At 51.4% G+C, this 115,343-nt stretch carries 103 protein-coding genes, 1 pseudogene and 1 other annotated feature (1 of these 105 running past the window's edge); of the genes and pseudogenes, 37 read left to right on the top strand and 67 right to left on the bottom strand.

Annotated features, from left to right (window positions below; translation table 11 throughout):
- On the bottom strand, nt 1-1,135 hold the start of the coding sequence (gene dagR, locus ACU8YC_RS20370) for a transcriptional regulator DagR (protein ID WP_446895682.1). It extends 1,664 nt beyond the left edge of the window; only the first 1,135 of its 2,799 coding nucleotides appear in the window; its start codon is at nt 1,133-1,135; its stop codon lies beyond the left edge, outside the window.
- Between the two features lie 90 nt (nt 1,136-1,225).
- Entirely contained in the window at nt 1,226-1,642 is a 417-nt protein-coding gene (locus ACU8YC_RS20365) for a GNAT family N-acetyltransferase (RefSeq protein WP_003840667.1), read from the bottom strand.
- A 130-nt stretch (nt 1,643-1,772) separates the two neighbouring features.
- On the opposite strand from ACU8YC_RS20365, the gene ACU8YC_RS20360 reads away from it, so the two are divergent.
- Both ACU8YC_RS20360 and ACU8YC_RS20355 read left to right on the top strand, forming a co-directional pair.
- Nucleotides 1,773-2,066 carry a YicS family protein gene (locus ACU8YC_RS20360; RefSeq protein WP_210904077.1) on the top strand — a complete coding sequence of 98 codons (294 nt, stop codon included), beginning with the start codon at nt 1,773-1,775 and terminating at the stop codon, nt 2,064-2,066.
- A gap of 92 nt (nt 2,067-2,158) precedes the next feature.
- Nucleotides 2,159-3,541 (top strand): glycoside hydrolase family 1 protein, encoded by a 1,383-nt coding sequence (locus ACU8YC_RS20355; protein ID WP_446895681.1) that lies wholly within the window; start codon nt 2,159-2,161, stop codon nt 3,539-3,541.
- A 45-nt stretch (nt 3,542-3,586) separates the two neighbouring features.
- Here the strand turns inward: ACU8YC_RS20355 and nepI are convergent, their stop codons facing one another.
- The 6 genes from nepI to uhpA form a co-directional block, all read right to left on the bottom strand.
- Nucleotides 3,587-4,780 (bottom strand): purine ribonucleoside efflux pump NepI, encoded by a 1,194-nt coding sequence (nepI, locus tag ACU8YC_RS20350; RefSeq protein ID WP_252838592.1) that lies wholly within the window; start codon nt 4,778-4,780, stop codon nt 3,587-3,589.
- Nucleotides 4,781-4,953: 173 nt separating this feature from the next.
- Nucleotides 4,954-5,406: a DUF1198 family protein gene (locus ACU8YC_RS20345; protein WP_151217091.1), complete on the bottom strand. Its 453-nt coding sequence runs from the start codon at nt 5,404-5,406 to the stop codon at nt 4,954-4,956.
- Between the two features lie 125 nt (nt 5,407-5,531).
- Nucleotides 5,532-6,923, bottom strand: a complete 1,392-nt coding sequence (gene uhpT, locus ACU8YC_RS20340) for a hexose-6-phosphate:phosphate antiporter (RefSeq protein WP_003023929.1) — start codon at nt 6,921-6,923, stop codon at nt 5,532-5,534.
- A 142-nt stretch (nt 6,924-7,065) separates the two neighbouring features.
- Nucleotides 7,066-8,394 (bottom strand): MFS transporter, encoded by a 1,329-nt coding sequence (gene uhpC / locus ACU8YC_RS20335; RefSeq protein ID WP_151217093.1) that lies wholly within the window; start codon nt 8,392-8,394, stop codon nt 7,066-7,068.
- Nucleotides 8,395-8,403: 9 nt separating this feature from the next.
- The gene (gene uhpB, locus ACU8YC_RS20330; protein WP_446895680.1) at nt 8,404-9,906 is read right to left on the bottom strand and encodes a signal transduction histidine-protein kinase/phosphatase UhpB; all 1,503 of its coding nucleotides are present in this window, start codon (nt 9,904-9,906) and stop codon (nt 8,404-8,406) included.
- Nucleotides 9,906-10,496 (bottom strand): transcriptional regulator UhpA, encoded by a 591-nt coding sequence (uhpA, locus tag ACU8YC_RS20325; protein WP_151217095.1) that lies wholly within the window; start codon nt 10,494-10,496, stop codon nt 9,906-9,908. Before uhpA ends, uhpB begins: the two co-directional genes overlap by 1 nt.
- Nucleotides 10,497-10,518: 22 nt before the next feature.
- Between uhpA and ACU8YC_RS20320 the strand changes: the two are divergent.
- Nucleotides 10,519-10,704, top strand: a pseudogene (locus tag ACU8YC_RS20320) (hypothetical protein); the annotation flags it as partial.
- Here ACU8YC_RS20320 and ACU8YC_RS20315 read toward each other — a convergent pair.
- From ACU8YC_RS20315 to rbsK (ACU8YC_RS20305), 3 genes are read right to left on the bottom strand one after another with little or no spacing between them, the layout of a single operon-like run.
- A complete protein-coding gene (locus ACU8YC_RS20315) occupies nt 10,650-11,663 on the bottom strand; it encodes an aldose 1-epimerase family protein (protein WP_446895679.1) in 1,014 nt (337 codons plus the stop codon). The pseudogene ACU8YC_RS20320 and the gene ACU8YC_RS20315 overlap by 55 nt on opposite strands.
- An 11-nt stretch (nt 11,664-11,674) precedes the next feature.
- A complete protein-coding gene (fucP, locus tag ACU8YC_RS20310) occupies nt 11,675-12,991 on the bottom strand; it encodes an L-fucose:H+ symporter permease (protein ID WP_151217098.1) in 1,317 nt (438 codons plus the stop codon).
- A gap of 27 nt (nt 12,992-13,018) precedes the next feature.
- Nucleotides 13,019-13,939 carry a ribokinase gene (gene rbsK, locus ACU8YC_RS20305; protein WP_003844463.1) on the bottom strand — a complete coding sequence of 307 codons (921 nt, stop codon included), beginning with the start codon at nt 13,937-13,939 and terminating at the stop codon, nt 13,019-13,021.
- Between the two features lie 325 nt (nt 13,940-14,264).
- Here rbsK (ACU8YC_RS20305) and ACU8YC_RS20300 point away from each other — a divergent pair, with 325 nt between their 5' ends.
- Nucleotides 14,265-15,050 (top strand): DeoR family transcriptional regulator, encoded by a 786-nt coding sequence (locus ACU8YC_RS20300; protein WP_151224030.1) that lies wholly within the window; start codon nt 14,265-14,267, stop codon nt 15,048-15,050.
- Between the two features lies 1 nt (nt 15,051).
- Here ACU8YC_RS20300 and ilvN read toward each other — a convergent pair whose 3' ends face one another.
- From ilvN to ivbL, 3 genes are all read right to left on the bottom strand, one after another.
- On the bottom strand, nt 15,052-15,342 hold the full coding sequence (gene ilvN / locus ACU8YC_RS20295; RefSeq protein WP_151224031.1) for an acetolactate synthase small subunit: 291 nt from the start codon (nt 15,340-15,342) through the stop codon (nt 15,052-15,054).
- A 3-nt stretch (nt 15,343-15,345) separates the two neighbouring features.
- A complete protein-coding gene (gene ilvB / locus ACU8YC_RS20290; RefSeq protein ID WP_446895678.1) occupies nt 15,346-17,034 on the bottom strand; it encodes an acetolactate synthase large subunit in 1,689 nt (562 codons plus the stop codon).
- A 107-nt stretch (nt 17,035-17,141) separates the two neighbouring features.
- The gene (ivbL, locus tag ACU8YC_RS20285) at nt 17,142-17,240 is read right to left on the bottom strand and encodes an ilvB operon leader peptide IvbL (RefSeq protein WP_003827118.1); all 99 of its coding nucleotides are present in this window, start codon (nt 17,238-17,240) and stop codon (nt 17,142-17,144) included.
- 522 nt (nt 17,241-17,762) lie between these two features.
- Here ivbL and tisB point away from each other — a divergent pair.
- The 3 genes from tisB (at nt 17,763) to emrD (ending at nt 20,187) form a co-directional block, all read left to right on the top strand.
- Nucleotides 17,763-17,852 carry a type I toxin-antitoxin system toxin TisB gene (gene tisB, locus ACU8YC_RS20280; protein ID WP_003023909.1) on the top strand — a complete coding sequence of 30 codons (90 nt, stop codon included), beginning with the start codon at nt 17,763-17,765 and terminating at the stop codon, nt 17,850-17,852.
- A 123-nt stretch (nt 17,853-17,975) separates the two neighbouring features.
- On the top strand, nt 17,976-18,809 hold the full coding sequence (locus ACU8YC_RS20275) for a DMT family transporter (protein ID WP_151217106.1): 834 nt from the start codon (nt 17,976-17,978) through the stop codon (nt 18,807-18,809).
- 193 nt (nt 18,810-19,002) lie between these two features.
- On the top strand, nt 19,003-20,187 hold the full coding sequence (gene emrD / locus ACU8YC_RS20270) for a multidrug efflux MFS transporter EmrD (RefSeq protein ID WP_151217108.1): 1,185 nt from the start codon (nt 19,003-19,005) through the stop codon (nt 20,185-20,187).
- Here emrD and ACU8YC_RS20265 read toward each other — a convergent pair.
- Both ACU8YC_RS20265 and dsdC read right to left on the bottom strand, forming a co-directional pair.
- Nucleotides 20,114-21,196 (bottom strand): cellulase family glycosylhydrolase, encoded by a 1,083-nt coding sequence (locus ACU8YC_RS20265; protein WP_151217110.1) that lies wholly within the window; start codon nt 21,194-21,196, stop codon nt 20,114-20,116. The two genes, emrD and ACU8YC_RS20265, sit on opposite strands and share 74 nt — an antisense overlap.
- 77 nt (nt 21,197-21,273) lie before the next feature.
- Nucleotides 21,274-22,200 (bottom strand): DNA-binding transcriptional regulator DsdC, encoded by a 927-nt coding sequence (gene dsdC, locus ACU8YC_RS20260; protein ID WP_370620230.1) that lies wholly within the window; start codon nt 22,198-22,200, stop codon nt 21,274-21,276.
- Nucleotides 22,201-22,429: 229 nt separating this feature from the next.
- Between dsdC and dsdX the strand changes: the two genes are divergently transcribed.
- On the top strand, nt 22,430-23,767 hold the full coding sequence (gene dsdX / locus ACU8YC_RS20255) for a D-serine transporter DsdX (protein ID WP_151217111.1): 1,338 nt from the start codon (nt 22,430-22,432) through the stop codon (nt 23,765-23,767).
- 17 nt (nt 23,768-23,784) lie between these two features.
- The gene (dsdA, locus tag ACU8YC_RS20250) at nt 23,785-25,107 is read left to right on the top strand and encodes a D-serine ammonia-lyase (RefSeq protein WP_151217113.1); all 1,323 of its coding nucleotides are present in this window, start codon (nt 23,785-23,787) and stop codon (nt 25,105-25,107) included.
- A 2-nt stretch (nt 25,108-25,109) separates the two neighbouring features.
- On the opposite strand, the gene ACU8YC_RS20245 is transcribed toward dsdA, so the two are convergent.
- The 5 genes from ACU8YC_RS20245 to ACU8YC_RS20225 form a co-directional block, all read right to left on the bottom strand.
- Nucleotides 25,110-26,222, bottom strand: a complete 1,113-nt coding sequence (locus ACU8YC_RS20245; RefSeq protein ID WP_252838597.1) for an anaerobic sulfatase maturase — start codon at nt 26,220-26,222, stop codon at nt 25,110-25,112.
- Complete coding sequence (locus ACU8YC_RS20240) at nt 26,219-26,581, bottom strand: DUF202 domain-containing protein (protein ID WP_121540571.1); 363 nt, start codon at nt 26,579-26,581, stop codon at nt 26,219-26,221. Before ACU8YC_RS20240 ends, ACU8YC_RS20245 begins: the two co-directional genes overlap by 4 nt.
- A complete protein-coding gene (locus ACU8YC_RS20235) occupies nt 26,571-26,918 on the bottom strand; it encodes a YidH family protein (protein WP_057101861.1) in 348 nt (115 codons plus the stop codon). Before ACU8YC_RS20235 ends, ACU8YC_RS20240 begins: the two co-directional genes overlap by 11 nt.
- Nucleotides 26,919-27,017: 99 nt before the next feature.
- Entirely contained in the window at nt 27,018-28,511 is a 1,494-nt protein-coding gene (locus ACU8YC_RS20230; RefSeq protein WP_187259911.1) for a sulfatase-like hydrolase/transferase, read from the bottom strand.
- Nucleotides 28,508-30,223: a solute:sodium symporter family transporter gene (locus ACU8YC_RS20225; protein WP_003840621.1), complete on the bottom strand. Its 1,716-nt coding sequence runs from the start codon at nt 30,221-30,223 to the stop codon at nt 28,508-28,510. Before ACU8YC_RS20225 ends, ACU8YC_RS20230 begins: the two co-directional genes overlap by 4 nt.
- Nucleotides 30,224-30,389: 166 nt before the next feature.
- On the opposite strand from ACU8YC_RS20225, the gene ACU8YC_RS20220 reads away from it, so the two are divergent.
- On the top strand, nt 30,390-31,283 hold the full coding sequence (locus tag ACU8YC_RS20220) for an AraC family transcriptional regulator (protein ID WP_187259912.1): 894 nt from the start codon (nt 30,390-30,392) through the stop codon (nt 31,281-31,283).
- Here the strand turns inward: ACU8YC_RS20220 and ACU8YC_RS20215 are convergent.
- Nucleotides 31,280-32,602, bottom strand: a complete 1,323-nt coding sequence (locus tag ACU8YC_RS20215) for a 6-phospho-alpha-glucosidase (protein ID WP_286539176.1) — start codon at nt 32,600-32,602, stop codon at nt 31,280-31,282. The two genes, ACU8YC_RS20220 and ACU8YC_RS20215, sit on opposite strands and share 4 nt — an antisense overlap.
- Nucleotides 32,599-34,218: an alpha-glucoside-specific PTS transporter subunit IIBC gene (locus ACU8YC_RS20210; RefSeq protein ID WP_151217123.1), complete on the bottom strand. Its 1,620-nt coding sequence runs from the start codon at nt 34,216-34,218 to the stop codon at nt 32,599-32,601. The genes ACU8YC_RS20215 and ACU8YC_RS20210 overlap by 4 nt, the downstream gene beginning before the upstream one ends.
- Before the next feature lie 224 nt (nt 34,219-34,442).
- On the opposite strand from ACU8YC_RS20210, the gene ACU8YC_RS20205 reads away from it, so the two are divergent.
- Complete coding sequence (locus ACU8YC_RS20205; protein ID WP_049000657.1) at nt 34,443-35,159, top strand: GntR family transcriptional regulator; 717 nt, start codon at nt 34,443-34,445, stop codon at nt 35,157-35,159.
- A 2-nt stretch (nt 35,160-35,161) separates the two neighbouring features.
- Here the strand turns inward: ACU8YC_RS20205 and ACU8YC_RS20200 are convergent, their stop codons facing one another.
- From ACU8YC_RS20200 to ibpA, 3 genes are all read right to left on the bottom strand, one after another.
- Nucleotides 35,162-36,823: a putative transporter gene (locus ACU8YC_RS20200; protein ID WP_151217125.1), complete on the bottom strand. Its 1,662-nt coding sequence runs from the start codon at nt 36,821-36,823 to the stop codon at nt 35,162-35,164.
- Between the two features lie 124 nt (nt 36,824-36,947).
- On the bottom strand, nt 36,948-37,376 hold the full coding sequence (gene ibpB, locus ACU8YC_RS20195) for a small heat shock chaperone IbpB (protein WP_151217127.1): 429 nt from the start codon (nt 37,374-37,376) through the stop codon (nt 36,948-36,950).
- A 92-nt stretch (nt 37,377-37,468) separates the two neighbouring features.
- Complete coding sequence (gene ibpA / locus ACU8YC_RS20190; RefSeq protein ID WP_003023882.1) at nt 37,469-37,882, bottom strand: small heat shock chaperone IbpA; 414 nt, start codon at nt 37,880-37,882, stop codon at nt 37,469-37,471.
- Nucleotides 37,876-37,948: a sequence feature (ROSE (Repression Of Heat Shock gene Expression) occurs in the 5'-region of heat shock genes and acts as an RNA thermometer to modulate expression.), on the bottom strand. (Overlaps the previous gene by 7 nt.)
- Before the next feature lie 235 nt (nt 37,949-38,183).
- On the opposite strand from ibpA, the gene ACU8YC_RS20185 reads away from it, so the two are divergent.
- Nucleotides 38,184-38,519, top strand: coding sequence for a YceK/YidQ family lipoprotein (locus ACU8YC_RS20185; RefSeq protein WP_370607881.1), 336 nt, complete (start codon nt 38,184-38,186; stop codon nt 38,517-38,519).
- A 1-nt stretch (nt 38,520) separates the two neighbouring features.
- Here the strand turns inward: ACU8YC_RS20185 and ACU8YC_RS20180 are convergent, their stop codons facing one another.
- Complete coding sequence (locus ACU8YC_RS20180; RefSeq protein ID WP_252838599.1) at nt 38,521-39,747, bottom strand: DUF3748 domain-containing protein; 1,227 nt, start codon at nt 39,745-39,747, stop codon at nt 38,521-38,523.
- Nucleotides 39,748-39,846: 99 nt separating this feature from the next.
- On the opposite strand from ACU8YC_RS20180, the gene cbrA reads away from it, so the two are divergent.
- Complete coding sequence (gene cbrA, locus ACU8YC_RS20175) at nt 39,847-40,965, top strand: colicin M resistance lipid reductase CbrA (protein ID WP_446895677.1); 1,119 nt, start codon at nt 39,847-39,849, stop codon at nt 40,963-40,965.
- Nucleotides 40,966-40,969: 4 nt separating this feature from the next.
- Here the strand turns inward: cbrA and yidA are convergent, their stop codons facing one another.
- Nucleotides 40,970-41,782 (bottom strand): sugar-phosphatase, encoded by an 813-nt coding sequence (gene yidA, locus ACU8YC_RS20170; protein ID WP_003023871.1) that lies wholly within the window; start codon nt 41,780-41,782, stop codon nt 40,970-40,972.
- Between the two features lie 579 nt (nt 41,783-42,361).
- Here yidA and ACU8YC_RS20165 point away from each other — a divergent pair.
- Genes ACU8YC_RS20165 through ACU8YC_RS20150 form a run of 4 tightly spaced genes read left to right on the top strand, consistent with a single transcriptional unit; the run spans nt 42,362 to nt 47,532 of the window.
- A complete protein-coding gene (locus ACU8YC_RS20165) occupies nt 42,362-43,618 on the top strand; it encodes an MFS transporter (RefSeq protein ID WP_187253925.1) in 1,257 nt (418 codons plus the stop codon).
- A 23-nt stretch (nt 43,619-43,641) separates the two neighbouring features.
- On the top strand, nt 43,642-44,340 hold the full coding sequence (locus ACU8YC_RS20160; RefSeq protein WP_210904062.1) for an oligogalacturonate-specific porin KdgM family protein: 699 nt from the start codon (nt 43,642-43,644) through the stop codon (nt 44,338-44,340).
- Between the two features lie 14 nt (nt 44,341-44,354).
- Nucleotides 44,355-45,578, top strand: a complete 1,224-nt coding sequence (locus ACU8YC_RS20155) for an alginate lyase family protein (protein WP_210904061.1) — start codon at nt 44,355-44,357, stop codon at nt 45,576-45,578.
- Nucleotides 45,579-45,588: 10 nt separating this feature from the next.
- Nucleotides 45,589-47,532: a heparinase II/III domain-containing protein gene (locus tag ACU8YC_RS20150; RefSeq protein WP_414438286.1), complete on the top strand. Its 1,944-nt coding sequence runs from the start codon at nt 45,589-45,591 to the stop codon at nt 47,530-47,532.
- A gap of 77 nt (nt 47,533-47,609) precedes the next feature.
- Here ACU8YC_RS20150 and gyrB read toward each other — a convergent pair whose 3' ends face one another.
- The 4 genes from gyrB to dnaA form a co-directional block, all read right to left on the bottom strand.
- Nucleotides 47,610-50,024 carry a DNA topoisomerase (ATP-hydrolyzing) subunit B gene (gyrB, locus tag ACU8YC_RS20145; protein ID WP_187253929.1) on the bottom strand — a complete coding sequence of 805 codons (2,415 nt, stop codon included), beginning with the start codon at nt 50,022-50,024 and terminating at the stop codon, nt 47,610-47,612.
- Nucleotides 50,025-50,052: 28 nt separating this feature from the next.
- Entirely contained in the window at nt 50,053-51,126 is a 1,074-nt protein-coding gene (gene recF, locus ACU8YC_RS20140) for a DNA replication/repair protein RecF (RefSeq protein ID WP_151224039.1), read from the bottom strand.
- A gap of 138 nt (nt 51,127-51,264) precedes the next feature.
- Nucleotides 51,265-52,365 carry a DNA polymerase III subunit beta gene (gene dnaN / locus ACU8YC_RS20135; protein WP_005121477.1) on the bottom strand — a complete coding sequence of 367 codons (1,101 nt, stop codon included), beginning with the start codon at nt 52,363-52,365 and terminating at the stop codon, nt 51,265-51,267.
- A 4-nt stretch (nt 52,366-52,369) separates the two neighbouring features.
- Nucleotides 52,370-53,773, bottom strand: a complete 1,404-nt coding sequence (dnaA, locus tag ACU8YC_RS20130; protein WP_003844433.1) for a chromosomal replication initiator protein DnaA — start codon at nt 53,771-53,773, stop codon at nt 52,370-52,372.
- 222 nt (nt 53,774-53,995) lie between these two features.
- Here dnaA and ACU8YC_RS20125 point away from each other — a divergent pair, with 222 nt between their 5' ends.
- The 6 genes from ACU8YC_RS20125 (at nt 53,996) to mnmE (ending at nt 58,325) form a co-directional block, all read left to right on the top strand.
- On the top strand, nt 53,996-54,142 hold the full coding sequence (locus ACU8YC_RS20125; RefSeq protein WP_444505643.1) for a hypothetical protein: 147 nt from the start codon (nt 53,996-53,998) through the stop codon (nt 54,140-54,142).
- A 237-nt stretch (nt 54,143-54,379) separates the two neighbouring features.
- Nucleotides 54,380-54,520: a 50S ribosomal protein L34 gene (gene rpmH / locus ACU8YC_RS20120; RefSeq protein ID WP_003023858.1), complete on the top strand. Its 141-nt coding sequence runs from the start codon at nt 54,380-54,382 to the stop codon at nt 54,518-54,520.
- A 17-nt stretch (nt 54,521-54,537) separates the two neighbouring features.
- Entirely contained in the window at nt 54,538-54,897 is a 360-nt protein-coding gene (gene rnpA / locus ACU8YC_RS20115; RefSeq protein ID WP_003844432.1) for a ribonuclease P protein component, read from the top strand.
- Nucleotides 54,861-55,118 (top strand): membrane protein insertion efficiency factor YidD, encoded by a 258-nt coding sequence (gene yidD / locus ACU8YC_RS20110; protein WP_003023846.1) that lies wholly within the window; start codon nt 54,861-54,863, stop codon nt 55,116-55,118. Before rnpA ends, yidD begins: the two co-directional genes overlap by 37 nt.
- A 2-nt stretch (nt 55,119-55,120) precedes the next feature.
- Complete coding sequence (yidC, locus tag ACU8YC_RS20105) at nt 55,121-56,767, top strand: membrane protein insertase YidC (RefSeq protein WP_187253930.1); 1,647 nt, start codon at nt 55,121-55,123, stop codon at nt 56,765-56,767.
- Nucleotides 56,768-56,960: 193 nt separating this feature from the next.
- A complete protein-coding gene (gene mnmE / locus ACU8YC_RS20100) occupies nt 56,961-58,325 on the top strand; it encodes a tRNA uridine-5-carboxymethylaminomethyl(34) synthesis GTPase MnmE (protein ID WP_032945460.1) in 1,365 nt (454 codons plus the stop codon).
- 68 nt (nt 58,326-58,393) lie between these two features.
- Here the strand turns inward: mnmE and ACU8YC_RS20095 are convergent, their stop codons facing one another.
- Together ACU8YC_RS20095 and ACU8YC_RS20090 are read right to left on the bottom strand one after the other, a co-directional pair.
- On the bottom strand, nt 58,394-58,975 hold the full coding sequence (locus tag ACU8YC_RS20095) for a hypothetical protein (protein ID WP_247605087.1): 582 nt from the start codon (nt 58,973-58,975) through the stop codon (nt 58,394-58,396).
- Nucleotides 58,976-59,144: 169 nt separating this feature from the next.
- A complete protein-coding gene (locus ACU8YC_RS20090; RefSeq protein WP_252838604.1) occupies nt 59,145-61,193 on the bottom strand; it encodes a lipase family protein in 2,049 nt (682 codons plus the stop codon).
- Between the two features lie 185 nt (nt 61,194-61,378).
- On the opposite strand from ACU8YC_RS20090, the gene ACU8YC_RS20085 reads away from it, so the two are divergent.
- The 5 genes from ACU8YC_RS20085 (at nt 61,379) to ACU8YC_RS20065 (ending at nt 66,682) form a co-directional block, all read left to right on the top strand.
- Nucleotides 61,379-62,560 carry an MFS transporter gene (locus ACU8YC_RS20085; RefSeq protein ID WP_210905549.1) on the top strand — a complete coding sequence of 394 codons (1,182 nt, stop codon included), beginning with the start codon at nt 61,379-61,381 and terminating at the stop codon, nt 62,558-62,560.
- Nucleotides 62,529-63,488 carry an HTH-type transcriptional regulator YidZ gene (gene yidZ / locus ACU8YC_RS20080; protein ID WP_414438285.1) on the top strand — a complete coding sequence of 320 codons (960 nt, stop codon included), beginning with the start codon at nt 62,529-62,531 and terminating at the stop codon, nt 63,486-63,488. The genes ACU8YC_RS20085 and yidZ overlap by 32 nt, the downstream gene beginning before the upstream one ends.
- A 165-nt stretch (nt 63,489-63,653) precedes the next feature.
- Entirely contained in the window at nt 63,654-64,400 is a 747-nt protein-coding gene (locus ACU8YC_RS20075) for a 4'-phosphopantetheinyl transferase family protein (protein WP_151217156.1), read from the top strand.
- Between the two features lie 30 nt (nt 64,401-64,430).
- Entirely contained in the window at nt 64,431-64,997 is a 567-nt protein-coding gene (locus ACU8YC_RS20070) for an NADPH-dependent FMN reductase (protein WP_446895676.1), read from the top strand.
- 284 nt (nt 64,998-65,281) lie between these two features.
- Nucleotides 65,282-66,682: a sigma 54-interacting transcriptional regulator gene (locus ACU8YC_RS20065; RefSeq protein WP_210905548.1), complete on the top strand. Its 1,401-nt coding sequence runs from the start codon at nt 65,282-65,284 to the stop codon at nt 66,680-66,682.
- Nucleotides 66,683-66,724: 42 nt separating this feature from the next.
- Here the strand turns inward: ACU8YC_RS20065 and phsC are convergent, their stop codons facing one another.
- The 5 genes from phsC to adeP form a co-directional block, all read right to left on the bottom strand.
- Nucleotides 66,725-68,332 (bottom strand): thiosulfate reductase cytochrome B subunit, encoded by a 1,608-nt coding sequence (phsC, locus tag ACU8YC_RS20060; protein ID WP_286542980.1) that lies wholly within the window; start codon nt 68,330-68,332, stop codon nt 66,725-66,727.
- Nucleotides 68,333-68,340: 8 nt separating this feature from the next.
- Entirely contained in the window at nt 68,341-68,757 is a 417-nt protein-coding gene (locus ACU8YC_RS20055) for a cytochrome c3 family protein (RefSeq protein WP_151217164.1), read from the bottom strand.
- Nucleotide 68,758: 1 nt separating this feature from the next.
- Nucleotides 68,759-70,339 (bottom strand): flavocytochrome c, encoded by a 1,581-nt coding sequence (locus ACU8YC_RS20050; RefSeq protein ID WP_261990574.1) that lies wholly within the window; start codon nt 70,337-70,339, stop codon nt 68,759-68,761.
- Nucleotides 70,336-72,042: an HAL/PAL/TAL family ammonia-lyase gene (locus ACU8YC_RS20045; RefSeq protein WP_278238229.1), complete on the bottom strand. Its 1,707-nt coding sequence runs from the start codon at nt 72,040-72,042 to the stop codon at nt 70,336-70,338. The genes ACU8YC_RS20050 and ACU8YC_RS20045 overlap by 4 nt, the downstream gene beginning before the upstream one ends.
- A gap of 305 nt (nt 72,043-72,347) precedes the next feature.
- The gene (adeP, locus tag ACU8YC_RS20040; protein ID WP_003840586.1) at nt 72,348-73,685 is read right to left on the bottom strand and encodes an adenine permease AdeP; all 1,338 of its coding nucleotides are present in this window, start codon (nt 73,683-73,685) and stop codon (nt 72,348-72,350) included.
- Between the two features lie 166 nt (nt 73,686-73,851).
- On the opposite strand from adeP, the gene yieH reads away from it, so the two are divergent.
- Nucleotides 73,852-74,517, top strand: a complete 666-nt coding sequence (gene yieH, locus ACU8YC_RS20035) for a 6-phosphogluconate phosphatase (protein ID WP_286542983.1) — start codon at nt 73,852-73,854, stop codon at nt 74,515-74,517.
- A 44-nt stretch (nt 74,518-74,561) separates the two neighbouring features.
- Here yieH and phoU read toward each other — a convergent pair whose 3' ends face one another.
- The 24 genes from phoU to asnC all read right to left on the bottom strand — a co-directional run bounded on the left by phoU (nt 74,562) and on the right by asnC (nt 100,504).
- Nucleotides 74,562-75,287, bottom strand: coding sequence for a phosphate signaling complex protein PhoU (gene phoU, locus ACU8YC_RS20030; protein WP_003023824.1), 726 nt, complete (start codon nt 75,285-75,287; stop codon nt 74,562-74,564).
- Nucleotides 75,288-75,311: 24 nt separating this feature from the next.
- The gene (gene pstB / locus ACU8YC_RS20025) at nt 75,312-76,085 is read right to left on the bottom strand and encodes a phosphate ABC transporter ATP-binding protein PstB (protein WP_181695151.1); all 774 of its coding nucleotides are present in this window, start codon (nt 76,083-76,085) and stop codon (nt 75,312-75,314) included.
- Between the two features lie 47 nt (nt 76,086-76,132).
- Nucleotides 76,133-77,023, bottom strand: a complete 891-nt coding sequence (pstA, locus tag ACU8YC_RS20020) for a phosphate ABC transporter permease PstA (RefSeq protein WP_003023819.1) — start codon at nt 77,021-77,023, stop codon at nt 76,133-76,135.
- Nucleotides 77,023-77,982: a phosphate ABC transporter permease PstC gene (pstC, locus tag ACU8YC_RS20015; RefSeq protein WP_151217169.1), complete on the bottom strand. Its 960-nt coding sequence runs from the start codon at nt 77,980-77,982 to the stop codon at nt 77,023-77,025. The genes pstA and pstC overlap by 1 nt, the downstream gene beginning before the upstream one ends.
- A 262-nt stretch (nt 77,983-78,244) precedes the next feature.
- A complete protein-coding gene (gene pstS / locus ACU8YC_RS20010) occupies nt 78,245-79,285 on the bottom strand; it encodes a phosphate ABC transporter substrate-binding protein PstS (RefSeq protein WP_003023814.1) in 1,041 nt (346 codons plus the stop codon).
- A gap of 249 nt (nt 79,286-79,534) precedes the next feature.
- Nucleotides 79,535-80,596, bottom strand: a complete 1,062-nt coding sequence (locus tag ACU8YC_RS20005) for a fimbrial protein (protein WP_286539516.1) — start codon at nt 80,594-80,596, stop codon at nt 79,535-79,537.
- A 12-nt stretch (nt 80,597-80,608) separates the two neighbouring features.
- Nucleotides 80,609-83,146 carry a fimbria/pilus outer membrane usher protein gene (locus ACU8YC_RS20000; protein WP_286542985.1) on the bottom strand — a complete coding sequence of 846 codons (2,538 nt, stop codon included), beginning with the start codon at nt 83,144-83,146 and terminating at the stop codon, nt 80,609-80,611.
- 20 nt (nt 83,147-83,166) lie between these two features.
- Nucleotides 83,167-83,847, bottom strand: coding sequence for a fimbrial chaperone (locus tag ACU8YC_RS19995; RefSeq protein ID WP_151217175.1), 681 nt, complete (start codon nt 83,845-83,847; stop codon nt 83,167-83,169).
- An 83-nt stretch (nt 83,848-83,930) separates the two neighbouring features.
- A complete protein-coding gene (locus tag ACU8YC_RS19990; protein ID WP_151224055.1) occupies nt 83,931-84,515 on the bottom strand; it encodes a chaperone-usher fimbrial major subunit in 585 nt (194 codons plus the stop codon).
- Nucleotides 84,516-84,977: 462 nt separating this feature from the next.
- A complete protein-coding gene (glmS, locus tag ACU8YC_RS19985) occupies nt 84,978-86,807 on the bottom strand; it encodes a glutamine--fructose-6-phosphate transaminase (isomerizing) (RefSeq protein ID WP_003023813.1) in 1,830 nt (609 codons plus the stop codon).
- A gap of 192 nt (nt 86,808-86,999) precedes the next feature.
- Nucleotides 87,000-88,370, bottom strand: a complete 1,371-nt coding sequence (gene glmU / locus ACU8YC_RS19980; RefSeq protein WP_151224047.1) for a bifunctional UDP-N-acetylglucosamine diphosphorylase/glucosamine-1-phosphate N-acetyltransferase GlmU — start codon at nt 88,368-88,370, stop codon at nt 87,000-87,002.
- A gap of 650 nt (nt 88,371-89,020) precedes the next feature.
- Nucleotides 89,021-89,440, bottom strand: a complete 420-nt coding sequence (locus tag ACU8YC_RS19975) for a F0F1 ATP synthase subunit epsilon (RefSeq protein WP_003023809.1) — start codon at nt 89,438-89,440, stop codon at nt 89,021-89,023.
- Nucleotides 89,441-89,460: 20 nt separating this feature from the next.
- A complete protein-coding gene (gene atpD / locus ACU8YC_RS19970; RefSeq protein WP_003023806.1) occupies nt 89,461-90,843 on the bottom strand; it encodes a F0F1 ATP synthase subunit beta in 1,383 nt (460 codons plus the stop codon).
- Nucleotides 90,844-90,869: 26 nt separating this feature from the next.
- On the bottom strand, nt 90,870-91,733 hold the full coding sequence (gene atpG, locus ACU8YC_RS19965; protein ID WP_003023804.1) for a F0F1 ATP synthase subunit gamma: 864 nt from the start codon (nt 91,731-91,733) through the stop codon (nt 90,870-90,872).
- 50 nt (nt 91,734-91,783) lie between these two features.
- Entirely contained in the window at nt 91,784-93,325 is a 1,542-nt protein-coding gene (gene atpA, locus ACU8YC_RS19960) for a F0F1 ATP synthase subunit alpha (protein ID WP_003023802.1), read from the bottom strand.
- 12 nt (nt 93,326-93,337) lie between these two features.
- Entirely contained in the window at nt 93,338-93,871 is a 534-nt protein-coding gene (atpH, locus tag ACU8YC_RS19955) for a F0F1 ATP synthase subunit delta (RefSeq protein WP_151217177.1), read from the bottom strand.
- Between the two features lie 14 nt (nt 93,872-93,885).
- Nucleotides 93,886-94,356: a F0F1 ATP synthase subunit B gene (gene atpF / locus ACU8YC_RS19950; RefSeq protein ID WP_003827022.1), complete on the bottom strand. Its 471-nt coding sequence runs from the start codon at nt 94,354-94,356 to the stop codon at nt 93,886-93,888.
- Between the two features lie 59 nt (nt 94,357-94,415).
- Nucleotides 94,416-94,655 carry a F0F1 ATP synthase subunit C gene (gene atpE / locus ACU8YC_RS19945; protein WP_003023794.1) on the bottom strand — a complete coding sequence of 80 codons (240 nt, stop codon included), beginning with the start codon at nt 94,653-94,655 and terminating at the stop codon, nt 94,416-94,418.
- A 46-nt stretch (nt 94,656-94,701) separates the two neighbouring features.
- Entirely contained in the window at nt 94,702-95,517 is an 816-nt protein-coding gene (gene atpB / locus ACU8YC_RS19940; protein WP_151217179.1) for a F0F1 ATP synthase subunit A, read from the bottom strand.
- A gap of 7 nt (nt 95,518-95,524) precedes the next feature.
- A complete protein-coding gene (gene atpI / locus ACU8YC_RS19935) occupies nt 95,525-95,905 on the bottom strand; it encodes a F0F1 ATP synthase subunit I (protein ID WP_151217181.1) in 381 nt (126 codons plus the stop codon).
- Nucleotides 95,906-96,519: 614 nt separating this feature from the next.
- Nucleotides 96,520-97,143 carry a 16S rRNA (guanine(527)-N(7))-methyltransferase RsmG gene (rsmG, locus tag ACU8YC_RS19930; RefSeq protein ID WP_151217183.1) on the bottom strand — a complete coding sequence of 208 codons (624 nt, stop codon included), beginning with the start codon at nt 97,141-97,143 and terminating at the stop codon, nt 96,520-96,522.
- Nucleotides 97,144-97,244: 101 nt separating this feature from the next.
- Nucleotides 97,245-99,134 carry a tRNA uridine-5-carboxymethylaminomethyl(34) synthesis enzyme MnmG gene (mnmG, locus tag ACU8YC_RS19925; RefSeq protein WP_151217185.1) on the bottom strand — a complete coding sequence of 630 codons (1,890 nt, stop codon included), beginning with the start codon at nt 99,132-99,134 and terminating at the stop codon, nt 97,245-97,247.
- Between the two features lie 372 nt (nt 99,135-99,506).
- Nucleotides 99,507-99,956 carry an FMN-binding protein MioC gene (gene mioC, locus ACU8YC_RS19920; RefSeq protein WP_151224050.1) on the bottom strand — a complete coding sequence of 150 codons (450 nt, stop codon included), beginning with the start codon at nt 99,954-99,956 and terminating at the stop codon, nt 99,507-99,509.
- Between the two features lie 89 nt (nt 99,957-100,045).
- Nucleotides 100,046-100,504, bottom strand: a complete 459-nt coding sequence (gene asnC / locus ACU8YC_RS19915; protein ID WP_003023780.1) for a transcriptional regulator AsnC — start codon at nt 100,502-100,504, stop codon at nt 100,046-100,048.
- 151 nt (nt 100,505-100,655) lie between these two features.
- Here asnC and asnA point away from each other — a divergent pair, with 151 nt between their 5' ends.
- On the top strand, nt 100,656-101,648 hold the full coding sequence (gene asnA, locus ACU8YC_RS19910) for an aspartate--ammonia ligase (protein ID WP_151217189.1): 993 nt from the start codon (nt 100,656-100,658) through the stop codon (nt 101,646-101,648).
- Between the two features lie 3 nt (nt 101,649-101,651).
- Here the strand turns inward: asnA and viaA are convergent, their stop codons facing one another.
- Both viaA and ravA read right to left on the bottom strand, forming a co-directional pair.
- Nucleotides 101,652-103,103 carry an ATPase RavA stimulator ViaA gene (gene viaA / locus ACU8YC_RS19905; RefSeq protein WP_423390536.1) on the bottom strand — a complete coding sequence of 484 codons (1,452 nt, stop codon included), beginning with the start codon at nt 103,101-103,103 and terminating at the stop codon, nt 101,652-101,654.
- Nucleotides 103,097-104,593, bottom strand: coding sequence for an ATPase RavA (ravA, locus tag ACU8YC_RS19900; protein WP_423390537.1), 1,497 nt, complete (start codon nt 104,591-104,593; stop codon nt 103,097-103,099). The genes viaA and ravA overlap by 7 nt, the downstream gene beginning before the upstream one ends.
- 328 nt (nt 104,594-104,921) lie before the next feature.
- Between ravA and kup the strand changes: the two genes are divergently transcribed.
- The 7 genes from kup (at nt 104,922) to rbsR (ending at nt 112,868) form a co-directional block, all read left to right on the top strand.
- Nucleotides 104,922-106,790: a low affinity potassium transporter Kup gene (kup, locus tag ACU8YC_RS19895; RefSeq protein ID WP_151217194.1), complete on the top strand. Its 1,869-nt coding sequence runs from the start codon at nt 104,922-104,924 to the stop codon at nt 106,788-106,790.
- A 192-nt stretch (nt 106,791-106,982) separates the two neighbouring features.
- Nucleotides 106,983-107,402 carry a D-ribose pyranase gene (rbsD, locus tag ACU8YC_RS19890; protein ID WP_446895675.1) on the top strand — a complete coding sequence of 140 codons (420 nt, stop codon included), beginning with the start codon at nt 106,983-106,985 and terminating at the stop codon, nt 107,400-107,402.
- 7 nt (nt 107,403-107,409) lie between these two features.
- On the top strand, nt 107,410-108,915 hold the full coding sequence (gene rbsA / locus ACU8YC_RS19885; RefSeq protein ID WP_003023764.1) for a ribose ABC transporter ATP-binding protein RbsA: 1,506 nt from the start codon (nt 107,410-107,412) through the stop codon (nt 108,913-108,915).
- A 5-nt stretch (nt 108,916-108,920) separates the two neighbouring features.
- The gene (gene rbsC, locus ACU8YC_RS19880; RefSeq protein WP_003023762.1) at nt 108,921-109,886 is read left to right on the top strand and encodes a ribose ABC transporter permease; all 966 of its coding nucleotides are present in this window, start codon (nt 108,921-108,923) and stop codon (nt 109,884-109,886) included.
- Between the two features lie 24 nt (nt 109,887-109,910).
- Nucleotides 109,911-110,801 (top strand): ribose ABC transporter substrate-binding protein RbsB, encoded by an 891-nt coding sequence (gene rbsB / locus ACU8YC_RS19875; protein ID WP_003023760.1) that lies wholly within the window; start codon nt 109,911-109,913, stop codon nt 110,799-110,801.
- Between the two features lie 141 nt (nt 110,802-110,942).
- The gene (gene rbsK, locus ACU8YC_RS19870) at nt 110,943-111,872 is read left to right on the top strand and encodes a ribokinase (RefSeq protein WP_151217198.1); all 930 of its coding nucleotides are present in this window, start codon (nt 110,943-110,945) and stop codon (nt 111,870-111,872) included.
- Nucleotides 111,873-111,875: 3 nt separating this feature from the next.
- The gene (rbsR, locus tag ACU8YC_RS19865) at nt 111,876-112,868 is read left to right on the top strand and encodes a ribose operon transcriptional repressor RbsR (protein WP_151217200.1); all 993 of its coding nucleotides are present in this window, start codon (nt 111,876-111,878) and stop codon (nt 112,866-112,868) included.
- Here rbsR and mdtD read toward each other — a convergent pair.
- Complete coding sequence (gene mdtD / locus ACU8YC_RS19860; RefSeq protein WP_151217201.1) at nt 112,834-114,261, bottom strand: multidrug transporter subunit MdtD; 1,428 nt, start codon at nt 114,259-114,261, stop codon at nt 112,834-112,836. The genes rbsR and mdtD overlap by 35 nt on opposite strands.
- A gap of 1 nt (nt 114,262) precedes the next feature.
- Nucleotides 114,263-114,967 carry a FadR/GntR family transcriptional regulator gene (locus tag ACU8YC_RS19855; protein WP_446895674.1) on the bottom strand — a complete coding sequence of 235 codons (705 nt, stop codon included), beginning with the start codon at nt 114,965-114,967 and terminating at the stop codon, nt 114,263-114,265.
- Between the last annotated feature and the right edge of the window lie 376 nt (nt 114,968-115,343).

Below are 115,343 nucleotides of genomic sequence, written 5' to 3'. Positions count from 1 at the left end.
CAACCAGCAAACGCTGTTCCGGCGTGGCATTAAATGAAATCTCCGCCAGGCGTTTATCCAGCTGTAGCGTGTCGCTGTGCTCGGTCATCCCTGAGGCCCAGGCCTGGGCGCAGAGAAACTGAATGTCGCTCTTAAGTTGACCAATGTTACCTTCCAGCGGCTTGTTCAGTAGCCAGAGCAGTAAGGTGCGGTCGATACTTACCGTACGCTCGATTTTGCGGCTCTCGCGCTGTAAAAAACCAACAATCAGCTCTACCTGCTCTTCCACCGAACGCTGGCGGATGCCGGGCAAATCGATACACACCTGGATACGTCGCTGGAAGGTACGCAACAATGCCGAACTCACCGGCTCGGTGGTGGCGCAAATCAGGCGCACCGAAATAGACCGCGCCACGGTGCTTGAACCCAGCGGCCGGTATTCGCCTTTGTCGAGAATAGAGAACAGCTTTTCCTGACCTTCATACGGCAGACGATGCACTTCGTCGAGCAGCAGATAACCGCCGTCGGCCTGCTCGATCAGACCGGGTTTATTTTCGTTTGCGCCGGTAAACGCCCCCTGTCGATGACCAAACAGGTGCGAAGAAAGCAGCTCCGGGTTGTGGGCGTATTCCGCACAGTTAAAGTAAACCAGCGGCGGTGGCGTTCCCACTGCGCGTTCGCAGGCAAAACGGTGCATCAGTTCGGCAAAAAAAGTTTTGCCGACGCCGGAGGGACCGGTCAGCAGAACGTGCAGCCCGTGGGGATACAGCACCGCTGCGCGGCCTTTTTCCACCGCGTCGCGCAGGCTGCGATCGTAACCAATCAGGCCGGTAAAGGGATCGTCTGTCGTCAGGTTTTCTTGTTCAGGTAACAGATCGGCAACGGTTTGCACTTCGCGCTCAGACTCATCCAGTTTGCGCCCCAGCAGCGTTTCAATCGCCTGACGATGCAGAAAAAATACCGGGCGTCCTCGGCTTTTAATCGCCAGGCCGTCGTTCCAGAGCTGATTGAGATCTTTACTGACCGAGTTGCGCGCCAGCCCGAGGTTAAAGCCGATAGCCTCTGCTGTGAACGCCGTTTCCTGCGCCAGATGGGTAAGATTCAGTCCTCGCGTCAGCCGTTCCAGCTCCCCCAGTATTATCTCAATCCGTCTCATCTCTTTACCGCTTAAGAAATAAATGATTGTTCAGAACATACACTATTCTGCTGCGCAAGAAAGTGAGGCGGCGTCCAGACCTTCCGGTCATCAAAACGTTTTCGACAAATAATGCCGCGCAGAGCCGGTTTCCGGAAAGTTATCGAGGGTCATTTGCAGCTGATAACCGTTTTTCTGATAAAACGGCAGCGCCTGGAAACTCATCGTGTCCACCAGCGCATGCAGGCATCCTCTCTCACGCGCTGTCTGTTCGGCAGACTGCATCAATTTTGTGCCGTAACCACCTTTACGCAGCGAATCATGCATCCACAGGAAATCTATACACAGCCATTCCCCTTTAATTTTGCCAATCAACCCGCCCAGAATTTCATTGCTTTCATCGCGCCAGTACACCGCCAGGTCGCCAAAGTTGGTGGTTCGCAGGAACTGGCGGTTGTAGGCGCGCAATCCGGCAAGCAGGGCATTTTGATCGTCTTCGGTAATGGTATCTGTAATCTGTATTTGCATCCTATCCTCCTGAAAAAATACAACTTCTGGCTGATTTTTTGTTTGAAAATTAACACAGGCTGATGAGTGAGACGCATGCCGTCTACACTTACTCTTGAGATGATGCGCATCGACAACAAGGATTATTATCATGAAACGAGCCGCTTTACCGCTTATTGCCATTCTTTTCACGCTGCCGGGTTTTGCGCAGGCCGATTCGGCTTATGGCTCTCTACAGTCCGTTCATGAAAAAAACACCGTATTAAAGGACTTACGCAAGATTTGCACCCCACAGGGATCACCCTCCGATGATGTGTGGGAAAAAACGATTATGTCTGATACACGTAATCAGCAGCATATCCGCGAGGCTATTCTGGCAATACAAAGAAATAACCAGAACAACTACTGGGAAGCGTTGGGCAAAGTTGAATGCCCGGATTTGTAACTATCGTATTGAAAAACGAGCGCTGTAACCGGTTTCTGCGTAGCAAAATCGCCTATTGTGTAGGGAAGTGAAATACATCAAGGAGCAAGATAATGCGATACCGTTTTCCTGATAACTTTTGGTGGGGGAGTGCCTGCTCGGCGCTGCAAACCGAAGGGGATAGCCTGAATGGCGGCAAAAGCCAGACAACATGGGACGTGTGGTTCGACCGTCAGCCTGGGCGTTTCCACCAAGGGGTTGGCCCGGCGAACACCTCAACGTTTTATCAGCACTGGAAACAGGACATCGCACTGCTCAAACAGCTGAAACATAACAGCTTCCGCACCTCAATCAGTTGGTCACGCCTGATTCCGGACGGTACTGGCGAGATTAATCCTGAGGCCGTCGATTTCTATAACAACGTCATCGACGAGCTGTTGGCGCAAGGTATTACACCGTTTATCACCCTGTTTCACTTCGACATGCCGATGGTGATGCAGGAGAAAGGCGGCTGGGAAAACCGTGACGTGGTTGAGGCGTTTGGACGCTACGCGCAGACCTGTTTTAAATTATTCGGCAACCGGGTTAAACACTGGTTCACCTTTAATGAACCGATTGTCCCGGTGGAAGGCGGCTATTTGTATGACTTCCATTACCCTAACGTAGTGGATTTCAAACGCGCGGCCACCGTGGCGTATCACACTGTGCTGGCGCATTCCAAGGCGGTGCGAACGTATCGCGCCGGAAACTACGGCGGTGAAATCGGTGTGATCCTAAATCTGACGCCCTCTTATCCACGCTCGCAGCACCCGGCGGATGTAAAAGCCGCGCACCATGCGGATCTGCTGTTTAACCGCAGCTTTCTTGACCCGGTACTAAAAGGGGAATATCCGGCGGATCTGGTCGAACTGCTGGCAGAGTACGATCAGCTACCAGCCTGTCAGCCAGGCGACTGTCAGCTCATCGCCGAGGGGAAAATCGACCTGCTTGGTATCAATTATTATCAGCCGCGCCGCGTGAAATGTCGTGATACTGCCGTTAATCCAAACGCGCCGTTTATGCCAGAGTGGCTGTTTGATTATTACGAAATGCCGGGGCGTAAAATGAACCCTTACCGTGGCTGGGAAATTTATGAGCCAGGTATTTACGATATTATTACTAATCTGCGTGATAATTACGGCAACCCGCGCTGCTTTATTTCTGAAAACGGTATGGGTGTGGAAAATGAGCAACGTTTCGTTGAGCATGACCAGATCAACGATAGCTACCGCATTGAATTTGTTTCCGGGCATCTTAAATGGCTACATAAAGGCATTAGCGAAGGTTGCAATTGTCTTGGCTACCATATGTGGACTTTTATTGATAACTGGTCCTGGCTCAACGGATATAAAAACCGCTACGGTTTTGTCCAGTTAGATTTAGACACGCAAAAACGTACGGTGAAGAAAAGCGGCGAATGGTTTGCCCATACCGCCGAAAACAAGGGTTTTAATTAAAAATAACCAGGATGCCGGATAGCGATCCGGCATACCGAGCTTAGTTTATTGCATACCCTTTATGCGAACTTTTGCTGCCACCAGAAGCGCCGTCAGCAGCATCAGGCTGCCGGAAAGCATCAGGGGCGACAGCAATCCGAGGTTATCGAGCGCATAGCCTCCTACTGCGGCCCCGCAGGTATTGGCAAGCTGGATCACGGCGACCTGGATGGATCCGGCTTTTTCTGCCTGATCGGCAAGTGAGCGCGTGATCCACGTCGACCAGCCTACCGGTACCAGCGCAAACGCCAGTCCCCAGATAATCGCAATGCCAGCCGCAACAACTTTGTCGCTGCCCCACAGGATCAGGACCAACGCACTGAACGCCAACACCAGTGGCGCGCCGGCTAACGCAAGTTTGACCGAGCGCTTCAGAATCACCGACGAAAGCGACGTACCAACAAAGCTGGCAATACCGAAACTGAGCAGCACCAGCGTCAGACCATCAACGTCAAAGCCCGCCAGATTCATATAGATCGGGCGAATATAGGTAAAGAAGGCGAACTGCCCGGCAAAGGACATAAAGATGGCAATCATCCCGGCCATCACCCCCGGGCGCTGCAGCAGACTGAACATATTTTGTTTTTGGTGCGAAGGCTCACCGGGCAGCGATGGCAGCGCTCTCACCACCCAAATCGTACACAGCACGCCCATGACCGCCGCCGCATTAAACACATTACGCCAACCGATAATGCCGCCCAAAAAACTTCCCAGCGGGGCGGCAATCACCAGCGCGATGGAGACTGCGCCAAAAATAACCGACAGCGCTTTCGGCACCGTACGAGCGGGAACCAAACGCATGGTCAGCGACGCCGACATCGCCCAGAAGCCACCAAGCGCCAGACCGAGGCAGGCGCGGCCAACGAGCAACAGCGAAAAAGAGTTGGCAAAGGAAACCAGCAGGCAGGAGAGCGTCAGCAGCACCGAAAACAGGATCACCACGTAGCGACGATCGGTCGCCTGGATGATTTGCGTCACAAACAGGCTGGCAAACATAGCGACAAATGCCGTCACCGTCACCGATTGTCCGGCAACACCTTCCGAAATACCCAGATCCTGTGCCATCGGCGTTAGCAGGCTAACGGGCAGAAACTCAACGGTTATCAGGCAGGCAACGCAGAACGCCACGGCGAATACCGCCGACCAGTTAGGTCGGATATTCACTTCAGCGCGGGATTTTTGTTCAACAGCTTCACTCATTTTGTTACCTGCGTGGAATTATTGTAGAAAAGTTACGCAGTGTAACATTAAATTTGTGACCTATTTAACGTTTCAACAACTTTCACGGCTGAATGGCGATGTGGCTTATTCCATCTACGGCAGGGCCCTTTTATCGGCCTGATAAGCGTAATGCCATCAGGCATTAATTACTGTCAGTGCAGCCAGTGCACGCCATCTTCGGGCTGGAAAAAGGCGTTATAGCGCATTTGAAACGCATTAAGCTCCTGCATATCCGGCTCCATTTCGCGCAGAAATCCGAGCGCCAGACGCACTTGCGCGTCGGTAATCGGCGCAGCCAGCCGAGCTTTTTGCAGCCAACGGTGCCACTGCAGCAGATTCGGCTCACTGCTGTCGACAATCACGATTTGCCAGATCAACAGCACCTGGGCAGCATTTTGCAGATGCGATTCGTCAGGCCGGTGCAGGTACTGTAAAAACGCCTCGCCCTGCACTTTTCCCATCTGATCGATCATCGATTCTACCGGCACGACATCAATATTCAGTCGCTCGCTCAGACGGCGAATTGCGCGTCGTGAACCGGACGTCAGCACCCGAAATCCCACCACAAAAACAACCACCAGGGTGGTCAGCATTATCCAAATCATGCGCACATCCATTACCAGACAGGATGCCCATCATAACGGCAAATTTATCGCTGTCGATGGATGAACGCCACGGCATAAAAAAGCCCGCCATTAAGGCGGGCAAAAGTTACCAATGCACACTTAACTTAAGCGACTTTCAGTTGTTGAATCTTTTTCTCGCGACGAATTTTACGTTCTTCGAACACAGCCACGATGGCCATCAGGCAGATACAGCCGATGGCGGCGGTGTCCAGCGCGGCGAAGGTTCCTGCCCAGCCGGTGAGGCCGAAAATCGGCGTACCGTCGGCAATCATCCCCAGGCCCAGCTTGGCGAAGCTGTCACCAATCAGATAGGCGAAAGTACCTTTAATCCCGTCGGCTGCGCCGATCGCTTTTTTCGGCACAAATCCGACTGCCGCCACGCCGATTAACAGCTGTGGACCAAACACCAGGAAGCCCAGCGCAAACAGCGACGCCAGATAGACATACTGATTGCTGGCATGCTGATAAACGCCTAACGTGGCGATGATTAATGCCAGCGCTACACAGGCCACCAGGGCACGACGACCGTTCGCCAGATCAGAGAGCCAGCCCCACAGCAGCGTGCCGACCAGCGCGCCGACTTCAAACAGAGTAAAGCCCTGAATCGCCACTTCTTTGGAGAGCTTCAGCTCCTGGAAAGCGTAGACGGTGGACCACTGGTCAATACCGATACGCACCACGTACAGGAAGATGTTCGAGAAACATAACAACCAAATCACTTTGTTTTTCAGCACGTACTCAACAAAGATCTGCCATTTGGTCATTTCGTTTTCTTCGGTCTCTTTGTCCTCTTCGCTGATCTCTTCACCGAACAGCTCTTCCGCTTTGCCGAGGCCGTAAGATTCCGGGGAGTCGCTGCCGTAGCGCAGGCCGATAAAACCGACAATCAGGGCGATAATCGACGGGAAGATAAACATCCCAATGACATGGCCGTCGAACAGATAGTTGGCGCCAAACAGCGCCACGCCCGCCGCGCCCGCACCGCCGAGGTTGTGGGAGATGTTCCACATACCGAGATACGATCCACGCTTACGACGCGGCGTCCATTTGGTGATGGTGGAATAGCTACACGAGCCGCCGGTACTCTGGAAGAAGCCGCTCAGCGCGTAAAAGGCGATCATCAGAAACAGGCTGGTCGAACCCGCGCCCATGCTGGCGCTGAAGCCGAGCATACAGATGGCGGAGAGGATCAGCATAAACGGCAGGAACTGCTTGGTGTTTTTACCGTCCGCGTAGTAGGAAACCAGCGTTTTACCCACGCCGTAGGTGATGGAGAAGCCCAGGCCAATCATCCCCAGTTGCGTCATGCTCAGCCCGTAGGTGGAGATCATGTCGTTCTGCGCGATGTTGAAGTTTTTGCGGATCAGGTACATGGTCAGGTAGCCGATGAAAACCACCAGATAAGACTGCATGAACGGTTTGAACCACATTTTGCGCCGCACATCGAGCGGCAGATCCAGGGTCGGCTTGCGTACCTGGTTTAGAAAGGCCAGCATTTGACACTCCCGAGCTAATTTTTATACCTGCGAATGGCAGGCATTGTAAAAATCAGTCGGGAGACACGCCTGAGACAGCGTCCAGGTGAAACCGGGAAAATTTCTTAGTTTTGCCCTACTCGGGGAAAAAAGGTGAGGTGCATCACGCTTCGCTGACGTCGCGCGGCGCCTGGGCGTTTAAAAAAGGCAGCAACAGCAGCGCGGAAATCCCCGCCGCAATGGCAATCACCACGAAAAATCCGGTCCAGTGCCAGACTTCCATTACCTTAGCCAGCGGCCATCCGGAAAGCGACGCGCCCAGATAAGCAAACAGTCCGACAAACCCGGTCGCCGCGCCTGCGGCCTCTTTGTGCGAGCACTCCGCCGCCGCCATGCCGATCAGCATTTGCGGGCCGAAAACGAAGAATCCGGTGGTGAAGAAGCACGCCGCCTGCATCACGTAACTGGCAAACGGCATCAGCCACAGCGAGCCCACCGAGAGCAAAATCCCGGCGGCGAAGATCAAGTTCATTGGGCCACGGTTGCCGTTGAACAGTTTATCCGATCCCCAGCCCGCCACCAGCGCGCCGATAAATCCGCCCAGTTCGAACATCGTCACGGCAGTATTGGCGGTCACCAGATCAACGCCCAGCGTCTCCGACATGTACAGATTGCCCCAGTCATTGATCGCCGCACGCACCACGTACACCAGCACGTAACACAGCGAAAGCAGCCAGATATACGGGTTCAGCAGCACGTATTTGGTGAGGATCTCTTTGCGGCTCAGGCCTGCGCCTTCCTGCTGCTGGGCGATTTCCAGCTCATCATGCCGCCAGTCGCCAATCGGCGGCAGACCAATCGCCTGTGGTCTGTCGCGCAGCCGCCAGCAGAGGAAAATACCGACCACAATCGCCACCATCCCGGCAATCATCATCCCGGCACGCCAGCCATAATGCAGTGCGGCTGCCGCCATCACCATTGGGATTAATGCTCCACCAACATTATGTGCGGTATTCCACAGCGCCCACCAGCCGCCGCGTTCGGTACGCGAATACCACGCGGTCAATAAACGCGCGCAAACCGGCGACCCCCAGCCCTGGAAGAACGCATTGAGCGCCCACAGCACCGCAAAGGCCCATAGCGAGGTGGAGAAGCCAAACAGAATGTTCACCACCCCGGTAGCAATCAGCCCTATCCCCATAAAATAGCGGGCGTTGGAGCGGTCGCTGACGATACCCGACACAAACTTCGACAGCCCGTAGGTGATGTAAAACAGCGTGGCCAGCAGGCCAATGTCGCTGCGGGTCAGCACGCCGCTGGTGAGGATATCCGGCACGGCGGCGTTGAAACTCTTGCGTGTGAAATAGAACAGCGCGTAGCCGAGCCAGATGGTGATCAGAATATGCCGCCGCCAGTAGCGATAGCGGGTATCCACCTCGTGTTTATCGGTAATGAGCGGCGCGTTGGCCGGAGCTTTTAAAAACGCAAACATGGCCGCTCCTTACACATAACGTTGAGGCAGTGACACGCTGACCCGCGTGCCGTGGGTGCAGGAAATCGACAACGCCCCCCCGAGGGCGGTAATGCGTTCACGCATTCCGGTCAGGCCAAATCCCTGCTGATTCGACCCCGGTGGCAGGCCGCTGCCGTCGTCCTCAATCACCAACATCAGCCGCTCATCTTGTTGCCAGCCTTGTAACGTCACCGCGCTGGCGTTGGCGTGCTTCACAATATTGTTCAACCCTTCCTGGCAGACGCGGAACAGCGTCACGCGCTGGCTTTCGCTGAGAGCCGATTCATCAATATGCCAGTCAAGATGGCTGACGATGCCGCGGCTTTCCAGCTCCATTTCACGCATCAATGAGCGGATGGCCTGCTCCAGCGTGAGATCATCCAGTTGGCGAGGACGCAGACGACCCAGAAGGCGGCGCACCGAGTCGTAGACACCCAGCGAGAGCTGTTCAATATGCTTCCCGCTCTGCTTCACGCCCTCATTCTCCGGAGCCAGGCGCTGGACGATGCCCGCTTGCGTACGAATGGCGGTGATGGTTTGGCCGATATCATCGTGCAGCTCGCGCGCCACGTCGCGACGCACGCTCTCTTCGGTCTCCAGCAGGCGTTCAGCCAACCGATGGTTACGCGCTAACTCGTTTTGCAGCGACTGATTCAGCTCGCGCAGGCGTTGGATCCCTGCGCCGAGCAGCAACCCGGTCAGGCTTTGCGCCAACAGCGAGAGCAGTAAATCAACGGGGTGATCGTGCCAGGTCTGGCTGGCAATCAGCGCAATGGCGTTCATCAACGTCGCAATCAGTGCCCCCTGCCAGCCGTAGTGCCAGGCCAATGCGATGATTGGTAAGGCAAGGCAGAACGGCGTAAAGCGCGAAAGCTCGGCGGGTAATCCCAGCTGGAGCCACAGGCTGATGCTAAACAGCAGTAGATACCAGACCAGATGCCGCCCGCGCCAGTTCACCGGCTGAGACACCACCGCCGGGCCGAGTGGCAGCCAGGTTGTACTGGTCAGATAGTGCCAGAACACCAGGCAAATTGGGGCCAGCGTTAATCCACCGGTGAGAGTCAGCAGCAGTGCATTCCACGCAGCTTCCCCCTGCCCCAGCCACGGCAGCGACTGTAACAGCGCCGCCGCCGTCAGCGCCGCGCCCTGCAACAGCAAGGTACGCCAGTCGCGCTGATGGCGATAACGGGAGATCAGCGTCACCGGCAGCAGCGTGAGGAAGCTACCGATCATCAAAAGGGGCAAATGTTCTAGCGCCACTTCCTGCGTCAGCCAGAAAAGAAGCAGCCATTCCGCACCCAGCAACACCGGCCAGTAGCCGCGCGGACATTGCAGCATCAGCCCCAGACGCAGGCCAAATGGAAACAACAGAACCGCCAGCTCCGGGCGCTCAACCAGATGCAGGCTGATGCTCCACAGGCAGAACCACGCGGCAGAGAAGATAAAGAAGCAGGCAACAACGGTGATTACCCGGGAACAGAGCGTGTTCATTACCAGCCGTCAAACATCCGGCGGGCCAGTTCGACGTCGTTGCTGACACCCAGCTTTTCCATCAGGTTGGCGCGGTGGACGTGCACCGTTTTCGGCGACAGGCCTAGTTCGGCGGCAATTTCTTTGACCGCCATGCCTTGCGCCAGTTTTTCCGCCACCTGACGTTCGCGTTTAGTCAGCGGATCCTGACGACCGGCCGCCAGCTTGACGGCGATGTCCGGCGTCAAATAACAGCCGCCGGTCGCAACGGTATGCACCGCCGCGATCAGCTCATCCGGGCTACAGCGTTTGGAAAGGAAACCACGCGCGCCCGCGTTGAGCGCCTGCTCCACCAGCGCTGGACTGTCATGGACAGAGAGCATGATAATCGCCATTCCCTTTGGCAACTGGCTTAACAGTTCAAGGCCGGAGATGTCTGGCATCGAGATATCACAGATACAGACCTGCACGCCGCGCCCCGGTAATCCCGCCAACGCCTCGCTGCCTGAGCCAAACTCAGCCACAACCTGCAAATCAGGCTCCAGACCGAGCAGTTGGGCAAAGCCGGAGCGGACGATAGTGTGGTCGTCAATAAGGGCAACGGTGATCATGGGTTCATCCTGGCGCTAAGACATGCCTGATGGCGCTGCGCTTATCAGGCCTACGGGCGGGTGCCGTTGTAGGCCGGATAAGGCATTAATACCGCCATCCGGCAAAAGCGCTTACCTTAACGATAAGTGCTTTGCTGTTCAAGCCTTGAGCGATCAGGCTATGCCCGTTGTGACGGTAAATGTGCGGGTGTGTTTCGGTTCTATCTGAATCAACGTCCCGTTTCGTTCCGCCGCCAGGAAGCCTTCAGGGCGACAGGTCGCGGGTAGTGCGAAGGCTGCCACCTGCTGATCGCCGTTATAGAGGATCCAACGGGTGACATAATTCAGCTCCGCGCAGGAGAAACGCGTCACGAACGTGGTGCCATCAGGTGCGATCATGCTAAATTCAGGCTTATCCGTGTATCTGTCCAGTTGGTCAGCGAAGAAAACGATTTCCGGATCGTAAAAATCGGGTTCATTAAGGCGCGCCAGCGAGGCCTCACCCTGAATAATTCGCTGATTAAACGCCAGCCACTGCTCGGTAGGCTTAACATGTGCGGGTACCGACTCACGCAGCGTTATGGCTTCATCCGGGATATTCTGGCTGAAGGTCGCTTCCGGGACGTAGGCATAGTTCATATGGCACATGTACTGCAACGGCATTGCCACTGAGGCGAGGTTAGTGACCGCCATCTGAATATCAAACAGCGCGCTCGCCTTGCGCATGACCACCGCAGGATGCGCCTGATAATGATGACCGAACCCCATCACATACTCATAGCGTCCGCTCACGCGCAAATTCTCGCCTTCCAGTTCCAGCCAGGCCTCATCCATCGCGGCACAGGCCATTTCACCATGCAGCGGGTGAGAATCTTCCGGCGACGGGCAGCCATTAGCCAATAACCCCGAGTGGAAAGCAAAGCAGCCGTAGGTCGCGACCACTTCTGCAGCCGGTTTTGGCTGACTAAACATGTTGCGCATGGTCAGATCATGCCCGTCAAACTGAGCATCCCAGATCATCTGCCCCATCCAGGGCAGAATAACCAGATGTCCACGACTGTTTTCTACCTTCAGCCCTTCCACACCGCTGGCATAACGAAACGCGGTAACCGTGAAATCGCTATTTTTCAGTAAGATTCGCGGATGCTCGGCAAAGAGTTCCCGCCACAGCGTGATACGTGTTGTCATGATCGTTCTCCTCAGGAAACCGTCGCTTCAGCCAGATTGTTGCGTACTTTGCTCTCACGCCAGAAGTAGATTCCGACGTACACGAAGCACAACATGGAGACCAGGAACGAGAGTTGCAGCGAGTGGAACATATCGGCCACATAGCCCTGAATTGCCGGAACTACCGCAGCACCGACAATTGCCATGACAATCACAGCTCCCGCCATTTCAGTATGCTCGTTATCCACAGTATCCAGCGTACCAGCGTAGATTGTCGCCCAACAGGGTCCAAACAGGACGCTCACCAGCACGGCGACGTACACGGCACTGAAGCTGGGCGCCAGCGCAACATAGATGAGAAACAGTGCGCCAATGATGGAGTAGAGGATCAGCACTTTTTCCGGATTAAAGCGCGTCATCAATATGTTGGCGATAAACTTGCCGATAAAGAAGCAGGCAAAGCTATAGACCATGAAGGTTGAAGCGTCACGCTCGTTGATATCACCCAATTCCAGTGCCAGACGGATAGTGAATGACCACACCGCAACCTGCATCCCCACATACAGGAACTGCGCCACAATCCCACGGCGGAAACGGGCATTGCTGGCCAGATAACGCAGCGTGTCCATCGCTGACGGGCGCTTATGACTCGCCGTTTGCGCGACTTTGCAGGTCGGGAAGCGGGTCAGCAGGAACAACACCATCACCACAACCAGCACCATAATCATGTACTTGTAAGGTTCAAGGGTATTTTCCAGCATCAACACTTTAAAGTTGTGGATCTGTTCCGCGTTCATCCCAGCCATCTGTTTTTCCAGACTCTCACCTTCAGAGAAGACCAGATATTTGCCCAGCAGAATACCGGCAGCTGCGCCAATGGGGTAAAAGGTCTGGCTGATATTCAGGCGCAAGGTGGCATACGCTTTTGGGCCTATCATGGAGCTGTAAGTATTAGCTGCCGTTTCCAGGAAGCTCAGGCCAATCGCAATCGCAAAAATTGCCGCGAGGAACATGGTGTAGGTGGCCATGTGCGATGCCGGGAAAAAGAGCGTACAGCCAACAATATAAAGCGTCAGTCCCATTAAGATGGCGATTTTATAGCTGGTCTTTTTAATCACCAATGATGCTGGAATCGCAATTAAAAAATACCCGCCATAAAAGGCACTCTGCACTAATGCCGAAGCAAAGTTGCTGAGTGAAAATACGCTTTTGAATTGCGTAATCAGAATATCATTTAATGCGGCTGCGCATCCCCATAATGGGAATAAACAGGATAACAAAATAAACTGGAACAGAGGTGTCTTATTCAGATAGCCGTCAGGCATCTGAATGATGTTTTTATCGTTCATAGTGCTACCTTTTACAATGCAGGAGTATTATTCGTTTAAGGTAAGAAACTCATTAAATTGTTCGATGCTTGGATAAGATGATTGAGTGCCTTTCCCGGTAACGCTAAATGCAGCGAAGAGAACGGCTTTTTTCATGGCGGCTTCGACATCACCGCTTTGAACGTAATAGTGGGCAAAACAACCGATAAAAGCGTCACCTGCGCCACTGGTATCGACAGCGTTCACTTTAAAGGCCGGCACATGGACTTCCTGGTCACGCGTCATCCACAGTGCACCTTTCTCACCCATGGTGACGATAATATTGTTCAGACCTTTATCAACCAGCGAACGTGCCGCAGCACGAATATGGTCATAGGTATCCACCGGCATACCGGTTAATATTTCAAGCTCGGTTTCATTCGGCACGAAGAAATCGCATTTACAGGCATAAGACATATCTAATTCCCGTAATGCTGGCGCGGGATTTAGTAACACTTCAATACCGTGTTTTTTACCAAATTCAATCGCGTGATAAACCGTTTCCAACTGAACTTCAAGCTGCAGGACAATAAGTTGACACTTTTTCAGATCTTCAGCGGCACGATCGATATCCTCCGGAGAGAGAAATTTGTTGGCGCCTTTGATGATCAGAATGCTGTTGCTGGAATTTGCATTAACAAAGATCGGCGCAACGCCGCTACTGGTACAAGGTACCTTTTCGACATAGGTCGTATTAATCCCCCAGGATTCGAGATTACGAATGGTGTTATCCGCAAAAATATCATCACCAACTTTCGTCAGCATCAGTACTTTGGAATTGAGCTTAGCGGCCGCAACGGCCTGATTTGCCCCTTTACCGCCACAACCAATTTTGAACGCGGGCGCTTCCAGCGTTTCCCCTTCTTTGGGCATCTGGTTGATGTAGGTGATGAGATCCACCATGTTGGAGCCAATAACCGCGATATCCATTTTACTACCTCTCAGAAACAATCACACAACAATGATATTAAAATAACATTATCATGTTACTTTCGTATCATTTGTGACTAGGATCGCGATTGGAGGATCATTTTATTGTTTATTTATTCCGCTAAGTGTTGCACTTCTATCACATTCAAAATGATTAACTTGCTTACAATTGGCTAAAAATAAGCTGCATGTAATCAATAAAACGTGAAAAAACACGCTTTTATTTCACAATAGTCAGACGTATAGTAATGCAGCAATGTCATGTTCTCAGAAACACACAAATGTTACTGAAGGAACATGAGAACATGATTCGTGGAGAGTATGCATGGAAACCAAGCAAAAAGAACGTATTCGACGTCTGATGGAATTGTTGAAGAAGACCGACAGAATCCATCTGAAAGAGGCGGCGCGAATGCTGGAGGTTTCCGTGATGACCATTCGTCGGGATCTCAGCCAGGATGACGAGCCGTTACCGCTTACGCTGCTCGGTGGTTACATTGTGATGGTGAACAAGCCCGCCGCCAACGTTAATGCCCCAGTGCCTGCGCAAAAACAGTATCATCGCGACGACTTACCGGTTGCCATTCTGGCCGCGGGACTGGTAAGTGAAAACGATCTGGTCTTTTTTGATAATGGTGCGGAAATGCCATTAGTCGTCAGCATGATCCCGGATGATATTTCCTTTACCGGAATTTGCTACTCGCACCGGGTATTCGTGGCGCTGAATGAAAAACCCAATGCCACGGTGATTCTTTGCGGAGGCACCTATCGGGCGAAAAGTGACGCCTTTTACGATACCAGCAACCCCTCTCCGCTGGATGCGCTCAACCCACGAAAAGTATTCATCTCCGCCAGCGGCGTCCATGAACATTTCGGCGTTAGCTGGTTCAACCCGGACGATCTGGCCACCAAACGCAAAGCGATGGAACGCGGATTACGCAAAATTCTACTGACGCGCCACGCCCTGTTTGATGAGGTCGCCCCCGCCAGCATTGGTCCGCTCTCCACTTTTGATGTACTGATAAGCGATCGTCCGTTACCGGCAGATTACGCAACCCACTGCCGGAACGGCTCTGTCAAAGTCATCACTCCGGACTCAGACGGCGACTAACTCACTCAAAGAAAACCGTGATTTTGTTAAACATCGACGGGTCGGACTGGTTGCGGGTCACCTTCACCACATCTTCCAGCTTGTCGATCTGGCTTATCATCTGCTCCAGACGTTGATCGTCGTTGACCAATAGCCAGATGCGGCTTTTATCGCTGCCCTGAATCGGTAGACAGAGAATGCCTTCCACGTTGAACGCGCGACGGGCGAACAGGCCGCAAACGTGAGTCATTACGCCGGGGTGGTTACGCACGGTGAGTTCCAGGATTACGTTGTCATGAGTCTGCTGTTGCATGGCTTATTCCCCCACCATCTCTGTGTTTGCCGCACCCGGCGGCACCATCGGGTATACTTTTTCATCGGCATCGATGCGTACGTGGATCAGCGCCGGGCCGGGACGATTGATAATGGCCTGCAATGCTGCCTGTGGGTCCGCTTCGTTATTCAAATCACAGGTTTTGAGCCCAAACCCGGCGGCAATCTGCATAAAGTTAATCATTCCCGGATAGGTGGCGGCAAAAACGCCCTGCTTATAAAACAGGCTCTGCTGCTGATACACCAGACCCAACGCTTCGTTATTCATCAGAATGATTTTAATATCCAGCTGATTTTCGCTGGCTGTCGCCATTTCCTGAATGTTCATCATCAGGCTGCCGTCACCAGAGAAGCACAGCACTTTTTTATCCGGGTTCGCCAGCGCCGCGCCAATCGCCGCTGGCAGGCCAAAGCCCATGGTTCCCAGACCGCCGGAGGTCAGCCACTGACGTGGGCGGTTCAGCGGATAAGCCTGCGCCGCCCACATCTGATGCTGACCGACGTCGGTGGTAATGATCGCGCTGTCGTCCACGCAGGCGGCAACGGCGTTAATCAGCCCGTAATGGCTGAGCGGACTTTTTTCCTGCGGGATCGTGCATGGAAATTCTTGCTGCAGGTCAGACACCAGCTGATGCCACTCTTCACGCGGTTGCGCTTCAATCAATGGGATCAATTGCGCCAGAACCTCATCGACATCCGCCTGGATCGCCACGTGCGGCTGTTTGATTTTACCCAACTCTGCGCGGTCAATATCCACGTGGATGATTTTGGCATTCGGGCAGAACTGTTCGGTTTTACCAATCGCCCGGTCATCAAAACGTGCGCCAAGAACAATCAGTAAATCAGACTCTTGCAGAATAAAATTGGTGCTGCGCGCGCCGTGCATACCCAGCATGCCTAACGACAGCGGATGCGCTTTTGGCAACATGCCGAGCGCCATCAACGTCATGGTGGTAGGCAATTTTGCTTTTTCGGCCAGCTCACGAACGCGCCCCGGCGCGTTAATCACGCCGCCGCCGAGGTACAGCACCGGGCGTTTGGCGGCGTTAATCATAGCTGCAGCATCACGAATACTGTCCTGGCTGAATTCCGGCGCCGCCATTTTCTGCGCAGGCTCCGGCATTTCTTCAATGTCAAAAACAGCGGTTTGAATATCCTTAGGAATGTCTATCCACACCGGGCCTGGGCGTCCGGACTGCGCAATGCGGAACGCATCGCTCATGACCTGCGGTAATTCATTGATATGACGGACCAGATAGTTGTGCTTGGTGATGGGGATAGAGATGCCGTAGGTGTCAACTTCCTGGAAGGCGTCAGTGCCAATCATCGAGGCCGGAACCTGTCCGGTGATACACACCAGCGGGATGGAATCCAGACGCGCGTCGGCAATGGCAGTCACCAGGTTGGTTGCGCCCGGTCCGCTACAAGCCATACAGACGGCGGGCTTGCCATCGGTTCTCGCCATCCCCTGCGCGATAAACCCCGCGCCCTGCTCGTGGCGCGCCAGGATATGACGGATTTGCGTACTTTGGCTTAAGGCGTCATAAACGGGAAGAATCGAGCCGCCTGGAATACCGGTGACGACCTGAATCCCCTGGCGCTCCAGGAAATGAACGATGAATTCTGCGCCCGTAAAACGCGTACGCTTGGATGTTATGCCCGAACTTGCCATGCTCCAGTCCTTTTATTCTGGGCCTTTGCTCCGGGCAGGTCTCTGAAACGAAAAACCCCGCCCGGTTTGCGCCGGCGGGGTTTTGGAATCGTGTGTTGTTCCGGACCCTACGGCGCATTGCCGACGACCACCACCACACGCACGACGACCGCTGCGCGAGATGGCGCAGTTTTTAGTAGGGTCGCAGTCAGCATAGAAGGGTTCATTAGGGACCTGTTTGTTTGTTGATTAACTGGATTCATACAAACACAGGTTTTTCAGTGTGACAATGGAAAAATTTTCATCTGCACAAAAATGCGTCAAGGATCACATTTCGCTGTGCCCAGTTGAAAAACAAAAAACCCCGCCGGAGCGAGGTTTTTTTTCAGCGCGGCGCGGTTGGTAGCCGCCGAACACACTGTGTTATGTCAACAAAAAAAGTATACGCGTTCTGCGAAGAACACGCAATTTCGGCACGAATTTTGATGGTTTTGAGTATGGAACATGAATAGCATAACGTCCACAAAATACTGTTAATTTATACAGTATTTATCTATAATGTCTCGGTACGCAATGTGTTATGCGGGGGCCGCAGAGTAAACCGGCGCAACAAAGTCCTGGCTGAAACGGGTGGTGCCGTCAGCGCCTTAACCCCGTGTGAGCACACTGTGTTATGTCAACAAAGGTGCTGGCAACAGGCAGCGGCGAGGTACGCCAGCACCGTGCTCCTTGTACCAAAAGGAGAGCGTATGAGCCTCGTGGATATCGCTATTCTTATCCTCAAACTCATTGTTGCAGCACTGCAACTCCTTGATGCTGTTCTGAAATACGTTAAGTAACTCAGATTCAAGTCGCACCGAAGGGGGGCGGGTAACACTCCGCTCCCCTTTCACCTTCTCCCTGGTGCTTGTGTCGTACCAATGTGTTACGTTTTTATGACATTCTCAGGGAAGAATTCCACTATGACGCTTTCTGTTTTCTGCATTTTGCTGTTCGCCGCACTGCTGCATGCCAGCTGGAATGCCATTGTAAAAGCGGGAAACGACAAGCTGTACTCGGCGATCAGCGTCAGCGGAACCGCTGCGATTATGGCGCTGATTTGTTTACCCTTTGCGCCGCAACCCTCTGCCGCCAGCCTGCCGTTTTTAGCTGTCTCAACCGCATTACAGGTGGTCTATACCGTTCTGGTCGCTAAAACCTATCAGGTTTCAGATATGAGCCAGACCTATCCTCTGATGCGCGGCACAGCGCCGCTGCTGGTCGCAATTATCAGCGTCCTGTTCCTTGGCGATAGCCTCTCGTTACTCGCCTGGGTAGGGATTGCCACCATCTGTCTGGCTATTCTCGGGATGGCATTTAACGGACGTAGCGGTTCGCAACGCGGGATTATCCTGGCGCTCGTTAACGCCTGCTTTATCGCCGGTTATACGCTGGTTGATGGCACTGGCGTCAGGCTTTCAGAAACCGCGCTGGGCTACACGCTATGGACCTTCTTTCTGAACGGCTCTTGCCTGCTGAGCTGGGCGATGTTCGCCCGACGCCGGGAAGCGTCACGTTATCTGGTACAGCAGTGGAAAAAAGGTATTCTTGGCGGGATTGGTACGATGGGATCTTACGGCCTGGCGCTGTGGGCCATGACCCAGGCTCCGCTGGCGGTGGTCGCTGCGCTGCGTGAAACGTCGATCCTGTTTGGCGCGCTGCTCGCGTGGCTGCTGCTGAAAGAAAAGGTTGCCGGAATACGTCTTGTTGCAGCCGCAGGCATTGCTGTAGGCGCAGTTTTACTCCGCTTATCATGATCGCGTTGTAAACCCGATGCAATCCGGCAACATTTGTTGCCGCTTTTTGTTTACATTTCCTGCCGTCTATCACGTAAACTTTCCAGCCCACTATCTGGCCTTCTTTTTCTGTTGTGGTAGATTCCACGCGCATTTACGGGAAAGTGCAGCACCTTATTCTTCTTTTTTCTCTTTTTTAAAAGTAATCAGCGAAATGAAAAGGCATAGAAGCGTCAATTTGTTGTTGATGTTGGTATTACTGGTGGCGGTAGGTCAGATGGCGCAAACCATTTATATCCCCGCGATTGCTGATATGGCGCGTGAACTGAACGTTCGCGAAGGGGCGGTACAAAGCGTGATGGCCGCCTATCTGCTGACCTACGGCGTGTCGCAACTAGTTTACGGTCCCCTTTCTGACCGCGTAGGGCGCCGCCCGGTGATCCTCGCCGGAATGTCTATTTTTATGCTGGCCACGCTTGTCGCGATTACCACCCATAGCCTGACGGTACTGATTATCGCCAGCGCCATCCAGGGGATGGGAACGGGCGTCGGCGGTGTGATGGCGCGAACGTTACCGCGCGATCTGTACGAAGGCACGCAACTGCGCCACGCCAATAGTCTGTTAAACATGGGGATCCTGGTCAGTCCGCTGTTAGCTCCGCTGATTGGTGGTGTGCTGGACACAGTGTGGAACTGGCGCGCCTGCTATATTTTCCTGTTGATTCTGTGTGCGGGCGTGACGTTTAGCATGGCACGCTGGATGCCGGAAACGCGCCCTGCGGGTGCGCCGCGTCCACGACTGATCGCCAGCTACAAAACCTTGTTTGGTAATAGCGCTTTCACCTGTTACGTGCTGATGTTGATCGGTGGTCTGGCGGGTGTTGCGGTCTTTGAGGCCTGCTCCGGGGTGTTGTTGGGCGCACGACTCGGTCTGAGCAGCATGGTGGTCAGTATCCTGTTTATTCTGCCCATCCCGGCGGCATTTTTCGGTGCATGGTTTGCCGGTCGTCAGAATAAGCGTTTCTCGACGCTAATGTGGCAGTCGGTGACCTGCTGTCTGGTAGCGGGTTTAATGATGTGGATCCCAGGGCTGTTTGACGTGATGAACGTCTGGACGCTGCTGGTTCCTGCCGCACTGTTTTTCTTCGGTGCCGGAATGTTGTTTCCTCTGGCAACCAGCGGCGCAATGGAGCCTTTCCCGTTCCTGGCAGGCACGGCTGGCGCGCTGGTTGGAGGATTACAGAACATTGGTTCCGGCGTGCTGGCATGGTTCTCTGCCATGCTGCCGCAAACCGGGCAAGCCAGTCTGGGTCTGCTGATGACCCTTATGGGGCTGTTGATTTTTGTTTGCTGGCTTCCGCTGGCGTCACGCGTATCGCATCAGGGACAGGCGGTTTAAGCGTATGATGGCCCGGCATATCGCCGGGCTTTTCGCATTCTGGCGCGATCATCGTCGTCAGCAACGGCTCCAGCGCCGGACGCCAGGCCCCCTCCTCACCATCATAGAACTGCGTATCCGCATTGATAGCATAGGGAATTTTCGCTTTTTTCAGCTCGCACGCCATAAAGCGTGCAAACGCCATTTGCGAAGCAGAAGGCGGGTTTCTGATGGTCTCTCCTGGCGACCAGCCTCCAACCCAACTGAGATGACCTGTTTTCTGCTGCCAATGAATGGCGGTATTGATACGCGCGCGAATGGCGGCCTTTTCTGCCGCAGTCCCTGATGTCCACGGATATTTGCCGTTATTTTTCATCGGTCCCCACGGAAAAATATGCCATTGGGCCAGCACGGTATTCTGACTTTGCGGCGGCAGCTTTAGATTGGCCAAATCTTCCGGAGCGGCATGCAGTTTCGGCGCGATAAAAATCATTCGCTGTGGATCGATGGCATGGATGGTTCGAATGGTTTTGTCATACACGCGATTGAGCGATGCCTGATTATGGTAGAGCTTATCAGAGGGGTCATATATCAGGTCAAAACCCAGCAACGGCGAGCGTTGACCAAAATAATGCGCCACTGCCACCCACCAGTTAACCACCTCTTTTTCGTTACCGGCACTGGGGTCTTTTTTATATTCATCAGCCTGATAGGCAATGATCGGGATCACGCCATACTGCTCACAGGCTTCTACCAGCTTGCGCAGATGAATCAGCCGCGATTCTGTGGGCTCTCCCGCCACACGAATGCGTACGTGGGCCAACCCTTTCGCCTTGTAGTCCCGCACCACCAGCGGATCAAATTCTCGGATACCCCGATCGGTGCGTGCCCAGTCTACGTCCATCCCAACGCCAAGCTGCTGCGCATATTGCGCCGCCGTCAGCGCAGGTTGCGCGGCACACACGGTGGCGCTGGCTAACAGTAAAAGGGAAACTATCGGCTTTAACACGGTCGTCCTTACGCAAATCATCAGGAGTGATATCACGTATTTAGCATGCTTTTTGACTTTCCGTGTAGTGAGAACGCGTAAAAATATTCGCAGTCCGCTTATTTAACCTGCTCCTGAAGCCAGCTGATAAATGCCTCAATTTTCGGCCATTGCCTGCCTGGCAATGTGGTGATGTAGTAATGCTGATGGCATTTCAGCGCCTTATCGCCAAAAGGCGCGACCAGTTCTCCGCTGTCGAGACGTTTTTGAACCAACCGCTTTCGGCCCATCGCCACGCCGATATGGTTCATGGCGGCAATTACCGCTAAATCAGAGCGATCGAAACCAATCCCCGACGATGTCGGCAGATTCGCCGCAAAATGTTGTGCCCAACTGTGCCACTCATCGGTTCCTGAGTCGTTACTCCATGCCTGTCTGTCGTGCAGCAAGGTGCAGTGCGGCAAATTCACCAGCGAACCTGTAAGGTCATGGCGACGAGCGTAGTCCGGGCTGCATACCGGCAGGATCTCTTCATCCATCAGGAAGTGGTGTGTAAGCTGCGCAGAGGGTGCATCGTCAAAATAGATAGCCAGATCGACACCGGCGCGCTGCAGATTGACGTTGTCGTTTCCGGTTAGCACGGTCAGAGAAATCGACGGATAGCGACGCGTAAAGTCGCCGAGTGCCGGAACCAGCCAGCACTGAGCGATAGAGGGCCGTGAGTAGACAGTGAGCGTCCCGGACAGCTCCTGATTTTTAATATCAAGAATCTCCTGGTTGAGCGTATCCAGCGACGATTTCAGCGCCCAGAACACCCGCTTACCCTCGTGGGTGAGTTCCACTTTACGGTGCGAACGGACAAACAACTGAATGCCCAGTTCCTCTTCCAGCTGATTAATGCGATGGCTAACGGCGCTGGGGCTTAACGATAACTCATCTGCCGCCAACGCAAACGATTGATGCCGGGCCGCCACTTCAAAGGTATACAGTTTTGACAGCTGCCAACCGTTGAGCAGCCGGTTTCTGACCTCGCGTAGGGGATCCAAATTCACCTCCTGTCCTCCTGATTCATTCGCCGGAGTGTAAAAAAGTTCGCTGTAAAAATCAGCATAAAGATGAATCAAGGTGAACCATATCGCATAAATGCAGCGTAATTAGACGCAAATCACTCATTTGATGCAATCTGGCTCATGTGAAAGGAGATTTATATCGTTTGTCAGACCGTGCCTTATTTTTGTCCAATAACCCTATATTAATCACAGGGCAAGGTGAGCTATGCACTCTCAAATCTGGGTTGTGAGCACGCTGCTAATAAGCATCGTGTTAATCGTTTTGACCATCGTGAAGTTCAAATTCCACCCGTTTCTGGCGCTGCTGTTAGCCAGTTTCTTCGTGGGTACGATGATGGGGATGGGGCCGCTGGATATGGTCAATGCCATTGAGAGTGGTATTGGCGGTACGCTGGGCTTCCTCGCGGCGGTTATTGGTCTTGGGACCATTTTGGGCAAAATGATGGAAGTGTCCGGCGCGGCCGAACGCATCGGCCTGACGCTGCAGCGCTGCCGTTGGCTTTCCGCGGACGTCATTATGGTGCTGGTCGGGCTGATTTGCGGTATCACGCTGTTCGTTGAAGTCGGCGTGGTGCTGTTGATTCCACTGGCCTTTTCGATTGCTAAAAAAACCAATACCTCATTACTGAAGCTGGCGATTCCGCTGTGTACGGCGCTGATGGCGGTACACTGCGTCGTACCTCCGCATCCGGCCGCCCTGTTCGTGGCGAATAAGTTGGGCGCGGATATTGGCACCGTAATTGTCTACGGCTTACTGGTGGGTTTAATGGCTTCGCTTGTCGGTGGGCCGCTGTACCTGAAATTCCTCGGTAACCGTCTGCCGTTTAAACCGGTACCGGCTGAGTTTTCCGACCTGAAAGTGCGCGACGAAAGTACGCTGCCGTCGCTGGGTGCTACGCTGTTTACCGTACTCCTGCCGATTGGCCTGATGCTGGTCAAAACCGTCGCTGAGCTGAACATGGCGAAAGGCAGTACGTTGTATACGCTGCTGGAGTTTATCGGTAACCCGATCACCGCGATGTTTATTGCCGTTTTCGTGGCCTATTACATTCTCGGTCTGCGTCAGCACATTGGCATGGGGACGTTGCTGACCCACACCGAAAACGGTTTTGGCTCGATTGCTAACATTCTGCTGATTATCGGTGCAGGCGGCGCATTCAACGCTATCCTCAAGAGCAGCGGGCTGGCGGATACTCTGGCTCTGATCCTCTCAAACATGCATATGCACCCGATTCTGCTGGCGTGGCTGGTCGCACTGATTCTGCATGCGGCGGTAGGCTCTGCCACCGTTGCGATGATGGGCGCGACGGCAATCGTGGCACCGATGCTGCCACTCTACCCTAACGTGAGCCCAGAGATCATCGCTATTGCCATCGGTTCCGGCGCTATTGGCTGCACGATCGTCACCGATTCCCTGTTCTGGCTGGTGAAGCAGTACTGCGGCGCCACCCTCAATGAAACGTTCAAATACTATACGACCGCGACATTTATCGCGTCCGTTATTGCACTGGCTTGCACATTCCTGCTTTCCTTTATTATCTAAGCGCGAAGAGACTGACTATGGAAAACATTCAAACACTTATCGCCCAGCATCCTTTAGTGGAAGATCTGGTGGCTCTGAAAGAGACAACCTGGTTTAACCCTGGCACCACCTCTCTTGCGGAAGGTTTACCCTATGTTGGCCTGACAGCACACGACGTTGAGGATGCCCACGCGCGTCTGACGCGCTTCGCACCGTATCTGGCGCAGGCCTTCCCGGAAACTGCCGCTACCGGAGGCATTATCGAATCTGAGCTGGCCGCAATCCCGGCCATGCAAAAACGGTTGGAAAAAGAGTTCGGGCAGCACATTAACGGCGAACTCCTGCTGAAAAAAGACAGCCATCTGCCGATTTCCGGTTCAATCAAAGCGCGCGGCGGCATTTATGAAGTACTGACCCATGCGGAAAAACTGGCGCTGGAAGCCGGTCTGCTGACCACCAAAGACGATTACCGCATTCTGCTTTCGCCGGAGTTTAAACAGTTCTTCAGCCAGTACAGCATCGCAGTCGGTTCCACCGGCAACCTCGGGATGTCGATTGGCATCATGAGCGCCCGGATCGGCTTTAACGTTACGGTTCATATGTCTGCCGATGCCCGCGCGTGGAAAAAAGCCAAGCTGCGCAGCCACGGCGTGACGGTAGTGGAGTACGAAGAAGATTACGGCGTGGCGGTTGAACAAGGTCGTAAGGCGGCACAGTCCGATCCAAACTGCTTCTTTATCGATGATGAAAATTCCCGCACGCTGTTCTTAGGCTACGCGGTCGCCGGTCAGCGTCTGAAAGCGCAGTTTGCCCAGCAGGGGCGCGTAGTGGATGCCGAGCATCCGTTATTTGTCTATCTGCCGTGCGGCGTCGGCGGCGGCCCTGGCGGCGTGGCGTTTGGCCTCAAGCTGGCGTTTGGCGATAACGTGCACTGTTTCTTCGCGGAACCAACCCACTCCCCGTGCATGCTGCTGGGGATTTATACCGGGCTACACGATACCATCTCCGTACAGGACATCGGTATCGACAACCTGACGGCAGCGGACGGGCTGGCGGTCGGTCGCGCCTCGGGCTTTGTTGGCCGGGCGATGGAACGTCTGCTCGACGGTCTGTATACCCTGGACGATCAGACCCTGTACGACATGCTGGGCTGGTTGGCGCAGGAAGAAAGCATTCGCCTTGAGCCGTCGGCGCTGGCGGGGATGACCGGTCCGCAGCACGTTTGCGCCTCCACTGACTATCAGCACATGCACGGATTTAGCGCAGCTCAACTCAATAACGCCACACACCTCGTGTGGGCGACCGGCGGCGGTATGGTGCCGGAAGCCGAAATGGCGCAGTACCTGGCGAAAGGGCGCTAATCTCAGCGCAGCATCGCCATCAGCTCCGCGGGTGAACGATGCTGCTTAATGAGATCACGCATTACGCGCATATGCGGCGCGGTATGGTTGAAAAAAGCGCTGTATCCGCCGCAAATCGCACTCTTTCCATTTCTGCCACGGTGCTTAGGGCAGTCGCCGTGGCAAAAACGCAGCAGCGAACACGCCTGACATTCCGCGCTCAGCGTGGTTCTCTTGGCCTGACCAAACTCCGCAGCCCGAGAGCTGGCATTGAGCTCACTCAGCGAGGTGTGATGAATATTACCCAGGCGATAATCAGGGTAGACATAGTGATCGCACTGATACAAATCGCCATTCGCTTCCAGGGCAAAAGCATGCCCGCAGGTGGAGCTTAGCGAACACATCTGCGCCGGATGCCCGCACCATACCCCGAGGGTTGAATCAAATAACTGGACGAATACGCGACCAATATCTTCTCTGACCCAGATATCAAAGACGGAATTCAGAAAGGTTCCCCACGCCTGCGGCGGGACGGAGTCGGCGGTAAGCTCGCCTTTTTCATCATATTCAACCAACGGAATAAACTGCAGAAAGGGCGTGCCGCACTGGCGAAGATAACGATACATTTGTTCGGGCTGCTGGCTGTTCAGGCGGTTAATCACCACCAACAGATTGAACTCCACCTGATACTCACGAAGTTTAGCAATAGCCTCTATCACCTTATGATGCGTCGGTTTTCCGCTGCGGTTAACGCGATAAGCATCGTGCAACTCGGCCGGGCCATCCAGAGAGATCCCAACCAGCCAGCCGTTATCGCGTAAAAACTGACACCATTCGTCATTGAGCAAAATTCCGTTGGTCTGGAAAGCGTTATGGATTTGCTTCCCTTCTCCGTACTGTTTTTGCAACGTCACAACGCGGCGAAAAAAGTCTACGCCACAAAGAGTTGGCTCGCCCCCCTGCCAGGCGAACATCACTTCGGGCCCCGGCTGCGCAGCGATATGTTGGCGAATAAACGTCTCTAAGGTAGCGTCATCCATTGCGGGTTGAGTGGGTTTCTCAATGTAAAAACAGTAGCGACAATCGAGATTACAACGAGAGCTGGCCGGCTTGGCCATGACCTGACATCCTGTCATGCTAAATTCCCGATAAATGCCATAAGTTGGCGGACATGCGTTACAGCAAACAGTATTGCGAGGGATAACACCGCGAGGGAGATCATAAATTTGTCACGCACCGCGCGAGATTCAGAAAAATCGCTATGACTGACATCCATCAGGTTGCGACTGCGGGTATAGCGCCAAAGAACAATCGCCACCAGCGCCAGCACTACAATTGAAACCCAAAACAGGAAACCCGCCTGATGCCAGTTGTGCTTCAGCGCCAGCGCCATTAACGCGCCATAGCCCAACAACGTGCGAAACCAGGCCAGCGAGGTACGTTCCGGTTGTAAACCAGGATCGGCGATCCGTCGCGATTTACGGCTATCCGGCATACAGCACCAGCGCCATCACAATCACCGCAACTACCGTTAAAATCAGGCTGATGATTAACAGGCTATGAGTGTACGGCAAGTCCTCTTTCAGGCGCATTGCCTTTTCATTGCGCAACCAGCGCAGGTAGCCATAAATCGCCAGACCGCCGGCAAACAGACACAACAACAGTGCCAGCAGTTCACGAATCACCGGCGTGGCAAAATCCGGAGCCAGTTGGTCAAGACCCACACCCGCCGCCAGAAACCCCAGCGAGGTGCGGATCCACGCCAGAAAAGTGCGTTCATTTGCCAACGAGAAGCGGTAATCCGGCGCTTCACCCAGGCGGGAAATCTTCATCCAAACTCCTCTGGTTGTCATTGCCGGATGGTGGCTAGCGCCTTATCCGGCCTACAAGTAAGTTGCAAATAAGGATATTTGCGCCAACTGGCATTGTAGTCAGAACTTCTGCTTTTTCTCTTCCACTTTTACGCCCTGGGTCGGTAAACCGGTGTCGTAATCACGTACCACCGGAGAATAGCCGTCTTCAGGGCGCGGGCGGAAAGCCCCCATCCAGCGCGGTATGGCATCAGCACGCCACGGACGCAAACTCCACTGATAGGTGCGAAACGGATCGCGGATTTTATCCATGTAGTCCAGCAGCGCGTCGTGCATCTGGCAGCGAACGTCGGCCAATTGTGGCGAATCTATCAGGTTGTGTAGTTCATCTGGATCGTTACGCCTGTCGTAAAGCTCATCGCTGGTAAACAGATTTAATACCAGTTTCCAGTCGTCCGTCACCCAGCAGCGTACCGGGATAAATCCGCCAAAACTGTCATGTTCAATTTCATAACGGTTGAACTCCACCATCACACCGCGCGGCTTTTCAACGGCAAGAATGTTTTCACCTGGCAGGATTTGCGGCTTCTCAATACCCGCCAGCGCCATCATCGTCGGCAGCAGATCAATATGGCTGACCGGTGTGTCTACCTGTATAGGCTCCCCTTGCGGCGGGCGCATAATCAGCGGAATTCGTGTGATGTCGTCATACATCGCGGCCCCTTTACTGATGAGTTTATGCGCGCCCATCATCTCACCGTGGTCGGAGGTATAAATGACCCAAGTATTCTCTCGCTGCTGCGGCGTTAAGGCATTGATCACCCGACCTATCTGATCATCAACAAAGTCGTTGCAGGCAAAATAGAGCGGATGGTGGTAGCGCCCGTCATCGCTAACCGGGGATGGCATGGCTTGCGACCACAGACGATGGTGCTCGGGCTTATCGAGCAAAGAGTCATGCGCTTTCGCACCGAGATCGTAATAAAAGTCCTGATATTTCTGCAGATACTCGACCGGACAGGTAAACGGATGGTGCGGCTCGTCATAGGAAACCACCATCAGAAACGGTTCCTCGGCACGCGCAGGCTGATGGAGAAAATCGACCGCCCGGTTACTGATACGATGCGCCCAGGTGAACGTCTCATCAATGTTATTGGCCTGCAAATCTTCCACGCTATTGAGTCCATTACGCCACAAACCGATCTCTTTATCCGTCAGTTCTGCGAGATAATTTGCCCCGTCATACCAGTAATCAGCATCCCACTCTGGCGGACATTCGCCGGTCCCAAAGTAGTCATGTCCGTCGAGATGCCACTTGCCGATATAACAGGTGTGGTAGCCCGCATCTTTAAAGTAGCGCCCCATAGTGGAGATGTTTTTCCCCGGCGCGACGTTATTGGTCCACGGCCCGGACTGGTTGGCATAAATCCCGGTAAACAGCCCTGCGCGGGCCGGCGTACACACTGGTGAACAGGTATAGGCCGAGTTAAAGCGAATACCTTCCGCTGCCAGACTATCAATATTATTGGTGTTCAGCGGCTTACCGCTGTAGCAGCCGACCATATTGGTCGCCTGGGTATCGGTCATAATGAACAGAAAATTGGGCCGGGTCATGCTTCATCCTTAGCGTCAGGGACACATTGTGCAGTCGCGTTACGCCGCGTCTGCCAACTGCTGTACATCAAATACATCATCACTGCCGCCGTAGTTGAGTAGCAGAGAATGGTCAGCCATTGCGTGTTGTACCCGCCGAACTGTGCGAGCCCGGCATAGACGCCGATCATCGCAGTCAGGATACCGACAGAGGCAAGTTTGGCGTTTTTCCACGGTTTCATATCTACCGCGAAAGCATCATGGAATTTAAACGGCGTGGCACGCGGCTTGATAACACCGATGACCAGCATGACCACCACGTTGATGCAGAAGGTACAGGCCAGTACGTAAAGGAAGTGAAAGTCGAATTTCACCAGATAGTTGATGGTGATGTAGCTGACAATACCGAGTCCCATGGCGACTTTTGCTGCCAGCGCGGGAATGCGCGGGAAAAAGAATCCCATAATGATGATGGTCACCAGCGGCACGTTATAAATACCGTTGAGCTGTTTCATCCAGCTGTAGAGCCCTTCTGGCGCATTAGCGATCCAAGGCGCTACCAGCACGGAAATTACCGCGATAAAAAAACCAAATTTACGACCAACGCGAACCAGCTGTTCCGGTTGTGCATGTTGATTAATAATTCGCCGGTATATGCCCATACTAAATAAGGTACTGGCGCTGTTTAAAAATCCATTGAACGTACTGATTACCGCGCCGAATAAAACCGCGCCGAAAAACCCCACTAAAGGAACAGGCAGCACGTTATTCACCAGTGTCGGATAGGCCATATCCGCCTTTGGCAGATCCTGGTACAGATGAAAAGCAATTAAGCCCGGTAATACCAGTACCAGCGGATCGAGCATTTTCAATACCGCTGTGAGCAATGCCCCTTTCTGCCCTTCAGCGAGGCTTTTGGAGGCCAGCGTACGCTGCACGATGCCCTGATTGGTACACCAGTAGAAAGTATTCACCAGAATCAAACCGGTAAAGGCCGCACCAATCGGCAACGGATCGTTCGCTCCGCCGATTGAGTTTAATTTCTCCGCATGCACGGTGGTCAGTTGCTCGATACCTTGTAAAAAACTGCCTTTGCCCATCGCAATCAAGCCAAACACGGGTACCATCAGTCCGCCAATCACCAGGCCAATACCATTGATGGAGTCAGCCACCGCCATTGCGCGCAAGCCGCCGATCACCGCATAAATAATTCCGGCAATGCCCAGCAAAATAACCAGTAACCAGATTGCGGCACCCTGAGAAATATTGAGTGATTCACCGATGTGAAAAAGACTGTTCAGCGCCAGCGCCCCTGAATAAAGCACAATCGGCAGGAAGCAGACGCCAGTGGCAATAAGAAAGCAAAAGTCGATAATAATCCGTGTTGTTTTATCGTAGCGTTCTTCAAGAAAATCCGGGATCGTAGCGATACCACGTTGCAGATAGCGAGGCAGAAAGATCAGCGCCAGAAAGATAAGCGTCACCGCAGAGGTAACTTCCCAGCCCATGACCGACATTCCGCTTTTGTAAGCCTGACCAGACAGACCAACCAACTGCTCGGTCGAAAGGTTAGTTAACATCAGTGACGCCGCAATCACTGGTGCTTTCAAGGAACGCCCGGCAAGAAAATACCCTTGTTGCGATCCGGTATCCGTCTTGCGTACCTTCCACCAGGTGATTACCGCCACCAGCAGCGTAAAGCCCACAAAGCTTAAAATTTGTAGCGTATTCATCTCATAGCCCTTTTTTCATTATGTCCCGGTAGCTGTAGGGTGTAACAGGAGGTATTGCGCACCGGGTCAGGCAGTCAGATTTCATAAAATAAAAACGTCATATCCCTGAACGGATTTTTTCTGTTAAGTTCAGGTTGTGGGCATAATTCTCCGGCGGGAAATTAAAATGAATGGAAAGATGCAAAGTTCGCATGTAAAAAACGAAACTACATACAATATTCCCCTGTTGATTAACGAAAATGTGATCTCAAGCGGAATTTCATTGATCTCGCTGTGGCACACCTATGCCGACGAACATTACCGGGTTATTTGGCCGCGCGATAAGAAAAAGCCACTGATAGCTAATTCTTGGGTTGCCGTCTATACCGTCCAGGGCTGTGGAAAAATCCTGCTAAAAGGCGGCGAACAGATTACTCTCAACGGGAACTGTATAATCTTTTTAAAACCGACCGATATACAGTCTTATCATTGCGAAGGATTAGTATGGGAACAATACTGGATGGAGTTCACACCAACCAGCGTAATGGATATTCCGCTAGGCCAACAAAATATTATTTATAATGGTGACATTTATAATCAGGAGCTGGCTGAAGTTTCACGATTAATTACTTCTTCAGACTCAATGAAAAATAATCTGGCCGTCGCTTTTCTTACAAAAATGATTTATCAATGGATTTGTCTTATTTACGCTGAAGGTAAAAAAGACCCGCAGCGGATGCAAATTGAAAAACTGATTGCCACTCTACATGCCAGCCTACAAAAACGCTGGAACGTAGCGGAGATGGCAGCAACTATTCCCTGTAGCGAAGCCTGGCTACGTCGTCTTTTTTTACGTTATACCGGCAAAACGCCGAAGGAATATTATCTGGATGCCCGGCTGGAACTGGCGCTGTCACTGCTAAAACAGGAGGGAAATACGGTCGGACAGGTGGCGGATATGCTTAACTTCTTTGACTCGTTTCATTTCAGCAAAGCGTTTAAACACAAGTTTGGCTATGCACCGTCGGCGGTATTGAAACATGCGGACCGGCACCCAAAGGATGCCGGTCAACAGGATTAGTGCAATTCCGGCCAGTACGCTTTGTTGGCCTCGATCAGATCATCAAGAATCGCTTTTGCCACAGATGCGCTCGGTACGGTTTTCGACAAGGTGATAGCCTGCCACAAACGCTGATAAGAACGGTGCTCCCAGGCATCAACCACCAACTTCTCAACCGCTACCTGCTGGCTCATCAGCCCTTTCTGGAACTGAGGTATATCACCCACCGTCAACGGTTCCGGGCCGTTATGCCCTACCAGGCATGGGATCTCGACCATCGCTTCATCGTCAAAGTTATGAATGGCCCCGTTGTTCGGCACAATCAGCAACATTCTTTCCTGAGTATTAAAGGCAATAGCCGCCGCCAGATCGACAATGTAAGAAGCATGTTCGTCAATCTCCAGCTCACCAGCGGCAGAATTGCCCGCCTCAATGATTGCGCGGCAGGAACCGAACACCTGTTTTTCACGGTGGTCCATCACCTCATTGGCGCGCGTGCGCTGCGGATCAGAGTGCTGAACCACGTAATCCGGGAATAGGTAGTATTTCAGGTATGTATTCGGCATGGTATCTGGGTCCAGCGCCTGTACATCTTTTGCCTTCGCAAAGGTATCGTTCCAGCTTGCTTCTGTGTGCGGGTCGTTTGACGGAGGAACATAACCATACTGCGCCACATATTCGCGCAGCTTCGGCATCAGATCGTTCCCCTGCAGATCTTCAATCGATGTCCACCAGCCGAAGTGGTTCAGTCCATAGTAACGCACACGCATCTGTTTGCGGTCTTTAAGGCCAACGATCTGCGCCATCCGCCCTTCAATACCGATAGGCATATCGCAAATATTGAGGATTTTCGCATTTGGACGCAGCCGACGCGTGGCTTCAGCAACAATTGCCGCCGGATTGGAATAGTTAAGCATCCAGGCATTTGGTGAATATTTTTCCATATAATCCACCAGTTCCAGCACGCCGCCAATAGAACGCATTCCGTAGGCAATCCCACCCGGCCCGCAAGTTTCCTGACCTAACACCCCGTGACGTAATGGGATTTTTTCATCTTGTTCGCGCATTGGGTATTTACCCACTCGGATATGCGCCATCACGAAATCGACATCGGTAAATGCTGCTTTAGGATCGGTGGTGTAACTAAACTCAATTTCCGGTGCCTGTTCTTTGAGGATGATTTTACACGCCTCAGCAATCACTTCCTGGCGCGCGCCATCGTTGTCATAAAATTTCAGCGCACGAAGCGGGAAACGGTCCTGATTTGCCAGCAACATCAGCACGATGCCCGGCGTAAAGGTACTACCGCCACCTGCGATAACCACTGAGAATTTTTTCATGATACTGCCTCCGTCATGGGGATCTGTTCGTTTGATAAAGAAGATTTCATTAGCGTTTCGAGCTGCTCGCGTACCTGAGGAACGTGCAAACCAACAATGACCTGAATACCGTTGCCGCGGCGCACAACACCGTGCGCACCCAACGCTTTGAAGACGTCATCGCTTTGCGTTTGTGCCATGTCGTGAAGCGCAATACGCAGGCGAGTAGCGCAGTTATTAATACTCTCGATATTGCTTGCGCCGCCTAACGCCTGTAGAAACCCCGCAGCCTGACCCAGTTTGGTCTCCGGCGATGCGGCGGTGGTTTGCCCACGAGCAGCTTTGTAATCAGCTTTGGTATAGAGTTTGATTTCGCTGTCTTCTCGCCCTGGCGTTTTCAGGTTGAAGCGCAGGATCAGGGTGCGGAAGATGGCGAAATAGAGCACGGTAAAGGCCAGACCAATCGCTATCTGGGTGAACATCATTCCGGCATGGTTGTGGAACATTGGGATCCAGTTTTGCGGTAAGAACTGATCAAGCAGACCGCCGCCCATGTTGCCTACCACGCCGCAGAGATACATTACCGTCGCCATGGAAGCCGCCAGCACGGCATGTACAGCAAACAATAAGGGAGAGATAAACAGGAAGGTAAACTCCAGCGGTTCGGTAATCCCAACCAGCACAGCCGTGAGCGTAGCGGGGATCAATAGTCCCGCCACCTTCACCCGGTTTTCCGGGGCGGCGGTGAAGTAGAGCGCCAGAGCAATGCCTAATGAACCAAAGATTTTCGAGTTGCCGTGCAGGGCAAACCCACCTTCAGGGAACAGCGTTTTCAACGACTCAGTACTTTGGCTGAATTCCTGCAAATGTTGCGCCCAATAGACCTGGATGCCGCCTTCCACCGCGGCAGGGCCGAAAATAAATGGCCCATAGACGAAGTGATGCAGCCCGGTCGGAATTAAAATACGCTCCAGGAAGGTATACACCCATACCCCCAGCGCACCTGCAGAACGCAGAAAAGCTTGCAGAGATTCAATCCCCATTTGCACCTTTGGCCAACCCAGAAGCGTCAGCCAGGCGCAGGGAATCATCACCAGGAAGGCAATGATCACCACAAACGATGTCCCCTGAAAAATACCGAGAAATACTGGCAAGGGTTTATCGAAATAACGGTTATGTAGAGCAGTAACAATACCGGAAATGACAATTGCACCGATGATGCTGGTATCAAGCGTTTTAATTCCAGCCATCATCGTTAAACCACTGCCAGCAGTCGGGTCTGCGCTAAAATCCACGCCGAAGAAATGTCCCCATGTCATACCCATGGCATTGATGAAGTAATTCCACGTCAGAAAACTGACCAATACCGCCAGACAAGCGCGGCCCTGAGCCTGTTTTGCCAGACCAATAGGCAGACCAACGGCGAAAATCAGCGGCATATTACGAAATACCGTCCAGCCACCTTCTTCGATGATATGAACGATTTGGGCGAACAAACTGTTGGGATCGGTAAGCGCTTCGCCCACAAAGAGCGGGTTGCGCAACATAATAGCGATACCCACGACGATACCAGCAAAGGGAAACAGCAGCACCGGGGTGAACATCGCGCCGCCAAAGCGTTGTATTTGACTGAGCATTTTCACATCCTCATAGAACAACCAGTAGGGGGAGAGGCCTTTTTTTTCGTCATTGCTGGCCTGATACGAGAATAGAAAGTTGCGATCCTCCGGACATGGTATGCCGCTACGATTCGTGATCGCTTTCATGGTTTTAATTTCGACAATGAGGTCTACTTTTCACGTAAAAGTTAGACATCAAAAGGTCTATGGTGCGGTGATTAAAAGAAAAAAGAGGTCTGGTAGTGATCTACAAATCAATTGCGGAACGACTACGAATTCGCCTGAATTCTTCTGATTACAACATCGGTAGCCCGCTACCTGGCGAAAAAAAACTTGCCGAAGAGTTTGCGGTGTCACGAATGACGATCCGTAAAGCAATTGATATGTTAATTGGCTGGGGATTGGTCGTACGCCGTCATGGAAGTGGAACTTATGTAGCACGCAAAGATGTCCATCATGAAACCACCAATCTAACCGGACTGGCGGAAGTGCTGAAGAGACAGGGAAAAGAAGTCACCAGTGAGGTACTGGTTTTTGAAGTGATGCCCGCACCACCGGCAATTGCCAGTCAGCTGCGTATCCAGATTAATGAACGTATCCACTTCTCACGCCGTGTTCGCTATGTGGATGGCAAACCGCTGATGCTTGAAGACAGCTACATGCCGGTAAAATTATTCCGTAATCTGTCACTGGCACATCTGGAAGGGTCAAAATTCGATTACATTGAGAAAGAGTGCGGGATAACAATCAGCGGCAACTATGAAAGTCTGACCCCCGTTCTTGCTGATAAGCAGCTCTCCGCACAGATGAACGTACCTGAACAGACGCCGTTATTACGCATTACCTCGTTGTCATACAGTGATAGCGGGGAATTTCTAAATTATTCAGTCATGTTCAGAAACGCCAGCGAATACCAGGTGGACTACCACTTACGGCGCGTCCACCCGGACCCGTCCTGACGTTAACCCATTCCCCAGAAGATCACCGCCAACAGTTGCGGGGTGATAATCCTCAGGAACATGACCAGCGGATAAACGGTGGCGTAGGAGAGCGCTGCCGCCCCGCTGGTGGCATGCAGGTTGTTAGCAAACGCCAGCGCAGGAGGATCGGTCATTGAGCCGGCCAACATGCCACACAGCGTCAGGTAGTTCATTTTGGTGAGAAGGCGCGCCAGCAGGCCAACGGTAATCAGCGGAATCGCGGTGATAAAAATACCGTAACCCACCCAGCTCAGGCCATCGCCTTGCGTCAGGGTATGAACAAAATCACCGCCTGACTTCAGACCAACCACCGCGAGAAACAGCACGATACCCAACTCTCGCAGCGCGAGGTTAGCGCTGGGAGGCATAAACCAGTACAGCTTACCGATGCTGCCAATACGTCCAAGAATCAAAGCCATAATCAGCGGCCCACCGGCCAGCCCCAGCTTTAACGCCACCGGAAAACCCGGAATGAACAGCGGGATTGACCCCAGCAGAACACCCAGTCCGATACCGATAAATACCGGCAGCATCTGCACCTGCTGCAGTTTTTGCTGCGCGTTACCGACAACATTGGCAACAGCATCAATCGACGAAGGCCGCCCTACCAGATTGAGAATGTCCCCGAATTGCAGGCTGGCATCGCTGCTGGCTACCAGCTCAACCCCCGCACGGTTCAGGCGGGAGATCACCACGTCGTAACGTTCTTTAAAGTGCAGATCCCGGATACGTTTACCCAGCACTTGTTCGTTGGTGACCACCACGCGCTCAACACGTAAATCAGTCCCGCGCGTCGACAACGATGTGTCCACCTCCTGACCAATCACCACCTGCGCGTTGTGCAGATCGGCTGGCTGCCCGACCAAGTGCAGCAGGTCCCCCATCTGGATAACCGTTCCCGGCGATGGCACCATCAATGTTTCTTCACGTTTCAGTCGCGAGCAGATGATTTTATCGCTGTTCAGGATCGGAACATCCTGAATGGCCATATTGTTGAGGTTCGGGTTTTCCACGCGGATATTCATCGTCTGAATTAGCGCGTGTCCGTTGGTCAGTGTGGACTCATGCTGCCTGGCTTCAGCATCGACGTTAACGCGAAAAATCATGCGCATCAGCCACATGGTGAGCAAAATACCGCAAATACCAAATGGATAAGCCATGGCATAGCTCATCCCCATTTGGTCTACCACATCGCCAGACGTACCCAAATCGCGCAGAATTTGCTGCCCGGCCCCCAACGCTGGGGTATTGGTGACCGCTCCGGAGAATATACCCAGCACCACGGGAAGAGGAATGGCAAAAAGCTTATGCAGAATAGCGGTGACCAGGCCCCCCATGATGACAATCAGCACGGCAAACAGATTCAGCCGCAGGCCCGAAACGCGCAATGACGCAAAAAAGCCCGGTCCGACCTGGATACCGATGGTGTAGACGAACAAGATCAGGCCAAATTCCTGAATAAAATGCAGCATATCGCCGCTAAGGGTCATCCCTGCCTGATCGACAAAATGCCCGACAATAATACCGCCGAACAGTACACCTCCGATGCCAAAACCCACACCACGTATTTTTACGTTGCCGATCCATAATCCGACAACCGCCACTAATGCCAGAACGCTGACCGTCAATGCTATATCACTCATTATCCTGTTCCCTGTGAATAACATCATTAAGTAAATGGATTCTCGCAGAGTACAGTCGCAATGTATGGGTGGTAAAGCACAAAAAAGCCCCGTCATTTCTGGCGGGGCAAAGGCATGGAGCTATTTAACTATTTAATGCGGGACGTTCGCTGATAGCGATACGTTGTGGAGCAATGGCTTCAGGTTCATTACGGGTCAAATCGATATGCAGCAAGCCGTTAGTGAAGCTTGCGCCGGAGACCTCCATATTTTCAGCCAGCGTAAAGCTCAGGCTGAACGGCTGAGTGACCAGCCCCTGGTGCAACCATTTAGTCTCTTTTTCTGGCTGCTGCGGCGTCCCTTTCACGGTCAGACGCGTGCCTTCCAGTTGAATATCCAAATCTTCCTGGCGGAAACCGGCTAACGCAAGCGTAATGCGATAATGGTTATCATCGCTCTTTTCGATGTTATAAGGAGGAAAGCTCTGGCTTTCACCGGTGTTTTGTAAGGCGTTGGCCAGTTTGTCAAAACCGATCCATTGACGCAGCAGTGGGGATAAATCGTAGTTACGCATAATAATCTCCTTCTAAGAAGCGAGTAGGTACATGTCGGCTCCCTGACGGCAAGCCGATGATTTAACAAGGCCGCCCGAAGCGGCCCACAGAATTAGTTGATTTCGATGCGGCGCGGCTTATTCGCTTCGGGAATTACGCGCTCGAGATCGATATACAGCAGACCATTCACCAGGTTTGCGCCGCGAACATGAATGTTCTCCGCTAACTGGAACTTACGTTCAAAGTTGCGCTCGGCAATGCCCTGATACAGGTAAGTACGTTCTTTTTGATCGTCCGCATGGGCGCCTTTCACCACCAGCAGATTGTCCTGGGCAGTGATTTCCAGTTCGCTTTCAGCAAAACCGGCAACGGCTATCGCAATGCGGTAATGGTTTTCGTCTACCAGCTCAACGTTGTACGGAGGGTAGCCGCCATTGCTCTGGCCCTGGTTGTTTTCCAGCAGGTTAAACAGGCGATCAAAACCAATAGCAGAACGGTACAGTGGGGATAAATCAAAGTTACGCATAATCAATAGCTCCTGAAATCAGCGAGGATAATGGACCTTCCATCATGGACAGGTCAGGTAGCCAGGACACCCATCAGGCATGCCCTTCATTTGCCTACATCCTAAAAGTGGGTCTTAAACCAAACTTTTCAAGCGTATTCATCTGACTTTTTTTGCAGTTTGTTGTCTATTGCATACACTGGGGGGAGCAGTTGTTATCGTTAAATCGCGATAGCCGCCACAGTGCGACGAAATGGTGATGTTATTTTCGCAATGGATCGCTTTAACTCACCATGCAAACACGATAAATACAGATGAATAAATGATGATAAAAAAAATGTTGGTAACACTGACAATGTGTAGCGGGATGGCGTTTGTGAGCGGCTGTTCCAGCATTATGTCGCATACCGGCGGCAAGGAAGGGACGTATCCTGGCACGCGCGCCAGTGCCACAATGATTAGCGAAAGTGATACAAACTGGGGAACCAAGTCGCTGGCGATTCTGGATATGCCGTTTACCGTTGTCCTGGATACGGTATTGCTTCCGTGGGACCTCTTTCGCAAAGATAGCTCGGTGAGATCCCGTGTAGAAAAGAGCGAGGAGAGGACGCAGGCCACAAACGCCGTTATCCCTCCGGCAAAAATGCCAGCGCCTTAAGTTAACGCCCGGTTTCTGTCACCCACAGTTGGCGGAAACCCTCGACGTCTTCCATCCACGCAACCTGTTGACCATCAGGAGAGAAGACGATCGCATCGCCCGACGGCGGGTTGCCGTGACGCTCCGTTAAAAAATCAATATCTCCCGTCTGAGCATCACAACAAGCGATTCTGTTCTGCAGTACAAATCCCAGCCATTTTCCCGACGGATGCCAGTTGAATGCCGACTGAATATCCGTTTCGCAGCGGGTAAGCTGACGTGGTTCTCCTCCCTGTGGGGAAATCAACCATAGCTGCACTATACCGCCGTCATCACGCATTAAAAACGCAATCTCAGACGCCTGTGGATTACTGCGCACCCAGTGGCGCGGCTGATTCACCAGCCCAGGGAAAGCACGGTTATGGGTAAACGTCAGACGACACTGAACAACGCCAGACGGAGGCGCAGGCATTGTCGCCTCAGAACCCTCCAGCGGTGCCTCGCCCGGCTTTTTCCAGCCGTTTTCATCCCGTGGCAAATCGACGATAAACAGCTCGGGAACCTTCTCGCCATTTGCCGACAAGGTATCACCGATAAATGCCAGCGCATGATCCCCCACCCAGCCTTCTTCATAAGCGCGGTTAATCTCATCACTACCTGGTTTTGGCGTTGGTGTCGTCTGGCTCACCAGCACGCACCAAGAGTTCCCGCTGTATTCACGGGGATGCTGCGCGGATACCTTCACCGGACCATACGGCGCAGCCACACCGACATTGCGTAAATCCAGCGCCGGTGAACGCTCATGCAGCACATGATCGTTATAGGTGAAACTGACAAACTCGCCGTTTGGGCTAAAAACATGCACATGACTACCACCGCGCAGCGCGCCCGGCGTGTAAGGCGCAGTAATATCCATCGCATCCAGATTCTCCACTTCTGCCTGCGTAGCAATCACTCCACGCCGATGATGGAAGTCGTAATGCCATGATTCATCTGGATTTTCAGGTCCATGAATAAATACATACTTTTCCGACTTTGGATGAACGGTCACTACGCCAACATGCGATCCCTGTGTCGCGCGATAAATCACCTCCAGCTCGCCGGTGTGAATATTGATGCGTTCAATCGTCTCTCCGGTAAACGATGCGCCGGAAGGACGTACATCAAAAACCAGCCACTGGCTGTCCGGTGTCCAGGTGTTGATATTGGTAAGCTGATGATTACGCGGCGTAAAGGTGATTTGCTTCATGGAATGCCCTGATACAAGACGATTTCAGCAATCATACTTCACAAGCACTTCACTTTCAGGCTTTAGCGTATCGTCATCTTCATTTTTGCGGACAGAAAGATGGAACATTTTGACGTAGCGATTATCGGATTAGGCCCGGCAGGCGCAGCGCTGGCGCGGCAGTTGAGCGGAAAAATGCGCGTGATCGCGTTGGATAAAAAACGTCAGTGCGGCAACGAAGGTTTCACTAAACCCTGTGGCGGCCTGCTGGCCCCGGATGCCCAGCGTTCGTTTATCCGCGATGGGATAACCTTACCCGTTGATGTCATCGCCAATCCACAGATATTTAGCGTTAAAACGGTTGATGTTGCAGCCTCTTTGACGCGTAACTACCAGCGAAGTTACATAAACATCAACCGCCATGCCTTTGATTTATGGTTTAAATCTCTCATTCCCGACGATGTACAGGTGTATCACGACAGCTTGTGTCGGAAAATCTGGCGCGAGGGCGATAAATGGCATGTTATCTTCCGCGCCGACGGTTGGGAGCAACAGATCACCGCACGTTATCTGGTCGGGGCCGACGGCGCGAATTCACTGGTGCGCCGTCATCTCTACCCCCAGCATCAAATTCGTAAATATGTCGCTATTCAACAATGGTTTGCAGAAAAACATCCTGTGCCGTTCTATTCCTGTATTTTTGATAACGACGCAACCGACTGTTATTCCTGGAGTATCAGCAAAGACGGCTATTTTATCTTTGGCGGCGCCTACCCGATGAAGGACGGCCAGTCACGCTTTGACGCGCTGAAAACGAAGATGGAAGCGTTCCAGTTTCAATTCGGCAACCCGGTGAAAAGCGAAAAATGTACGGTGCTATTCCCCTCACGCTGGAAAGACTTCGTCTGTGGTGAGGAAAACGCATTTTTGATTGGCGAAGCGGCCGGTTTTATCAGCGCCAGCTCGCTGGAGGGGATTAGCTATGCGCTGGACAGCGCGGAGATTCTCAAATCTGTACTACTGCGGGATGCGCCAGATATGAATCTCGCTTACCGCAAAGCTACCCGTAAAATACGTCTCAAACTGTATGGCAAAATCCTTAAAAGCCGGGCACTTACGTCAGCGTTTTCCCGTAAATGGATAATGCGCAGCGGCGTGGCACATATTCCTCAGGATGACAATTCAGCGCCACAAATCATGGCTGAAACAGGGCAAATACGGCGAAGCATTTGCCCATAACATCTTAATTCAGCGCAAACTTCTCAATGGCATACGCGACGCCATCTTCGAGGTTAGATTTGGTCACGAAGTTGGCGATTTCTTTGACTGATGGAATAGCGTTGTCCATGGCAACGCCCACACCTGCGTATTCAATCATCGCGATGTCGTTTTCCTGATCGCCAATAGCCATCACCTCTTCGGCTTTAATTCCTAACGCGTCGGCCAGCGATTTTACGCCAGTACCTTTATTGACGCGTTTATCGAGAATTTCGAGGAAATACGGCGCACTTTTCAGTACGGTGTACTTCTCTTTAACTTCTGCTGGGATGCGCGAGATGGCTTTATCGAGGATCTCCGGTTCGTCAATCATCATCACTTTCAGGAACTGGGTTGCGGGATCCATTTTCTCGGCTTCACAGAACACCAGCGGGATGGTCGCGACAAACGATTCATGCACCGTGTAGTAGCTGATATCGCGATTAGCGGTATACAGCGTGTTGCGATCGAGAGCGTGGAAATGCGAGCCGACTTCCCGGGAAAGTTGCTCCAGATAGCGATAATCGTCATAGCTTAGCGCAGTTTGCGCTACGGTACTGCCATCCCCGGCTTTCTGCACCAGCGCTCCATTGTAGGTAATGCAGTAGTCACCGGGCTGTTCCATATGTAGTTCTTTCAGATAGCTGTGGACGCCGGCATAGGGGCGCCCCGTGGTCAGCACCACATTTACGCCACGCGCTCGCGCTGCGGCAATCGCCGTTTTGACCGCAGGTGAAATGGTGTGATCGGGCAGCAGAAGTGTGCCATCCATGTCGATAGCAATAAGTTTGATAGCCATGAGTTCCCCGGATTAAATGAGTCCATCCTCATGCTAACGCGATTCCGCTCAAAAAACAGCTACGAAAAGGGGCTGAATAACGACAAAGCAATCCTCATTACCGTTTACGCACACGCGTTAACCGACAAAGTTAATCATTAACATTGTGTATGATTATTAAAATTAAATCGACAATAGATATTAAATCACAAACTCCGCCAACTTCCAGACAATAGACACGTTAACATTTTATTTTAAATAAAACGGTATCAGTAGATAAACCATCACAAACTTCAATATTAAAAATCTATTATTTAATGTTTTTTATTCACAATAATTATGCATATTCCATTGCTTTCACATAATAATTATTTTTCCTTTCAGGAGTCATGAATAACACGATGAAAAACAAGGAAAAAACAACATATCACATTCATTTTTTTATACACAAAATATTTTGTGTATTTCTTTGCTTCATGTAAGTGTGAATTTCCTCACGGAAATTAATATCATTTTTGAGTCTTATGCATACAAAACAGCGTTTCATTTTTATAGATTCACTGTTTCTTAAAATCATTAACTGTATACATGAGACCAACAATGAAAATTAAGAATTTGCGATGGTATATCATCGTCCTTGTGATGCTGGGCACCATTACCAACTATCTCGCAAGAAGCACCCTCGGGGTAGCTGCTCCTGAGATGATGAAAACATTAGGGCTGTCGAGCGAGCAGTATTCCTGGATTGTCTCTGTCTTCCCCTTCACTTATGCGATTGGCGGCATCGCATGCGGCTTTATTATCGATAAATTCGGTTTGCGATTAAGTTTTGCTCTACTGGCGGCCCTGTGGTCAATCTTTAATATGCTCACAGGCCTATGTAGCACCTGGTTGCCAATGGCATGGCTGCGCGGTGGTTTAGGGTTAACGGAGGCCGCCTTTAACCCGGCGGGTATGAAAGTTACCGCCGAGTGGTTTCCAGCAAAGGAAAGAGGATTAGCCTGTGGCGTTTATAGTCTGGGAACCTCCGTCGGTGCGATGCTGGCGCCGCCGTTAGTCGTGTGGGCGATCGTTAATTACAACTGGGAAATGTCATTTGTCGTTACTGGTGCAATAGGAATTGTATGGGCGGTAATCTGGTACATTTTCTATCGCTCACCAGAACAACATCCTGCACTGATCAAAGCGGAACATGATGCAGTCCTTGCCGACCAAATCGAAGTGGTAAAAGAAAAAGCGACGCTTCGTTCTATTATCACTAACCGCAATTTATGGGCTATCTCATTACCCCGCTTTATGGCCGATCCTGCATGGGGAACGCTGCATTACTGGATGCCGCTGTATCTTGTCACCGTTCGCCATATGGATATGGCACATATCGCAATGTTCGCCTGGCTCCCCTTTCTGACGGCTGATTTCGGCTGTATCTTTGCGGGTTATCTGTCTCGCATACTGGTTAATCGAGGTTTCTGTGTACTGAATGCAAAACGGATCACCTTCACGTTCGCCTCTATTTTGATGTTATCGATGGCAGCCGTTGGCTTTGTTACCGATGTTTATATTGCGATTGCCCTATTCTGTGTTGCGGGCTTCGCCCACCAGTGCCTGTCTATCACGGTCATCAGTATGTCTTCCGATCTGTTTCCTAAACAGGAAGTAGGGACTGCAACAGGCTTTGCCGCATTTACCGGTAGTATGGGTAATTTCTTATTTGGTTTGTTCCTCGGCGCCATGGTTACTGTTATCGGTTATAACGCCTTTTTCGTAGGATTGGGCGTTTTCGATTTAATCGGCGCACTTTTCCTGTGGACCCTAATAAAAACACCTAAAAAAACCACACAAGCCATCACGGCATAAATTATCGGCAAGGAAAACTTTTTATGAAAAAAACAGCTTTATTGCTGGCGGCTTGCTGCTGCCCTATCGTCGGCCACGCCATGACATTTGATATGCGTGGCGGCTATAAAGAGGCCAGCCATAGTTACGAGTCTCGCTTTAAAATGAGCCAAAGTTTTAAATCCGGTTACTGGCTGAGTATGGAAACCGATAATAAGCAAGGTAACGATAACCTCGATCAATCCACGATCAGTTACAATGAAATTGAAGGGAACTATAAATATAAACTAAGCCCAATGGTGGCAATACAGCCGGGGATAGTTTATCACTGGAGCACCGATGGCGCACAAGTTCGCCCTTACGTCAAAATAATCTGGAATATGACTGATACGGTCTACTCTGGAGTTCGTTTTCGTTATGACTGGAATCAGTATGACTCAAAAGATCTTTCGGGTACTCAGGATAAAGGAAGCGTTGAACGACTGGATTTATATCTCGGCTGGCAGAATGAATACTTTAGTATTCAGGATAACCCCGTGTTCTATCGCTATGTGAATGATTTCCATTATAACAATGGCAAGAAAAGTGCCTATGAAAATGATCTGGTCATTAAATATAAACTCAACAAAACATTTCAACCTTATGTTGAGTGGGATTATATGGAGCAACAAGGAAAATATAATAGTGAGTCAGGATTAACAGAAAACCGCTTCCGCATCGGATTAACCATCAACTTCGAATAAACAGGCTAAAAAAGATGAAATGTAAAATACATTTTCTGGCATTAATTGTCAGCGGGGTTTTCTGTTCACAAAATACTATCCTGGCCGCTCAACATGACCCTTGCCTGACTTATGATTGTGAACAAATGTTGAGCATCAAGCAAAGCATTAGTCAACACGATGTCCAATACACACCAGCCTGGCAAGCACTGTTGCAACAGGCTGACATGGCGCTCACTCATTCCGTGTATTCGGTCATGGACAAAACCTTAACGCCGGTTTCTGGAAATAAACATGACTACTACAGCTTTGGTCCCTACTGGTGGCCAAATCCTGATAGTAAAAATGGCATGCCCTATATCCGTAAAGATGGACAAATAAACCCGGATTCTAAAACGAACGGTACCGACAGTAAGCGCATGGTGCAATTCTCCGATGATGTTCGGGCGCTGGCGCTGGCGTGGTTTTACAGTGGCGAGGATAAATATGCGAAAAAAGCGCAGCAATTGTTACAGGCCTGGTTTCTCGACAGTAAAACCCGAATGAACCCTAACTTAAACTATGCACAGGCGATCCCCGGAAAAGTCGACGGACGTGGAATTGGGATTATCGATACCCGCGTTTTGATCGATGTGGCTGACAGCATTGTTTTGCTGGAAAACTCGGGTCATATCCCCTCGCAGGCGCTGAAAGGGTATAAAAAATGGTATGCAGACTATACACAATGGTTGTTAACGAGTCACAACGGCTTTGAAGAGTCGAACTGGTATAACAATCACGGCGCATGGTATGACGCGCAGGTTACAGCATTTTCTCTGTTTACCGATCAACAGCAGCAAGCATCACGGCAGGTGGAAATTTTCAAATTGCGCCACCTGATTTCTCAGGTAAACGCTGCCGGGGAAATCACATCTGAAACCGAGCGCACACGCTCGTTCCATTACACTAATTTTGCACTATCCGCTTATGCACACATGGGACGCTATGGCGAGAAAGCGCAAAATGATGTCTGGGGTTTCGAATTGGATAACCGCACGATGAAAAAAGCCTTTTTGCTAATAAGCGAACAAACCGGCAAGCCGCAGACAGCCTGGGGGCATGAAGATATCCGCTATACGCCTTCTGAAGCAACAGGACCATTACTCGCGGCTGCAAGAGCGTATCAGGATATGAGCTTCATTAAAAATGCAGCCATTATGACAAAGGAAAACCCTAAGGATATCAATATCCTGATCCCAGGATCGGTGCTGGTGAAATAACGAGGACGATATGAAGCAGTTTACACAAAAGCAAGTACTGCAGGCCCGTGAACTCGCCAGGCCAGAGATGATAAACGCGCTGAGAGCAAGCAACAGCGATGTTATCAATAATCCGGTTCTGGTTCCTGAAACGGGATGCGCGACCTGGAACCACTACTTTTTTTGCCCGGAGCACAGCGTACGTTTAATGTGGGATCGCCATTCGCCAGAAGTGCATCGCTGCCCCGTGGATGGTACAACATTTTCCGGTGAGCCTTATGATGGCGCATGGTGGCGCTGGCTTAATGGCTTAAATGCAAAAGCGTGTTATGAACTGGCGGTACTGTGGTTGCTGACCGATGAGGCCCGTTATCTCAGCAAAGTGCGGGATATTCTGATGCTTTACGCCAGATATTATCCGGATTATCAGGAGCACGGCGGAATTCCCTACAATGGCCCCGGAAAAGCAAATGCACAGACATTATGCGAGGCCAACTGCCATTCCGATTTTGCCAGAGGCTTCGACATTATCCGCAATAAACTCACCGCAGAGGAAGACCTGTATATCGCTGAACGTCTCTTACGTGCGGGAGCAGATTTCCTTATGCAACATCGCTGTAATCAGATCCACAACCATGAAGTCAAAATCAGCGCTGCAATCGGCATTATTGGGGCTGTGCTAGATGATAAAACGTATCTCGAATTTGCGGTTAACAGCCAGTACGGGCTTCGATACCAGTTAGAACATGCCTTAATGCCTGACGGTTTGTGGTTTGAAGGTTCTCTGCATTACCATTTTTACGCGCTGCAGGGATTTTTCGCCTATGAAAAAGTCGCCCGTGGTTCGGACTACAGTTTGCTGGAAACCGCCTGGTATCCAAAAATGTTGAGCGTACCACTGACGCAGTTAATGCCAGATATGACGCTGCCGAAAATTAACGACTGTGTGAACGGCCAGGAAAAACTGACGCATAGCGATATTTATGAGTTTGCCTGGTGGTATTACGACACACCAGAATATGGACAGCTATTAAAACAGATTTACAGCCAGCACCCTCGAAACAGTATTGATGCAGTATTTTACGGGAAAACGCTCCCTTCACAGGCTCTTTTACCACCACAGGAGACGCTGCATACAGCAGAAAGCGGTCTGACGATTATCCGGAATAAACCTGGGCGTGCTATTTGTGTCAAACACACACCTTATGGCGGCGAGCACGATCACTATGATCGACTGGGGTTAACCGTGTTTAATAATGGCCGGGCAATTTTTCCGGACCTTGGTACCACAGGCTACGGCGCACCGCTGCATTACGGTTACTTTAAGAACTCTTTTTCACATAACACACTCTGTATTAATGGGAAAAACCAGGCACCGGCAAATCCCAGCGTGGTGCTATACCGTGAAGAAAATGGCACGGTACAACTGGTTACCGAAGTCGAGTGGCAAAGTATGCCAATGCTCCCTGACAGTAAAACCCGCGTCGAATGGGATGCAGAGGCCTACAAAGACGTGGTTTTTCGTCGAAACATCACCACAAGTAGCGACTTATTAATTGATATTATTACAGTTGATAACCCGCACAATCAGGAGATTAATACCAGTTACCTGATTAATGCTGAACCGCTCTGCACCAGGCACACCGTCACGCTCTTCCCGCACATTATGGCTGTTGATGCCGTTAATCTGGATACCCCCGTAAAATTGCGCTGGCAGTCGCCGGATAAGTTCACGGTTTATTGCTTATCGGCAGGTAATAGCGTGCTCTTCCACGGCAAAGGGCCAAACAATCCCTCAATATCAGAGCTGACGTATCTCACGATGCGTTCAACAGAAAAGCGGGTCATTCATATCACTGTCACCGACTTTTCAGGAGATGATGATATCCAAATAAATATTGAAAATGAGAACCTTATCGTTACGGTGAATAATATAGTCGCTCACTGCATTCCTTTTGGCCGGCAGATTATCTAATCACCTTCAGACAGACCATAAAAAAACGCCTGAACAAATTCAGGCGTTTTCGTCAGGATCGTAATGTTCAAAACGACTTAGATATCGATATTCGCCGCTTTCAGGGCATTCTCTTCGATAAACGCGCGACGCGGTTCAACGGCATCGCCCATCAGCGTGGTGAATAGCTGGTCAGCGGCAATCGCATCTTTCACGGTAACGCGCAGCATGCGACGGCTTTCCGGATCCATGGTAGTTTCCCACAGCTGTTCCGGATTCATCTCGCCCAGACCTTTATAACGCTGGATAGCGAGGCCGCGACGTGATTCTTTCTGCAACCATTCCAACGCCTGCTCGAAGCTGGCAACCGGCTGACGGCGCTCGCCACGTTCGATAAACGCATCGTCTTCGATAAGACCGCGCAGCTTCTCGCCGAGCGTACAAATACGACGATATTCGCCACCGGTCACAAATTCATGCTCCAGCGGATAATCGGTATCAACGCCGTGGGTACGCACGCGGATCACCGGCTCGAACAGGTTCAGTTCAGCGTCTTTACGCACAAAGCTGTTCCAGGTGCTGCCGTGAACTTCGTTTTCATTCAGCACGTTAACCAGCTGGGACACCCAGGTAGTGACTTTCGCTTCATCAGCGAGATCGGCTTCAGCCAGCGTCGGTTGATAAACCAGTTCTTTCAACAGCGCTTTCGGGAAACGACGTTCCATACGGCCAATCATTTTCTGGGTCGCGTTGTATTCAGAAACCAGTTTTTCCAGTGCATCACCCGCCAGCGCCGGAGCGTGGGCATTGGTGTGCAGCGTGGCACCATCAAGGGCGATAGAGATCTGGTACTGATCCATCGCTTCATCGTCTTTGATGTACTGTTCCTGCTTGCCTTTCTTCACTTTGTACAGCGGTGGCTGTGCAATGTAAACGTGGCCGCGCTCAACGATTTCCGGCATCTGACGATAGAAAAAGGTCAACAGCAGCGTACGGATGTGCGAACCATCGACGTCCGCATCGGTCATGATGATGATGCTGTGATAACGCAGTTTGTCCGGGTTGTACTCGTCGCGACCGATGCCGCAACCCAGCGCGGTGATCAGCGTCGCCACTTCCTGAGAAGAGAGCATCTTGTCGAAGCGCGCCTTCTCAACGTTAAGAATTTTACCCTTAAGCGGCAGAATCGCCTGGTTCTTACGGTTACGCCCCTGCTTCGCAGAGCCGCCCGCTGAGTCCCCTTCCACCAGGTACAGTTCAGAGTGAGCCGGGTCGCGTTCCTGACAGTCCGCCAGCTTGCCCGGCAGACCCGCTAAGTCCAGCGCACCTTTACGGCGGGTCATTTCACGCGCGCGACGAGCAGCTTCACGAGCACGCGCAGCATCAATGATTTTGCCGACGACGATTTTCGCGTCAGACGGGTTTTCCAGCAGGTATTCGCTCAGCAGTTCGTTCATCTGCTGTTCTACCGCCGATTTCACCTCAGAAGAGACCAGCTTGTCTTTGGTCTGAGAGGAGAATTTCGGATCCGGCACCTTCACGGAAACAACGGCAATCAGGCCTTCACGGGCATCGTCACCGGTGGCACTGACTTTGGCTTTTTTGCTGTAGCCTTCTTTGTCCATGTAGGCGTTCAGGGTACGGGTCATCGCCGCACGGAAACCTGCAAGGTGAGTACCGCCGTCACGCTGCGGAATGTTGTTGGTGAAGCAGTAGATGTTTTCCTGGAAACCATCGTTCCACTGCAGCGCAACTTCAACGCCGATACCGTCTTTTTCAGTGGAGAAGTAGAAGATATTCGGATGGATCGGCGTTTTGTTTTTGTTGAGGTATTCAACAAACGCCTTGATGCCGCCTTCGTAGTGGAAATGGTCTTCTTTGCCGTCGCGCTTGTCGCGCAGACGAATAGACACGCCGGAGTTCAGGAATGACAGCTCGCGCAGACGCTTAGCCAGAATGTCGTATTCGAACTCAACGACGTTGGTAAAGGTTTCGTGGCTTGGCCAGAAACGTACCTGAGTCCCCGTCACTTCGGTTTCGCCAGTGACCGCCAGCGGCGCCTGCGGCACACCGTGCATGTAAGTTTGCTGATGCACTTTGCCTTCACGACGAATCACCAGCTCCAGTTTCTGCGACAGGGCGTTAACGACGGAAACACCTACGCCGTGCAGACCACCGGAAACTTTATAGGAGTTATCATCAAATTTACCGCCTGCGTGCAGAACGGTCATGATAACCTCCGCCGCCGAAACGCCCTCTTCCGGGTGAATACCGGTTGGGATACCACGGCCATCATCGGTAACGGACACGGAGTTATCAGCGTGAATCGTTACCACGATATCTTTACAGTGACCCGCGAGCGCTTCGTCGATAGCGTTATCTACCACCTCGAATACCATGTGGTGCAGACCGGTGCCGTCATCCGTGTCGCCGATATACATACCCGGGCGCTTACGCACCGCATCCAGTCCTTTCAGGACTTTGATACTGGAGGAGTCATAAGAATTCGACATCAACGTTTCTCGCTCATTTTATCTTGGGTTAATCCGTTATTTTACCCTTTTCCACGGTAAACATCTTCGAATTTTCATCGGACATGTCTATAACGTGTTCAGCGCTGATTGCGCTGACAAAGACTTGAGATTGCGTAGCTTTTAAGCGGCTGGCCAGCAGCCCACGACGCGCATCATCCAGTTCAGAGGCAAAATCATCTATCAGGTACAGGCAGCGCCGTCCGCTTTCGCGGGTCAGGAACTCCCCTTGCGCCAGACGTAAGGCGCACATCAGCAGCTTGAGCTGCCCACGCGACAACGTGTCTTCCACCGGCGCGCCGTCGGCACGAATGCGAAAATCCGCCTTATGCGGACCGTGCGCGGTGTAGGTCAACATGCGATCGCGTTCAAAACTGCGTTCCAGCACTTCGGCGTAATCTGTCTCTTTCTCCCAGCCGCGCTGGAATGAGAAGGAGAGAGAGAACTCGGGAAGAAACTGCTGGCAGGTATCCGCCATATCTTGCGCGATACCGGCGCTGTACTCCGCGCGCCAGGCGCTGATTTGTTCCGCCAACGGGATCAGTTCTTTATCCCACGGGCGCAGTTGTTCATAACGACTTACCTGGCGCAGTGCCGCATTGCGCTGCTTGAGCAGCCGCTTCAGATTGCTCCAGGCAGTGAAAAAGCCGGCTTCATTGTGAAAGCATCCCCAGTCAAGGAATGCTCTTCTGTATTTGGGGCCGCCATTGAGTAAAGTAAACCCTTCAGGCGTTATCAGTTGCATCGGCATCAGGTGCGCCAGCTCGGCGACCTTGTGCCCGTCAGTGCCGTCAATGCGCACTTTGCTGTCGCCCAGTTTGTCTTTCGTCAGACCAATCGACGTCTCACGCTCATCACCCTGCAAACGCCCGTGTAAAACAAACGATTCTTGTTCGTGGCGAATCACGCGGCCAATTTGCAAACTACGAAACGCCCGGCCGTGGCCGAGCGTATAGATAGCTTCCAGCACGCTGGTTTTGCCGCTGCCGTTAGCGCCTACCAGGAAGTTAAAGCCGGGAGATAAAGCGAGATCCGCATTTTCAATATTGCGGAAATCTTTAATCAGGAGTCGGGATAGCGACATATCAACTCATAACCAGGGCGTTATCGTCGCAGTTAGTCTGGTTACGGCCAGCGCACAGCAACCGGAGCGTACTGAAGTACGTGAGGATTGCGAGCACTGCCCGGAGCCAGAATAACAAGTAAGATAGCCCAATATTCTTTACAAGCGCATAGGCATGACGACATAGGCTGCAGATTGTGACGCTGCATCTTCAATCTGTACGCTCGATACGGAATCGGTCAGCAGAATACGCACATTCTCGCACTTCAGCGCGTTCAGAACGTCCAGCACGTAGCTAACGTTAAACCCGATTTCCAGTTCAGTACCCGGATAGGAGACATCCAGAATTTCTTCGGCTTCTTCCTGCTCCGGGTTATTAGCGGTGATTTTCAGCTGGTTTTCGCTGACATACAGACGCACGCCGCGGAATTTCTCGTTAGAGAGGATCGCCGCACGAGCAAACGCCTGCTTGAGGATATCGCAACCGGCTTCCAGATGTTTGTCCGGATTCTTCGGCAGTACGCGGCGATAATCCGGGAAACGACCGTCAACCAGCTTGGAGGTAAAAATGAAATCCCCCACGTGCGCACGAATATTGTTGCTGCCAATCTGGACGCGCAGCGGGTTGTCACCGCCGTCAAGCATACGCATCAGTTCAATCACACCTTTACGCGGTACGATCACCGAATGGCTGGGCAATGGCTGACCGACAGGCATTGAACAGACTGCCAGGCGGTGACCGTCGGTCGCCACGGTACGCAGCTCTTCCCCTTCGGTTTCAAACAACATACCGTTTAAGTAATACCGCACGTCCTGATGCGCCATTGAGAACTGCGTGGCTTCAATCAGACGCTTCATCGTCGCCTGTGGCAGCGTGAATTCGACTTCGCTCTGCCAGTCGTCCAGATTAGGGAAGTCGGCGGCAGGCAGCGTGGACAGCGAGAAACGGCTGCGGCCAGAACGCACCAGCATACGATCGCCTTCCAGTTGAACGGCAATTTCCGCGCCTTCCGGCAACCCGCGGCAAATATCGAAGAATTTACGCGCCGGAACGGTGGTTGCACCAGGCTCATGAGGCTGGATCAGCGCCACGCGCGCCACCATCTCCATTTCGAGATCGGTACCGGTCAGAGAAAGCGCGCCGTCAGCAACCTGCAGCAGCAAGTTTCCGAGGATCGGCAGTGTAGGACGTCCACCCAGCGGGCCGCTGACCTGCTGAAGCGGTTTTAATAAATGTTCACGTTCAACGGTAAATTTCATAGCGTCACGAAGATAATGTTCTGATTAAATTGGAGAAATCTTCTTTAATATCATGGCTTTCTTCACGCAACTGCTCAATCTTACGGCAGGCATGAAGCACGGTAGTATGGTCGCGCCCACCAAACGCATCGCCAATTTCCGGCAGACTGTGGTTAGTGAGCTCTTTTGCCAGCGCCATCGCCATCTGGCGCGGACGAGCTACCGAGCGAGATCGACGCTTAGAAAGCAGATCCGCAATTTTGATTTTGTAATACTCCGCCACCGTCTTTTGAATATTGTCGATGGTGACCAGCTTTTCCTGCAAAGCCAGCAGATCGCGCAGCGCTTCACGCACGAAATCGATAGTAATCGCCCGGCCAGTAAAGTTAGCGTTGGCGATCACGCGGTTCAGTGCGCCTTCCAGTTCACGCACGTTAGAGCGTAGACGCTTGGCGATAAAGAATGCCACTTCACCCGGCAGACGAATGTCGTTTTCGTCTGCCTTTTTCATCAGGATCGCGACGCGTGTTTCCAGTTCAGGCGGTTCGATCGCGACAGTCAGTCCCCAGCCGAAGCGGGATTTCAGACGATCTTCAACGCCATTGATCTCCTTCGGATAGCGATCCGAGGTCAGGATGATCTGCTGATTACCTTCCAGCAAGGCGTTGAAGGTGTGGAAAAACTCTTCCTGCGATCGTTCTTTATTGGCAAAGAATTGGATATCGTCAATCAGCAGCGCGTCAACGGAACGGTAGTAGCGTTTAAACTCTTCGATCGCATTGTTTTGCAGGGCTTTAACCATGTCCTGCACAAAACGCTCGGAGTGCATATACACCACTTTGGCGTTTGGCTTACGCGCCATAATGCCGTTACCGACAGCGTGCAACAGGTGAGTTTTACCCAGACCCGTACCGCCATAAAGGAATAACGGATTGTAGGCGCCCCCTGGATTGTCCGCCACCTGACGTGCCGCCGCGCGCGCCAGTTGGTTAGATTTACCTTCAACGAAGTTATCAAACGTGTGTTTGACGTTGACGTTAGAACGATAGGTAGGTTCAGCCGGAGCCGGGACGTTATCCCAGCCAGAACGCGCTGCCGGAGCGGCACGTTGCGGTTGCACTTGCTGGGTCACGTGGGCGGGCGCCACAACGTTGTTGACCGGCGTTTTCAGCGTTTGCGTGACGGGTTTAGTACCGACTTCAAAGCGCAGCTGTGGGGCATCCGCTCCGCAGAAATTATTGAGTAATCCATTAATATTATTGAGGTATTTATCCCTTACCCAATCGAGCACGAAACGGTTTGGCGCATACAAAGCCAGCGTGTTATCGCTCAATTCCGCCTGCAACGGGCGTATCCACATACTGAATTCTGTGGCTGGTAACTCATCCTGCAATCGGGCAAGACACTGCTGCCAAAGCGAAAGTGACACGGCGGACTCCACTCGAACAAAAGTCGATAAATGACAAAGGCTGAAACATTCATGATTGTTGACGCACACCGACAAGACCCTATGCAAAGGGTGACGTGCGAATTGCTATCTGCAATTTTTACCCGATCAGGATCCATGGAAACGATCGGGACCGCGGATCATAGCGTAAACTGAGAAAGAGATCTTCTGTTTCTCACAGATTCTTCCCGATTTATCCACAGGATGATCCAGAATCGGCTAAGTGTAAACGATCCTGGAGAAGTGCTGCAGGTTTTAGCGCGCATATTGAAAAAATTAATGAGTAAAGATGCTTTACTGCTTAAACGATCTAATAAAGATCCCGGGCGATCCTTGCGCTTTATCCACTAGCCCGTATAATTCTTACCCCCAGCGAGTAACGGTCGCCTAACGGCGTCAACGCTGCCTGTTTTTTACGCGAAACCGTGCGGAAAAAAGCGGGAAATAAGGAAAGAGAATTGACTCCGGAGTGTACAATTATTACAATCCGGCCTCTTTAATCACCCACACTGTGGCGTAAGTCGTTCGAAACTCGTTCGGGTATACGCAAAAGTCAGTGAATTTATTCAAGTTTAGGTAGAAATCGCCATGAAACGCACTTTTCAACCGTCTGTACTGAAGCGCAACCGTTCTCACGGCTTCCGTGCTCGTATGGCTAATAAAAATGGTCGTCAGGTTCTGGCACGTCGTCGTGCTAAAGGCCGTTCTCGTCTGACCGTTTCTAAGTAATAAAAGCTAGCCCCTGAGTGGTTAAGCTCGCATTTCCCAGGGAGTTACGTTTGTTAACTCCCACTCATTTCACATTCGTCTTCCAGCAGCCACAACGGGCTGGCACGCCGCAAATCACCATCCTCGGCCGCCTGAATTCGCTGGGGCATCCCCGTATCGGTCTTACTGTCGCCAAGAAAAATGTTAAACGTGCGCATGAACGCAATCGGATTAAACGTCTGACGCGTGAAAGCTTCCGTTTACGTCAGCACGAACTTCCAGCAATGGATTTCGTGGTGGTGGCGAAAAAAGGGGTTGCTGACCTCGATAACCGTGCTCTCTCGGAAGCGTTGGAAAAATTATGGCGTCGCCATTGTCGCCTGGCTCGCGGGTCCTGATAGCCCTCATTCGGGTCTATCAACGCCTGATCAGTCCGCTGCTTGGGCCGCATTGCCGTTTCACTCCAACCTGTTCGAGCTACGGAATTGAGGCATTGCGCAGGTTTGGAGTGATAAAAGGCAGTTGGTTGACGGTGAAACGCGTATTAAAATGCCACCCTTTACACCCTGGTGGTGACGATCCCGTCCCGCCCGGACCATTTGATACCAGAGAACACTAACGATGGATTCGCAACGCAATCTTTTAGTCATCGCTTTGCTGTTCGTGTCTTTCATGATCTGGCAAGCCTGGGAGCAGGATAAAAACCCGCAACCTCAGGCCCAACAGACCACGCAGACAACGACCACCGCAGCGGGTAGCGCCGCAGACCAGGGCGTACCGGCCAGTGGCCAGGGGAAACTGATTACGGTTAAAACTGACGTGCTTGATCTGACCATCAACACCCGTGGTGGTGATGTGGAACAGGCTTCGCTGCCAGCTTACCCGAAAGAACTTGGTTCTACCGAACCGTTCCAGTTACTGGAAACCACGCCACAGTTCATCTACCAGGCACAGAGTGGCCTGACAGGTCGTGACGGCCCGGATAACCCGGCAAACGGCCCGCGTCCGCTGTACAACGTCGAAAAAGACGCGTTTGTACTGGCTGACGGTCAGAACGAACTGCAGATCCCGATGACCTATACTGACGCAGCGGGTAACACGTTCACCAAGACGTTTGTACTCAAGCGTGGTGAGTATGCTGTCAACGTTAACTACAGTGTGCAGAACGCCGGCGAAAAACCGCTGGAAGTCTCCACCTTTGGTCAGTTGAAGCAATCCATCAATCTGCCATCTCATCGCGACACCGGTAGCAGCAACTTTGCGCTGCACACCTTCCGTGGTGCGGCGTACTCCACGCCGGATGAGAAGTATGAGAAATACAAATTCGACACCATTGCTGACAACGAAAACCTGAACGTCAATGCTAAAGACGGCTGGGTTGCAATGCTGCAACAGTATTTTGCCACGGCATGGATTCCGCGTAACGACGGCACCAACAACTTCTACACCGCTAATCTGGGTAACGGCATTGCTGCTATCGGCTATAAAGCACAGCCGGTTCTGGTACAGCCTGGTCAGACTGGCGCGATGACCAGCACCCTGTGGGTCGGCCCGGAAATTCAGGATAAAATGGCGGCCGTTGCACCGCACCTGGATCTGACCGTGGATTACGGCTGGTTGTGGTTCATCTCTCAGCCGCTGTTTAAGCTGCTGAAATGGATCCATAGCTTCCTGGGTAACTGGGGCTTCTCCATCATCGTTATCACCTTTATCGTTCGTGGCATCATGTACCCGCTGACCAAAGCGCAGTACACCTCCATGGCGAAGATGCGTATGCTACAGCCGAAGATTCAGGCTATGCGTGAGCGTCTGGGCGATGACAAACAGCGTCAGAGCCAGGAAATGATGGCCCTGTATAAAGCTGAGAAGGTTAACCCGCTGGGCGGCTGCTTCCCGCTGATCATCCAGATGCCAATCTTCCTGGCGTTGTACTACATGCTGATGGGCTCCGTTGAACTGCGTCATGCGCCGTTCATCCTGTGGATCCATGACCTGTCCGCACAGGACCCGTACTACATCCTGCCGATCCTGATGGGTATCACGATGTTCTTCATCCAGAAGATGTCGCCTACCACTGTGACCGACCCGATGCAGCAGAAGATCATGACCTTCATGCCGGTTATCTTCACCGTGTTCTTCCTGTGGTTCCCGTCAGGTCTGGTGCTGTACTATATCGTCAGCAACCTGGTAACCATTATTCAGCAGCAGCTGATTTACCGTGGTCTGGAGAAGCGTGGTTTGCATAGCCGCGAGAAGAAAAACTCCTGATACTCTTCATTCTTAAAGCCGCAGGTGCGTTGGCTGCATTTGCTTGTCCCAGGAGCTTACGGAAGTCAAGCTCCTGGGGCTCACAAACTTGCCGCCTTCCTGCAACTTGAATTATTTCGAGTATTCACGGTAAAGTTAATGCCAGAGAAGGCGGTCAATAGACCGCCTTTTTTACATTTATAAGAGAACTATCATGAGCCATAACGACACCATCGTCGCTCAGGCCACCCCTCCGGGACGTGGTGGCGTGGGTATCCTGCGTATCTCCGGCCTGAAGGCGCGCGAGGTCGCAGAAACCGTACTAGGGAAACTACCAAAACCGCGTTATGCCGACTATCTGCCGTTTAAAGACGCGGATGGCAGCGCGCTGGATCAGGGGATTGCCCTGTGGTTCCCCGGCCCGAACTCCTTTACCGGTGAAGACGTTTTAGAGCTTCAGGGTCACGGCGGTCCAGTGATTCTTGATCTGCTGCTCAAACGTATTCTGACGATTCCCGGGCTGCGTATCGCCAGACCGGGCGAATTCTCCGAGCGCGCGTTTCTCAATGATAAGCTCGATCTGGCCCAGGCAGAGGCCATTGCTGACCTGATCGATGCCAGCTCAGAGCAAGCCGCTCGCTCGGCGCTGAACTCATTGCAGGGCGCATTTTCCGCACGGGTAAATCATCTTGTGGAAGCGCTCACTCACCTGCGTATCTATGTGGAAGCGGCAATCGACTTCCCGGATGAAGAAATCGACTTCTTATCTGACGGCAAGATTGAAGCGCAGCTCAACAGTGTTATCAGCGATCTCGATGCTGTTCGTGCCGAAGCACGTCAGGGCAGCCTGCTGCGCGAAGGGATGAAAGTGGTGATTGCCGGACGTCCTAACGCCGGGAAATCGAGCCTGCTGAACGCGCTGGCAGGCCGTGAGGCGGCTATTGTGACCGACATTGCGGGGACGACTCGCGACGTATTGCGTGAGCATATTCATATCGACGGTATGCCGCTGCACATCATCGACACTGCGGGCCTGCGCGATGCCAGCGATGAAGTTGAACGCATCGGTATCGAACGTGCGTGGCAGGAAATCGAACAAGCCGACCGTGTGCTGTTTATGGTTGATGGAACCACCACCGACGCCGTGGACCCGGCTGACATCTGGCCAGACTTTATTGCCCGTCTGCCAGCCAAACTGCCAATTACCGTGGTGCGTAACAAAGCGGATATTACCGGTGAGACGCTTGGCCTTAGCGAAGTAAATGGCCACTCACTGGTTCGCCTCTCTGCACGTACTGGTGAAGGCGTTGACGTGTTGCGTAACCATCTCAAACAGAGCATGGGCTTTGAAACTAATATGGAAGGCGGCTTCCTTGCGCGTCGTCGTCACCTGCAAGCGCTGGCTGAAGCGGCGGAGCATCTCGAGCAGGGTAAAGCTCAACTGCTCGGCGCATGGGCCGGAGAACTGCTGGCGGAGGAGCTACGTCTGGCGCAGCAAAACCTCAGTGAAATCACCGGGGAATTTACCTCCGACGATCTGCTGGGACGAATTTTCTCCAGCTTCTGTATTGGTAAGTAATTCTTCAGAAATTGGCCGTTAATGAAAAATCCCGCCAGCACGTTCTCTGGCGGGAGCTACATAAATTATCATTTCATCGACAGCAATTTTTCATAGCTGGGATAAATATGCGGGATCTTTTCACTACTGCCATCGGGATAAGTTGCCGTAAGTTTGCCTGGAGCATCTGGAGGTGTCAAAGTAACAACTTTATCGAAATGAATGACTGGCTCAATAAGGATGGTTTGAGTATCCCTAAGCCGAAAACGTCTTCGCCATTTTTCGGGGCCGGTATTTCCACCAAATAATTTCAAACTCGTTGTGTTATCAATATGGTTTGCCACCATAGGGAAAAAATCCGTTTTTAAATCAAGATCTCCACTGACCTCTTTTGCCCTCCCTGTCCCATACCCATCACTGAGGCCATAATCTCCAAAATCGAAGATATAACTGGTCTCAATGACTTCTTTTCCTTTCACCAACGGAATATTATCCGCAATCCTGAAACTTACTCTCAGTGAATTTAGCTGCCACTGGCACGGCCCACCACCATCAATGGCAATACTGGTCTGCCACAGCCCCCCCATTCCCTGCCGGACGAAAGGCTGCGTAAAACCGTTGTATCCCCGCACAGGGTAAGATTCAAAGCTGGAGTTATAGCTTTTATCCATACACTTTTCAGAGCGGTAAAGTACCTGCATCGGCATTAGAGTGATGCCCTCAGGCATCCGGAATGACACGCTGACACGTCGGGCATTATCAGGAGGGGAAAGCGTCTGATCCGTGTTATCTCCGCACCCACAAAGTAGTGCGATAGTTAACACAATGACGTTAATTCTATTAAAATAATTCAACGCTTTCCTCCGTCACCGCCGCGAAACGGGTCAGGGCATTGCGGCCAACTTCATCAGACTCCATGAGTTGCAGGGCTATCGGCAGTAAATCCTGAAGCATCAGAAATTCACGGTTACGCTGGATCTCATCCGGCTGCCCGTTACTGGATGCACTTTTCTCAACCTCATCGCGAAATCGCATCCGCATCTCTTTTCTTCTCATCTTTAGCTCCGGATTTGCCAGTTCAAGCAGTTGATTATGGATGTAGGGCAAATAGCGGTGCGCCATCGAATGACTTTGCGGATCCGTACCTAAACCGTTCAGAGTCGGATTGGTATTTTTTGGAAAGGTCTTTGTCAGACTGAGCGGAGTGAGACACTGGAAGAACGTTTCCTGATGCTCACCGCTAGATTTCAGACATTCATCATTCAGAGAAGGAACCAGATATAGTTTTACGCCCACAAAATGGCGTGTGTAGATCTGTCCGTCGAGAAGGCTTTTGTGGTTCTGGCTGGCAACCCGCATTGAACACTGCTCTGCCCGGAAAAAAATCACCGTTTTACCGTGATGCCAGTATGGATCTTTTTTCTCTACAAGCCCCACAGATTGATACGCTAGATCCCGCACAGCGCCCCCAAGACCGGCAGTCGTCGTCAGTGACCAGTCAAACCCCAGCTTATCCCCTAATGGTCCCCATTTCTCATAAAACGCATTATCCAGATCGGCATCCGGAGGGATTTGCGTGATTGAGTCATTGTCGTTGACGTGCCGGTAATGGGTAATGCTACCCAAAAAAGATATTGCCGCACGGGTAAATGTACGCAGCATTCCGTAGGTATACAGTATAGGCTGATTGGTTTTCATCTCTGCGGCATATAGCAATGCTAACGCACCGCCTAAGCTATGTCCGCAGATAAAAAGTTTTTTCTCTTTATCTAAAATTGCCTTAACAGAATCTAACTGTTCCTTAAATTTCCGTTTAGCCAGCTCATAAGCCTCCAGAAATCCCCCATGAACATTTCCCGCCCCAGCCAGTTCCGGCAAACAACGCTTTGGTGCAAATGATAAATCAGTTAGCACATTCAACAGACTATCAGTCCCGCACCATGCAACCAGCACATGCGTGCCACATTCCACCGTAAAGAGCCGGGTGTCCCCCTCCGGTTGCTCACTATCTTTCGTGCTCAGATACACTGGTGGGAGATAGCGGTCATGAAAAGGGACATCGACCGCCAGCGTGTGGTACCAGGAAGGAAATTCAGCAAACAGAGGAATGCATGATAGATCCTGACACTTATTCCGGAAGAAATAGTTGATAGTTTTATTATCTTTTTCTGCCGCATAAACCAAGTCAGCCATAATGCCGAGATTCAGTGCGTTGGCGAGGTCATAGTTTTTTGTGTCGTGCAGCGCCAATACCCATGCCCGAAATGGACAGATTTCAATAACGTGTCTTTTTTCCAGCAGTTCACAGGGGATCTCCGTCCCCCTCAGGGAGCGATTCGGTGGGAAATGAAATTCCGGAGGCTCCGGTTCATCCCAACCTTCAATCAACGGTAGGCGGTCGCATAACTCCCCGATAGTGACATAGTGATACACATGATTAGCCGCTTCTGTTTTTTCCTGTGCATTTGAGCGCCAGATATTGTCACGGATGCCCGACCAGAACATATTTTTACTCTCTGGCTGGCTGTTAGGATTACGTCTGACACCCAGTGGCCGCAGTGTCATCACATCAGCCAGTTGCTGCCCATCCGTCTTAACATCTACAGTTATCCAGTAAAGATCATCAAACCGGACCAATCCTTGATTGTCGGTAACGCCCGCTGGAGGGTTGGGAGGAGGTGTTGAGTTGTAGCTATTTTCACGCTGATGCCATACTGATGATGTCAGCGGACGATATTCCAGCCTGACATTAAGCCCGCATACAGGAATGTTATTCTCATCGACAAACTGCAGTTCAAGCCAGTATTTATGCGGCTCACCACGGCAATAAACGATTTTTCCTTTCGGTTTTATACTCGTAACGCAGGTATTATCACCAATAATTTCCATGTCAATCCCTTGCATTTTGTATTGCTATTTTTAACTCATCTTATCTCGTACATTTCTTAACCAATATAAATACATTCCGAATCAACAATGGATTTCTTCTCAGGAAATCACGGTTGTCCAAATGGCAACTCGCACAGACAACCCTCTCCCCGTATTCTTAGCGCCACTTTCCTCATGAGGTCGCTATGACACGCTTTCTAATCTGCAGTTTTGCCCTGGTTCTGCTTTATCCCGCTGGAATTGATATGTATCTGGTGGGGCTGCCCCGTATTGCGGCCGATCTACAAGCCAGCGAGGCGCAACTGCATATCGCGTTTTCGGTATATCTGGCGGGAATGGCAACGGCGATGCTGTTCGCCGGTAAAATTGCCGACCAGTCAGGACGCAAACCCGTCGCCATTGCGGGTGCTCTCATTTTTATTGTCGCCTCCTCGCTATGTTCGTTCGCCGAGAGCGGTACGCCGTTTCTTGTTGGCCGCTTTATTCAGGGTGTAGGCGCAGGCTGCTGCTATGTGGTGGCTTTCGCCATTCTGCGCGATACGCTCGACGATCGCCGCCGGGCGAAGGTGCTGTCGCTGTTAAACGGTATCACCTGCATCGTGCCGGTGCTGGCGCCGGTGATGGGGCATTTGATTATGCTGAAATACCCGTGGCAGAGCCTGTTCTACACGATGATCGGCATGGGAGTAGTCGTTTGTCTGCTGTCGGTGTTTGTCCTGCGAGAATCGCGCCCAGCGACGCTCCCGGCATCTGCAGAAAAGAACCACTGCGCTGAATCGCTGGTGAACCGTTTTTTCCTGAGCCGTCTGGCCATTACCACCCTCAGCGTGTCGGTGATCCTGACCTTTGTGAATACGTCTCCTGTTCTGCTGATGGAAGTGATGGGCTTCGACCGCGGTGAGTACGCCACTACGATGGCCATGACTGCAGGCGTCAGTATGGCGGTCTCTTTCTCTACACCATTCGCCCTGAGCGTGTTTAAGCCTCGCGTTCTGATGCTGACCTCGCAGGTGCTGTTTCTGTGTGCAGGCGTGGTGTTAATCCTTGCTACTTCACACGCGGTAACGTTGTTCGGGTTAACCTTAATCTGCGCCGGGTTCTCGGTCGGCTTCGGCGTCGCCATGAGCCAGGCGCTGGGGCCGTTCTCGCTGCGTGCGGGGGTGGCAAGCTCGGCGTTAGGCATAGCTCAGGTTTGCGGTTCCTCGCTGTGGATTTGGCTGGCAGCGGTGCTCGGCCTTGATGCGCTGAATATGCTGATCGGGATTCTGATTGGCTGTAGCATAGTGAGTATCATGCTGATTATCACTGTTGCCCCAAACCGGTCCGCGCTCACTCATGAAGAAATCCCTCAGCAGTCTCGATCTTAATTTATTGCTCTGCCTGCAGCTCCTGATGCAGGAGCGCAGCGTCACCAAAACCGCCAAACGAATGAACGTCACGCCGTCGGCGGTCAGCAAGTCGTTGTCGAAGCTGCGAACCTGGTTTGACGATCCGCTGTTTGTGAACACCCCCCTTGGGTTAACGCCAACGCCGCTGATGGTCAGCATGGAGCAGAACCTGGCGGAATGGATGCAAATGGGCAACCAACTGTTGGATAAGCCACACCATGAATCGCCGCGCGGGCTGAAGTTTGAATTGGTAGCCGAAACGCCGCTGGTGATGATCATGTTCAATGCGCTCTCCCGGCAGATTTATCAGCGTTATCCTCAGGCGACGATTAAAATACGCAACTGGGACTATGATTCGCTGGATGCAATCATTCGCGGCGAGGTGGATATTGGCTTTACCGGGCGCGAAAGCCATCCGCGTTCGCGTGAGCTGTTAAGTTTGCTGCCGTTGTCGATCGACCATGAAGTCCTGTTTTCCGATCTCCCCTGCGTCTGGCTGCGTGAAGATCATCCGGCATTGCAAGAAGAGTGGAATCTGGACACATTTCTGCGCTATCCGCACATCAGCATTAGCTGGGAGCAAAGCGATACCTGGGCGCTGGATGAAGTCCTGCAAGAAATGGGGCGTGAGCGTAATATCGCGTTATGTCTGCCCGGTTTTGAGCAGTCGCTGTTTATGGCCGCGCAGCCAGATCACGCGCTGATAGCTACAGCCCCGGTCTATTGCCGACGTTATAACCAACTCTACCAGCTCCCGCTCGTGGCGCGACCGATGCCATTTGATGCCGCACAACTGGAAAAAATGCGCGTACCGTTCACTCTTCTTTGGCATAAACGTAACAGTCATAATCCTAAGATCGTCTGGTTGAAAGACACGATCAAGGCGCTTTATCGCGATATGTCCTGACGATCCGCCGCTACGATGTTGCTGTATCGACCACTTTTGCAACAGAAATGTAAATATCGCGTAATGAATCCCATTTTCGACTACTTTTTAGGCAGTAAAGCCTGCCCGAAAGCCGCGTAAATGTTACTCTGGTGATAATCACGGACCATTAATCACGGAGCGAAAATGGCGACACATTTTGCCAGAGGGATTCTTACGGAGGGACACCTAGTATCAGCTCGCCTCCCTTCTCCATGTCATATCGAAGCAAGAGATCTACCTGCTCATCGCCGGACACGTTTCCTGGCTTCCCGAAGTCTTCTCGCTGAACTGATGTTTATGCTTTACGGCACCAGTACGCTGCCCGAGATTGCTACTCACTCCAAAGGAAAGCCCGTTTTTCGCGATAAGAACCTGCCGGGATTTTCGATTTCTTATGCCGGCAATATCGTCGGCGTTGCGCTAACCACGGAAGGAATATGCGGCCTGGATATGGAGCTTCAGCGGGCGACTCGCGGCTTTCACAATCCGAATTCAGCGGAAACCTGGCGCTTTTCCAACAACGAGAATCTGTGGATAAACAATCAAAACGATCCTAACGAAGCGCGCGCGCAGCTCATTACATTGCGCCAGAGCGTACTCAAACTCACTGGCGATGTATGCAATGACGATCCGCGCGAACTCCAGCTTTTACCCGGCGCTGGACGCCTGAAATGTGCCCATGTTGCGCAGATTGAAGCCATTTGCGACGCGGAAGATGTGCTGGTGTGGTCGGTTGCGGTTTCGCCAGCCATTGAAAAACTCAAGGTTTGGGAGTTTGATGGTAAGCAGGACTGGAAAAGTTTGCCTGATATCCAGACTCGCGCCAATGAGCCAACGGGTCGTCTGATCCGGTTCTCGCAATTATGCGCAGCGAAGAGCCATACGCTTTGATTTAACCTTTATGATGAAACAGGAGTCACCATGTCTGAAACAATGAATGTTGTTACGTTACTGGGAAGTCTGCGCAAAGGTTCGTTTAATGGAATGGTTGCCCGTACGCTGCCCAAGATTGCTCCAGCGGGAATGGAAGTGAACGCACTGCCGTCGATTGGTGATATCCCACTGTATGATGCCGATCTCCAGCAAGATGAAGGTTTTCCGGCCAGTGTAGAAGCGCTGACAGAGCAAATCAGGAAAGCTGACGGTGTCGTCATCGTCACACCAGAATATAACTATTCTGTCCCTGGAGGGCTGAAGAATGCCATCGACTGGCTGTCCCGCCTGCCCGATCAGCCATTAGCCGGCAAGCCGGTGCTGATCCAGACCAGCTCCATGGGCGCTATTGGCGGCGCGCGCTGCCAGTATCATCTGCGTCAAATCCTGGTGTTCCTCGACGCGATGGTAATGAACAAGCCGGAATTTATGGGTGGCGTGATTCAGAATAAAGTGGACCCGCAAACAGGTGAAGTGATCGATCAAAGCACGCTGGACCACCTGACCGGCCAGTTGACCGCATTTGGCGACTACATTCAGCGTGTAAAAGCCTGATAACAAAACTTGCCAACTACTCTTAAATAATCCAGTAAGCGCTTATGCATCTGGATTATTTTCTTATTTTATTTGCGTAAATCTGTCTATAAATCACTGTTGTCTGTTTTTTCCCCTTCATTATTGTGCCATAGTGTTACCATCATGGCTGTTGCAATAAAATCAATAAATATATCTAATATTTTTCCGACATTTTGTCTACCGTGAACAATGGATATACCATGGACAGGACATTTTCACATCTAAGGACCGCATTATGTAGCAGTACACAACTGGAGAAATCCATGTATGCCTGCCTACAGTCGATACCTGATTCAATTGTTTGTGATGGTATTTTCTTTAACTATTATCGAAGTGATATTCGCTGTATCCAGTTTTTAGCATTAGCGACGCACAAAACAGCGCGACTGAAACGGGATATCATCCCGATTCCTGAAAATATAGCCAAGCGATTCAATCACTCAGATAACTTCTCTACCCAAGTGATCGATACTCTGAGCCAATGTCCGCTGACTGAATATGTCGTTAATACCTGCTTTCGTAATATCAAATCTCTAATCCTGATGCGTATGCACCTGGATGGTCTACGGCTTGGCGCGATGGGTATATTTAGTCACCGAGCTAATGCTTTTACACCTCAACATGCTGAATTATTCGAATCAGTACGGGGAGAGCTCTCTTTACTGGCCTTTATTGCCCTTTCCCGACATAATCTTTTATTAAATAATACGCCTCCTGCTATTCCCGAGCTATATGCCACAGAAGAGAGTGAAAAATTTGTCGTCAGTCAAACTAATCTTCCTCTGTTTCAGTTGTATCATTCATTGAATAAGCTGGCAAACAGTGAACTGCCTGTTTTATTACTGGGAGAGAAAGGGGTTGGAAAAAACTCACTCGCTTCCGAGCTTCAGCAACAACGTTCAAAGCGCAGTGGTTATTATGGATTGATTAATCCTCAGGGGCAGTTGATCGTCATGAAAAATGGTGTACTGAACCGCACAATAACTATTGATTTCAACAAACCACCTAACATAGCTTCATTTTTGATCTTGCATCAGGGATCTTTACTGATAAAAGAAATAAATTCTTTTCCGGATCGTTGGCAAACGTTTTTACTGGCGCTGCACTCAAATTACAGTGAGTATTGCCAGCTACAGATTATTGCCATACAAACACTTCCATTTTCAATGGTAAAAAACACACTTCATCACGATATATCCACTCACTGTCTGACAAACCAACATTATGCAAACACCCTTTGTCAGGTCGTTACATTGCCACCTTTGCGGCATCGCTATGATGATATTCCTCTGCTGCTGACCTATTACCTGAGGAAGCTATCAAGCCAGTATAAACGCACTTCTTTACCTGTTCTGGGTGATGATTCACTACGCTTATTATTGAAGTATCACTGGCCGGGCAACATTACGGAATTGATAGGATTATTAGAAAATGCGTTTTTCCGTTGCACGGGCAATGAGTTACACATTGTCCTACCAAAGGAGAGAAATGCGATAGCCATCCCTCCGCTTGATGACGCAATGCGCCAACATATCCAAATGGCGTTACAACAAAGTCAGGGGAAAATATCAGGTAAAGGCGGTGCAGCAGAGTTACTTGGGGTTAACAGCAACACGCTATACAGCAAAATAAAAAAACTGGGCATTGTGGTGAAAGAAAAATAATCTGACGTCCCCTTTCCCTCTTCAGGAAAAGGGGAGCAGCCTTTATTTTTGTTTTCTGGCGCGATGGAAACCGTCGAGCATACCTTTAATCAGTGCCCCCGGCGTATCCCCCGTACTACATAAATAGAGATGCACGATGATAAATGCCACCATCACGACAGCCAAAGCGTAATGGAGCCAGGCCACAACCTGCTTACCCGGTAACGCAAACAGGGTTTCTGGCGTATAACCGGGGTACATCATCAGTAATCCGGTCACAATGAGCAGCGGCAATAACAGGAACATCACGCCAATATAGCCCAGTTGCTGGAGAATATTGAATTTAGCCGCTGGCGACGCATGTTCCGGGTGAGGTTCACCCCGGAAAATGCCATACAGGTAGTAACGAGTCTGACGGATAAGTCGCCCCGTAATACCCTGCCAGCGCACCTGATAATGATGCCCGTTGCCGCACATCGCCACCAGGATAAAACCCAGCCATATAACACACAGCGATACCCCTGCAATATTGTGTACATCAACCCACAGCGAGAATCGCGCACTCACCCAGTGCAAGGCACAGCCGCTGATAATTAGCACGGCAAAACAGAGTGCGTTCAGCCAGTGCCAGCAGCGAACAGGCAGCGTGTAGAGGTAACTTTTCTCCAGCGGCATATCTGCCTTGCGACGCGACATGATTAGCCGCCCCAAACCATGACAGAGTAGCAACACTACGAAGCCGCCCAGCGCCCAGGCAATGAAGCGATCGGCCTGACCGCTGCCGTTATTACCAATCATGTAGGTATCGGTAAATAACACACCATCTATCTGACGAACAGCGGGAACAGGAGGCGCCACCGCCGTCAGTTTTTCTCTAAGAGAGACATCATCAAATAATCCTTTCCCTAACAAGCTACCTGCCATGGCATTTTCATCAGGCGCGAACGTTTTTCGCCGAGCGGTTAGCAGCGTTCCATCGCCATGACACTGTACACAGCTGATGGCTTTTGAAGCAGGCAGAATACGATGCAAAGTGGTATCCGCAGCATCGGCATGGCAGTCGATGCAACGTAAACTGTTGAGATGTTCAGAAGCATAAGGCAACGCAGAGTGCGCCATATCCTGAGATGTAGATCTTTTCCCACCAGACAGCTGTGTAAAGACTCCCGCCCGCGAATGACAATTCGTGCACATCAAATTGTCGTCGGCAACCCGTTGTTTACCCGGATGGTTTAGTTCTCCCGCCGTCATGGTGTGCGCGTTATGGCATGAGGTACAAGAGAAGAGTCCTTTGGCTATCTTTTCACTGTGGACACTCTGCTGTACGGCATGCACCGTATCGCGCATGGCCACACCATGACAACTTTCGCAGTTTTGGTCGTCGCCCGGCTTCAGAACATGCGGGGTGACAGAAAATCCCTCGCTTCCGGGTTGACTCTGATGGCAGGCGATACACGGCACTTCACCATGCACGCTGTCGTGATATTTATCGGCAGAGACAACTAAATTCGCCTGCACTTTGTCCGTCGAGATCCCCTGAATATCGCCATCAGCGTGGCATGCCAGACAAGGTTGATTGAGCTGCGCTGCCGGCACTGGCGCACAATATCCCGACAGGGGTATCCATCCCACCAGCAGAAAGAATAGCCCTCTTGTTAATAATCCGCGCATGATGTCCCTCATGGCTTCATATCCGGGTATTTAAAGAGATGGCAATTATTACAATAAATTACCGAGGGTTTATGTTCGTTATGACAAGCGGTACAAGGAACATCTTTGCCGTAGTGCATTGAATCATGCGGGTTGGGCTCAGCATTCTTGTCATGCGGATTGGGTTGCGTTAACTCAGCAATCTGGTCGCGCGAACCGTGGCAACTCAGGCAGGACTTATCATTCGGCGCCGCGACGGGCGTGCTGGAACCGTGACATAACTGACATGACGTATTGCGTCCGGTGGACTCCAGTGAATGGTGATAAGGCTTGACGTTCATTGTATTCAGTTGCTGATGAAAAGCAGCTTCGTCGTCAGTCGCAGCGATGACCTGGGAAAAACCACCAATACACAGCAACAGCAGGGCTATCCATAATTTTGCCATATTAAATTCCCTCAACGTCAAAGGCTTCATCCGCAGCAGTTGCTGAGGCAACGCTAAGCCCCGCAATTCGGCCAAAAACCAGGCAATCCGCAACGGCGCAGCTCCCCAGACGACTTCCACCATGCGAACCTGCTGTCGCTTCTCCGGCAGCGTACAGACCGGGGATGGGTTTGCTATCAGCCGCGTTGAGTACCTCTGTGCGCATACTGATCTGCACACCACCCATGACATAGTGCACTTTAGGCCATACGCGTACGGCAACAAATGGCCCTTTGTCTAACGGAACCGCACGACTCACATCTTTTTTCATGCGATCGCCACCTTTGCGCGCAACGGCCGCATTGTAGGCCTCCACCTCTTCTTGCAGGACGTCGAAAGGTATGCCGAAATGCGCCGCCAACTGATCCAGTGAGTCAAACTGCCAGGCGACACCATAATGCAAGGCATGCTTCAGACTTTGAGCCAGTTTCGCACCTTCAAGCGTGGTGAAGCAGATGGGATAAAGTGGATCCCCTTTCTCATCCACCTGCGCCAGAATCCCCTCTTCACGCTCTTTACGATCAGCAAGCTCATTTGTGAAGCGATGACCAGAACGAGGGTTAACCATAATTCCGTTAGGAAAACCTGAGATGGTATTGAACTGCGAAACGTAGCCAAATCCGCGTTCGTCTGGCGAAGACCAGGGGCCTAGCTGGATAAGATCAAGCTGCACCGGCGTTGCGCCAATACGTAGCATTTGCACCAGACATTCCGACGTAGCACCAGGGTGGTTGGTGGAATCGACACGCTCATCCAGCATGGGGTTTTGCATTTTACGAAAACGCAGATCATTGGAAAAACCGCCAGAACACATCACCACGCCGTAACGCGCGCCGTAATGCCTTATCTTGCCGCTCTGTTCATCCGGAAAACGATAGCCGTCACGTACCGTCAGACCGATAACACGTCCTTGCGAATTTTGCAGAAAAGATTCCAGCTTGCATTGGGCGCGAAAAATAACGCCCATTTTCATGGCGGACTCTTTTAGCGGCCGAGTGATCCCCGCCCCGGAACTCTCTACCGTTTGCAACGTACGAGGGACAGAGTGACCGCCAAAATGCTGTACGAACGGTTTATATTTTACACCGTGTTGTAGGGTAAACTCATATGCAGCGGTCGTGTTGTTAACGAGAATCTTCAACTGGTCTTTATCATTTAGCCCACGCCCAGCTTTCAGCATGTCCTTAAACATCAACTCTGGTGAATCGACGATCCCTTCTTTTTTCTGCGCAGGCGATCCGGCTACGGCAACCGCACCGCCGTTAATCGCTGAGTTGCCACCAAAAACGGGCATCTTTTCAATCACCAGCACGCTGCGGCCAGCCTGAGCGGCTTCAAGTGCAGCAGCCAGTCCGGCAAAGCCGCTTCCGACAACGATCACATCATAGACTTTATGGTAACGAACCGACGAAGCCGGGGCACAGTTATCCTGCGCCAGCGCCTTTCCAGTCAGCGCCGTAAGTGCGCCGCCGGTCGCCAGGAGGGTACTTTTCGTCAAAAAGGCTCGCCGCGACGCATTAACGGTTTTTTTCATTGTCGTCATTTGCTCCCTGCTTGCGTACTGACCAGGGAACCGGAAGGAAACGATGCAACTAACGCGGATGAATCAGCAATGTTGTCAGTAAAAATCCTATCCTGCACAACAAACGGTACTTTTTCACGATAGGCGGCAAAGAGTTTGCCGGTCATCTCACCCAACTTCAGGTCAGGATTTTTCTGTTTCCGTAGATCGACAGCCTGACTGGCGTGCAACAGTTCCAGACCATAAATACTGCGCATATCATCCGCGATTTGACTCAATCGCTTGGACGCCCGGAGATTGTTGGTGTAGGTATCTTCAATCGTTCCCGCCATCGGTTGCCCATCCAGTGATACCGGGTTAACCAGGTCGCGAATATCCGCCAGTAACGCAACCTGTGGCTTCTGAATAGCGCCGAAGGCATGTCCCTGCTGATTGGTGTCGGAAGCGAGGAAACGACTCAGTCCGGTAAAATGATCGTCAGATAAATGCAAAGTGCGCTGCACGCTGTTATGCGCCAGATGTCCCATCGCCAAAGACAGATTCTGAATCGCCAGCGCCAGAGGCAGCGGTTCAAAATTAGAGGTCGGGAAAATCGCGCCGCTGAGGGTTTCGCCATTGGCCTCTTTTGCGCTCACGAAATACTGCTCAACCTGGCTATTTTCCGCCAAAGAACGATCGGCATTCACGATTACTGCGGGATTGTCGTCCGAGCTGTTCATCTGGATTTCCAGCATTTGCCAGGCTTCATTCCATTCGCGACGCGCTTCATTAAGCACAAATACCGTCGTACGGAAAGAGAGCGGGTCCTGCAAAGGACGTCCATCCTGATGTTGCCAGAGATAAGAACCCGTAAGCGCAGTTCGAATCGCTTCGGCAGTATCCTGAATGCCAGGGAAAGGTCTAACGCTTAAACTCTGGTACAGGAATGGCGCAACGTTACCATTCAGCGCTTCCAGTGATAAACCGAACACCGCCGGGGTGACGTTAATAATCTGTCTGGACTCCAGCAGAGCCTGCGCAGAATAAGCCGTTGATACTGCATTGGAAGAAAGAATCGACAGCGCATCTTTGCCGAGTGGTTCCAGCTTATCAATACCCGCCTGTTTCAGCGCTTTTGCCGAATCCATCTCGACACCTTTCACGCGAACGCGCCATTCACCAATCATCACATCGCCGATATGAGAGGCAAGCGTGATATCAGCTTCACCCACAGAGCCCCGTGAGGGCACGACGGGGGTAATGTGCTTATTGAGAAACTGCTGATACATTTTGGCAACCTGCGGTTGGGCGCCGGTATTTCCCGTTAACATCGTATTCAGGCGAATCACCATAGCCAGACGCACCAGTTCATCCGGCATGTCTGGACCAACGCCCGCCGCATGCGCATGCAGCGCGTTGATATTAAACTCACGAGAGGCCTGAATAACCTCCGGAGTCAGTTTTCCATGCGCATCAAACAAAGATTTGTCTTTATTGAGTCCCACTCCTACTGTCAGTCCGTAAACGGGAACGCCTTTTCCGGCAGCAATCATTAAAAGTTTATTGGCTTTATCGACGCGATCCATCGCAGTGGCAGCGATCTCAACCTGTTTTTCCCCCTGAGCAATGGCCCAGGCATCATCCAGTGTTAATGAATGACCATCCAGCGTCACGCTGGTGGTAGCGCTTGCGAATAGCGGAAAAAACAGAGAGATACAGAACGTCGCAATGACAGTCTTCTTCATTTCTAAACTCCTTTTAATAGAGATAAGAAACAGTAACGAAAAATGCCTGTGCGAAAGTTGAAATAGCCCCTGCATTTACTAAGGCTATTTTTGATATTTCAAAAAAACCAAAGTAAAAACATTTCAATCTGTTAACAGATAATTCACCAGAAGAAACCACAACTCGCTAAAACACGGGCATAAATTACAAAGATGATTTGTCCGCAGAGAGATAATTTTCAGGCTTGATATTTTGGGGCAGGAATAAAAGACAATCAGACAGGAAATGCTTCAGCCTTGATAACAAAGCCGAAGCATGTTCTACATTAATGCGCGTCGATAAACACAATCTTCAGTACAAACAGCAGCGCAACAACAATGACGCACGGGCTGAGATCGCGGAAACGTCCAGTACCGATTTTCATCACACAGTAGGAAATAAAGCCCAGTGCGATACCTTCGGTGATCGAGAAGCTAAACGGCATCATCACGGCGGTAATAAACGCCGGAACCGCTTCGGTCAGGTCTTCCCACTTCACGCGCGACAGGCTTGATGTCATCAGGACACCAACGTAAATCAGCGCACCGGCGGCGGCATATCCCGGCACCATTCCCGCCAGCGGCGACAGGAAGATAACCAGCAGGAACAGCAGGCCAACGACGACTGCAGTCAGGCCGGTACGGCCACCAACCGACACCCCGGAAGAGGATTCAATATAGGCAGTAACGGAAGAGGTACCAATAAACGCGCCGGTAACAGAGGACACGCTATCCACATACAGCGCCTGCTTCATGCGTGGGAACTTGCCCTTCGCGTCTGCCAGGCCGGCTTTATCCGTCACGCCAATCAGCGTACCGGAGGAGTCAAACAAGTTAACCAGCATGAACGAGAAAATCACGCCTGCAAGGCCAATGTTAAACGAACCGGCCAGGTCAACATGCCCGATAACCGACATCACGCTCGGCGGCGCGGAGACGATCCCGTTGTAATGGACATCACCCAGCATCCAGCCCAGCAGCGTGGTCACAATGATAGAAATCAGTACTGCTGCGTGAATGTTACGTGACGCCAGAATCGCAATGATAAAAAAGCCCAAAATACCGAGCAGCACGCTGTGGGACGTCAGGTTGCCAATCGACACCAGCGTGTCTTTGTTGGCGACGATAACGCCGGCGTTTTTTAGCCCCATCATACCGATGAACAGACCGATACCGCTGGTGATCCCCACGCGCAGGCTAACCGGGATGTTGGCAATCATCCAGTAACGTACGCGGAAAATTGTCAGTAGCAGCAAACCTACCGCACCCCAGAAGATTGCACCCATACCGATCTGCCATGACAGGCCCATCGCGCCAACGACCACGAAGGCAAAGAATGCGTTCAGGCCCATAGCAGGCGCAAGTGCGACCGGCAGGTTGGCAAAAAGCCCCATCAGGATGCTACCAAATGCAGCAATAAGGCAGGTGGTAACAAAGACGGCGCTGGTATCCATGCCAGCCACGCCAAGAATTTGCGGGTTAACAAAAACGATATACACCATCGTCAGGAAAGTGGTTAAACCGGCGATCACTTCGGTCCGTGCCGTTGTGCCATGTTCGCGCAGTTTGAACACGCGTTCCAGCATCCCCTGGCCAGAAGCCTGGGTTGTGTGTTGTTGACTCATTATCAATTTCCGAACAAGGAGGGAAAATTCGTCGCTATCCTATACCAAAATGCGACAATAGGGTTGGGTTATGAGCAACTTTTTTCATTGATTTTGCTTATACGGCAACGATTGCGTGGCGTAAATAAGCATGACGTAAACGTTAAACTAGCGATAAGAGGAAGGCATGTCCCAGATAGAAGCGGTATTTTTTGACTGCGACGGTACGCTGGTCGACAGTGAAGTGATCTGTTCCCGCGCGTATGTCGCCATGTTCCAGGAGTTCGGTATCAAACTCGATCTCGAAGAGGTGTTCAAACGCTTTAAAGGCGTAAAACTCTACGAAATCATCGATATCATCAACGAAGAGCACGGCGTTACGCTGGAGAAAGCCAATTTAGAGCCCGTTTATCGCGCTGAGGTCGCGCGCCTGTTCGACTCGGAACTGGAGGTTATCGCTGGGGCAAATGCTCTGCTGGACTGCATGACAGTACCGATGTGCGTAGTATCAAACGGTCCGGTCAGCAAAATGCAGCATTCGCTGGGTAAGCTGGGCATGTTGCACCATTTTCCTGATTTACTGTTCAGCGGCTACGATATCCAACGCTGGAAGCCCGATCCGGCCCTGATGTTCCATGCGGCAAAAGCAATGGATGTTAACGTTGAGAACTGCATTCTGATTGATGATTCCAGCGCAGGCGCGCAGGCGGGAATTGCCGCGGGGATGGAAGTGTTCTACTTCTGTGCCGATCCGCATAACAAACCGATCGAAAACCCAAAAGTCACGACCTTTACCGATCTGGCGCAGTTGCCGGAATTGTGGAAAGCGCGGGGTTGGAATATTACGCGTTAAGTTGAGATAGGGCGGGTAAGCGTTAACGCCACCCGCCACAAACATCACTCTTTCGGGTCTTTGCCCGCCAGCAGTTTATCAAGCTCATCTCCGCCCACGTGACGGAAGTCTTGTCCCTTCACGAAATAGAAGATGTATTCGCAGATATTCTGGCAGCGGTCACCGATACGCTCGATTGAACGTGCGCAGAACAGTGCGGTCAGTACGCTTGGAATGGTACGCGGGTCTTCCATCATGTAGGTCATCAGCTGACGCACGATGCCTTCATACTCCTGGTCGACTTTCTTATCTTCGCGATAAATACGTACCGCTTCGTCGAGATCCATACGCGCAAACGCATCCAGCACGTCATGCAGCATTTGTACGGTGTGACGGCCCAGCGACTCCAGGCTTACCAGCAACGGCTGATGCTGTTGCGAAAACTTCTCCAGCGCGGTGCGGCAAATTTTGTCGGCAACGTCGCCAATACGTTCCAGCTCGGCAATGGTTTTGATAATCGCCATCACCAGACGCAGGTCGCTGGCGGTAGGTTGACGCTTGGCGATGATGCGCACACAGGCTTCGTCGATCGCCACTTCCATCATATTGACGTTCTTATCGCCTTCAATGACGCGCTTCGCCAGCTCGCTATCCTGATTGTGCATGGCGGTAATCGCATCAGAAAGCTGCTGCTCTACCATGCCCCCCATGGTCATCACCTGGGTACGGATGCTTTCCAGCTCTGCATTGAACTGGCCGGAAATATGTTTATTAAGGTTTAAATTGTCCATCATTTCTCCAGATGCCCGGGCATATCAACCGTAGCGGCCAGTAATGTAATCTTCAGTTTGTTTCTTCGCGGGCTTGGTGAACAGATCGTCCGTATTACTGAACTCAATCAACTCGCCCAGGTACATAAATGCCGTGTGATCGGAACAACGCGCAGCCTGCTGCATGTTGTGGGTAACGATAACAACGGTGTAATCTTCTTTCAGCTCAGTGATCAGCTCTTCAATACGCCCGGTAGAAATCGGGTCGAGCGCTGAACACGGCTCATCAAGCAGTAGCACTTCCGGGCGAATGGCAATACCGCGCGCAATACACAGACGCTGCTGCTGACCACCGGAGAGAGAGTACCCGCTCTGGTGTAATTTATCTTTGGTTTCATTCCACAATGCGGCCTTGGTCAATGCCCACTGCACACGCTCGTCCATATCCGCACGAGAGAGTTTCTCAAACAAACGTACGCCAAACGCGATGTTGTCGTAAATAGACATTGGGAACGGCGTCGGCTTCTGGAACACCATGCCGACTTTGGCACGCAGCAGCGCGATATCCTGGGTGTTGGTGAGAATATTGTCACCATCCAGCAGGATTTCACCTTCCGCACGCTGCTCTGGGTACAGCTCAAACATTTTGTTGAAAGTACGCAGCAGCGTCGACTTACCACAACCTGACGGCCCGATAAACGCTGTGACCTGGTTTTTCGCGATATCCAGGTTGATGTTCTTCAGGGCATGGAATTTGCCATAGTAGAAGTTCAAATCACGAACCTGAATCTTACTTGGGGCAGTATCAACCATACTCATTTCAATCTCTTCCTCATCCGGCGCCGCATCCGCCACGCCGTAAAAAATTAACCGTGTTTCTTCTTCGCGAAAATGACGCGCGCCAGAATGTTCAGCAGCAGTACGCACAGGGTAATAATCAGTACCCCAGCCCAGGCCAGTTGTTGCCACTCAGCAAACGGGCTCATTGCAAACTTAAAGATAGTGACCGGCAGGTTGGCAATTGGCTGCATCATGTCGGTGCTCCAGAACTGATTGGAGAGCGACGTAAACAGCAGCGGAGCCGTTTCACCGGCGATACGTGCAATAGCCAGCAGAACCCCTGTAATGATGCCCGAGACAGACGCCTTCAGGGTGATTGCAGAAATCATCTTCCACTTCGGCGTACCCAGCGCATAGGCGGCTTCACGCAGGCTATCCGGCACCAGCTTGAGCATGTTCTCTGTGGTACGAATAACAATAGGCACCTGCAGCAGCGCCAGCGCGATTACGCCCGCCCAGCCGGAGAAATGCTCCATTTTTGCTACTACGATGGTATAAACGAACAGACCGACCACGATGGATGGCGCAGAAAGCAGAATGTCGTTGATAAAGCGGATGACCTCAGCCAGCCAGGACTTACGCCCATACTCCGCCAGGTAGATACCCGCCATAATACCAAGCGGGGTACCAAACACGGTCGCCCACAGAATCAACAGACCGCTACCGGCCAGGGCGTTCGCCAGACCACCACCCGCCGTATTCGGCGGCGGCGTCATTTCGGTGAACAGCGCCAGCGACATACCGTCAATACCACGGGTGATCGTGGACATCAGGATCCAGATCAACCAGAACAAACCGAACGCCATGGTCGCCATTGAGAGCGTCAGCGCGATGCGGTTCTTCAGGCGACGACGCGCCTGCATTTTACGACGGGATTCCGCAAGCTGAGCGGTGTTTTGCATTTCAAGCGTAGCCATTAGCGTGCCCCCTCGTTCTTCGCAAGGCGCATGATCATGAACTTAGATGCCGCCAGCACGATGAAGGTGATCACAAACAGAATCAGACCCAGCTCCATCAACGCGGCAACGTGCAGCCCAGATTCCGCTTCGGCAAATTCATTCGCCAGCGCAGAGGTAATACTGTTGCCCGGCATGTACAGCGAGGCGCTATCGAGCTGGTAGGTGTTGCCGATGATAAAGGTGACCGCCATGGTTTCACCGAGCGCACGGCCCAGACCGAGCATCACGCCGCCGATCACGCCATTTTTGGTGAACGGCAGGACGATGCGCCAGATAACTTCCCAGGTGGTGCAACCGATGCCATAGGCTGACTCTTTCATCAGCACCGGCGTTTGTTCGAATACATCGCGCATTACCGCCGCAATGTACGGGATGATCATGATGGCGAGTATCACGCCAGCCGCCAGAATACCGATCCCAAATGCCGGGCCGGAGAACAGCGCGCCAACAAACGGAATGTTGGAAAGGATGTTTCCGACCGGTTCCTGGAAATAAGTCGCAAACAGAGGGGCAAAAATAAACAACCCCCACATGCCGTACACGATACTTGGAATTGCCGCCAGCAGTTCAATAGCGATGCCCAGCGGGCGACGCAGCCAGCCAGGAGCAAGTTCAGTCAGGAACAGCGCAATGCCGAAACTCACCGGAACGGCAATCAGCAACGCAATAAGTGAGGTAACCAGCGTACCGTAAATCGGTACTAAAGCACCGTAGATATCGTTCGGCGCATCCCATTCTTTAGTCCACAAGAATGCGAAGCCAAATTTTTGGATACTTGGCCAGGAGGAGATGACCAGGGAGACAATAATGCCACCCAACATCAATAGTACAATCAGCGCAGCCAGTCTTACCAGCGCGCTGAAGATCATGTCACCTTTTTTACCCGGTGGGTTAAAAGCAGGCTTGGTTGCAGCCATAAATCACTCTTTAAGTTTGGGCCAGGAAGCACGCATTTTATCGTGCTTCCTGGCTAACGTAATGCCATACCCTAAATAATTCGAGTTGCAGCAAGGCGGCAAGCTTGTGACAAATTCGTCAGGAACGAATTTGAACAGCCGGAGGCTGCCTTCGGTGAGGGACAAGGATGTCCCTCATTAATCCCCAGGAGCATAGATTCAATATGTGACTGGGGTGAACAAACACAGCCAACACCGCTGCGACTCGAAGTATGACGGGTATTTAGTACAGCGCTTTACCGCTGCTGTCTTTCACGTTGGTCTTCCATGCAGCACGAACCTGCTCAACCACGCTGTCCGGCAGGCTGGCGTAATCCAGGTCGTTAGCCTGTTTGCCGCCGTTTTTGTACGCCCAGTCGAAGAACTTCAGCACTTCTGCGCTCTGCTCTGGTTTCTTCGACTCTTTATGTACCAGAATGAAGGTGGTGGAAGTGATTGGCCACGCGTCGTCACCTTTCTGGTTAGTCAGATCCTGAGCGAAGGTTTTGCTCCAGTCAGCGCCTTTTGCGGCGTTAGCGAAGCTCTCTTCGGTCGGGCTTACCGGTTTACCGTCAGCAGAAACAAGCTTGGTGTACGCCAGGTTATTCTGCTTAGCGTAAGCGTACTCAACGTAGCCGATAGAGCCCGGCAGACGCTGTACGAACGCGGCGATACCGTCGTTACCTTTACCACCCAGACCGGTCGGCCAGTTAACAGTAGAGCCGGAACCAATTTTAGATTTCCACTCTTCGTTTACTTTTGCCAGGTAGCTGGTGAAGACGAAGGAAGTACCGGAGCCGTCAGCACGACGCACAACGGCGATATTCTGTGAAGGCAGTTTCAGACCCGGATTCAGTTTGGTGATGGCTTCATCATCCCACTTTTTAATTTTACCGAGGTAGATGTCGCCCAGCGTTTTACCGTCCAGCACCAGCTCGCCGGATTTCAGCCCAGGGATGTTCACCGCCAGCACCACGCCACCGATCACGGTCGGGAACTGGAACAGGCCTTCTTGCGCCAATTTTTCGTCAGATAACGGGGCATCAGAGGCGCCGAAATCAACGGTATTGGCCGTAATTTGTTTTACACCACCGGAGGAGCCGATACCCTGGTAGTTTACTTTGCTACCGGTCTCTTTCTGATAGGTATCTGCCCATTTGGCATACACTGGCGCAGGAAAGGTTGCACCTGCACCTGTCAGGCTCGCTGCAGCAAACGCAGAGAACGCGCTCATGGATAAGGTCGCGGCGACAACAGTTGCGACAGTGGTACGCATAACTTTCATAATGTCTCCTGCACGGTTTTCGTAAATTGTTGTTTGAGTTGCTACTGTGAGCAAAATAGGACAAACAGGTGACAGTTAAATGTACGAAATATGACAGTTTTATGACAACGAAAAACGTTCTTTTAACTACATGAAAAAATTGAAATTAATTCATATGATATTCGTGGAAATGCCATTTTTTTTGCGACGAATGAGGTCCGGGCGGGGAAATATGACAGCGACTGTCATAAACAGCCGCCCCATGAAAGATCAGTTTTTTATTTCCACAATGATGGTAGCCTCAGCGGTAAAGATACCCGGCTGTGGTCGTGTGCTGGTGGTGCTGGCTGGCGCGGCTGAAAAATTAAACTCCCCCGTCTCACGTCCTGAGACGATTCGCCCCATGTCAATGTCCATGAGTCCGCCGTTAACATCGGTGGCATTGCCATACTCATCATACATAATGATCCCAACATTGGGATTGTCTGTGCTAATCACCTTAGATAACGATCCGGACTGCATGGCATGCAGCGACATATCAATATTTTGTCCGGTAGACATGCCCGTACATTTAACCGCCACCTTCACCGGGATTTTTCGGCTCGTTATCGCCGTGCCCGGCACACTGCTGAACTCTGAAGCGGGGATTTTGTTAAAATCGACGACAATAGTCTGTCCGCCGTTGATTTCACACTCCTGAGGTGCGGTGATATCGCCGGAAATATACACATCAGCCAGCGGGCGAGCATAATCAATGGGTGTATCATTACTGATCGTCGCATATAACCGACTCATTAGCGTTGGCGGAATAGTAACAGTTCCAATAAAGGGTTCCCGGATATAAAAATAAATGGTTGCGGAGTCACCGCTCGTAAAATCAAGGGGCTGAACACGGCCACAGTCATAATAGGTTCCTTGATGAATATTCTGTTCCATTTCGAAAGGCGCATTAATTTTCCCTCGCCCCAACACTTCTATCGCAATGCCCACGTCAAGGTAGTCATTCAGTTGATAATAATGAACACCGCTGCGTACAGCCGTAGGTGTCAGAGCCTCATTCATGATGGCAGTATAATAAATGTAATAAAACCGAGCGGATTTACCCAGAGAGCATTCACAATGCCCGGGATAACTATCTGATGTCGATGTCGGAAAGTTAAACGTCTGGCCTTTTTTGTTCTGCACTGTGCTTATTTTTTTACCATAAAAGGGTAATACACTATGAAACGGCGTACCTGACGAGGTAACACACATACCTTTATTTGCTTCAGCCATTACGGGATCTGACATCAATATCAGAGGAAACAGCAACGCTAAATAGTTTTTTTTCATTGTAAAATCCCTTTAATGACACGCGGTATTAAGCTGAACTAAACTCGTATCCTGCGGTTTAGCTGTAAATGAGTAATGTGCCATACATTTGTCCGTGGCATTATTTCCCCAGCTTAATGCGAAATCACCCTCTTCCGGCATCCCGGCAAGATACACTTCGCCGTTATCGCCCACAATGCCCGTCACCGTACCGGCTTCCAGTTCAGCCGAAACCATCGAACCAAATGGCGCGGGCTTGCCATTGGCTAACGTTACCGTAAACAGCACGCGATATCCCACATGGGTAACAAATGTTGCTTTCACCACCGCACCGCGCGTCGGCACCAGATTCACCACCGTGTTATCCAGCTCAACATTGGCGCGCGAGAAGTAGCGGCTGTCGATGGCGACCCGGTTTTCACCGTAGGCATTCATCTGGGTTTTCACCGTATAACCCCGCCAGTCGGTCGACACGCCGCCTTCATTTTCCACTGATAGCCCTGCCGCGCCAGGCGCTTCCACCAGTGCAACCGTTTCTCCCAGTTCCTGTGAGAACGTCACACCGCTGCCATGTACCAGAATGCCGCCACGAGCGCCATAGTTAAAGGTTTGAGTGTCGCGGCTCCAGGCATAGCTGCCGTTAATGGAACCATAAGTGCCATCATAGTCGAGGCTAGCATTGCTGCTGTAGGCGGCGTTATCCGCGTTATTCCAGGCGCCCTGAACGTTATAAGAGAGGTTGCGATCTTCCAGCAGCGTACCGCCGATCCCCGCCTGTATGGAACTGTCATGGTGATTATTCTGCATCATGGAGTAGTCGACGTAGCTGTTCGTCATACTTCCTGACAGCGGGAAGGAGAGTGTAAGCATAACCGTCTGTTCGTGGTCGTTATTATTCTCGTTTGCGTAACCATTATTGTTAGCGTAGTAGGTGCCAACCGAGTCGATATAATTCCATGAAAGGTTCCATGACACTGTTCGCCAGCGATTGCTATAGCCAAACTGCACCATGCGATCGACGGCGTTGGTCTTCCAGTACTCCTGGCGGCTTAACGTTAAATAAAGACTGCCATACCCGTTGGGAAATGCTTGCGTCCAGGTACCTTCAAGCCGGCTGCGCCGGTTCCCGGTGTTCCAGAAATTTTCGCTGTCGTTCTGACGAGAGGCCCACTCATTGAGTGAGTAGTATCCCTGCGTTGAATAGCGGTAGCCCACCAGGCGGAAAGTGGTATCGGTATTATCGAAGCGTTTAGAGTAGAGAAAACGATAAGATTGCCCTTTTTCATCATCGCTATCGTCAAAATGAGAATGCGCCTGAGTCACGTCAAATGAGAGCGCGCCGAGTGAGCCCATATCTTTACCAATGCCTAGCGCAACGGCAGAGTAATCCTGCGCGATTTGCGTGCCGCCATAGGCAGTGATACCCCACGGTAGGCCGCGCAGAATCTGTGCCTGGGCAACCTTGGGTCTGAAATGGTTTTCATCGCGCATTTCCCCCACGCTTATATCAACGTCGGTTTGCCCTTCTCGCTTCATAATCGCTAGCGTGGAGTAGGGTTGGGTAAAATGCTGTTCGCTACCGTTTTCTTCTTTGATGGTCACGTCCAGATCGCCACCGGTGCTGGTGGTGTTAAGATCGGTGATCTCAAATGCTCCCTGAGGCACAGCCGATTGATAAATCACATAGTTATTCTGACGAATAGTGACCGTGGCGTTACTTTTAGCAATACCGCGCACCACCGGTGCAAAGTTGTTCAGATTCGACGGCAGCATGTCGTCGTCAGTGTAAAGTCTGACACCGCGGATCTGGGTGCCGTCAAATACATCGCTCGCCGTCCAGGTGTCGCCAGCCATTATCTGGCTACGCAGGGTGGCGATATCGCGTTGCACGTAGTTGTTGGCAGAGCGAACATCAATGCTGCTGTTGGTGGCATTCACCGTGCTGTAGTTACGAAAACGCCACGCGCCGATATTCAGCCCGTTTCGCAGATTCAGGTAGTAGGTATCGTCATCTTCCGAACCGTAATTTGATTTAAGGGTATGCGAGCCGGAAAAATCATAGTTGACCATTAGGGCGTTAATACCTTCATCCCAGCGGGAGGGAGGAATATAACCCTGAGCGGTTGAATCAAGGTAAATTTGCGGCACGGAGATATTTAATGCCAGCGCATTGGCATCAAATACCCATTTAGATCCCTCAACCAGCGGCATCGGGTTGACGCAGGCGCTGTTATCGACATCGTTGAGCGTTTTTAACGCCTCGACTTTCACGCCAAGAGCAGACAACGCCTCTTTCACGGCCACAAAACACGGATGAAGTTCCGACTCGGGAGGGTCCTGTACAAAGCGAATAGTTTGTGGCTCAAAGGCTTTGCCGTTCACCACCACATCAACTTTATATTCCCCAGGCGGCTGCATATTCGCGCGATTAAACTGGCGAATATCAATATCCACCGGGTGGTCAATTTCCAGCAGTCGTGGGTTAAATGAATACCCCTGTGCGTCAACCTGAGTTGCCGCACATAAACACGCACCGGAAATAAGTACGGGAAAAAGACGTGAGCCTGGCATAAAACTCCTTCTCAAGACCATCACAACGCTTGTTTCTGAGCCTTGCTCACTGCGCCAGTATCATAGATAAAGCGCCAGTCCAGTGAATGGCCGCCGCTGCCAGAAGGCAAAGGCAGGGTTAAGGTTTCAAAGGGGCGAATCATATTGAGCGGTACATCTTTTCCATCAATCAGCACATCCATGATATTGATATGAATAGGGTTGTTATTCTTAACAATCAGGTTATTTCCCTGCTTATGCCATTTCACGTTGGCAACGGCTTTTTCCGGCGTGAGCGTAATGCCCGCCGGGCGCCAGAAAAGTTTGATTTTGGTTTTCACCGCAATTTCCAGCTTACTGCTGTCTTTGTCGGTGCTGGTAGGGGGAATATTTTTCACACTCAGCCAGAAAACAGATTCGCAATCTTTCGGTAAATCACCGGCAGTTTTAATTATTCGCAGGATCTTTTCCTGGCTGGCTTCCAGGCGAGACACCGGAGGAACAACAGTAAAAGGAGGTTTACTTTTATCTTTACTGTCAAACGGCTCAACCCATGCCTGAATAAGATAGGGAAGCTCAGTCTCTTTGTTATAAATAGAGATCGTTGTATCCATCTCACTGCCGGGGAAAATAACTCGCGTACCACCAATCACGATCCCCGCAAAACAGGATGAAATATTAACCAATAACAGTGCAGCAATGATTCCTTTCAGTAACCGCATAATCACAACAATTTCTCCTTAAAAAGACGCCCACTGTTCATAATTTTTATCAACATGAGCGTCATTCATTTCATGATTGTCTATTACTTGGTGTAAATAACGGTGAACTGCGTATCGGCGTTCGCGGTACCCGGCGTTACAGTCGCAGAAGTTGCAATATAACGCGCGATAAATGGCATAGAGGCCTTCCCTGAAGAAATAGTCACAGGGGTAGAATCGTCGCCAATTTTGAGATGGGAGTTATCGCTGCTGTTATAAAGACGAATCGCCACGCCGGTTGCCGCCGCTGCGGTACCTGTTCCCGTAAAATCGCCCGGCGCTGTCGATTCCACGGGGAACCCTACCGTTACGTCGCCATCGGCATTGCCTTTAAATGTACCGTTTGTATCAACGGCATCAAAGCGAACGGCAGCCTTGGTATAAGTTGCCGGACATTTATCCAGATCAATATGGAAATTAGCTGGCGCAGCCGTGCTGCCGACGCCGGTAAATGCGGTTTTATTAACTTTCCCGAGTTTGACAGTTTGATTTGCTGTCTCCGTCGTCACTTCGCAGGTGCTGTCGATAACTTCGCCAGTGAAGTGAACATTCCCATCATTTGCAATAGCATAACCAGCAGACAGGCTAAAGGATAAAATTAATACGCGAGAAATTGAATTAAGTTTCATTATGACACTACCAATAATATTATATATTTGCGTTCCATTTAAAATAATGAAACACGCTATCCCTACGGCAGCAATAATACTCAACCTGTCACAATAAGCAATTAAATCAATATTAATTAAACAAGTTTAAATATAAGCAAAATAAAATAAATACAAAAAAAACAATACTTACTTTTATAATATTAGCACGAGATATACAATCAATTCAAAACAGACACTTGTTTTCATGTGATTTTCAGATTTAATTTACATAAAACACAATGATAATTCATAAAGTAAATTAATAAAAAATTAACAACAATTTTTTATATCAATTAAAAACACAAATAAACAAACAGGTATAAAAAAAACAAATAAAATACAAAAAAGTAGTTATTTATAATAACAACCAAAACATAGTGTTTTGTATGCAGACATAAAAAAAGCCACCGGAATCCCGGTGGCTTATGTTGGCTCAAAGCATTACTCTACAGTAACTGATTTCGCCAGGTTACGCGGCTGATCCACGTCGGTGCCTTTAATCAGCGCCACGTGATACGCCAGCAGTTGCAGCGGAACTGTGTAGAAGATGGGTGCAATCACCTCTTCCACATGCGGCATCTCAATGATGTGCATGTTTTCGCTGCTGGTAAAGCCTGCATCCTGATCGGCAAAGACGTACAGCTGACCGCCACGCGCGCGAACTTCTTCAATGTTAGATTTCAGTTTTTCCAACAGTTCGTTGTTCGGTGCGACCACGATAACCGGCATATCAGCATCAATCAGCGCCAGCGGACCGTGCTTCAGTTCGCCTGCGGCATATGCTTCAGCGTGAATATACGAGATCTCTTTCAGCTTCAGCGCGCCTTCCAGCGCGATGGGGTACTGATCGCCACGGCCAAGGAACAGCGCATGGTGTTTGTCAGAGAAACCTTCCGCCAGAGCAGCAATGCGCTTGTCCTGAGACAGCATCTGCTCAATACGACTCGGCAGCGCCTGCAGACCGTGAACGATCTCCTGCTCAATAGACGCATCCAGGCCTTTCAGACGAGACAGTTTCGCCACCAGCATCAGCAGAACAGTCAGCTGGGTGGTAAATGCCTTCGTGGAGGCCACACCGATTTCGGTACCGGCATTGGTCATCATCGCCAGGTCAGATTCACGCACCAGAGAGGAGCCCGGAACGTTACAGATAGCCAGCGATCCCAGATAGCCCAGCTCTTTAGATAAGCGCAGGCCCGCCAGGGTATCCGCCGTTTCACCGGACTGAGAAAGGGTAATCATCAGGCTGTTACGACGCACAGCAGATTTACGATAGCGGAATTCGGAAGCGATTTCGACATCACAAGGAATACCCGCCAGCGATTCAAACCAGTAGCGGGACACCATACCGGAGTTGTACGACGTACCGCAGGCGATAATCTGGATATGTTCAACCTGAGACAGCAGCTCGTTGGCACGCGAACCCAGCTCGCTTAAATCCACTTCACCGTGGCTAATGCGCCCGGTCAGCGTATTTTTAATCGCGTTCGGCTGTTCGTAGATCTCTTTCTGCATGTAGTGGCGATAAATACCTTTTTCGCCCGCGTCATACTGCAGATTCGATTCGATATCCTGACGTTTCACTTCTGCGCCAGACTTGTCGAAAATAGAGACAGAACGACGGGTCACTTCCGCGATGTCGCCCTCTTCCAGGAAGATAAAGCGACGGGTTACCGGCAGCAGCGCCAGCTGGTCGGAAGCGATAAAGTTCTCACCCATGCCCAGACCAATGACCAGCGGGCTACCAGAACGGGCCGCCAGCAGAGTTTCTGGGTTACGGGTATCCATGATCACTGTGCCGTAGGCACCGCGCAGCTGCGGAATAGTACGCAGCACGGCTTCACGCAGCGTTCCACCCTGTTCCAACTCCCAGTGCACCAGGTGAGCAATCACTTCGGTGTCGGTTTCAGAAACAAAGGTATAGCCACGGGTTTTCAGCAGTTCACGCAGTGGTTCATGGTTTTCAATGATGCCGTTATGCACCACAACAATGTGTTCAGAAACATGGGGATGCGCGTTCGCTTCTGAAGGTTCACCGTGTGTTGCCCAACGGGTATGAGCGATACCTGTACCACCATGCAGCGGATGTTCTTCCGCAGCAGCAGTCAGCATCTGAACTTTACCCAGACGACGCAGACGAGTCATGTTACCTTCAGCATCGACGACGGCCAGACCAGCAGAGTCATAACCACGATATTCCAGACGACGTAAACCTTCGAGAAGGATTTCAGCTACATCACGCTGCGCGATAGCGCCAACAATTCCACACATATTTTTTGATTCCGAATTTAGGCATTATGCCTGTCGTTGTCGCTGACCTGTATTTGCCCTTTCCGGGCGCCCCGAGCCTTGTAGAGAGTGGGGTTATTTTTATAGGTATTACTAGTGGGCGGGAGATATATGTTTATCTCCTCGTCCCTTATCTGCCGAATAAACACGTATGCCATTCGGCAAAAAACTAAATTACTTCTTCTTCACCGGACGCTGCCAGCCCTGTTTATGGACCTGCGGTACACGGCTTAATACCAGTTCGTTATCGGCGACATTACGCGTAACAGTGGTCCCGGCGGCAATGGTCGCACCTTTACCCACAGTGACAGGCGCTACCAACTGAGTATCCGAACCCACAAACACATCATCACCAATAATGGTTTTAAATTTATTAGCACCATCGTAGTTGCAGGTGATCGTCCCTGCACCGATGTTCACGTTATCGCCAATTTCCGCATCGCCCAGGTAGGTCAGATGACCGGCTTTGGAGCCTTTACCCAGACGCGCTTTTTTCATTTCAACGAAGTTACCCACGTGTGCGCCTTCCTGCAGCTCAGCACCTGGGCGCAGACGCGCGAATGGACCGATGGTGCAAGCAGCTTCCAGATGGGCATCTTCCACCACACTGTATGGGCTAAGCTCGCAACCCTCACCAATAACGCTGTTTTTGATGATGCAGCCAGCGCCAATCTTGACGCGATCCCCAACGGTTACGTTACCTTCAATGATAACGTTAGTATCAATTTCAACATCTCGCCCGTGAATAAGCGTACCGCGAAGATCAAAACGTGCCGGATCGCGCAGCATCACGCCCGCCAGCAGCAGTTTTTCTGCCTGCTCGGACTGATAAACACGTTCCAGACGGGATAGCTGAAGACGGTTATTCACCCCTTCTGTTTCGCTAATGCGTGCTGGATGTACTGCAGCAATTTCACGTCCTTCCTGATACGCCATCGCAATGATATCGGTGATGTAATATTCACCCTGAGCATTATTATTGGTCAGTCTGGACAGCCAGCGCTTCATGTCAGCACCGTTGGCAATCAGGATACCAGTGTTTATTTCCTGGATTTGACGTTGCTCGTCGGTGGCATCTTTATGCTCGACGATACCCGTGACGTTGCCGTTATCGCGGGTAATTCGCCCATAGCCGGTTGGGTCATCGAGTTTTACCGTTAGCAAGCCAATGCCGCCCTGCGGTTTCGCTTCACGCAGGTGACGTAACGTTTCGGTGGAAATCAGCGGCACATCGCCATAGAGCATTAAAATGTCTTCGTCATCACCAAAGAATGGCGCCGCCTGCTGCATCGCATGGCCGGTACCCAACTGCTCCGCCTGCAGAACCCAGTTCAGGTTGCCATCCTTCAGCGTTTGCTTGAGCAAATCACCACCGTGTCCGTAGACCAGATGTACGTGAGTCGCACCTAATTCATTAGCTGCATCAATGACATGCTGAACCATCGGTTTTCCTGCGAGGGTATGCAGCACTTTAGGGAGATCGGAATACATACGCGTGCCTTTGCCTGCGGCAAGGATCACGACGCTCATAGCATTATTCAACATACACGTCCTGACTGTAATTTGAGAACGAATTTATACCGTTTCACATTGAAAATACTACATTTTTTTCAGCGTAAAATGGACCGAAGATAAAACGTTCAATCGGGGAAATTCCCCATCTGATAACTCACCATTTTCGTCTATATCAGTGTCTTTTGTCTTCAAAAAACCTGGGACCTGCTCTTATTAAAGCCTTAGGTTAATGTTTTTGCTATTTTTTTACCGCATGAATAAAGAGTTACGAATGCATGGTCCGATTTTATTTTGTGATTCAGTGAGAAACCGAAAATGCGTAAGCAAAAATAAACATTTGAGGCAGAGGAGTAGGGGGAGGGGATTTATTACAACAAGGGGCGCTGGCTGATAAACCGTATCAAGCATCGCGCCACAGGACATGCAGGTAAAGGCTAAAAGCTCATATTGCTGAACATGGCGATGATTTTATTGAGTAATTTCATGTTGGCATCTCTTTTTATCCGAGTTCATTTTGTGACATACATCACATAAAAAAGAGTCTACGCCGCATTTTTTAGCCAATCAATGTTTTTATGATCTAAATCACAAAACAGCTTTTAATTTAAATGTTCTTGCAACAAAACCAAAAAAAAAGCCAGCCTGGAAACCAGACTGGCCTTTGTGCTTTCAAGCCGGTGTTACATCGCTTTTTTGGTCAACTCGATAACGCGCAGTTTCGCGATCGCTTTGGCCAGTTCCGCAGATGCCTGAGCGTAATCCACGTCACCATGAGAGCTCTTGATGTGCTCTTCAGCCTTACGCTTCGCTTCCAGGGCTCTCGCTTCATCGAGATCCTGTCCGCGAATCGCGGTATCAGCCAGAACGGTCACGCTGCCTGGCTGCACTTCGAGAATGCCGCCGGACAGGTAGATAAACTCTTCATGACCGAACTGTTTAACGATGCGGATCATACCAGGCTTAATGGCGGTGAGCAGCGGTGCGTGACCAGGGAAAATACCCAGTTCACCTTCACTACCCGTTACCTGGATTTTTTCGACCAGACCAGAGAACATTTGTTGCTCTGCGCTGACGACGTCCAGGTGGTAAGTCATTGCCATATCACCCTCCGATTAAGGCGTTAAAGTTTTTTGGCTTTTTCCACGGCTTCGTCGATAGAACCAACCATGTAGAACGCCTGCTCTGGCAGGTGGTCGTATTCGCCTTCCATGATGCCTTTAAAGCCACGGATGGTGTCTTTCAGGGAAACGTATTTGCCCGGAGAACCGGTGAATACTTCCGCAACGAAGAACGGCTGGGACAGGAAGCGCTGAATTTTACGCGCACGTGCTACCACCAGTTTATCTTCTTCAGACAGTTCATCCATACCCAGGATGGCGATAATGTCTTTCAGTTCCTGATAACGCTGCAGCAGGGACTGTACGCCACGCGCGGTGTCGTAGTGTTCCTGACCAACAACCAGCGGATCCAGCTGACGGCTGGTGGAATCCAGCGGGTCAACTGCCGGGTAGATACCCAGAGATGCGATCTGACGGCTCAGTACCACGGTTGCATCCAAGTGAGCAAAGGTGGTTGCTGGGGATGGGTCAGTCAAGTCATCCGCTGGTACGTATACCGCCTGAACGGAGGTGATAGAACCGGTTTTGGTGGAGGTGATACGTTCCTGCAGAACACCCATCTCTTCCGCCAGGGTCGGCTGGTAGCCTACCGCTGATGGCATACGACCCAGCAGTGCAGATACTTCTGTACCGGCCAGGGTATAACGATAGATGTTATCAACGAACAGCAGAACGTCACGACCTTCGTCACGGAACTTCTCAGCCATGGTCAGACCGGTCAGCGCAACACGCAGACGGTTTCCCGGCGGCTCGTTCATCTGGCCATATACCAGAGATACTTTGTCCAGAACGTTGGAGTCGGTCATTTCGTGGTAGAAGTCGTTACCCTCACGAGTACGTTCACCTACGCCCGCAAACACAGAGTAACCGGAGTGTTCGATCGCGATGTTACGGATCAGCTCCATCATGTTTACGGTTTTACCTACACCCGCACCACCGAACAGACCAACTTTACCGCCCTTAGCGAACGGACACATCAGGTCGATAACTTTGATACCAGTTTCCAGCAGTTCCTGAGAGCTTGACAGCTCTTCGTAGGAAGGTGCCGCGCGGTGGATAGCCCAACGCTCTTCTTCACCGATATCGCCTTTCATGTCGATCGGATGCCCCAGGACGTTCATGATACGACCCAGAGTTGCTTTACCTACCGGGACTTCGATCGGGTGCTCGAGGTCTTTAACTTCAAGACCACGACGCAGACCGTCGGAAGAACCCATAGCGATGGTACGCACGATACCGCCGCCGAGCTGCTGCTGAACTTCCAGCACCAGGCTCTCTTTACCATTCATAACCTCAAGAGCATCGTACACGCGCGGTACGGCATCCTGAGGGAATTCGACGTCAACCACGGCGCCGATTACCTGGACAATTTTTCCAGTAGCCATCTTGAATCCTCTACGAATTAACCTGGTTATACCGCGGATGCACCACCGACGATCTCGGTGAGTTCCTGAGTAATGCTGGCCTGACGAGCTTTGTTGTATACCAACTGCAGCTCTTTAATCAGGCTGCCGCCATTGTCGGTCGCGGCTTTCATCGCCACCATACGTGCGGCCTGCTCGCTGGCCAGGTTTTCTACCACGCCCTGATAAACCTGAGACTCGACATAACGACGCAGCAGGGTATCCAGCAGCGCTTTCGGGTCCGGCTCATACAGGTAATCCCAGGATTTACGCTTCAACTCATCATCATCTGATGCCGGCAGAGGCAGCAGTTGCGTGATGGTTGGCGTCTGAGACATGGTGTTAATAAATTTGTTGCTGACAACGTACAGTCTGTCCAGGCGACCTTCATCGTAGGCCTGCAGCATCACTTTAACCGGACCGATCAGTTCCGACAGGGAAGGGTTATCTCCCATACCGGTTACCTGAGCAATCACATTACCGCCAACGGAATTAAAGAAAGACACGCCCTTAGAGCCGATCATTGCGATATCGCACTGAACGCCTTTATCGGACCATGTTTTCATATCCGCCAGCAGCTTTTTGAACAGGTTAATGTTCAAGCCACCGCACAGACCACGGTCGGTCGACACCACCAGGTAGCCCACGCGTTTAACGTCGCGTTCTTCCAGGTAAGGGTGCTTATATTCCAGATTACCATTCGCAAGGTGACCAATCACTTTGCGCATGGTCTCTGCATAAGGACGGCTGGCCGCCATGCGATCCTGCGATTTACGCATTTTGGAAGCGGCGACCATCTCCATCGCTTTAGTGATCTTCTGCGTGTTCTGGACGCTTGCGATCTTACTACGTATCTCTTTTGCGCCGGCCATGAGCTTCTCCTCAATGCCTTGCGGTCCGCCCTAAAGCAGACCGCCAGACGTTACCAGGACTGGGTTGCCTTGAAGGAATCGAGGATAGCTTTCAGCTTGCCTTCGATTTCATCGTTATAGCCACCGGACTGGTTGATCTCTTGCATCAGCGGAGCGTGGTCACGGTCAACATAAGCCAGCAGAGCGGCTTCGAAGCTACCGATTTTCGCCAGTTCCACATCTTCGAGGTAACCGCGTTCAGCCGCGAACAGCACCACACCCTGCTGTGCAACAGACATTGGGGCATACTGTTTCTGCTTCAGCAGTTCAGTTACTTTCTGACCGTGGCTCAGCTGCTTACGCGTAGCTTCATCCAGGTCGGAAGCGAACTGAGAAAACGCTGCCAGTTCACGATACTGCGCCAGTGCGGTACGAATACCACCGGACAGTTTCTTGATGATCTTGGTCTGCGCTGCGCCACCTACACGAGATACGGAAATACCCGGGTTAACTGCCGGACGAATACCGGAGTTAAACAGGTTAGTTTCCAGGAAGATCTGACCATCGGTAATGGAAATTACGTTGGTCGGAACGAACGCAGAAACGTCACCCGCCTGGGTTTCGATAATCGGCAGAGCGGTCAGGGAGCCGGTTTTACCCTTAACTTCACCATTGGTGAACTTCTCAACGTATTCCGCGTTAACGCGGGATGCGCGTTCCAGCAGACGGGAGTGGAGGTAAAATACGTCGCCCGGGAATGCTTCACGTCCTGGCGGACGACGGAGCAGCAGGGAAACCTGACGGTAAGCCACAGCCTGTTTAGACAGGTCATCGTAAACGATCAGCGCATCTTCGCCGCGGTCACGGAAGTATTCGCCCATTGCGCAACCGGCATATGGTGCCAGGTATTGCAGTGCAGCGGATTCAGACGCGGTAGCCACAACAACGATGGTGTTGGACAGTGCGCCGTGTTCTTCCAGTTTACGCACCACGTTAGAAATGGTGGACGCTTTCTGGCCGATAGCCACGTACACACATTTAATGCCGGAGTCACGTTGGTTGATGATGGCATCGATTGCCATTGCGGTTTTACCCGTCTGACGGTCACCGATGATCAGCTCACGCTGGCCACGACCGATTGGGATCATGGCATCAACAGATTTATAACCGGTCTGTACTGGCTGGTCGACGGACTGACGTTCGATTACGCCAGGTGCGATAACTTCGATTGGCGAGAAGCCATCGTTATCAACCGGACCTTTACCGTCAATCGGGGAACCCAGAGTATTCACCACACGACCCAGCAGACCACGGCCAACCGGAACTTCCAGAATACGACCCGTACACTTAACCTTCATGCCTTCGGCGAGGTCAGCGTATGGACCCATCACAACTGCACCTACGGAGTCGCGCTCCAGGTTCAGTGCGATAGCGTAACGGTTACCCGGCAGGGAAATCATCTCACCCTGCATACAATCGGCCAGGCCGTGAATGCGGATAACACCGTCACTTACAGAAACAATAGTACCTTCGTTGTGAGCTTCGCTCACAACATTGAACTGAGCAATGCGCTGCTTGATCAGTTCGCTGATTTCGGTGGAATTCAGTTGCATGCTCCAGTCCCCTTAAGACTGCAAGACGTCTGCAAGGCGCTCAAGACGGCCGCGTACGCTGCCATCAATGACCATATCACCCGCTCGGATGATTACGCCTGCCATTACAGACTTATCGATTTTGCAATTCAGCTTAACTTTGCGTGACAGACGTTTTTCCATCGCTGCACTAATCTTCGTAAGCTGTTCATCACTCAGTGCATTGGCAGAAGTGACTTCTACCTCAGAGATAGCCTCACTGGCTGCACGCAGGTGAATAAACTGCTCAAGAACATCCGGGAGCGCATTCAGACGGTTATTTTCAGCCATTACCTTAATCAGGTTTTGGCCGCTTTCGTCCAACTGCTCACCGCACACGGCGATAAACGACTCAGCGAGCGTTTCCGGCGCCAGCGCGCCAGAAAGAAGCTCTGCCATTTGTTCGTTTTTTGTCACCTCAGCGGCAAACGTCAGCATATCCTGCCAACGGTCAACGCTTTGGTGCTCAACGGCAAAGTCAAAAGCTGCTTTGGCGTAGGGGCGAGCTACCGTAATAAATTCAGACATCAGCCCCTCCCTCCTTACAGTTCAGCGACAAGTTTGTCCACGATGTCGCTATTAGCAGCTTCATCCACGGAACGTTCGATGATCTTCTCGGCGCCAGCAACAGCCAGGATAGCAACTTGCTTACGCAGCTCTTCGCGAGCACGTTTACGCTCGGCGTCAATTTCCGCCTGCGCCTGTGCCACGATTTTAGTACGTTCCTGCTCTGCTTCAGTTTTAGCTTCGTCCAGGATCTGAGCGCGGCGTTTGTTCGCCTGCTCGATGATTACCTGAGCTTCCGCCTTCGCTTTTTTCAGCTGGTCGGTCGCGCTGGCCTTTGCAAGGTCAAGATCCTTATGTGCTCGTTCTGCAGAAGCAAGGCCGTCAGCAATTTCTTTTTGACGTTTTTCGATGGCAGCCATTAACGGCGGCCATACGTACTTCATGCAGAACAGAACGAACAGGACAAACGCGATGGCCTGGCCGAGGATTGTTGCGTTAAGATTCACAGCACAATGCCTCTATCTAGTTAACGTTCTGATATTGCTCTTAATTCAAGCAACGCTTACTACGCGACAGCAAACATCACGTACAGACCCAGACCTACAGCGATCATTGGGATTGCATCCACCAGACCCATAACGATAAAGAACTGAGTACGCAGCAGAGGAATCAGATCCGGTTGACGCGCTGCGCCTTCCAGGAATTTACCCCCGAGGATGCCGATACCGATCGCAGCACCGATTGCCGCCAGACCCATCATCACAGCGGCAGCAATGTACAGCAGATCCATATTCAGGTTTTCCATGACAGTCTCCAGTTTGTTTCAGTTAAAACGTAGTAGTGTTGGTAAATTAATGCTCTTCAGATGCCATCGACAGATAGACAATCGTCAGAACCATAAATATGAAGGCTTGCAGCGTGATAATCAGTATGTGGAAAATGGCCCACGGCACATTCAGGATCCACTGTGACCACCACGGCAACAGACCAGCAATCAGAATGAAAATCAGCTCACCAGCGTACATGTTACCGAACAGTCGCAGACCAAGTGAGATTGGTTTGGACAGCAGGCTTACCCCTTCAAGGATTAAGTTGATAGGGATGAACGCCCAGTGATTGAACGGCTGCAGCGTCAACTCTTTCGCGAAGCCACCGATGCCTTTCATTTTGATGCTGTAGAACAGAATGAGGATAAATACGCCCAGCGCCATCGACAGGGTGATGTTCACGTCAGCAGACGGAACCACACGCAGAGCCGGCAGGCCAAAGATATGCTCACCGATGTACGGCAGCAGGTCGATAGGCAGTAAATCCATAAAGTTCATCAGGAATACCCAGACGAAAATCGTCAGGGCCAGCGGAGCAATCAGCTTGCTTTTGCCATGGTACATGTCTTTCACGCTACCATTCACAAAGCCGATTACCAGCTCAATCGCGGTCTGAAATTTACCTGGTACGCCGCTGGTCGCCTTTTTGGCCACGCTACGGAACATAAGCAGGAACAACAGACCCAGAACCACCGAGAAGAAAATGGAGTCAATATTGAGCGTCCAGAAGGTGGCTGGGGGGTTGTGCGGATCCACCAGCGAGAATGTACGTAGGTCCAACTGAAGGTTATTCAGATGGTGTCCTATGTAATCCTGCGGCGTCATATTTTCTGAAGCCATGATGCCTTTACCCTTTGTTGTTAATTACAGCCGGCGCCAGTATCTGAACCACCAGCACCAAAACCCACGTAACGATCAGCGGCATGAATACCGCTTTCAAAACAGCCAACGCCACCACCAGCAAAACCAGCATCGCTAACACCTTGAAGGCTTCGCCAAAAGCGAACGTCCAGGCTACTCGACCTTTAGCTGGTGTATGCGCCTGGTGACGCCAGGCAAATATCATAAACAACACATTAGGCAGTAACACTGCCAATCCACCGCACAACGCGGAGATGCCCCAGAAAGGGTCTTTGAGGCTAAACAGCAGTCCACTTGCTGTTACCGCCAGAAACTGTGTGAGCAAAAGCTTACGAGCAACGTTTCGACTCAAGAGCGACATAGACATCACGTTTTTACTCCTGCTACCTTCGAGGTATGCCGCGTGTCGTATAAAACGTTCTTTATGGCTTAGAGTCAAGCATCAAAAAGCGGTCAAATTATACGGTGCGGCTTCTCGATTTCAAACAATAAGTAGCTAAAAAGTGAATAAATGTTTAAATATTTTTCGCTACCCCACATTTATCACTTTTATGCAAACTGTGAACGATCATGCAAAACTGCAAAAGCCGCGTAAATACTGGCTGCAAAGCGTGCACCAGATCACATATTAAGCATATTCGCCCCGACACTATTTATTTACTTGGCAAATGATGCCATTTCAACTTTTTGATATTTAAGCCTAAAATTCGTTACTGTTTTAAAAATAGCGAATAACAACAAAAAAACCACCCATTGACATTTATAATAAAAAATTAACACGAACGGTGATTCTTTGAATCTATTTTTAGCAGGCTGATATTTTCATAGCTGACTTGTTTCGCTTTTAACAAAAAACGCTACGTTATAGTTATGATGCAAAACCGTAAGACACTAGTGAAATGTAACGACATTTAACCACACTATTCCCTATGACTTTTAACACCTGAAGAGCCGTTTTTTTTCTATTTTTTTTGATAAAAATTAAATTTTGTTTGGTTTAATAACCACCAGATGACGTTCACCATCCAGTTGCGGAACGCGTAATTTTTCGACCGACTCGACGCTGAATTCTGCAGGCAACGAGGCTATTTCATCTTCAGGTAACTGCCCTTTTAGCGCATAAAAACGCCCATCCTGACCTGGTAAATGATGGCACCAGCTCACCATATCATTAAGTGACGCAAAAGCACGGCTAATCACCCCATCAAACGGCGGTTCTGAAGGGAATTCTTCAACGCGACTTTGCACAGGAGTGATGTTAGTAAGCGCAAGCTCATGCTGCACCTGACGCAAGAAACGAACGCGTTTTCCCAGACTATCCAGCAGTGTGAAATGCGCTTCAGGACGCACGATGGAGAGAGGGATCCCCGGTAGGCCCGGCCCAGTACCGACATCGATAAAACGCTCGCCCTTCAGGTACGGCGCGACGACAATGCTGTCCAGAATATGGCGCACCAGCATTTCGTTGGGATCCCGCACCGACGTCAGGTTGTACGCTTTGTTCCATTTATGCAGCATATCGACATACGCAATCAGCTGATTTTTCTGGTGATCGGTAAGAGAAATACCGGCATCAGCCAGCAGACGAGAGAGTTTGTTGAGCACGGTCGTTACCTGTAAATAATCTATTGCCCGACGCGCTGTCGCTTATCGGGCCGACAAATTTGTAGGGCGGGCAAACGAAGCGCTCCCGCCAAAAAGTGATATCAAGCGCTGCGACGCAGCATACCTTGTTTTTTCAGCCATACCAGCAGAATGGAGATGGCGGCAGGTGTTACGCCGGAAATACGCGATGCCTGGCCGATCGATACCGGTTTGTGATCGTTCAGTTTGGCAATGACTTCATTCGACAAGCCTGAGACCTGACGATAATCCAGCGTTGCAGGCAACAGGGTGTTCTCATTACGCTGTTGTCTTTCGATCTCTTCCTGCTGACGGGCGATATATCCTTCGTATTTCACCTGAATTTCAACTTGTTCCGCGGCCTGAGCATCGTTAAGCGCAGGTGCGAACGCAGATAAAGAGGTCAACTGGGCATAGGTCATATCCGGGCGACGCAGCAAATCTTCACCGCTGGCTTCACGTGACAAAGGCGTAGCCAGGTGAGCATTCACTTCTGCCGCAGACTCCGCTAACGGGTTAACCCAAGTTGATTTGAGACGCTGGCGTTCTTGTTCGATGCGCTCCAGTTTCTCGTTGAAGCGAGCCCAGCGCTCATCGTCCACCAGTCCCAGCTCACGGCCAATTTCGGTCAGACGCAGATCGGCGTTATCTTCGCGTAGCATCAAACGGTATTCAGCGCGTGAGGTGAACATACGGTACGGTTCTTTCGTACCCAGCGTACACAGATCGTCCACCAGTACACCCAGATAAGCCTGATCGCGACGCGGTGCCCAGCCGTCTTTGTCAGCAGACAAGCGTGCGGCGTTCAGACCTGCCAGCATCCCTTGCGCGGCAGCTTCTTCATAACCAGTCGTACCGTTGATCTGACCAGCAAAGAACAGACCCTGGATGAATTTGCTTTCCAGAGTAGGTTTAAGGTCGCGCGGATCGAAGAAATCGTACTCAATCGCGTAGCCGGGACGAACGATTCTGGCATTTTCCATTCCCTGCATAGAACGGACAATTTGCATCTGCACATCGAACGGCAGGCTGGTGGAGATGCCATTCGGGTATATTTCATTAGACGTCAGTCCTTCCGGCTCAAGGAAGATCTGATGCTGGTTACGATCGGCAAAGCGCATCACTTTGTCTTCGATCGACGGGCAATAACGTGGGCCGATACCTTCGATCACGCCTGCGTACATCGGGCTACGATCGAGGTTATTGCGGATCACGTCATGGGTTTTTTCATTGGTATGCGTGATGTAGCACGGCATCTGGCGCGGATGCTGAGAGGCATCGCCCAAAAACGAGAAGACCGGCATCGGGTTATCGCTGTTCTGCTGACCGAGTACGCTGAAATCAATCGTGCGCGCATCGATACGCGGCGGCGTACCGGTCTTCAGGCGGCTGACGCGCAGCGGCAGTTCACGCAGACGGCGTGACAGTGGAATAGACGGCGGATCGCCGGCACGGCCACCGCTGTAGTTATCCAGACCAATATGAATTTTGCCGTCAAGGAAAGTCCCCACGGTTAACACGACCGCTTTGGCACGGAACTTCAGACCCATTTGGGTCACTGCGCCCACAACACGATCGTTTTCAACAATCAGATCTTCAACCGCCTGTTGGAAGATCATCAGGTTGGGTTGATTCTCCAGTGCGGTACGTACAGCCTGGCGATAGAGCACACGATCGGCCTGAGCGCGAGTAGCTCGAACGGCAGGCCCTTTGCTGGCGTTTAGTATCCTAAACTGAATGCCTGCATGGTCGATCGCTTTTGCCATCAACCCACCAAGCGCATCCACTTCTTTTACCAGGTGTCCCTTCCCAATACCGCCGATCGCCGGGTTGCAGCTCATTTGCCCCAGAGTGTCGATATTGTGTGTCAAAAGCAGGGTCTGTTGGCCCATTCGCGCCGCGGCCATCGCGGCCTCAGTGCCTGCATGACCCCCGCCAATGATGATGACGTCAAAAGGATCCTGATAAAACATGGTAATTGCCTCGCATAACGCGGTGTGAAAATGGATTGAAGCCCGGGCCGTGGATTCTACTCAACTTTAGTCGATGGAGAAAGACCTGGGATCCTGGGTATTAAAAAGAAGATCTTTTTATTTAGAGATCTGTTTTATTGTGATCTCTTATTAGGATCGCGACTTTCTGTGGATAAGGGCGATCCTTTGAATAAGATCAACAGGTTGTTGAGGATCATTAGCTGTGAATGATCGGTGATCCTGGTCCGTATAAGCTGGGATCAGAATGAAGGGTTATACACAACTCAAAAACTGAACAACGGTTGTTCTTGGGATAACTACCGGTTGATCCAAGCTTTTAACCAGAGTTATCCACATAAAAAAGTACGATCTTTACAAATCTCTGAGCAATGGATGCCAGGATCCCAGCCAAATTTCAGCCGGATCTTCCGGAATTTCATGTTCCAGTACGTTGATCCTGAGCGTTTCGCCTACCTGTTTTGCCCCACAGGCTTTCAGTTCGGCTTCCAGCTTGTCGATTGCGCCGCAAAAAGTGTCATATTCACGACTGCCGATCCCGATTGCGCCAAAGTACACTTGTGACAAGTCCAGTTTCTGCTCGCGTAAGGCATCATATAAAGGCTGCAGGTTGTCAGGAATGTCTCCTGCTCCGTGTGTGGAGCTAATCATCAGCCAGATCCCGTCAGTCGGGACCTCTTCAGGCATTGGTCCATGCAGTATTTCGCTGGAAAAACCAGCGTCGTCCAGCTTTTCAGCCAGATGCTCTGCTACATATTCCGCACTGCCAAGCGTGCTGCCGCTGATAAGAGTGATGTCTGCCATTGATCGCCCACCTTTATAAAGAGGGCGTATTGTACGCTGTGAGCGAGCTGGGATCTACCTGTGGAAAAATGGGGGATTAAAAAAAACGATCATGGCTTGATGGTGCGCATGATCGGGTTCTGCAGGACGATCAGGGTTTCAGTGGACTGAATTTCATCAATTGTTTGGATCTTGTTGATAAGTACCTGCTGCAACGCATCGATCGATTTGCACATTACCTTAATAAAGATGCTGTAGTGCCCGGTGGTGTAATATGCTTCGGTCACTTCATCGAGGCTTTCCAGTCTGGCCAGCGCCGACGGATAGTCTTTCGCACTTTTCAGGATGATGCCGATAAAGCAGCCAACGTCATAGCCCAACTGTTTGGGACTGACATCAATTCGCGCGCCGGTAATGATCCCAGCCTGCTTCATCTTTTCTACACGAACGTGAATTGTCCCCGGGCTGACGCCGAACTGTTTGGCTAATTCAGCGTACGCGGTGCGTGCATTTTCCATCAGGGCGTCAAGAATGCCGCGGTCCAGATTGTCGATCTGATAATTTTCCATAGGTTTTTCTTATATAGATTAATGATTCATTCTATTTTAGCCGCTATTTTTAACGAATCAAAATCGAAGTCGGCTTTTTGTTTGTTGATTATTGAATATTACCTCCATTCTGTTGCTTAATCATAGGCAACAGGACACAGGAGTACACATAATGAAAACCGCTTACATTGCCAAACAACGTCAAATTAGCTTCGTAAAATCTCATTTTTCTCGTCAGCTGGAAGAGCGTTTAGGCCTGATTGAAGTTCAGGCACCGATCCTCAGCCGCGTAGGAGATGGCACGCAGGATAACTTGTCGGGCTGTGAAAAAGCGGTGCAGGTGAAGGTTAAAGCATTGCCGGACGCTCAATTCGAAGTGGTTCATTCCCTGGCGAAGTGGAAGCGTCAAACGTTAGGACAACATGACTTTAGCGCAGGCGAAGGGCTGTACACGCACATGAAAGCCCTGCGTCCCGATGAAGATCGCCTCTCCCCGCTGCACTCAGTGTATGTTGACCAGTGGGACTGGGAGCGCGTGATGGGCGACGGCGAGCGTCAATTTTCTACTCTGAAAAGCACGGTAGAGGCTATCTGGGCAGGAATTAAGGCTACCGAAGCTGCGGTTAGCAAAGAGTTTGGTCTGGCACCGTTCCTGCCAGAGCAGATCCACTTTGTTCATAGTCAGGAGCTGTTATCTCGTTATCCGGATCTTGATGCAAAAGGTCGTGAACGTGCGATCGCTAAAGAGTTGGGCGCGGTATTCCTGGTGGGGATCGGCGGCAAACTCAGTGATGGTCATCGCCATGATGTGCGTGCGCCAGATTATGATGACTGGAGTTCAGCGTCTGATCTGGGCCATGCCGGTTTGAACGGAGATATTCTGGTCTGGAACCCGGTACTGGAAGATGCGTTTGAGCTGTCTTCTATGGGGATTCGTGTGGATGCTGACGCTCTGAAACACCAGCTGTCTTTGACCGGTGATGAAGATCGCCTGAGTCTGGAATGGCACCAGGCGCTGCTGCGCGGTGAAATGCCGCAGACGATTGGTGGAGGGATTGGGCAGTCGCGTTTGACCATGCTGTTGCTGCAATTACCGCACATTGGTCAGGTTCAGTGTGGCGTATGGCCGGCTCAGGTACGTGAAAGCGTCGCTTCTCTGCTGTAAGAATTAACGCCGCCAGCGTCTGAGCAGGCGACTTCGCATCCCGGTATCAAAGCGCCAGATATGATCGAAAATGCGCATGATGCCGGGTTTGCCGTGTGCTGACATCGCCACTGCATGAAAACGATGCTGGTGAACTCGCTGCAATTCACCCACTTTATTGACGACCTCATCGGGTAATCGCTGAGCGATAAAATCTGAGATCACCACCGCATCGGCATCAAACCATTCCCGACCCTGCATGCGCTCAATAATGGCGCGAAAACAGCTGGCGATATCTGTACCGCCGCGAAAGCGCTGACTTAAAAAACGGATCGCCTGTTCGATACCCTCCGGACCGGACAGCTCATAGCGCACCACTTCTGTTGAAAACAGCATAATGAAACAGCGCCGGTTATCGGCAAGAGCGACGCGCATTAGCGCCAGGCAAAAGGCTTTCGCACATTGCTCATTAAATCCGCCCATCGATCCCGAGGTATCGACGCAGACGATAAAAGGCCCGCGCGGCTGCTCGTCAAAATCCTGATGCACCACAGGCCGTTCCGTGACTTTTTCACGCCACGCTTCGCCGTGCAGGCGATAGGTCAGCAGTTGTTTTTCCACCAGCCGACGGTAGAACTCGTATTCCAGTTCGGTAATGCCCAGCGTCGCCAGTTCAGGCGGCAGCAGGCGCAGGATATCGTCGCTTTGCTGGATGCCATCCACTTGCTCCGGTACGGTTGCCGGTTCGCGCACCAGCGTACGGAAGGTTTCCATTGGCGCATCTTTACGCGGCACGGATTTCGCTTCTCTGGAACGACCTAATTGCTCAGCCAGACGCTGGAGTTCAGGTTGTTGCGTCAGAAATTCGCCGTATTTCACCATCAGCTGATAATCACCGCGCTTGATTTGACCAGCGCTCATATCCCACAACCGACCCGCGGCGTTGTCATTTTCTGCCAGGACGGGTTCCAGTTGCCCGCTGAGAGTCATCCGCTCCTGTACTTCGCTGAGCAAATGTTCACGCTCTTCTTCCAGCAATTGTTGATTCAGCGTGGTGGTTTGCACTACCAGACTCAGGCGCCAGCGCTGGAGAAAAAGCGTATGCAGGGCGGGCGTAAACGTGTTGTTGTCATCGACTAACTGCTGCGCTTGTCCGGCCCACGGTGAATGGAGGCGGTGCAATAACGACAATATTTGCGGTAGCTGGACGATAAACTGTGCATGAGAGAGGAGCTGACTTTGTTGATAACAAATGACCTCTTCCGCCAACTCCGGCGGCACATGGGTATCTTTGAGCCGACTACGCAAAGATTCACGCCAGCGCGGTATATCTTCAGCGATCGCTTTTTTGAGGCGCGGGAATTTTTTAAAAAAAACCACCATCTTCGGAGAAGCCAGCAGGGCGACGATCATCTCTTCGATCATCGCCTCTTCGCTGAGTGCCAGCATGATGTTGAGCGTATCAAGGGTTAGCATTGTTGCGCCTGGCGGATTTGCATCCCGACATCCTGTAGACTGGCTTCTATGCGGCCTAACCAGTCATTATGAATAAACATGCACTTTTGTTGTTCGCTAAATGCGCTGTGCTGCTGGTGCCACTCGTTATCAAGCGCTTCAAGCTCTTGTTTTATCTCTGCAGGCATACTTTCTTGTGATGAACCTGGCAGCGCCAGACGAGATCCTTGCAAACTGACGTCGCGTACGACCAGGTGTTGTGCGCTATCCACTTCCATGTTCAGCGTCTGAGCAAAACCGATCCCGTTTAATTTTCCGCGGATCTCACCGCCTTTGGTTAGCCACAGTTCCAGTGCGCTACGATCAAAAGCAATATGGATGACTTCCATATCATGCAGCTTCAGGGGCTTTTGCAGCAGTAATGTCAGGATTGAGGATGTGGCTTCTGGCGGTAAATCATAATGAGGACGACGGCTGAACATGCCGCCCTGACGGATCACCGTGAACGCAGTTTTATCGCTTTGCTGCTGCTGGAGTTGAATGCGACGTTGCACAATGCTGCCCAAACGCGTCAGCATAGACTGCTGTTGCCAGGCGTGCCCGGTCATCAATATTTCCAGCTGCTGCTGCATCAGATTCAGGCTTTGTGCGTCGTACCACAGGCAATCTTTCAACAGGATGAGGTCAATAGGGACGACCGCATCACGTCCGCTAAAGAAGGCGCTGGCCTGGAGCAAGCGAATGGCTTTTTTCCAGCGACGATCGGACACGTACGGGGCATTCGGTAGCGTGTCCAACTGCTGACGTAGGGTGAAAATAAGCTCAAACACGCGATCGGGAAGCTTGATGGCGCCAATGTCTTTTTGCCACTGGTAATACTCTTCATCCGTCACCTGTAATGACGCCGGGACCGGGTTGTCGCTTTCATCTTGCTGACTTAGCAGCATTGAGCGGAAGTTGGCTTTGTCCTGAACTTTATCCAGCCACAGGCGTATCAGCATACGGTCATACAGCGCTTCCAGGCTGCTGTCTGCTTCTGGCAGTTCGTTGGAGGCTGCCACCAGCAGGCGCATCGGGATTTTCTCTTCATGCGCGCCGTTGCGGAAGTGGCGTTCGTTAATGGCGGTCAGCAGGGTGTTAAGAATCGCCGGGCCCGCCTTCCAGATTTCATCAAGAAAGACGATTTCAGCTTCAGGAAGATAGCCTGCCGTTAAGCGTTCATAGCGACCTTCGTCTTTAAGCGCCTGAATGGACAGTGGGCCGAAGACCTCTTCTGGCGTAGAGAAGCGCGTCATCAGGTATTCGAAAGCGCGCGCATTTTGAAAAGCAAACTTCAGTCGGCGGGCAATTAAGCTTTTCGCTATCCCGGGAGGGCCTAATAAGAAAACGCTCTCGCCGCTGAGTGCAGCCAGCAGACACAGACGAATGGCGTGGCTACGTTCATAAAGTCCCTTTTCCAGCGCATTGCTCAGACGGGAAATTCTTTCCGCTAATAAATGTGGGTGAGCCATAATGAAGTGGCGTCCTTTCGCCAAATGTACTGCGTGAACTGCGAGTATAGATGCTCCACACCTGTACATTAATAGACTGAAGGTGCGCTAAGTTTTCTTTGAGCCAGATTAATCTGGTCACATTTAGGGGTACGATTTTATGATTAATCGTGCATACTGTGCGCCTTTTTGTGGGCCAAGGGACGACGCACACATTTCTTATATATACACCAAATCAATCAATCTACACCAAGGTGGCAATGGAGTTTTCTCCTGGGATGGGGAAATTACGAATGCAGCCCAGACGGAGTGGCGTGAAAGATGAGGTGTATAAACGAAAGACGAGTCTATGAGCACTGATAATAAACAATCATTGTCTGCGATTACCCTTGCGGCCATTGGGGTTGTCTACGGTGATATTGGTACCAGCCCACTTTATACGCTTCGTGAATGTTTATCCGGCCAGTTTGGTTTTGGCGTTGAACGTGATGCAGTATTTGGCTTTCTCTCGCTGATTTTCTGGCTGTTGATCTTTGTTGTCTCTATTAAATACCTGACGTTTGTCATGCGCGCTGATAACGCCGGAGAAGGTGGGATCCTGACGCTGATGTCATTAGCCGGGCGCAATACCTCGGCGCGAACCACCTCCATGCTGGTGATTATGGGGTTGATTGGCGGCAGCTTCTTTTATGGAGAAGTGGTGATAACGCCTGCCATTTCGGTGATGTCGGCGATTGAAGGCCTGGAGATCATTGCCCCGCAACTGGATACCTGGATTGTTCCGCTCTCGATAATCGTACTGACCCTGCTGTTTTTGATTCAAAAACACGGTACCGGCATGGTCGGTAAGCTGTTTGCGCCGATTATGTTGCTGTGGTTCCTGACACTGGCGGTATTAGGCGTGCGAAGTATTATTGGCAATCCGGAAGTACTGCAGGCGCTAAATCCGTATTGGGCGGTGCATTTCTTTCTCGAATTCAAAACATTGTCCTTTATTGCGCTGGGGGCCGTGGTGTTGTCGATTACCGGTGTTGAAGCGCTGTATGCGGATATGGGCCACTTCGGTAAGTTGCCGATTCGTCTGGCCTGGTTCTCTGTGGTGTTGCCTTCGCTGGTACTGAACTATTTTGGTCAGGGGGCGTTACTGTTAAAGCATCCTGAGGCGATCAAAAACCCGTTCTTCCTGTTGGCGCCGGAGTGGGCGTTGATCCCGCTACTGATTCTCGCCGCGCTGGCGACGGTAATCGCTTCGCAGGCGGTTATCTCCGGCGTCTTCTCGCTGACGCGTCAGGCCGTACGCCTGGGATATTTATCGCCAATGCGTATTATCCATACTTCGGAAATGGAGTCGGGCCAGATCTACATTCCTTTCGTTAACTGGATGCTCTATTTTGCGGTGGTTATCGTGATTGTGAGCTTTGAACACTCCAGTAATCTGGCCGCGGCGTACGGGATTGCGGTAACGGGGACGATGGTACTGACGTCTATTCTGTCTACCACCGTGGCGCGTAAAAACTGGCACTGGAATAAATACTTTGTCTTCCTGATCCTGGTAGCGTTCTTATGCGTCGATGTTCCGCTGTTCTCCGCGAACCTCGATAAACTGATTTCCGGCGGTTGGCTGCCTCTGACGCTGGGTCTGGTGATGTTCACCATTATGACCACCTGGAAAAGCGAGCGTTTCCGTCTGCTGCGTCGCATGCATGAGCACGGCAACTCTCTGGAGGCGATGATTGCCTCGCTGGAGAAATCCCCACCGGTACGTGTGCCGGGAACGGCGGTATATATGTCCCGTGCGTTGAACGTCATCCCGTTTGCGCTTCTGCATAACCTAAAGCATAACAAGGTGTTGCACGAACGCGTGATTCTGCTGACGCTGCGTACTGAAGATGCACCCTATGTACACAACGTGCGTAGGGTGCAGATTGAGCAGTTATCGCCAACCTTCTGGCGCGTAGTGGCCAGCTACGGTTGGCGTGAAACGCCGAACGTCGAGGAAGTGTTCCATCGCTGTGGTCTGGAAGGCTTAAGTTGTCGGATGATGGAAACCTCCTTCTTCATGTCGCACGAGTCGTTGATTGTTGGTAAGCGACCATGGTATTTGCGCCTGCGCGGCAAGTTGTATCTGCTGTTGCAGCGCAATGCGCTGCGTGCGCCAGACCAGTTTGAAATCCCACCAAACCGGGTTATCGAGCTCGGTACGCAGGTCGAGATTTAATCTCATGGACGCCCTCTTTCATCGCGAAAGGGGGCGTTTTGTTTTGTTCCTCCCAGTTTTTATTTCATCGAATGATAATCCTTGCGAAACGTTTCGATGGTGATCACATTTTCGTAACGTCGCGGTGGTTTTCTGTCCACTCTTCGAACTACACTTATTTTCAGCGAAACGTTTCGCTAGTGGGGAAAGAAAATGAAGAAAGGCACGGTACTCAACTCTGAAATTTCATCAGTGATCTCTCGTCTGGGACATACCGATACGCTGGTGGTGTGTGATGCAGGTTTACCCATCCCTAACAACACAACGCGTATTGATATGGCATTAACTCAGGGCGTACCTTCTTTTATGCAGGTATTGGATGTGGTTACTCGTGAAATGCAGGTTGAGGCGGCCATTCTCGCGTCGGAAATTAAACAACATAATCCGCAACTCCACGAAACGTTGCTCAGTCACATTGAGCAACTGCAACAACACCAGGGAAACACCATCGAAATTCGTTACACAACGCACGAACAGTTCAAACAACAAACCGCAGACAGTCAGGCGGTGATTCGCAGCGGGGAGTGCTCCCCGTATGCGAATATCATTCTCTGTGCTGGCGTCACGTTCTGAGGCCATCATGAACGCATTACTGCAACTCAAAGGGATCGATAAAGCGTTCCCGGGCGTAAAAGCGCTATCCGGCGCCGCGCTGAATGTCTATCCAGGCCGCGTAATGGCGCTGGTGGGCGAAAACGGCGCGGGCAAATCCACCATGATGAAGGTGCTGACCGGAATCTATACCCGTGATGCCGGTTCCTTATTGTGGCTGGGGAAAGAGACCACTTTTAACGGCCCAAAATCTTCCCAGGAAGCCGGAATCGGTATTATCCACCAGGAGCTGAACCTGATCCCGCAACTCACTATCGCCGAGAATATTTTTCTCGGTCGCGAGTTTGTGAATCGCTTTGGCAAAATAGACTGGAAGAAGATGTACGCCGAAGCCGATCTGCTGCTCGCCAAACTGAATCTGCGCTTTAAAAGCGACAGACTGGTCGGTGAGCTGTCGATTGGCGATCAGCAGATGGTCGAAATTGCTAAAGTGCTAAGCTTTGAATCGAAGGTCATCATTATGGATGAACCGACGGATGCCCTCACCGATACTGAAACCGAATCCCTGTTCCGCGTCATTCGCGAACTGAAATCCCAGGGACGCGGCATTGTCTATATTTCTCACCGCATGAAAGAGATCTTCGAGATTTGCGACGACGTAACCGTCTTTCGCGACGGGCAGTTTATTGCCGAGCGTGAAGTCGCATCGCTTACCGAAGACTCGCTGATTGAAATGATGGTGGGACGTAAGTTGGAAGATCAGTACCCGCGTCTGGAAAAAGCGCCGGGTGATATTCGCCTGAAGGTCGATAATCTGTGCGGTCCTGGCGTAAATGATGTGTCATTCACGCTGCGTAAAGGTGAGATCCTTGGCGTATCGGGGCTGATGGGGGCTGGGCGTACCGAGCTGATGAAGGTGTTGTACGGCGCATTGCCGCGTACCAGCGGCTACGTCACGCTTGATGGCCATGAAGTTGTCACCCGTTCGCCGCAGGATGGACTGGCTAACGGCATCGTCTATATTTCTGAAGACCGTAAACGCGATGGTTTAGTGCTCGGCATGTCGGTGAAAGAGAACATGTCACTGACCGCACTGCGTTATTTTAGTCGCGCAGGTGGAAGCCTTAAACATAAAGACGAGCAGCAGGCTGTAGGGGATTTTATTCGCCTGTTCAATGTTAAAACGCCATCGATGGAACAGGCTATCGGCCTGCTGTCCGGCGGTAACCAGCAGAAAGTAGCGATTGCACGCGGTCTGATGACCCGTCCAAAAGTTCTGATCCTCGATGAGCCGACGCGCGGCGTCGACGTTGGGGCGAAAAAAGAAATCTATCAGCTTATCAACCAGTTTAAGGCTGATGGGTTGAGTATCATTCTGGTCTCTTCTGAGATGCCAGAAGTATTGGGCATGAGCGATCGAATTATCGTTATGCATGAAGGGCATCTCGGCGGTGAATTCACTCGCGAGCAGGCCACTCAGGAAGTATTAATGGCTGCCGCTGTGGGCAAGCTTAATCGCGTGAATCAGGAGTAAAAAAGATGACTACCCAGGCTGTTTCTGGTCGCCGTTATTTCACTAAAGCATGGCTTCTGGAGCAAAAGTCGCTCATCGCTCTGTTAGTGCTGATCGCGATTGTTTCCACCATGAGCCCTAACTTTTTTACCGTTAATAACCTGTTCAACATTCTCCAGCAAACGTCGGTGAATGCCATTATGGCCGTCGGGATGACGTTGGTTATCCTGACGTCGGGTATCGATCTGTCCGTCGGTTCCTTGCTGGCGCTGACCGGTGCGGTTGCGGCTTCGATTGTAGGGATTGAAGTCAATGCGCTGGTGGCTGTTGCTGCGGCTCTGGCGCTTGGCGCTGCCATTGGCGCGGTAACCGGGGTGATTGTCGCGAAAGGCCGCGTGCAGGCCTTTATTGCGACTCTGGTGATGATGCTGCTGCTGCGCGGTGTGACCATGGTTTACACCAACGGCAGCCCGGTAAACACCGGGTTTACTGATAATGCCGATCTGTTTGGTTGGTTCGGGATTGGGCGTCCATTAGGCGTTCCTACGCCAGTGTGGATCATGGGGATTGTCTTCCTCGCAGCGTGGTACATGTTGCACCACACGCGTCTGGGTCGTTATATCTATGCACTGGGTGGTAACGAAGCGGCAACGCGTCTGTCCGGAATCAGCGTCAGTAAAATCAAAATTATCGTTTACTCACTGTGCGGTCTGCTGGCATCGCTGGCGGGTATCATTGAAGTCGCGCGCCTCTCCTCTGCGCAACCGACGGCAGGTACAGGCTATGAGCTGGATGCTATCGCTGCGGTGGTATTAGGCGGTACCAGCCTCGCGGGTGGTAAAGGACGAATTGTTGGGACGCTGATCGGCGCATTGATTCTTGGTTTCCTCAATAATGGTTTGAATTTGTTAGGTGTATCCTCCTATTACCAGATGATCGTCAAAGCGGTGGTGATTTTGCTGGCGGTACTGGTAGACAACAAAAAGCAGTAACAACGATTACAGGACATCTTAAATATGAACATGAAAAAACTGGCTACCCTGGTTTCTGCTGTTGCGCTGAGCGCCACCGTGAGCGCGAATGCGATGGCGAAAGATACCATTGCGCTGGTGGTCTCCACCCTCAACAACCCGTTCTTTGTCTCTCTGAAGGATGGGGCGCAAAAAGAGGCAGATAAGCTGGGCTACAACCTGGTGATTCTGGACTCGCAAAACAACCCGGCGAAAGAGCTGGCTAACGTTCAGGATTTAACGGTTCGCGGGACCAAAATTCTGCTGATCAACCCGACTGACTCCGATGCAGTGGGTAACGCCGTGAAGATGGCTAACCAGGCGAAAATTCCGGTTATCACCCTTGACCGCGTAGCGTCTAAAGGCGAAGTGGTAAGCCATATTGCATCTGATAACGTGCTGGGCGGCAAAATTGCGGGTGATTACATCGCGAAGAAAGCAGGTGAAGGCGCGAAAGTTATCGAACTACAGGGTATTGCCGGTACTTCTGCGGCGCGTGAGCGTGGCGAAGGTTTCCAGCAGGCCGTTGCGGCGCACAAGTTTAACGTCCTGGCCAGCCAGCCGGCAGACTTCGACCGTACTAAAGGTCTGAACGTCATGCAGAACCTGCTGACCGCGCATCCAGACGTGCAGGCCGTATTTGCTCAGAACGATGAAATGGCGCTGGGTGCGTTGCGCGCGCTGCAAACGGCGGGTAAATCTGATGTGATGGTGGTTGGATTTGACGGCACTCCAGATGGCGAAAAAGCAGTAAATGATGGCAAACTGGCTGCGACCATTGCTCAGCTGCCGGATCAAATCGGCGCGAAAGGCGTTGAGACTGCGGATAAAGTCCTGAAAGGCGAGAAGGTTCAGGCTAAATATCCGGTTGACCTGAAGCTGGTCATCAAGCAGTAATACCGATTCAGGTCGCTCGCGACCTGATGGAGACATAAATACGCCATCCATGGATCTTGTTCTGAGGATGAAAGCGTAAAAAGAAAAGCAGGGCACGCGCCACCCTAACCCGGTGGCGCACTTTGACTTGGAACACCAAATATGAAAACCGCAGGCAACCTCGTTGTTCTTGGCAGTATCAATGCCGATCACATCCTCAACCTTAACTCTTTCCCAACACCGGGTGAAACCGTAACCGGTAGCCATTATCAGGTGGCATTTGGCGGTAAAGGCGCGAATCAGGCTGTTGCTGCGGGTCGGAGTGGCGCGAATATCGCATTTATTGCCTGTACGGGCGATGATGATATTGGCGAAAGTGTTCGTAAACAGTTAGCCAAAGATAATATCGATATTGCTCCGATTAGCGTAATTTCGGGGGAATCGACCGGTGTGGCGTTGATTTTTGTGAATGGTGAAGGCGAGAATGTCATTGGCATTCATGCTGGTGCGAACGCAGCACTTTCGCCCGCACTGGTGGAAGCACAGCATGAGCGTATTGCACAGGCGTCCGCTTTGCTGATGCAGTTAGAGTCGCCGATCGAAAGCGTACTGGCTGCGGCAAAGATTGCCCATCAGAATAAGACTCTGGTCGCCCTTAACCCAGCTCCGGCACGTGAACTTTCTGACGAGCTGCTGGCGCTGGTGGATATTATTACCCCGAATGAAACCGAGGCTGAAAAGCTGACGGGGATCCGGGTTGAAAATGATAAAGATGCGGCCAAAGCGGCGCAGGCATTGCACGCGAAGGGGATCCATACTGTATTGATTACCTTAGGGAGTCGCGGTGTGTGGGCCAGCGTAAACGGTGAAGGTCAGCGAGTACCGGGTTTTAAAGTTGATGCTGTGGATACCATCGCCGCCGGGGATACCTTTAACGGCGCGTTAATTACAGCGTTACTGGAAGAGACTCCGCTGCCTGAAGCGATCCGTTTTGCGCATGCGGCTGCGGCGATTGCGGTCACCCGTAAAGGCGCTCAGCCTTCCGTTCCATGGCGCGAAGAAATAGAAGCGTTTTTAAGTCAGCAGAGGTAACGCTTGGCTACAATGAAGGACGTCGCCCGCCTGGCGGGAGTTTCCACATCGACGGTTTCTCACGTCATTAATAAAGATCGCTTTGTCAGTGAGCCTGTTACTGACAAAGTTGAAGCGGCGATTAAAGAACTTAACTACGCGCCCTCTGCACTGGCGCGTAGTCTCAAGTTAAACCAGACCCGCACTATTGGCATGTTAATTACTGCCAGTACCAATCCCTTCTATTCCGAACTCGTACGCGGCGTTGAACGTAGCTGTTTTGAACGCGGTTATAGCCTGGTGCTGTGTAATACCGAAGGTGATGAACAGCGCATGAACCGTAATCTGGAAACGTTGATGCAAAAACGGGTGGACGGCTTGCTGTTGCTCTGCACGGAAACACATCAACCTTCCAGGGAGATAATGCAACGCTATCCTTCTATACCGACCGTCATGATGGACTGGTCGCCTTTTGATGGTGAAAGCGATCTGATTCAGGATAATTCCTTGTTGGGCGGAGATTTAGCCACTCAACATCTGATTGAAAAAGGGTTTACGCGCATTGCCTGCATCACCGGGCCGCTGGATAAAACCCCGGCGCGTTTACGTCTGGAAGGATATCGTGAAGCAATGAAGCGGGCGGGTTTGCTTGTTCCTGAAGGTTACGAGATTACCGGTGACTTTGAGTTCGGCGGCGGCTTTGAGGCTATGCAGACGTTGCTGTCGCATAAACTGCGACCGCAGGCCGTTTTTACCGGCAATGATGCCATGGCGGTCGGCGCGTATCAGGCTCTGTACCAGTCAGGATTACGCATTCCGCAGGATATGGCGGTGGTGGGATATGATGATATTGAGCTGGCGCGCTATATGACGCCGCCGCTGACGACTATCCATCAACCAAAAGATGAATTGGGCGAACTGGCCATCGATGTATTAATTCATCGAATGGCGCAGCCCGCATTGCAGCAACAGCGCTTGCAGCTTACTCCTGTTTTGATGGAGCGGGGGTCGGTTTAGGCTTATGTCGCTCTTTAATCAGGTTACGTCCATCTTTGGCTTTTAGCAGCATGAACATCAGCGCGGACACTACCGTGATAGCGCCCATCGTCATAAAGGTGTAGTGGAACTGCTCGACCGTATTCGTTCCTTCCATACCTTCATAGATACGCAGAACGGCGGCGCTGATGGCGACCCCTAAACTGATTGATAACTGCTGCGTAACGGCCAGCACGCTGTTGCCGCTGCTGGCGTTTTCATCGGTCAGATCCGCCAGAGTGATGGTATTCATTGAGGTAAACTGAGTGGACATCGCCATACCTAAAATGAACAACGGCAGAATTAGCATCCAGACCGGCATGGCGGGAGATTGCAATGCGAACTGCGCAATCATCAGACCAATAAATACTGTAACACCCACCAATGTTGTCCTGTAACCGAGTCGGCGCAGCACCTGAGTCACCATCGATTTCGCCAGTATTGAACCCAGCGCTGTTGGCGCCATCATGCAACCGGCTATCAGCGCCGGATATCCAAAGCCTACCTGCAACATCAGCGGCATTAAGAAAGGTACGCACCCTGTACCCAGACGTGTGGCAAGGTTTCCGGCGATCCCGACGGAAAAGGTTCGGGTCTTAAAAATAGGTAGCGATATCAGCGGCGTTGGATGACGGCGTGCGTGTCGAATGTAGGCGAGTAGTAACAAAACGCTGGCAAGAATAATGCTGAGCGCTATCCAGGTTGCGACCAGCTTCTCACCGAACAGCTCAACTCCACTGGAAAACAGCACCAGGCTCAAACCAAACAGAAAAAAACCGGTCATATCAAAGCCACGGCGTGGTGTGGTGAAGTTCGGCATATATTTGCGTGCATAGAAGATACCGGCAACGCCAATTGGAATATTAATCAGGAAGATCCAGTGCCAACTGGCCCACGTGACCAAAACCCCGCCTAAAACCGGGCCTAAAATCGGCCCCACAAGTCCTGGCATGGTTACGAAGTTAAGTACAGGAAGTAGTTCACTGCGAGGGTAAGCGCGCAATAATGCCAGACGGGCAACCGGCATCATCATGGCACCGCCGATACCCTGAATAACGCGAAAAATCACCAGTTCGCTTAGGGAGCTGGACAGCGCGCAGGCCAACGATCCCAGCGTAAACAGGCTAACTGCTATCATAAAGACGCGCCGGGTGCCGAACCTGTCTGCCAACCAGCCACTCACTGGGATCAGCATTGCCACCGTCAGGGTATAACTGATGATGGCCGATTGCATGGCAAGTGGGGAACGGTTGAGGCTGTGTGCGATTGCGGGTAACGCAGTATTTAGGATAGTGGCGTCTAATGCCTGCATAAAAAAGGCCATGGCAGCTATCCACGGTAGTCCGGCCATACTGCGTGATTTCTTTTCTGACATATTATTTATCCGGTAGCACGTTCGGTGCCATCAGCAATGCCTGACAGGCAGTGAAAGCGCGATCCCCATTGCTATCATCTATCGCATCGACAATGGCCTGGTGCAAATCCAGCTTAACCACATCGTTATATGTAATAGAAGTAAAGTAGGTTTGGTAAACAGAATGGAACAGTGATGCAAAGGAGATAAGGAACGGATTAGCACTCATTTCATAGATGTGTTCATGCCAGGCGATATCAACCTCAATCCAGCGCTCACGTCTGAAGTTTCTTTTCAGCTCAACCATCTCTTCCATCAGCGTGTTGAGATGCGCTTTCTGTTCTGCCGTGCTGATAGTTGCCGCCAGTAAACATGCCTGAGGCTCCAGGCTGATACGCATTACCAGAAAATGTTTAATGACCTGTGGGAAGTTATCTTCCGTCATCCACCAGGTGAGCAGTTCCTGGTCGAGGAAGTTCCAGTTTGCCTGCGGCATGACGCGTGTACCAATACGCGGGCGCGGTAATACCATACCCTTTGCCGTTAACGTTTTTACCGCTTCTCTTACTGCGGTACGACTTACGCCAAACTGATCGCCCAGCTCTATTTCACCAGGCAGTATCGCGCCTGGTGCATATTCACCTTTTAGTATTCGCTGAGCCAGCTTTTCGGCCAAAACGTAGGACAGGTTTTTCTGTGCGGCTAGCTGTTGGGCATTTAACGGCATGAATGTTCTTCCTTACTCTTTTTCTTATTCATTAGTATGCCACCAGGAACTGTGATTGCGGCTGCAAAAACGGCAATTTGCTTATTTTATGGCATGTTAATGGTGATTTTGGTGAAAAAATACGCGTTCAGAAAGTTATTTTAAATTTCCCCTTGTCAACCTGAAATAACTCCCTATAATGCGCCTCCACTGACACGGAACAACGGATTACAAGCCGCCGGGTCAGCGGGGTTCCACTGAGAACTTCGACGAAGAAAGCACAATTAAATGCTTGACTTCGTAGCGGGATGGCGTAATATGCACACCCCGCGCCGCTGAGAAAAAGCGAAGCGGCACTGCTCTTTAACAATTTATCAGACAATCTGTGTGGGCACTC

The sequence above is a fragment of the Citrobacter sp. VF227 genome (assembly GCF_052950715.1).
Note: the sequence above shows the minus strand (reverse complement) of the source record. Positions and strands in the feature narration are given on the sequence as shown.

Coding starts and splice junctions, on each gene's coding strand:
- ACU8YC_RS20365 (WP_003840667.1), bottom strand. CDS start 1,642: ATGCAAATACAGATTACAGATACCATTACCGAAGACGATCAAAATGCC.
- ACU8YC_RS20360 (WP_210904077.1), top strand. CDS start 1,773: ATGAAACGAGCCGCTTTACCGCTTATTGCCATTCTTTTCACGCTGCCG.
- ACU8YC_RS20355 (WP_446895681.1), top strand. CDS start 2,159: ATGCGATACCGTTTTCCTGATAACTTTTGGTGGGGGAGTGCCTGCTCG.
- nepI (WP_252838592.1), bottom strand. CDS start 4,780: ATGAGTGAAGCTGTTGAACAAAAATCCCGCGCTGAAGTGAATATCCGA.
- ACU8YC_RS20345 (WP_151217091.1), bottom strand. CDS start 5,406: ATGATTTGGATAATGCTGACCACCCTGGTGGTTGTTTTTGTGGTGGGA.
- uhpT (WP_003023929.1), bottom strand. CDS start 6,923: ATGCTGGCCTTTCTAAACCAGGTACGCAAGCCGACCCTGGATCTGCCG.
- uhpC (WP_151217093.1), bottom strand. CDS start 8,394: ATGTTTGCGTTTTTAAAAGCTCCGGCCAACGCGCCGCTCATTACCGAT.
- uhpB (WP_446895680.1), bottom strand. CDS start 9,906: ATGAACACGCTCTGTTCCCGGGTAATCACCGTTGTTGCCTGCTTCTTT.
- uhpA (WP_151217095.1), bottom strand. CDS start 10,496: ATGATCACCGTTGCCCTTATTGACGACCACACTATCGTCCGCTCCGGC.
- ACU8YC_RS20315 (WP_446895679.1), bottom strand. CDS start 11,663: ATGACAACACGTATCACGCTGTGGCGGGAACTCTTTGCCGAGCATCCG.
- fucP (WP_151217098.1), bottom strand. CDS start 12,991: ATGAACGATAAAAACATCATTCAGATGCCTGACGGCTATCTGAATAAG.
- rbsK (WP_003844463.1), bottom strand. CDS start 13,939: ATGGATATCGCGGTTATTGGCTCCAACATGGTGGATCTCATCACCTAC.
- ACU8YC_RS20300 (WP_151224030.1), top strand. CDS start 14,265: ATGGAAACCAAGCAAAAAGAACGTATTCGACGTCTGATGGAATTGTTG.
- ilvN (WP_151224031.1), bottom strand. CDS start 15,342: ATGCAACAGCAGACTCATGACAACGTAATCCTGGAACTCACCGTGCGT.
- ilvB (WP_446895678.1), bottom strand. CDS start 17,034: ATGGCAAGTTCGGGCATAACATCCAAGCGTACGCGTTTTACGGGCGCA.
- ivbL (WP_003827118.1), bottom strand. CDS start 17,240: ATGAACCCTTCTATGCTGACTGCGACCCTACTAAAAACTGCGCCATCT.
- tisB (WP_003023909.1), top strand. CDS start 17,763: ATGAGCCTCGTGGATATCGCTATTCTTATCCTCAAACTCATTGTTGCA.
- ACU8YC_RS20275 (WP_151217106.1), top strand. CDS start 17,976: ATGACGCTTTCTGTTTTCTGCATTTTGCTGTTCGCCGCACTGCTGCAT.
- emrD (WP_151217108.1), top strand. CDS start 19,003: ATGAAAAGGCATAGAAGCGTCAATTTGTTGTTGATGTTGGTATTACTG.
- ACU8YC_RS20265 (WP_151217110.1), bottom strand. CDS start 21,196: ATGATTTGCGTAAGGACGACCGTGTTAAAGCCGATAGTTTCCCTTTTA.
- dsdX (WP_151217111.1), top strand. CDS start 22,430: ATGCACTCTCAAATCTGGGTTGTGAGCACGCTGCTAATAAGCATCGTG.
- dsdA (WP_151217113.1), top strand. CDS start 23,785: ATGGAAAACATTCAAACACTTATCGCCCAGCATCCTTTAGTGGAAGAT.
- ACU8YC_RS20245 (WP_252838597.1), bottom strand. CDS start 26,222: ATGACAGGATGTCAGGTCATGGCCAAGCCGGCCAGCTCTCGTTGTAAT.
- ACU8YC_RS20240 (WP_121540571.1), bottom strand. CDS start 26,581: ATGCCGGATAGCCGTAAATCGCGACGGATCGCCGATCCTGGTTTACAA.
- ACU8YC_RS20235 (WP_057101861.1), bottom strand. CDS start 26,918: ATGAAGATTTCCCGCCTGGGTGAAGCGCCGGATTACCGCTTCTCGTTG.
- ACU8YC_RS20230 (WP_187259911.1), bottom strand. CDS start 28,511: ATGACCCGGCCCAATTTTCTGTTCATTATGACCGATACCCAGGCGACC.
- ACU8YC_RS20225 (WP_003840621.1), bottom strand. CDS start 30,223: ATGAATACGCTACAAATTTTAAGCTTTGTGGGCTTTACGCTGCTGGTG.
- ACU8YC_RS20220 (WP_187259912.1), top strand. CDS start 30,390: ATGAATGGAAAGATGCAAAGTTCGCATGTAAAAAACGAAACTACATAC.
- ACU8YC_RS20215 (WP_286539176.1), bottom strand. CDS start 32,602: ATGAAAAAATTCTCAGTGGTTATCGCAGGTGGCGGTAGTACCTTTACG.
- ACU8YC_RS20210 (WP_151217123.1), bottom strand. CDS start 34,218: ATGCTCAGTCAAATACAACGCTTTGGCGGCGCGATGTTCACCCCGGTG.
- ACU8YC_RS20200 (WP_151217125.1), bottom strand. CDS start 36,823: ATGAGTGATATAGCATTGACGGTCAGCGTTCTGGCATTAGTGGCGGTT.
- ibpB (WP_151217127.1), bottom strand. CDS start 37,376: ATGCGTAACTACGATTTATCCCCACTGCTGCGTCAATGGATCGGTTTT.
- ibpA (WP_003023882.1), bottom strand. CDS start 37,882: ATGCGTAACTTTGATTTATCCCCACTGTACCGTTCTGCTATTGGTTTT.
- ACU8YC_RS20185 (WP_370607881.1), top strand. CDS start 38,184: ATGATGATAAAAAAAATGTTGGTAACACTGACAATGTGTAGCGGGATG.
- ACU8YC_RS20180 (WP_252838599.1), bottom strand. CDS start 39,747: ATGAAGCAAATCACCTTTACGCCGCGTAATCATCAGCTTACCAATATC.
- cbrA (WP_446895677.1), top strand. CDS start 39,847: ATGGAACATTTTGACGTAGCGATTATCGGATTAGGCCCGGCAGGCGCA.
- yidA (WP_003023871.1), bottom strand. CDS start 41,782: ATGGCTATCAAACTTATTGCTATCGACATGGATGGCACACTTCTGCTG.
- ACU8YC_RS20165 (WP_187253925.1), top strand. CDS start 42,362: ATGAAAATTAAGAATTTGCGATGGTATATCATCGTCCTTGTGATGCTG.
- ACU8YC_RS20160 (WP_210904062.1), top strand. CDS start 43,642: ATGAAAAAAACAGCTTTATTGCTGGCGGCTTGCTGCTGCCCTATCGTC.
- ACU8YC_RS20155 (WP_210904061.1), top strand. CDS start 44,355: ATGAAATGTAAAATACATTTTCTGGCATTAATTGTCAGCGGGGTTTTC.
- ACU8YC_RS20150 (WP_414438286.1), top strand. CDS start 45,589: ATGAAGCAGTTTACACAAAAGCAAGTACTGCAGGCCCGTGAACTCGCC.
- gyrB (WP_187253929.1), bottom strand. CDS start 50,024: ATGTCGAATTCTTATGACTCCTCCAGTATCAAAGTCCTGAAAGGACTG.
- recF (WP_151224039.1), bottom strand. CDS start 51,126: ATGTCGCTATCCCGACTCCTGATTAAAGATTTCCGCAATATTGAAAAT.
- dnaN (WP_005121477.1), bottom strand. CDS start 52,365: ATGAAATTTACCGTTGAACGTGAACATTTATTAAAACCGCTTCAGCAG.
- ACU8YC_RS20125 (WP_444505643.1), top strand. CDS start 53,996: ATGATCCAGAATCGGCTAAGTGTAAACGATCCTGGAGAAGTGCTGCAG.
- rpmH (WP_003023858.1), top strand. CDS start 54,380: ATGAAACGCACTTTTCAACCGTCTGTACTGAAGCGCAACCGTTCTCAC.
- yidD (WP_003023846.1), top strand. CDS start 54,861: ATGGCGTCGCCATTGTCGCCTGGCTCGCGGGTCCTGATAGCCCTCATT.
- yidC (WP_187253930.1), top strand. CDS start 55,121: ATGGATTCGCAACGCAATCTTTTAGTCATCGCTTTGCTGTTCGTGTCT.
- mnmE (WP_032945460.1), top strand. CDS start 56,961: ATGAGCCATAACGACACCATCGTCGCTCAGGCCACCCCTCCGGGACGT.
- ACU8YC_RS20095 (WP_247605087.1), bottom strand. CDS start 58,975: ATGGATAAAAGCTATAACTCCAGCTTTGAATCTTACCCTGTGCGGGGA.
- ACU8YC_RS20090 (WP_252838604.1), bottom strand. CDS start 61,193: ATGGAAATTATTGGTGATAATACCTGCGTTACGAGTATAAAACCGAAA.
- ACU8YC_RS20085 (WP_210905549.1), top strand. CDS start 61,379: ATGACACGCTTTCTAATCTGCAGTTTTGCCCTGGTTCTGCTTTATCCC.
- yidZ (WP_414438285.1), top strand. CDS start 62,529: ATGAAGAAATCCCTCAGCAGTCTCGATCTTAATTTATTGCTCTGCCTG.
- ACU8YC_RS20075 (WP_151217156.1), top strand. CDS start 63,654: ATGGCGACACATTTTGCCAGAGGGATTCTTACGGAGGGACACCTAGTA.
- ACU8YC_RS20070 (WP_446895676.1), top strand. CDS start 64,431: ATGTCTGAAACAATGAATGTTGTTACGTTACTGGGAAGTCTGCGCAAA.
- ACU8YC_RS20065 (WP_210905548.1), top strand. CDS start 65,282: ATGTATGCCTGCCTACAGTCGATACCTGATTCAATTGTTTGTGATGGT.
- phsC (WP_286542980.1), bottom strand. CDS start 68,332: ATGCGCGGATTATTAACAAGAGGGCTATTCTTTCTGCTGGTGGGATGG.
- ACU8YC_RS20055 (WP_151217164.1), bottom strand. CDS start 68,757: ATGGCAAAATTATGGATAGCCCTGCTGTTGCTGTGTATTGGTGGTTTT.
- ACU8YC_RS20050 (WP_261990574.1), bottom strand. CDS start 70,339: ATGACGACAATGAAAAAAACCGTTAATGCGTCGCGGCGAGCCTTTTTG.
- ACU8YC_RS20045 (WP_278238229.1), bottom strand. CDS start 72,042: ATGAAGAAGACTGTCATTGCGACGTTCTGTATCTCTCTGTTTTTTCCG.
- adeP (WP_003840586.1), bottom strand. CDS start 73,685: ATGAGTCAACAACACACAACCCAGGCTTCTGGCCAGGGGATGCTGGAA.
- yieH (WP_286542983.1), top strand. CDS start 73,852: ATGTCCCAGATAGAAGCGGTATTTTTTGACTGCGACGGTACGCTGGTC.
- phoU (WP_003023824.1), bottom strand. CDS start 75,287: ATGGACAATTTAAACCTTAATAAACATATTTCCGGCCAGTTCAATGCA.
- pstB (WP_181695151.1), bottom strand. CDS start 76,085: ATGAGTATGGTTGATACTGCCCCAAGTAAGATTCAGGTTCGTGATTTG.
- pstA (WP_003023819.1), bottom strand. CDS start 77,023: ATGGCTACGCTTGAAATGCAAAACACCGCTCAGCTTGCGGAATCCCGT.
- pstC (WP_151217169.1), bottom strand. CDS start 77,982: ATGGCTGCAACCAAGCCTGCTTTTAACCCACCGGGTAAAAAAGGTGAC.
- pstS (WP_003023814.1), bottom strand. CDS start 79,285: ATGAAAGTTATGCGTACCACTGTCGCAACTGTTGTCGCCGCGACCTTA.
- ACU8YC_RS20005 (WP_286539516.1), bottom strand. CDS start 80,596: ATGAAAAAAAACTATTTAGCGTTGCTGTTTCCTCTGATATTGATGTCA.
- ACU8YC_RS20000 (WP_286542985.1), bottom strand. CDS start 83,146: ATGCCAGGCTCACGTCTTTTTCCCGTACTTATTTCCGGTGCGTGTTTA.
- ACU8YC_RS19995 (WP_151217175.1), bottom strand. CDS start 83,847: ATGCGGTTACTGAAAGGAATCATTGCTGCACTGTTATTGGTTAATATT.
- ACU8YC_RS19990 (WP_151224055.1), bottom strand. CDS start 84,515: ATGAAACTTAATTCAATTTCTCGCGTATTAATTTTATCCTTTAGCCTG.
- glmS (WP_003023813.1), bottom strand. CDS start 86,807: ATGTGTGGAATTGTTGGCGCTATCGCGCAGCGTGATGTAGCTGAAATC.
- glmU (WP_151224047.1), bottom strand. CDS start 88,370: ATGTTGAATAATGCTATGAGCGTCGTGATCCTTGCCGCAGGCAAAGGC.
- ACU8YC_RS19975 (WP_003023809.1), bottom strand. CDS start 89,440: ATGGCAATGACTTACCACCTGGACGTCGTCAGCGCAGAGCAACAAATG.
- atpD (WP_003023806.1), bottom strand. CDS start 90,843: ATGGCTACTGGAAAAATTGTCCAGGTAATCGGCGCCGTGGTTGACGTC.
- atpG (WP_003023804.1), bottom strand. CDS start 91,733: ATGGCCGGCGCAAAAGAGATACGTAGTAAGATCGCAAGCGTCCAGAAC.
- atpA (WP_003023802.1), bottom strand. CDS start 93,325: ATGCAACTGAATTCCACCGAAATCAGCGAACTGATCAAGCAGCGCATT.
- atpH (WP_151217177.1), bottom strand. CDS start 93,871: ATGTCTGAATTTATTACGGTAGCTCGCCCCTACGCCAAAGCAGCTTTT.
- atpE (WP_003023794.1), bottom strand. CDS start 94,655: ATGGAAAACCTGAATATGGATCTGCTGTACATTGCTGCCGCTGTGATG.
- atpB (WP_151217179.1), bottom strand. CDS start 95,517: ATGGCTTCAGAAAATATGACGCCGCAGGATTACATAGGACACCATCTG.
- atpI (WP_151217181.1), bottom strand. CDS start 95,905: ATGTCTATGTCGCTCTTGAGTCGAAACGTTGCTCGTAAGCTTTTGCTC.
- mnmG (WP_151217185.1), bottom strand. CDS start 99,134: ATGTTTTATCAGGATCCTTTTGACGTCATCATCATTGGCGGGGGTCAT.
- mioC (WP_151224050.1), bottom strand. CDS start 99,956: ATGGCAGACATCACTCTTATCAGCGGCAGCACGCTTGGCAGTGCGGAA.
- asnC (WP_003023780.1), bottom strand. CDS start 100,504: ATGGAAAATTATCAGATCGACAATCTGGACCGCGGCATTCTTGACGCC.
- asnA (WP_151217189.1), top strand. CDS start 100,656: ATGAAAACCGCTTACATTGCCAAACAACGTCAAATTAGCTTCGTAAAA.
- viaA (WP_423390536.1), bottom strand. CDS start 103,103: ATGCTAACCCTTGATACGCTCAACATCATGCTGGCACTCAGCGAAGAG.
- ravA (WP_423390537.1), bottom strand. CDS start 104,593: ATGGCTCACCCACATTTATTAGCGGAAAGAATTTCCCGTCTGAGCAAT.
- kup (WP_151217194.1), top strand. CDS start 104,922: ATGAGCACTGATAATAAACAATCATTGTCTGCGATTACCCTTGCGGCC.
- rbsD (WP_446895675.1), top strand. CDS start 106,983: ATGAAGAAAGGCACGGTACTCAACTCTGAAATTTCATCAGTGATCTCT.
- rbsA (WP_003023764.1), top strand. CDS start 107,410: ATGAACGCATTACTGCAACTCAAAGGGATCGATAAAGCGTTCCCGGGC.
- rbsC (WP_003023762.1), top strand. CDS start 108,921: ATGACTACCCAGGCTGTTTCTGGTCGCCGTTATTTCACTAAAGCATGG.
- rbsB (WP_003023760.1), top strand. CDS start 109,911: ATGAACATGAAAAAACTGGCTACCCTGGTTTCTGCTGTTGCGCTGAGC.
- rbsK (WP_151217198.1), top strand. CDS start 110,943: ATGAAAACCGCAGGCAACCTCGTTGTTCTTGGCAGTATCAATGCCGAT.
- mdtD (WP_151217201.1), bottom strand. CDS start 114,261: ATGTCAGAAAAGAAATCACGCAGTATGGCCGGACTACCGTGGATAGCT.
- ACU8YC_RS19855 (WP_446895674.1), bottom strand. CDS start 114,967: ATGCCGTTAAATGCCCAACAGCTAGCCGCACAGAAAAACCTGTCCTAC.